The sequence below is a fragment of the Chitinophaga flava genome, assembly GCF_003308995.1.
GTDB classification, from domain to species: Bacteria; Bacteroidota; Bacteroidia; order Chitinophagales; family Chitinophagaceae; genus Chitinophaga; species Chitinophaga flava.
In genome coordinates this window covers 1,441,787-1,557,129 of record NZ_QFFJ01000001.1, presented here as the reverse complement: position 1 = coordinate 1,557,129, position 115,343 = coordinate 1,441,787, and the positions used below count along the sequence as shown (strand labels likewise).

97 protein-coding genes and 1 other RNA gene (2 of these 98 running past the window's edge) are annotated in these 115,343 nt (G+C 47.1%); 51 read left to right on the top strand and 47 right to left on the bottom strand.

What is annotated here, in order from left to right; genetic code table 11:
- The 3 genes from DF182_RS06165 to ssrA all read left to right on the top strand — a co-directional run.
- Positions 1–479, top strand: the 3' portion of a protein-coding gene (locus tag DF182_RS06165; protein WP_211327062.1) for a 1-deoxy-D-xylulose-5-phosphate reductoisomerase. The gene continues 688 nt to the left of window position 1, outside the view; only the last 479 of its 1,167 coding nucleotides appear in the window; the start codon falls outside the window, past its left edge; it ends in the stop codon at positions 477–479.
- An 86-nt stretch (positions 480–565) separates the two neighbouring features.
- Positions 566–1,912 carry an RIP metalloprotease RseP gene (gene rseP, locus DF182_RS06160; RefSeq protein ID WP_113614783.1) on the top strand — a complete coding sequence of 449 codons (1,347 nt, stop codon included), beginning with the start codon at positions 566–568 and terminating at the stop codon, positions 1,910–1,912.
- Positions 1,913–1,995: 83 nt separating this feature from the next.
- Positions 1,996–2,369, top strand: a transfer-messenger RNA (tmRNA) gene (gene ssrA, locus DF182_RS06155).
- Between the two features lie 208 nt (positions 2,370–2,577).
- Here the strand turns inward: ssrA and DF182_RS06150 are convergent.
- On the bottom strand, positions 2,578–3,837 hold the full coding sequence (locus DF182_RS06150; protein ID WP_113614782.1) for an MFS transporter: 1,260 nt from the start codon (positions 3,835–3,837) through the stop codon (positions 2,578–2,580).
- Positions 3,838–3,948: 111 nt separating this feature from the next.
- Entirely contained in the window at positions 3,949–4,896 is a 948-nt protein-coding gene (locus DF182_RS06145; RefSeq protein ID WP_113614781.1) for a helix-turn-helix domain-containing protein, read from the bottom strand.
- Between the two features lie 526 nt (positions 4,897–5,422).
- On the opposite strand from DF182_RS06145, the gene DF182_RS06140 reads away from it, so the two are divergent.
- The 4 genes from DF182_RS06140 to DF182_RS06125 all read left to right on the top strand — a co-directional run bounded on the left by DF182_RS06140 (position 5,423) and on the right by DF182_RS06125 (position 7,644).
- On the top strand, positions 5,423–6,052 hold the full coding sequence (locus DF182_RS06140; protein WP_113614780.1) for a hypothetical protein: 630 nt from the start codon (positions 5,423–5,425) through the stop codon (positions 6,050–6,052).
- A gap of 296 nt (positions 6,053–6,348) precedes the next feature.
- Complete coding sequence (locus tag DF182_RS06135; protein WP_113614779.1) at positions 6,349–6,774, top strand: SRPBCC family protein; 426 nt, start codon at positions 6,349–6,351, stop codon at positions 6,772–6,774.
- On the top strand, positions 6,771–7,199 hold the full coding sequence (locus DF182_RS06130; RefSeq protein ID WP_113614778.1) for an EVE domain-containing protein: 429 nt from the start codon (positions 6,771–6,773) through the stop codon (positions 7,197–7,199). The genes DF182_RS06135 and DF182_RS06130 overlap by 4 nt, the downstream gene beginning before the upstream one ends.
- Positions 7,186–7,644, top strand: coding sequence for a MarR family winged helix-turn-helix transcriptional regulator (locus DF182_RS06125; protein WP_113614777.1), 459 nt, complete (start codon positions 7,186–7,188; stop codon positions 7,642–7,644). Before DF182_RS06130 ends, DF182_RS06125 begins: the two co-directional genes overlap by 14 nt.
- Positions 7,645–7,676: 32 nt before the next feature.
- Here the strand turns inward: DF182_RS06125 and DF182_RS06120 are convergent, their stop codons facing one another.
- Positions 7,677–8,444, bottom strand: coding sequence for a MerR family transcriptional regulator (locus DF182_RS06120; RefSeq protein WP_113614776.1), 768 nt, complete (start codon positions 8,442–8,444; stop codon positions 7,677–7,679).
- Positions 8,445–9,036: 592 nt separating this feature from the next.
- On the bottom strand, positions 9,037–10,707 hold the full coding sequence (locus DF182_RS06115) for a TIR domain-containing protein (RefSeq protein ID WP_113614775.1): 1,671 nt from the start codon (positions 10,705–10,707) through the stop codon (positions 9,037–9,039).
- A gap of 139 nt (positions 10,708–10,846) precedes the next feature.
- Between DF182_RS06115 and DF182_RS06110 the strand changes: the two genes are divergently transcribed.
- The 4 genes from DF182_RS06110 to DF182_RS06095 are packed head-to-tail and all read left to right on the top strand — an operon-like array spanning position 10,847 to position 13,960.
- Positions 10,847–11,881 (top strand): metallophosphoesterase, encoded by a 1,035-nt coding sequence (locus DF182_RS06110; protein WP_245957381.1) that lies wholly within the window; start codon positions 10,847–10,849, stop codon positions 11,879–11,881.
- A 10-nt stretch (positions 11,882–11,891) separates the two neighbouring features.
- On the top strand, positions 11,892–12,581 hold the full coding sequence (locus DF182_RS06105; protein WP_113614773.1) for an SH3 domain-containing protein: 690 nt from the start codon (positions 11,892–11,894) through the stop codon (positions 12,579–12,581).
- Positions 12,582–12,612: 31 nt separating this feature from the next.
- On the top strand, positions 12,613–13,221 hold the full coding sequence (locus tag DF182_RS06100; protein ID WP_211327060.1) for a GrpB family protein: 609 nt from the start codon (positions 12,613–12,615) through the stop codon (positions 13,219–13,221).
- A gap of 52 nt (positions 13,222–13,273) precedes the next feature.
- A complete protein-coding gene (locus tag DF182_RS06095; protein ID WP_147243358.1) occupies positions 13,274–13,960 on the top strand; it encodes a membrane or secreted protein in 687 nt (228 codons plus the stop codon).
- A gap of 87 nt (positions 13,961–14,047) precedes the next feature.
- Here DF182_RS06095 and DF182_RS06090 read toward each other — a convergent pair whose 3' ends face one another.
- The 3 genes from DF182_RS06090 to DF182_RS06080 all read right to left on the bottom strand — a co-directional run bounded on the left by DF182_RS06090 (position 14,048) and on the right by DF182_RS06080 (position 17,009).
- Positions 14,048–15,982, bottom strand: coding sequence for a gamma-glutamyltransferase family protein (locus DF182_RS06090; protein WP_113614770.1), 1,935 nt, complete (start codon positions 15,980–15,982; stop codon positions 14,048–14,050).
- Positions 15,983–16,088: 106 nt separating this feature from the next.
- Positions 16,089–16,592, bottom strand: coding sequence for a DinB family protein (locus DF182_RS06085; protein ID WP_113614769.1), 504 nt, complete (start codon positions 16,590–16,592; stop codon positions 16,089–16,091).
- Positions 16,593–16,601: 9 nt separating this feature from the next.
- Positions 16,602–17,009: a Dabb family protein gene (locus DF182_RS06080; RefSeq protein ID WP_113614768.1), complete on the bottom strand. Its 408-nt coding sequence runs from the start codon at positions 17,007–17,009 to the stop codon at positions 16,602–16,604.
- A gap of 126 nt (positions 17,010–17,135) precedes the next feature.
- Here DF182_RS06080 and DF182_RS06075 point away from each other — a divergent pair, with 126 nt between their 5' ends.
- The 6 genes from DF182_RS06075 to DF182_RS06050 all read left to right on the top strand — a co-directional run bounded on the left by DF182_RS06075 (position 17,136) and on the right by DF182_RS06050 (position 23,471).
- Complete coding sequence (locus DF182_RS06075; RefSeq protein WP_245957380.1) at positions 17,136–18,647, top strand: sensor histidine kinase; 1,512 nt, start codon at positions 17,136–17,138, stop codon at positions 18,645–18,647.
- 1 nt (position 18,648) lies between these two features.
- The gene (locus DF182_RS06070; RefSeq protein ID WP_113614767.1) at positions 18,649–19,839 is read left to right on the top strand and encodes a DUF4407 domain-containing protein; all 1,191 of its coding nucleotides are present in this window, start codon (positions 18,649–18,651) and stop codon (positions 19,837–19,839) included.
- A gap of 33 nt (positions 19,840–19,872) precedes the next feature.
- Positions 19,873–20,580, top strand: coding sequence for a LytR/AlgR family response regulator transcription factor (locus DF182_RS06065; RefSeq protein WP_113614766.1), 708 nt, complete (start codon positions 19,873–19,875; stop codon positions 20,578–20,580).
- Positions 20,581–20,831: 251 nt separating this feature from the next.
- Positions 20,832–21,422: a TetR/AcrR family transcriptional regulator gene (locus DF182_RS06060; protein WP_161964073.1), complete on the top strand. Its 591-nt coding sequence runs from the start codon at positions 20,832–20,834 to the stop codon at positions 21,420–21,422.
- A 39-nt stretch (positions 21,423–21,461) separates the two neighbouring features.
- Positions 21,462–22,334, top strand: coding sequence for an alpha/beta hydrolase (locus DF182_RS06055; protein ID WP_113614764.1), 873 nt, complete (start codon positions 21,462–21,464; stop codon positions 22,332–22,334).
- A gap of 111 nt (positions 22,335–22,445) precedes the next feature.
- Positions 22,446–23,471 (top strand): sugar phosphate isomerase/epimerase family protein, encoded by a 1,026-nt coding sequence (locus tag DF182_RS06050; protein ID WP_113614763.1) that lies wholly within the window; start codon positions 22,446–22,448, stop codon positions 23,469–23,471.
- Positions 23,472–23,547: 76 nt separating this feature from the next.
- On the opposite strand, the gene DF182_RS06045 is transcribed toward DF182_RS06050, so the two are convergent.
- The gene (locus DF182_RS06045; protein WP_113614762.1) at positions 23,548–24,390 is read right to left on the bottom strand and encodes a dienelactone hydrolase family protein; all 843 of its coding nucleotides are present in this window, start codon (positions 24,388–24,390) and stop codon (positions 23,548–23,550) included.
- 233 nt (positions 24,391–24,623) lie between these two features.
- On the bottom strand, positions 24,624–25,433 hold the full coding sequence (locus tag DF182_RS06040) for a FecR family protein (protein ID WP_113614761.1): 810 nt from the start codon (positions 25,431–25,433) through the stop codon (positions 24,624–24,626).
- 183 nt (positions 25,434–25,616) lie between these two features.
- Here DF182_RS06040 and DF182_RS06035 point away from each other — a divergent pair, with 183 nt between their 5' ends.
- Positions 25,617–26,795: a proline dehydrogenase family protein gene (locus tag DF182_RS06035; protein WP_113614760.1), complete on the top strand. Its 1,179-nt coding sequence runs from the start codon at positions 25,617–25,619 to the stop codon at positions 26,793–26,795.
- A 112-nt stretch (positions 26,796–26,907) separates the two neighbouring features.
- Here the strand turns inward: DF182_RS06035 and DF182_RS06030 are convergent, their stop codons facing one another.
- A complete protein-coding gene (locus DF182_RS06030; RefSeq protein ID WP_113614759.1) occupies positions 26,908–28,218 on the bottom strand; it encodes a RagB/SusD family nutrient uptake outer membrane protein in 1,311 nt (436 codons plus the stop codon).
- 29 nt (positions 28,219–28,247) lie between these two features.
- A complete protein-coding gene (locus tag DF182_RS06025) occupies positions 28,248–31,241 on the bottom strand; it encodes a SusC/RagA family TonB-linked outer membrane protein (protein ID WP_113614758.1) in 2,994 nt (997 codons plus the stop codon).
- A gap of 313 nt (positions 31,242–31,554) precedes the next feature.
- On the opposite strand from DF182_RS06025, the gene DF182_RS06020 reads away from it, so the two are divergent.
- The gene (locus tag DF182_RS06020) at positions 31,555–32,376 is read left to right on the top strand and encodes a thymidylate synthase (RefSeq protein WP_113614757.1); all 822 of its coding nucleotides are present in this window, start codon (positions 31,555–31,557) and stop codon (positions 32,374–32,376) included.
- A gap of 1 nt (position 32,377) precedes the next feature.
- A complete protein-coding gene (locus tag DF182_RS06015; protein WP_113614756.1) occupies positions 32,378–32,878 on the top strand; it encodes a dihydrofolate reductase in 501 nt (166 codons plus the stop codon).
- Here DF182_RS06015 and dnaG read toward each other — a convergent pair.
- Complete coding sequence (gene dnaG / locus DF182_RS06010; RefSeq protein WP_113614755.1) at positions 32,871–34,844, bottom strand: DNA primase; 1,974 nt, start codon at positions 34,842–34,844, stop codon at positions 32,871–32,873. The genes DF182_RS06015 and dnaG overlap by 8 nt on opposite strands.
- Positions 34,845–34,970: 126 nt before the next feature.
- Between dnaG and DF182_RS06005 the strand changes: the two genes are divergently transcribed.
- The gene (locus tag DF182_RS06005; RefSeq protein ID WP_113614754.1) at positions 34,971–36,143 is read left to right on the top strand and encodes an acetyl-CoA C-acyltransferase; all 1,173 of its coding nucleotides are present in this window, start codon (positions 34,971–34,973) and stop codon (positions 36,141–36,143) included.
- Positions 36,144–36,202: 59 nt separating this feature from the next.
- On the opposite strand, the gene DF182_RS06000 is transcribed toward DF182_RS06005, so the two are convergent.
- On the bottom strand, positions 36,203–36,823 hold the full coding sequence (locus DF182_RS06000; RefSeq protein WP_113614753.1) for a hypothetical protein: 621 nt from the start codon (positions 36,821–36,823) through the stop codon (positions 36,203–36,205).
- Between the two features lie 232 nt (positions 36,824–37,055).
- Between DF182_RS06000 and DF182_RS05995 the strand changes: the two genes are divergently transcribed.
- Complete coding sequence (locus DF182_RS05995; protein ID WP_113614752.1) at positions 37,056–38,039, top strand: pyruvate dehydrogenase complex E1 component subunit beta; 984 nt, start codon at positions 37,056–37,058, stop codon at positions 38,037–38,039.
- 71 nt (positions 38,040–38,110) lie between these two features.
- Here the strand turns inward: DF182_RS05995 and cysM are convergent, their stop codons facing one another.
- Both cysM and DF182_RS05985 read right to left on the bottom strand, forming a co-directional pair.
- On the bottom strand, positions 38,111–38,983 hold the full coding sequence (cysM, locus tag DF182_RS05990) for a cysteine synthase CysM (RefSeq protein WP_113614751.1): 873 nt from the start codon (positions 38,981–38,983) through the stop codon (positions 38,111–38,113).
- A gap of 9 nt (positions 38,984–38,992) precedes the next feature.
- On the bottom strand, positions 38,993–39,805 hold the full coding sequence (locus DF182_RS05985) for a serine O-acetyltransferase (RefSeq protein WP_113614750.1): 813 nt from the start codon (positions 39,803–39,805) through the stop codon (positions 38,993–38,995).
- A 250-nt stretch (positions 39,806–40,055) separates the two neighbouring features.
- On the opposite strand from DF182_RS05985, the gene DF182_RS05980 reads away from it, so the two are divergent.
- The 5 genes from DF182_RS05980 to DF182_RS05960 all read left to right on the top strand — a co-directional run bounded on the left by DF182_RS05980 (position 40,056) and on the right by DF182_RS05960 (position 44,892).
- Entirely contained in the window at positions 40,056–41,240 is a 1,185-nt protein-coding gene (locus DF182_RS05980) for a sigma-54-dependent transcriptional regulator (protein ID WP_113614749.1), read from the top strand.
- A 10-nt stretch (positions 41,241–41,250) separates the two neighbouring features.
- Positions 41,251–41,904: an alpha/beta fold hydrolase gene (locus DF182_RS05975; protein WP_161964072.1), complete on the top strand. Its 654-nt coding sequence runs from the start codon at positions 41,251–41,253 to the stop codon at positions 41,902–41,904.
- Positions 41,905–42,087: 183 nt separating this feature from the next.
- Positions 42,088–43,272, top strand: a complete 1,185-nt coding sequence (lepB, locus tag DF182_RS05970) for a signal peptidase I (RefSeq protein WP_113614747.1) — start codon at positions 42,088–42,090, stop codon at positions 43,270–43,272.
- A 138-nt stretch (positions 43,273–43,410) separates the two neighbouring features.
- Positions 43,411–43,899 (top strand): cytidine deaminase, encoded by a 489-nt coding sequence (locus DF182_RS05965; RefSeq protein WP_113614746.1) that lies wholly within the window; start codon positions 43,411–43,413, stop codon positions 43,897–43,899.
- A gap of 123 nt (positions 43,900–44,022) precedes the next feature.
- On the top strand, positions 44,023–44,892 hold the full coding sequence (locus DF182_RS05960; protein ID WP_161964071.1) for a tetratricopeptide repeat protein: 870 nt from the start codon (positions 44,023–44,025) through the stop codon (positions 44,890–44,892).
- Positions 44,893–45,141: 249 nt separating this feature from the next.
- Here the strand turns inward: DF182_RS05960 and argS are convergent, their stop codons facing one another.
- The 4 genes from argS to DF182_RS05940 form a co-directional block, all read right to left on the bottom strand.
- On the bottom strand, positions 45,142–47,070 hold the full coding sequence (gene argS / locus DF182_RS05955; RefSeq protein ID WP_113614744.1) for an arginine--tRNA ligase: 1,929 nt from the start codon (positions 47,068–47,070) through the stop codon (positions 45,142–45,144).
- Positions 47,071–47,214: 144 nt separating this feature from the next.
- Positions 47,215–47,790 (bottom strand): porin family protein, encoded by a 576-nt coding sequence (locus DF182_RS05950; protein WP_113614743.1) that lies wholly within the window; start codon positions 47,788–47,790, stop codon positions 47,215–47,217.
- An 83-nt stretch (positions 47,791–47,873) separates the two neighbouring features.
- A complete protein-coding gene (locus DF182_RS05945) occupies positions 47,874–48,359 on the bottom strand; it encodes a GNAT family N-acetyltransferase (RefSeq protein WP_113614742.1) in 486 nt (161 codons plus the stop codon).
- Positions 48,360–48,489: 130 nt separating this feature from the next.
- Entirely contained in the window at positions 48,490–49,854 is a 1,365-nt protein-coding gene (locus DF182_RS05940) for an OmpA family protein (protein WP_113614741.1), read from the bottom strand.
- 297 nt (positions 49,855–50,151) lie between these two features.
- On the opposite strand from DF182_RS05940, the gene dnaK reads away from it, so the two are divergent.
- The 3 genes from dnaK to DF182_RS05925 all read left to right on the top strand — a co-directional run bounded on the left by dnaK (position 50,152) and on the right by DF182_RS05925 (position 55,772).
- On the top strand, positions 50,152–52,056 hold the full coding sequence (gene dnaK / locus DF182_RS05935) for a molecular chaperone DnaK (RefSeq protein WP_113614740.1): 1,905 nt from the start codon (positions 50,152–50,154) through the stop codon (positions 52,054–52,056).
- A gap of 97 nt (positions 52,057–52,153) precedes the next feature.
- Entirely contained in the window at positions 52,154–54,781 is a 2,628-nt protein-coding gene (locus DF182_RS05930; protein ID WP_161964070.1) for a 4-alpha-glucanotransferase, read from the top strand.
- Positions 54,756–55,772, top strand: coding sequence for a dipeptide epimerase (locus DF182_RS05925; RefSeq protein WP_113614738.1), 1,017 nt, complete (start codon positions 54,756–54,758; stop codon positions 55,770–55,772). Before DF182_RS05930 ends, DF182_RS05925 begins: the two co-directional genes overlap by 26 nt.
- Here the strand turns inward: DF182_RS05925 and DF182_RS05920 are convergent.
- The 7 genes from DF182_RS05920 to DF182_RS05890 form a co-directional block, all read right to left on the bottom strand.
- Entirely contained in the window at positions 55,769–58,393 is a 2,625-nt protein-coding gene (locus DF182_RS05920; RefSeq protein WP_113614737.1) for a hypothetical protein, read from the bottom strand. The genes DF182_RS05925 and DF182_RS05920 overlap by 4 nt on opposite strands.
- The gene (locus tag DF182_RS05915) at positions 58,390–60,753 is read right to left on the bottom strand and encodes a hypothetical protein (protein WP_113614736.1); all 2,364 of its coding nucleotides are present in this window, start codon (positions 60,751–60,753) and stop codon (positions 58,390–58,392) included. The genes DF182_RS05920 and DF182_RS05915 overlap by 4 nt, the downstream gene beginning before the upstream one ends.
- Before the next feature lie 10 nt (positions 60,754–60,763).
- A complete protein-coding gene (locus tag DF182_RS05910; RefSeq protein WP_113614735.1) occupies positions 60,764–61,492 on the bottom strand; it encodes a hypothetical protein in 729 nt (242 codons plus the stop codon).
- The gene (locus DF182_RS05905) at positions 61,489–62,622 is read right to left on the bottom strand and encodes an AAA family ATPase (protein WP_113614734.1); all 1,134 of its coding nucleotides are present in this window, start codon (positions 62,620–62,622) and stop codon (positions 61,489–61,491) included. Before DF182_RS05905 ends, DF182_RS05910 begins: the two co-directional genes overlap by 4 nt.
- Before the next feature lie 90 nt (positions 62,623–62,712).
- Complete coding sequence (locus DF182_RS05900; protein WP_113614733.1) at positions 62,713–63,339, bottom strand: hypothetical protein; 627 nt, start codon at positions 63,337–63,339, stop codon at positions 62,713–62,715.
- Positions 63,340–63,428: 89 nt separating this feature from the next.
- Positions 63,429–63,692, bottom strand: a complete 264-nt coding sequence (locus tag DF182_RS05895) for a hypothetical protein (protein ID WP_113614732.1) — start codon at positions 63,690–63,692, stop codon at positions 63,429–63,431.
- The gene (locus DF182_RS05890; protein ID WP_113614731.1) at positions 63,679–65,229 is read right to left on the bottom strand and encodes a C25 family cysteine peptidase; all 1,551 of its coding nucleotides are present in this window, start codon (positions 65,227–65,229) and stop codon (positions 63,679–63,681) included. Before DF182_RS05890 ends, DF182_RS05895 begins: the two co-directional genes overlap by 14 nt.
- Before the next feature lie 464 nt (positions 65,230–65,693).
- On the opposite strand from DF182_RS05890, the gene DF182_RS05885 reads away from it, so the two are divergent.
- From DF182_RS05885 to DF182_RS05875, 3 genes are all read left to right on the top strand, one after another.
- Positions 65,694–66,935 carry a DUF6807 domain-containing protein gene (locus DF182_RS05885; protein ID WP_113614730.1) on the top strand — a complete coding sequence of 414 codons (1,242 nt, stop codon included), beginning with the start codon at positions 65,694–65,696 and terminating at the stop codon, positions 66,933–66,935.
- Positions 66,936–67,075: 140 nt separating this feature from the next.
- Positions 67,076–67,594, top strand: coding sequence for a hypothetical protein (locus DF182_RS05880; RefSeq protein ID WP_113614729.1), 519 nt, complete (start codon positions 67,076–67,078; stop codon positions 67,592–67,594).
- Between the two features lie 30 nt (positions 67,595–67,624).
- Positions 67,625–68,668 carry a DUF3137 domain-containing protein gene (locus DF182_RS05875; protein WP_113614728.1) on the top strand — a complete coding sequence of 348 codons (1,044 nt, stop codon included), beginning with the start codon at positions 67,625–67,627 and terminating at the stop codon, positions 68,666–68,668.
- Between the two features lie 45 nt (positions 68,669–68,713).
- On the opposite strand, the gene DF182_RS05870 is transcribed toward DF182_RS05875, so the two are convergent.
- Genes DF182_RS05870 through tssD (DF182_RS05855) form a run of 4 tightly spaced genes read right to left on the bottom strand, consistent with a single transcriptional unit; the run spans position 68,714 to position 73,081 of the window.
- On the bottom strand, positions 68,714–70,084 hold the full coding sequence (locus DF182_RS05870) for a hypothetical protein (protein WP_113614727.1): 1,371 nt from the start codon (positions 70,082–70,084) through the stop codon (positions 68,714–68,716).
- Entirely contained in the window at positions 70,084–71,895 is a 1,812-nt protein-coding gene (locus DF182_RS05865) for a type VI secretion system Vgr family protein (RefSeq protein ID WP_113614726.1), read from the bottom strand. The genes DF182_RS05870 and DF182_RS05865 overlap by 1 nt, the downstream gene beginning before the upstream one ends.
- Positions 71,896–71,941: 46 nt before the next feature.
- Positions 71,942–72,688: a hypothetical protein gene (locus DF182_RS05860; RefSeq protein WP_113614725.1), complete on the bottom strand. Its 747-nt coding sequence runs from the start codon at positions 72,686–72,688 to the stop codon at positions 71,942–71,944.
- Positions 72,689–72,691: 3 nt separating this feature from the next.
- Positions 72,692–73,081, bottom strand: coding sequence for a type VI secretion system tube protein TssD (tssD, locus tag DF182_RS05855; RefSeq protein WP_113614724.1), 390 nt, complete (start codon positions 73,079–73,081; stop codon positions 72,692–72,694).
- Positions 73,082–73,733: 652 nt separating this feature from the next.
- On the opposite strand from tssD (DF182_RS05855), the gene DF182_RS05850 reads away from it, so the two are divergent.
- From DF182_RS05850 to DF182_RS05830, 5 genes are all read left to right on the top strand, one after another.
- Positions 73,734–76,184 (top strand): AAA family ATPase, encoded by a 2,451-nt coding sequence (locus tag DF182_RS05850; RefSeq protein WP_113614723.1) that lies wholly within the window; start codon positions 73,734–73,736, stop codon positions 76,182–76,184.
- A gap of 99 nt (positions 76,185–76,283) precedes the next feature.
- The gene (locus DF182_RS05845; protein WP_113614722.1) at positions 76,284–76,730 is read left to right on the top strand and encodes a hypothetical protein; all 447 of its coding nucleotides are present in this window, start codon (positions 76,284–76,286) and stop codon (positions 76,728–76,730) included.
- A 40-nt stretch (positions 76,731–76,770) separates the two neighbouring features.
- Positions 76,771–78,147 (top strand): DUF5458 family protein, encoded by a 1,377-nt coding sequence (locus DF182_RS05840; protein WP_113614721.1) that lies wholly within the window; start codon positions 76,771–76,773, stop codon positions 78,145–78,147.
- 234 nt (positions 78,148–78,381) lie between these two features.
- Positions 78,382–79,212: a hypothetical protein gene (locus DF182_RS05835; protein ID WP_113614720.1), complete on the top strand. Its 831-nt coding sequence runs from the start codon at positions 78,382–78,384 to the stop codon at positions 79,210–79,212.
- 6 nt (positions 79,213–79,218) lie between these two features.
- The gene (locus DF182_RS05830) at positions 79,219–80,343 is read left to right on the top strand and encodes a lytic transglycosylase domain-containing protein (protein ID WP_113614719.1); all 1,125 of its coding nucleotides are present in this window, start codon (positions 79,219–79,221) and stop codon (positions 80,341–80,343) included.
- Here the strand turns inward: DF182_RS05830 and DF182_RS05825 are convergent.
- From DF182_RS05825 to DF182_RS05815, 3 genes are read right to left on the bottom strand one after another with little or no spacing between them, the layout of a single operon-like run.
- Positions 80,253–82,079 (bottom strand): type VI secretion system baseplate subunit TssF, encoded by a 1,827-nt coding sequence (locus DF182_RS05825; RefSeq protein ID WP_113614718.1) that lies wholly within the window; start codon positions 82,077–82,079, stop codon positions 80,253–80,255. The two genes, DF182_RS05830 and DF182_RS05825, sit on opposite strands and share 91 nt — an antisense overlap.
- Before the next feature lie 22 nt (positions 82,080–82,101).
- Positions 82,102–82,533, bottom strand: a complete 432-nt coding sequence (locus DF182_RS05820) for a GPW/gp25 family protein (protein WP_113614717.1) — start codon at positions 82,531–82,533, stop codon at positions 82,102–82,104.
- Between the two features lie 9 nt (positions 82,534–82,542).
- Positions 82,543–83,622: a PKD domain-containing protein gene (locus DF182_RS05815; RefSeq protein WP_113614716.1), complete on the bottom strand. Its 1,080-nt coding sequence runs from the start codon at positions 83,620–83,622 to the stop codon at positions 82,543–82,545.
- 212 nt (positions 83,623–83,834) lie between these two features.
- On the opposite strand from DF182_RS05815, the gene DF182_RS05810 reads away from it, so the two are divergent.
- The 5 genes from DF182_RS05810 to tssD (DF182_RS05790) all read left to right on the top strand — a co-directional run bounded on the left by DF182_RS05810 (position 83,835) and on the right by tssD (DF182_RS05790) (position 88,171).
- Positions 83,835–84,791 (top strand): hypothetical protein, encoded by a 957-nt coding sequence (locus DF182_RS05810; RefSeq protein WP_113614715.1) that lies wholly within the window; start codon positions 83,835–83,837, stop codon positions 84,789–84,791.
- Between the two features lie 110 nt (positions 84,792–84,901).
- Positions 84,902–85,756: a TssN family type VI secretion system protein gene (locus tag DF182_RS05805; RefSeq protein ID WP_113614714.1), complete on the top strand. Its 855-nt coding sequence runs from the start codon at positions 84,902–84,904 to the stop codon at positions 85,754–85,756.
- Between the two features lie 10 nt (positions 85,757–85,766).
- Positions 85,767–86,942, top strand: coding sequence for a hypothetical protein (locus DF182_RS05800; protein WP_113614713.1), 1,176 nt, complete (start codon positions 85,767–85,769; stop codon positions 86,940–86,942).
- A 147-nt stretch (positions 86,943–87,089) separates the two neighbouring features.
- Positions 87,090–87,614, top strand: a complete 525-nt coding sequence (gene tssO / locus DF182_RS05795; RefSeq protein ID WP_113614712.1) for a type VI secretion system TssO — start codon at positions 87,090–87,092, stop codon at positions 87,612–87,614.
- Between the two features lie 170 nt (positions 87,615–87,784).
- Positions 87,785–88,171: a type VI secretion system tube protein TssD gene (gene tssD, locus DF182_RS05790; protein WP_113614711.1), complete on the top strand. Its 387-nt coding sequence runs from the start codon at positions 87,785–87,787 to the stop codon at positions 88,169–88,171.
- A gap of 337 nt (positions 88,172–88,508) precedes the next feature.
- On the opposite strand, the gene coaA is transcribed toward tssD (DF182_RS05790), so the two are convergent.
- Positions 88,509–89,471 carry a type I pantothenate kinase gene (gene coaA / locus DF182_RS05785; RefSeq protein WP_113614710.1) on the bottom strand — a complete coding sequence of 321 codons (963 nt, stop codon included), beginning with the start codon at positions 89,469–89,471 and terminating at the stop codon, positions 88,509–88,511.
- 107 nt (positions 89,472–89,578) lie between these two features.
- Positions 89,579–90,934 (bottom strand): NAD-dependent succinate-semialdehyde dehydrogenase, encoded by a 1,356-nt coding sequence (locus DF182_RS05780; RefSeq protein ID WP_113614709.1) that lies wholly within the window; start codon positions 90,932–90,934, stop codon positions 89,579–89,581.
- Between the two features lie 144 nt (positions 90,935–91,078).
- Between DF182_RS05780 and DF182_RS05775 the strand changes: the two genes are divergently transcribed.
- Complete coding sequence (locus DF182_RS05775; protein ID WP_113614708.1) at positions 91,079–92,236, top strand: MFS transporter; 1,158 nt, start codon at positions 91,079–91,081, stop codon at positions 92,234–92,236.
- Between the two features lie 57 nt (positions 92,237–92,293).
- Here DF182_RS05775 and pyk read toward each other — a convergent pair whose 3' ends face one another.
- On the bottom strand, positions 92,294–93,781 hold the full coding sequence (gene pyk, locus DF182_RS05770) for a pyruvate kinase (protein WP_113614707.1): 1,488 nt from the start codon (positions 93,779–93,781) through the stop codon (positions 92,294–92,296).
- A 12-nt stretch (positions 93,782–93,793) separates the two neighbouring features.
- The gene (gene pfkA / locus DF182_RS05765) at positions 93,794–94,774 is read right to left on the bottom strand and encodes a 6-phosphofructokinase (protein WP_113614706.1); all 981 of its coding nucleotides are present in this window, start codon (positions 94,772–94,774) and stop codon (positions 93,794–93,796) included.
- 176 nt (positions 94,775–94,950) lie between these two features.
- Here pfkA and DF182_RS05760 point away from each other — a divergent pair, with 176 nt between their 5' ends.
- The gene (locus DF182_RS05760; protein WP_211327059.1) at positions 94,951–97,035 is read left to right on the top strand and encodes a prolyl oligopeptidase family serine peptidase; all 2,085 of its coding nucleotides are present in this window, start codon (positions 94,951–94,953) and stop codon (positions 97,033–97,035) included.
- 182 nt (positions 97,036–97,217) lie between these two features.
- A complete protein-coding gene (locus tag DF182_RS05755; RefSeq protein ID WP_113614704.1) occupies positions 97,218–98,114 on the top strand; it encodes an SDR family oxidoreductase in 897 nt (298 codons plus the stop codon).
- A gap of 3 nt (positions 98,115–98,117) precedes the next feature.
- On the opposite strand, the gene DF182_RS05750 is transcribed toward DF182_RS05755, so the two are convergent.
- From DF182_RS05750 to DF182_RS05740, 3 genes are all read right to left on the bottom strand, one after another.
- Positions 98,118–99,095, bottom strand: a complete 978-nt coding sequence (locus DF182_RS05750; RefSeq protein WP_113614703.1) for an HU domain-containing protein — start codon at positions 99,093–99,095, stop codon at positions 98,118–98,120.
- 97 nt (positions 99,096–99,192) lie between these two features.
- The gene (locus DF182_RS05745; RefSeq protein WP_113614702.1) at positions 99,193–100,842 is read right to left on the bottom strand and encodes a TonB-dependent receptor; all 1,650 of its coding nucleotides are present in this window, start codon (positions 100,840–100,842) and stop codon (positions 99,193–99,195) included.
- A 37-nt stretch (positions 100,843–100,879) separates the two neighbouring features.
- On the bottom strand, positions 100,880–103,960 hold the full coding sequence (locus DF182_RS05740; RefSeq protein ID WP_113614701.1) for a tetratricopeptide repeat protein: 3,081 nt from the start codon (positions 103,958–103,960) through the stop codon (positions 100,880–100,882).
- 232 nt (positions 103,961–104,192) lie between these two features.
- Between DF182_RS05740 and DF182_RS05735 the strand changes: the two genes are divergently transcribed.
- From DF182_RS05735 to DF182_RS05720, 4 genes are all read left to right on the top strand, one after another.
- A complete protein-coding gene (locus DF182_RS05735; protein ID WP_113614700.1) occupies positions 104,193–104,612 on the top strand; it encodes a DoxX family protein in 420 nt (139 codons plus the stop codon).
- A 58-nt stretch (positions 104,613–104,670) separates the two neighbouring features.
- A complete protein-coding gene (locus tag DF182_RS05730; RefSeq protein WP_113614699.1) occupies positions 104,671–105,081 on the top strand; it encodes an acyl-CoA thioesterase in 411 nt (136 codons plus the stop codon).
- Positions 105,082–105,129: 48 nt separating this feature from the next.
- Complete coding sequence (locus DF182_RS05725; RefSeq protein ID WP_113614698.1) at positions 105,130–106,377, top strand: CinA family nicotinamide mononucleotide deamidase-related protein; 1,248 nt, start codon at positions 105,130–105,132, stop codon at positions 106,375–106,377.
- A gap of 63 nt (positions 106,378–106,440) precedes the next feature.
- A complete protein-coding gene (locus tag DF182_RS05720; protein WP_113614697.1) occupies positions 106,441–107,763 on the top strand; it encodes a dihydrolipoamide acetyltransferase family protein in 1,323 nt (440 codons plus the stop codon).
- A gap of 127 nt (positions 107,764–107,890) precedes the next feature.
- Here the strand turns inward: DF182_RS05720 and DF182_RS05715 are convergent, their stop codons facing one another.
- The gene (locus DF182_RS05715) at positions 107,891–108,205 is read right to left on the bottom strand and encodes an RNA recognition motif domain-containing protein (protein WP_113614696.1); all 315 of its coding nucleotides are present in this window, start codon (positions 108,203–108,205) and stop codon (positions 107,891–107,893) included.
- 341 nt (positions 108,206–108,546) lie between these two features.
- Here DF182_RS05715 and DF182_RS05710 point away from each other — a divergent pair, with 341 nt between their 5' ends.
- Positions 108,547–109,266: a hypothetical protein gene (locus DF182_RS05710; RefSeq protein ID WP_113614695.1), complete on the top strand. Its 720-nt coding sequence runs from the start codon at positions 108,547–108,549 to the stop codon at positions 109,264–109,266.
- Here DF182_RS05710 and DF182_RS05705 read toward each other — a convergent pair whose 3' ends face one another.
- The 6 genes from DF182_RS05705 to DF182_RS32105 form a co-directional block, all read right to left on the bottom strand.
- Positions 109,267–109,887: a DUF4230 domain-containing protein gene (locus tag DF182_RS05705; protein WP_113614694.1), complete on the bottom strand. Its 621-nt coding sequence runs from the start codon at positions 109,885–109,887 to the stop codon at positions 109,267–109,269.
- Positions 109,888–110,062: 175 nt separating this feature from the next.
- Positions 110,063–110,566, bottom strand: coding sequence for a cupin domain-containing protein (locus tag DF182_RS05700; protein WP_113614693.1), 504 nt, complete (start codon positions 110,564–110,566; stop codon positions 110,063–110,065).
- A 50-nt stretch (positions 110,567–110,616) separates the two neighbouring features.
- Positions 110,617–111,069: a GNAT family N-acetyltransferase gene (locus tag DF182_RS05695; RefSeq protein ID WP_113614692.1), complete on the bottom strand. Its 453-nt coding sequence runs from the start codon at positions 111,067–111,069 to the stop codon at positions 110,617–110,619.
- 40 nt (positions 111,070–111,109) lie between these two features.
- Positions 111,110–111,946 (bottom strand): DUF6597 domain-containing transcriptional factor, encoded by an 837-nt coding sequence (locus tag DF182_RS05690; RefSeq protein WP_113614691.1) that lies wholly within the window; start codon positions 111,944–111,946, stop codon positions 111,110–111,112.
- A gap of 272 nt (positions 111,947–112,218) precedes the next feature.
- Positions 112,219–115,071: a S9 family peptidase gene (locus tag DF182_RS05685; protein ID WP_113614690.1), complete on the bottom strand. Its 2,853-nt coding sequence runs from the start codon at positions 115,069–115,071 to the stop codon at positions 112,219–112,221.
- A 151-nt stretch (positions 115,072–115,222) separates the two neighbouring features.
- Positions 115,223–115,343: the end of a RagB/SusD family nutrient uptake outer membrane protein gene (locus DF182_RS32105; RefSeq protein ID WP_161964069.1), read on the bottom strand. It continues 1,553 nt past the right edge of the window; only the last 121 of its 1,674 coding nucleotides appear in the window; the start codon falls outside the window, past its right edge — the gene reads right to left on this strand; it ends in the stop codon at positions 115,223–115,225.

Here is a 115,343-nt window from a genome sequence, read left to right as displayed (position 1 = left end):
GTCTTCAGCCTGAAAATATTGAGGTAGTGATTCATCCTCAATCTATTATACATTCCATGGTTCAGTTTGTGGACGGTTCCCTGAAAGCTCAGATGGGCCTGCCCGACATGAAACTGCCTATACAATACGCACTGGGATACCCTGACCGTCTGGCCAATGAGTTTCCCCGGTTTTCCTTCCGGAATTATCCGTCCCTCACTTTTGAGCAGCCGGATACCAAAACATTCCGTAACCTTGCTATCGCTATAGATGCAATGCACAAAGGAGGAAACACCGCCTGCGTGATGAATGCAGCCAACGAAGAGGTAGTACATGCTTTCCTCCGCAACCGGATCGGATTCTTACAGATGACAGAGGTAATTGAAGAAACAATAGCCAAAATTCCATTTATCGAAGCACCCACTTTACACGATTATTATGAATGCGATAATGCTGCGCGTGAACACGCTGCATCCCTTATCAATTCTATCGTTATCTAAAATAACCGTTGAAAATTAACAAATAGTTTTGCCGGAATATCTGTGAAATCCGATATCTTGGGCAGATTAAAGCAGAAATAAAGTAAATGACAACAGAGGTAATATTGGTGAAAGCCGGGCAGTTATTACTGTCACTCTCTATACTGGTCGTATTGCACGAGTTAGGCCACTTTATCCCCGCCAAATTGTTTAAAACCAGGGTAGAAAAATTCTATTTATTCTTTGACCCATGGTTCTCTCTCTTTAAAATCAAAAAAGGAGAAACAGAATACGGTATTGGTTGGTTGCCACTAGGCGGATATGTAAAAATATCCGGTATGATAGATGAAAGCATGGACAAGGAAGCCATGGCTAAACCACCGCAACCCTATGAATTCAGAGCCAAACCAGCCTGGCAGCGGCTGATCATTATGGTAGGCGGTGTGACAGTTAACGTTCTCCTGGCTATTCTTATCTATAGCATGATCTTATGGCATTGGGGCGAAAAATATCTGCCTACCGATGCAGTGAAATACGGCGTTACAGTAGACTCTCTGGCGCAAAGTATAGGTCTGCGCGACGGCGATAAAATCGTATCTGTCAATCACCAGAAAGTAGATCGGTTTGGCGCTATCACTGGTAAAGTGATTTTGCGTGAAGCTAAAAGCATTGAAGTAGTCCGCGATGGAAAAGAAATGAGTTTCCCGGTTCCTGCAGGCTTTATCAACGCACTGCTGAAACAGAAGGAACCTTTTGCCTATGTACGTTATCCGTATTATGCAGACCGGTTCGAAAAAGGATCGATCGCTGACAAAGGCGGTATGTTCAAACCTGGTGATCAGATGCTGTCTATCAACAACCTCTCTGTGCCTTATTTCACAGATTTCGCCAAGGAGCTGCGTAAACATAAGAATGAAGAAGTGACGATCGGTATTCTGAGAGGGAAAGACTCTCTGACCATTCCGGTGAAACTGGATAATAAAGCCCAACTGGGTATCTATCCACAGGATCCGGAGAAGTTCTTCGATTATAAAGTTGTGAATTATACCTTACCACAGGCTATCCCTGCTGGTTTTATGATGAGTATTGATAAGCTGGTAGGATATGTACAACAACTCAGACTGATCTTCGTATCCAAAGAAGTGAAGGTAAGTGAGTCACTGGGTGGTTTTATGAGTATTGGTAACCTGTTCCCTGAAGCCTGGGACTGGCTCACCTTCTGGGAGATGACAGCTTTCCTGTCTATTATCCTGGCTTTCATGAATATTCTCCCTATTCCGGCGCTGGACGGAGGACACGTGCTCTTCCTGCTGTATGAGATCATTACCGGCCGTAAACCTGGTGAGAAATTCCTGGAATACGCTCAGATCGCTGGTATGGTGATACTGTTCGGCCTGCTGTTGCTGGCTAACGGACTCGACTTCTGGCGGAATATCATCAGTAAGTGGTTCTAAATCATTTTAATATTTTAGAGATATGGATTACGGTTTTTCCGTAATCCATATTTTTTTCGTATATTTGTAGTTCAGATCAAATCGGGGATGCCTGGTTTTGACAGCATAGGTCTTTGAAAGTGTAAGCATGCCGTGCGTTGGATAATTAGCACGTTAATCTGAATATTCAAACTTTATATGGCGAATCTAACTACGCCATGGCTGCCTAATCAGAGATTAGACACCCATTATAGCCGCCTGGAGTTGTCGCCTTATGCGACTCCCGCCGCTGAATCATCAAACCCATAGGGATAGGTGCTCATGGTTTCTGTGAGTGAGCGCTGAAGCTAAACGGATAAGAACGAGGTTGGTTCGTTATGCCCCTGCTGAGTTCCGACAAACCAATGCATAAATAAGCATGTAGAAAGCTTTCGGCGAATATGTTTGGACGCGGGTTCGATTCCCGCCATCTCCACAAACAGGAAGGTTACTGTTTTAACTAAAAAACAGTAACCTTTTTCATTTTAAGTCAATAGGTTGTGTCTGAAAATCGGGTGTAAAGAAGGTGTTCGATAAGTATTGTCATAAACAAAAAATTATAAAAAAGCCGCTACTATAGCGGCTTTTTCTTTATACAATATTTTCCCATCCCCAGCATTACAAACTTTATAATCATCTCTTATCCATTACGCTTCTACTGGTATTGATTGTATTGGAAGTGGTTGTTCTTCTACTATTTCATTCCCCTCCGGTTTTCTTTCTTCTGCCTCTTTCCATTTCGTTTTTATCAGGAACAGGAATATCATAACAGCTATAATACCATAAGCTATTCCCAGTGTTACCTGGTTGGTGATGGAAATGGTATTGATCATCAAAGAGCTCAATATAGAAGTCACTACTGCAAAACCGCCGCCTGTTAAACCGCTTGCTTTGCCTGCATATTGGGGAAAGCGGATCAAACAATACGACATCAGATTATTGAAGATGAATCCGGCTGTGCTGTGCAGCAGGAAGACATATATTAACAGCGTAGATAAATTGTGGTAGTAGCGTGTCAGCGGTATCATAATGGCTACCGCCAATAACTGTATTACACTGGCCAGCATCATTTTTTTGCCCAATGGTTTACTCACCAGTATTCTTGATACCGATCCGCCGATCATCACCGACACTCCGGAGAACAATGAGCAATAGCCTGTTGTTGCGGCGGAGAAATGTAACTGATGCTCAATCAAAAATGGACTGCACATACCATACAGTAATATCATACCATAGGCTAGTCCGAGTACTACCAGACCAGAGGTAAAATCCGGTGTTTTGATCATGCTGCCGTACGTTTGTGCCATTGACTGTACACTGAATGGCTGTGCCACTTTCATCGATTCGCCGCCAATGATCAGTTCAACCATGAAGAACACTAATCCGAAGTATCCCAGGAACATGAAGTTGGAAGACCAACCCCAGGTTGTCTGAAAAAATCCACCCAGGAAAGGTGCTACAATTGGCGCGATAGCCCAGATCACCGAGAACATGCTCGTGTATTTCTTTAAGGCTTCTCCTTTATAGATGTCTATAAAAAAGGCGCGCTTGCTTATTGCAATCACTGCTACGGTAAATCCCTGTAGTATACGCATAGCATAGATCATCTGCAGATTGGTAGAGTAAGCAATGATAAAGCTAGCCGCACTGAATACCAGTATTGATATCATATTCGGCATATATCGGCCATAGATGTCAATCAGTCCACCTACGATCAGTTGCGAAATACCATAGCTGATGATGAAGAGTGAAAGCGTAAGTTGAATAGAGGCCGGTGAAGTGTGTAGTTGCACCGCCATGTCGGGTAGGGAGGGAATAAATATGTCCATGGCAAACCCCGATAATGGTATCAGGCATAGCGACATGATTGTATTCCAACCTATTCTAGATTCTTTGATCCTTCTCATACTTGTTGCTTTAAATTAGCGCTGTAAAGTTAGGAAGGCCGGTTACTATGGAAATTACACGTTTCAAAGGAATGGTTATACAAATCAAATGTGGCTCCGGTTGCTTAGGAATCAAGATAACTTCCCTGATATTACCGTTTTCCTCCCCATGCGAAACTCCAAAGGTGTTTGGGTGGTAAACTGCTTGAAGTATTTATTGAAGTGAGAAGGGTATTCAAAGCCCAGTGCATAGGCAATCTCTGAGATGTTCCAGTTGGTATTACGCAGCAACGTTTTCGCTTCGGTGATTACACGTTCATGAATAATTTCGCGGGTGGTTTTATTCGTATGTTTTTTTACTACGCTGTTTAAATGGTTTACATGCACATGTAGCAGACCGGCAAAATGGGCTGGTGTTAATAATTTCAAAGGAGATTCAGGTGAATCTACCGGGAACTGTTTGTTCAGTAAGGCGAAGAAATCATTCACGAGCCGGTCGCGCACCAAAGAAGCCGGTGTCTCGTGGTTTTGTTGTAAGCGGATGCCTTCATGAATGAGCAGTTGCAGCAGGTTGCGTATCATATCCCATTTAAAAGGATAGTCGGTGTCCTGCAGCACTTGCATTTGCATGAAGTATGTGCTTATCCGTTGTCTTTCTTCTTTTGTGAGTGGTATTACCGGCAGTAGGGAAGGATTGAACAGAGGGCAGGCGTGTTGTATATCAGAGGGGATACATCCTTCGATAAATGGCGCGTTGAATAAACAATAAAAGCGGTTAAACGGTACATTTACTTCTATGGAAGTGGGCACCGCAGGATTGGTAAAAATCATACAGCATTGATTGAGCGGTATTTCCTGATCATTATACAACAGGGTGCCACTTGCTTTTACAGGAGTTTGGCTCAGGCATATTTTGAAATAGTCGCGTCGGTTGAAAGGTGTTTTACGGGTAGTAGTAAGGGTTTCACGAACATTGAAATGTGCTTTGCCGGATTCCTGGAGAAGTTCTGATGGAATGTCCTGACCGGTGCGTTTGTAGAATTGTACCAGTGATTCAGTGGGAATGAGTTTGGTTGTCATAGCTTTCTGCCCTTATATAATTCAAAGGTAATGAATTTGATACATGGGTGTGTTATTCACCGCATGATGTAATATAGGCGTCAAGTGAAAAATCAGATTTTTTATGGATAGATATAACAAATATGTCGGTTACTGATTTTTACTTTTGAGATAGGGACACTTTATGAATGCTGAAACTACGACAGATACGGATTTCTTTATGGGATCTTATTCTTTATCTGGAGTAAATTTGATTATAATTGCTTCGGGCAACCTTACATTAAGGTGGGATTGAAAAAAGAAAAGCTTTAGTTATTTTTACAAAGTATAGATTGTCCCTTAAGCCAGATATACCTTTTTCAAAAAGTAAAAAAATTCCTGTACCTGTGAATACATCGATAACCTATTAATGTTGGCCCGGCAAGATCCACCTGAATAGTTTATTCATGTATACTCCATCTAATTCTGTTCAGAATTCTCCGTTGACTAGGAAAGGTTGGATTAAGTGGAAAAATGGGACAGATCTCCTAATTAACTTCGTTTACGCATGCTGAAATTCTTCCAAGAATATATGAGGATATATCTGATCCTTGGTCTATTTTCATTATCTATTCAATTGATCTCTTGTTCTGGCTGCCACGGTAGTCATCAGGAGAATGATTCCGTATCTGTAAATATGAAGGATACTGTGACAACGGCGGTCAAATTGTTGTCTGACGGTGTTTACCATGAGCAGGAAATCAGGTCTGCCTATTTCCCTGTTAATGATACGATGCAGGTAACTTATTTTAAGAATTCGATTGATAATATTCAGTGTGTATTATATCTTCAAAGTGTTCTTGATGTTGTTGATTCGTTAAATACTCCATCTGATTCAGCTAACATTATAAATGAGTTAAAGGAAAAAAATGCGGTTTTGCTGATAAATAACAGGCAGGTTGAATTGGAATCTGCAATCAGAGATGCTTCCTTAATGTTGCCAACTTACATTGGGCATACAACCCAAAATGGAAGTGATTATTTACTTATAAGGATGAACCTTGTATCTTCCATGGGAGGCGATTATTGGTATAATCTCTTGTTAAAGTTGAATAAGAACAGGGAGGTTATCGGCCAGCAAGGAGTTGAAACAAATGGTGAATTAGCGGGTGAAAAGCTGAAAGATTATTTGAAATAGTAGTTAATTAGTATAAAGGATAATTGTAGAGATATGTTGGGCTGGCTTTTGAAGTCAGCCCGATTTTATTCATATAACCCTGAGTAATAGCGGTGTTGTTGTTTTTTCGGATCTATATGCCCCTCTCTGGCTTACCTGCCGTTCGGTTTGGTAAATCTTTCTAAAAAAAATATTTGATTTTAAAAAATTGATAATCAATTAATTGAATTATAAGTCTGCTAACTATAGGAAGATAAGCTTTGTTATTATAAGTGTACTTATTATATTTGTACATATAATCGTAAAACATAAAAAACATGTGGACAAAATCCTATTCCGTAGTTACTAAAGAAATCACTAAAGAACAGATCTGGAAACTCACTACAGACATCGACAACTGGAAAAACTGGGACGGCGGTGTGGAATTCTCAAAACTACAGGGAGAATTTAAAGTGGGAGAACATTTCATCCTTAAACCCAAAGGCGGTCCAAAAGTAAAAATCCGGCTGATGGAAATCATCCCCAACAAAAGGTTTACAGATATGACCAGTTTCCCTTTGGCAAAAATGTATGGTGATCATCTCTATGAAGAAACGCCGGAAGGATTAAAAATCACCGTTACCATGTCTGTTAAGGGTTTGCTGTCTTCTCTCTGGGTAAAACTGGTGGCAAAAAATATTATGGATCACATGCCGGAAGATGTCGCTAATCAAATTGAACACGCTAAAAAAATCAGCATATGAGAAAATACTGGATGGCTAGTATATCAAAAGAACATACTTTGCGGGGTGTGAGTGGCAATTTTATACAGGTTTGTCATGGTAAGCAGGCCCCCTTAAAACGAATGAAAAAAGGAGACGGGATTATTATTTATTCTGCCAAACAAACCATGACCGGAGTAGAAAAATGCCAGGCTTTTACTGCTGTCGGAGAAGTGATGGATGAAGAAGTATACCAGTTCAAAATGACCGAAGATTTTGAACCCTACAGAAGAAATATTCAATTCCGGGATTGTAGCGAAGCGCAGATTATTCCATTGATAGACCAATTGGAATTTATTCAGAATAAAAAATCATGGGGATATCCATTTCGTTTTGGTTTTTTTGAAATCGGGGAAAATGATTTTAATTTAATTGTTTCAAAAATGAATGCAAATGAAATCGACTGATAATACCTTTAGTGCGAAGCATGCTGATGACAGTTCTGGTTTCCTGCTATGGCAGGTAACCAGCCTGTGGCAAAGGGAAATAAAAAAGGCGTTGGAGCAGTATGACTTAACCCATTCCCAATTTGTACTGATGGCCAGCATCCATTGGCTGACATTAAACAAGCAGGATGTAACGCAGATAATGCTTTCTTCTCATACGAAAATCGACCCCATGACCACCTCCACTGTCCTGAGAACCTTGCAGGTAAAAGGATTTGTGCAGCGTCGGGAACATTCCACCGATACCAGAGCAAAGACAGTTTACCTGACAGAAGAAGGCAAAAAAATTATTAAAAAAGCTGTGGTAACTGTAGAGAATTTTGACAAAACTTTCTTCTCAAAACTGGGTGATCATGTAACTGGTTTTAACAGCCAGTTAAGGAAACTACTGACAGAAGAAGCATGATGGGCTGACCTTTTCAGCCAGCCCTATCATATTTATTGTTTTTTCTTTTTAAGATAATAACCGGTCGCTTTTTGCATAAAAAGTGACAATTGATTGTCTGGTAGCATATTGGTGGAAGTGCCCGGGTTGTTGGATACATATAACTCTCCCAGGTTTCTGAGATATTCCAGTTTGCCAGCTATTTCCTGCCCGCCGGTCAGTTGCGTGATGATCTCGTAGCGCCTGGCTATACATTGTTGTACAGCCTCGCTTTCAGGATCTTCAGACATGAGTGTGGTTAACCGTACCGTGATATCCTGCAACTCTGTTTGCATCGTTGCCATTTCGTCCTGATCAAAACTGTGTAAGGTAGCTTCTACTGATAAAATAGTATCCTGGCCCCATTTAGACATGGCTTCTTTTCTGTAGGCGACCATCTTTTCCTGTGGCATACCTTCGTATAAATCTTCTACGTGTAACATGGACTTTTTTTTAAGTGTTACCAATGTTTTTTCTATGGTACCAATCAATGTGTTTATCCTTTCCTTCCTGGCTGATAGCGCTTTGATATGCCCTTCCAGCGCCTGCACCAGATCAAATGCAGGATCATCCAGAATGGTACAGATGTCTTTCAGCGGGAAATCCAGTTCCCTGTAAAAGAGTATCTGCTGTAAACGTAACAGCTCCTTTTCGCCATAAAGCCTGTACCCGGCCGCGGTACGAACAGAAGGTTTCAGCAAGCCCATCTTGTCATAGAGGTGCAAGGTGCGCACGCTCACACCTGCCAGTTGAGAGAGCTTCTTTACAGAATAGTTGTTCATCGTTTGGATTTATACCTTATTGGGACAAATATAGGGTATGACGTAAGGTAAGAGTCAAGAGAAAAGTCAGATATTTTTTTGAACGAAGATATCAGTAGGGGAATGGGGAGGGGTTTTGCGAAATTTCTTTCATTGCTGATATGAAGGAATCCTAAGCGTAGAAAATTTCATACTTTTGTAAAGTTTGAGTGACTGTTTAATCGTCATGTACAGGATTGTTAGATATGAGCTCAAACGGGCAGTTTTGAGAAAACAGCGCCCTGCCGGTAGTGCCGCAAGCGCTACCGGTTTTTTTGAGTGTTACTACCGGTTTTGAATTTGTAGGTTATTATTAGCCGTTTTTCCACGCTAATCCCAGGAAAATATCATTCATCTTATCTTTTATCTGCTCACTATCGAAACCTTTTTCAGTCCCCAGATAAGACCGGTAGTGATAGTAGTACATATAGATGGTGTAGAAAGCATGCTGGCTTTCATGGTCTGCAGAATCCCGCTATTCTTTCTTTTAAACCTTTTCCAGAGATCATTGCTATTGATACGCCTTTAATCCGGTATTGCATATGGCCTGTTTGTGCAGGGGAGAAGCACCATGTTAAAACAATGATCCCTGCTGTATGGGCGGTTTTGTGGGTTTCCTGGAAGAGGGAGTCGTTTTCCGGGTTGTTTTTTCCGGTGTATTTTTTTTCTTTTTTGTTACAGATGCCTGTTTTTTATTTTTTTGTGCGGGTGTTTTCTTCTGTTCTTTTGAATTGTATTTTGTGTTGATAACCTTTGAGGTTCCTTTGGTGAGTTTATCTTCTTCCAGACATTGAAGCAGACTTTCGGCAATATTTATCGCTTCCTGTTTTATATCTTCGTCTACATTAAAACGGATTCCCCCATATTTAAGGGATTCGTCAAACATAGCTTTGGTGGTGTTACTAAACCATACAGGAATGATGGATCCCTCTTCAAACCGTTCCCGGAAACTATCTGATTCAAATTTTGTCCAGATTTTCTGAGGATAGGATGTACTGAGCAGCGGAACCACATACCTGGCCTTTTTCTCATAAATGGGGCGCAGAAACTCTTCTACATTTTCTGCCAGGATTCTGTGCTGTTCGTTTTTGTCATAAAATACTGCTACCTGATTATAGGCGAGGTGATCGTATATATGTTCTGCCAGTTTGCGGTCTTCACCGGCAAAAGACAAGGCGAAATCATATTCATATTCAAGAGCTACGTTAATGTAACCTAATTCTTTGGCGAATTTTTCCCAGTACATATTCTTTAAGTAAAACATGAACTTGGGATCTTCTATAGTAAGTATCCTTGCATTGGCATCATAGTGAATCACATTGCTTATATCCGGGTTGTGGAGAATTAGCCGGGAAAGAAACTCCTTATCTACCACCTGTTTGACACTAATTTTGTGTTTAGGGTGTTGCCTTATAATATCGTCTATTTGTATGGTCCAGTCATCAGAACGGGACAGCCAGAAAAGCAGATGAAGGTAGGGGGCCCTGCCTTCTCTCCTTAGCCGGGAGCCTGAAGCAAAAGACTGGGCTAACGAATTATATATCCGTTTGAATTCCTCTATAACCTTCTCCAGAATTACATTGGCCTCAACGCGAAGGTGCTTGACAGTAGTTTGTTCTTCCAGGATATCTTCATAAATACAGAGCTCATTGCACAATAACTGAGCTATATGAAAGCTGCCTTTTGATAGCCGGATGATCTCTTCTTTTGCAGCTATTTTTATTTTTAAAGCAGTTTCACCATTACTGATAAGTTCTCTCACTTTATCCTCCGGGCTTTTCACCAATTTGATGGTGTCAATACGATTATTAAGATCTGGTGTTAGTTTGATCAGAGAATCACCGGCTTTGTTAATTCCCAGTAAAATCAATTTGTCGTTATCCCGTTCTTCGTCTGCCAGAATTTTCATGTAATTGGCAATAGCGTCTTTGGATTCCTGCGGTAGAATATGAAAGTCATCAATGATAACGATACCGTTATTTGCTTGTTGGGTTAGTTGATCGATTTTTTGCCGGTCTTCTGATTTTCGTGCAGATAGCATGGAAAATTTCCCTTTTATACGAAGCTCTTCGAGTACTTTTCGCACACAGGTGGTTTTGCCAATGCCTGAAGGCCCTTCCACAATAAGGCATCTGCCTTTAGTGCGCAATGAAACGAGTATATCGCCATATTTCGGCGGTTTAACAAATGTAGAATCTGGTATTCCTGATTTTTTGAAAACGTCTTCTAAGTTCTTCGTCCGCATAATTGCACTCTCTTTTTTTTAAAAAAAAACGAAGTCAGACGTAAAAAGTACTATCAAAACAATAAAAAGAGTTTCAGAATGGAATACTGATGTACAAAGAGTTTTAGTAATTTGCTGTCAAAGCAGTCCCTTTACCTGTATGAAAACAATGAGGCATTTTATCATCGGAGATATTCATGGTTGCTTTGATGAACTGATGATGTTGATCCAACAGATGGGCCTCACCGATGAAGATGTGTTGATCTCTCTGGGCGATATTATAGATCGCGGCAATAAATCAAAGGAAGTATACCATTTTTTTAGAAACAGGCCCGGCTCCCTGGTGCTGGCGGGCAACCATGAACGAAAACACGTGAATGGCGTATTGAACTATGCTCAGGAAATTGTGAAAGTTCAGCTGGGTGCGGAATATCCTGATTTTCTAAGCTGGGCAGGGCAGCTGGGATATTACTATGAAACCCCTGAGGCCATTATCGTACATGCTGCGCTGGAACATGATCTGCAGCTGAACGAACAGCGGGAAGATGTGCTCAGTGGCTCCACTGCAGGTGAAAGACATCTGGAGAAAAAATACCCGGAAGGTACTTACTGGACAGATTATTATACCGGAGAAAAACCGGTGATCTATGGGCACCACGTGGTAGGTGATCAACCGGTTATCCGAAACAATACCTATGGTATTGATACCGGCTGCTGTCATGGAGGTTATCTCACAGCGATAGAGCTGCCGGGATTTATTGTACATCAGGTAAAAAGCAGAGGTGATTACTGGAAGTCCCAGCAACAGGAATGGCAGGTGCCCGTACTGGCGGCCAAAGACTGGGCGAATATGGAGTGCACGGCTATACGAAAACAGCTGGAAAAGCTCGCCTATATCGAACAACCGGCCGTAAGGGAATTCCTGGGCAGACTGGAAAACAGCCTGCGTCAGCTCGAAGTATTATTGCCTGTACTAAAAAACAAACTTGATAATTTCGCGCAGGCATTGCTGGAAAACGGAGCAGAGGCTTTCAGCCGCGAAGCCAATAGTTACCCGTTTAAAACATTTCTTTTTAAAAGTAGAAACAATAACCTGAGATTGGAAGACCTGCAAAAAAGCCTGGGGACACCGGCCAAAATCAATCAGCTGGCGTCAGAACTGGGTGTAACACCGGTACCGTTTCCTCCTCAGTAACGCTAACAAGATGAAATATATCAGTGGATTAATTCTGATGCTGTGGGCACAGCAGGTATGCGCCCAGATGGCTCTGGTACAAGACAAGGACGGATATACGAATATCCGGAAGAATGCAGGCGTCTCACAAACCGTAATCGGCAAAGTGTTGGATGGCGATATTGTATATCTCCTGGAACCGGAAGGAGAATGGTATAATATCGATTATTATCACGAAGGAGAGATCAGTGGCGGGTTTATTCACCGGTCGAGGGTAAAAGTGATAGATGCCTTTGAGCAGATAACAGTGAAAGAGCAGACCGATAACCGTGCAGTGTTCCAGAAAGATTCGATCAGAGTGATGCTCACCGCAAAACCTTTTGTACTGAAGGATAACACCGTTCAGTATACGACTCATGACAACGTACGTTATGTGGACAAGATTAATCACCAGCCGTATTACGGTTCTGATGGCGGATTGCCTACCCGGCAGTATGGCAGCCTGCAGGTACAATACGGCAACAGGAATATTCCTGTGCCGGATTCCGCCATCCGTGGCCTGTATAATCCTAATATAAGGATGACAACAGTGAACTACGACCGGAAAAATGATCGTCTGTATATAACTGCTACCAACAGCGATGGGGCTGGTAGCTATGAGTTGTTATGGCTGTTTGAACATGGCATGTATACACGAAGAGTGATTTACTTCGGACTGTAAGAAGTGCTGAACGGAAAAAATCGGGACCTTTGTGCCGGACATAAAAGAACAGACGATGGAAATGAACGCGATCAAAGTATTACCTTATACAGAAGAATGGGCCAGCACTTTCCGGCAGCTGGCCGCTATCTATCAACAACATCTGGAAGGGCTGATCACTGGCATTGAACATGTGGGCAGCACCTCGGTGCCCGGACTGGCAGCTAAACCCATTATTGATATCGATCTGCTGATAAAAGAACCTTCACAACTGCCGCCGGTAGTGGCAGTGCTGGAAAAACTGGGTTATACCTGGAGAGGTGATCTGGGTATCCCCGGCCGTGATGCCTTTGGCAGGAATGCAGACACTACGCCAGATGATAGTAAAGAGACCGTATGGATGACGCATAATCTGTATGTGTGCCAGGAAGGCTGTATCAGTCTCAAAAATCATCTCCAGCTGAGGGACTTCCTGCGTCAGCATCCTGAGGCTGCGCAACAGTATGGTGCGCTGAAACAGGAGCTGGCGGTTAAGTATCCTTACGATATCGATCAATATATAGAAGGCAAAACAGCCTTTATTACAGGAATACTGGCACAAACCGGTTTACAGGAAGATGCGTTGCAGGACATCACTGCACGGAATAAGGCGGGAAAGTAGAAACCAGCCAGGCAATCCTCATGCGATCATTTTTCACTATAAAACAGCTAGTATGAGAACTTTATGCCTACTTTTAGCTTTCCTGTGCTCCTTTGCAGTTATGGGAAAGGCCCAGGACCTGCTCGGAGCCTGGAAATCGTCTTCCGGTGATGTGAACAGTATTCTGCTTATCACACCTGGTTATTTTTCCATCACTTCCTACCAGGACAAAAAATTTCTTTCCACCATGGGTGGCACCTGGAAAGCCCCCGATGAGGTATCTGTGAAAATAGAATTTAATACGGATGAACGTTCCCAGGTAGGTTGGGAAGGTGCTGTATCTGTCAGCAGTGAAAACGGCAAACTGATCACCACCCTGGGTGATGGCCTGAAGACAGAATGGTCCCGTGTAGACAACGGAGAGGGCTCACTGGCAGGCTACTGGCAGATCTCCGGCAGGGAACAGGATGGTAAAATGAATGAGATCAAACCAGGTGTACGTAAAACGATTAAAATCCTTAGCGGTACACGTTTTCAGTGGGTGGCCATTAATACAGAAACCGGTGAGTTCTTTGGTACCGGTGGTGGTACTTACGCTTTCGTAAATGGAGTGTACACAGAGAAGATTGATTTTTTCTCCAGAGATAACAGCCGTGTAGGTGCCACTCTGACCTTCAAAGGTAAAGTGGAGGGCAATGCCTGGGACCACAGCGGGTTAAGCTCCAAAGGAGAACCTATACACGAAGTATGGTCACGGTAAGGGACCAACGTTTTTGAGATAACATCTATGAAAAGAAACAGCCCGCATCAATCGATGCGGGCTGTTTCTTTTCATAGTATAAAATGACTACCATCCTATGCCATAATCTTCGCCGTGGTTGCTGCTGCCACCCCAGAGTGTACCATGGGCTCTGTCCAGGTAAATGGCATTGATTGGTCCGCTGGTGCGTTCTCCGAAGCTCAGGTGATAACCCATGCTCTCCAGTTGTTTACGCGTTTTTTCAGGCGTGTTATTATTCAACAGGATGCTGCCGGGCCTGGGCATGCGTTCACTGATTTTGCTGCCACCGAGCGATAACCATAACTGGTTGGTATTGATATTGGCCGCTTCTGTGGCTTGTTGTACAGTCATACCAAAATCAGCTACGTTGAGGAAGAACTGAAGCAGGTTCTGGTCCTGTGTGTCTCCACCCTGTACGGCAAAAGAAAGGAAGGGCTTACCATCTTTCAGGGCCATGGAAGGGGTGAGGGTTACACGGGGCCTTTTGCCGGGTGCAATCACATTAAACGGACAAATAGCGGAATCAAGTACAAAGCTTTGCAGGCGCTGGCTCATGCCTACGCCGGTTTTGCCGGCAATACAGGCTGGCAGCCATCCACCACTGGGAGTAATAGATACTACCCATCCGTCTTTATCGGCTGCCTCCACACTGGTGGTACCACGCCAGAGGCGGTCCTGGTAGGCGCTGTCTGCTGTATGTGCTGCATACAGGTTGTCCGGATTGGCTGGCACAGACAAGGTGGTAGCATCATGTTTAGGTACAAAGCCACCGGGTTTGCGGCCATTGGTGGTGTCCATATAAACTTTACGTTCTTCCAGAAAATGCAGGTAGGGATTAGTTTTCCCTATATATGGGTAAGGATCGCCGGGGCCTGCGGTAGCATCATTACGGGTCATGTCGATCTGTTTGGCGCGGGCTTTGGCGTAGTCTTTATTCAGCAGACCGTTGATAGCGCGGTTTTTGTTAAAATAAGGATCACCGTAATAAAAGTCGCGGTCGGCGAAGGTGAGGTTCATCGTCTGATAAAGTGTATGGATATACTGTGTGGAGTTGTATCCCATAGCTTTCAGATCGAAGTTTTCCAGGATGTTAAGGCTTTGCAGCAGCATAGGGCCTTGTGTCCATTCCTGCAGTTTGTATACTTCAATGCCGCGGTAGTTGACATGCAAAGGTTCTTCTTCGATAGGCTTCCAGCGGGCCAGGTCTTCCATCGTAATCAGACCTCCCTGTTCCTGGCAGCCGCGTACAAATTCACGGGCGATATCTCCTTTGTAGAAGCGGTCGTAAGCAGCCATGATAGCTTCTTTCCGGCTTTTATGTTTTTTAAGTGCTTCCTGTTCAGCTTCCACCATTTTAGTCAGTGTGGCCAGCAGATCTTTCTGAACAAACAGTTCTCCTGCTTCGGGTGCTTCCCTTTTTTCACCGGGATGGGTAAGGAAGACAGCTTTGCTGTAAGGCCACTCTTTGATATAACTTTTACCCCGCTCAATCATGTTGGCGGTTTGTGCTTCTATCGGATAGCCGGAAGCCATATCGATAGCCGGGGCCAGCACTTCTTTAAGACTCAGGGTGCCGTATTCGGCGAGCATGTGACAAAGGCCGCCCGGAGTACCAGGTGTAACTGCGGCCAGCGGGCCGAACTCGGGTGGGAAGTCATAACCTTTTGATTTAAAAAATTGCGGGGTGGCGCCGGTGGGAGCTACGCCCAATGCATTGATGGCAATCACTTTGCCGGTTTTGGGATTGTAGATGAGTGCCTGGGTTTCTCCTCCCCAGCTCAAAACATCCCACATAGTACAAGTGGCGGCCAGCATAGCGCAGGCTGCATCTACGGCATTACCACCTTTCTGGAAAATCATGGCGCCGGCGGTGGCAGCCAGCGGCTTGCCGGTAACGGCCATCCATTTTTTACCATGTAGTGGTGGTTTCTGTGTTTGTTGTGCCTGTAAGCCCTGATGAAGGGTACATGCCAGCAGTAGGAACAAAAAAAGCTGTCTCATAAAGCAAGTCTGATTTAGATGTTGGTCTCGGCCGGCACAGGATAGTGCAGCCGGAGGCCTAAAATAATAAAGTCTGCTTTAATACACCAGCACTACTACAGGTAAATTAAACGTGTGCGGCAGCCTGCAATACTTTTGCCGCCACAAGCAGCTGCCCGGTATGCCGCATGGTATGCTCTGCTGCATGAAACAACAACCCGATGACATTGGATGGCAGCTGTTTCCGGCCTACACCCCTGTAATCGGTCAGGGTGGCGGGATCTGTACGGGACAGCTGGACCAGTGCCTTGTCTATTTGCTGACTGAATGCATTAAGCAGAGAGCTGAGATCGCCAGTGTTGTTACTTTCTGCAGCCAGTTCTTCCAGTTGAGTGGCCGACAGCGGTTGCGCCAGTGCGTAAGTAAACAGGCGGTCGATCACGCCCCGCAGGTGTTTCAGGTGAAAGCCCGGTGAGGCTGTGTCGGCCGGCTTCTCCCATAATAAAACTTCCGGGAAACCGGTCATTGTAGTACGTACCTCGTCTCTGGCCTGCAACAGCGCATGGGCCACGGGTTGTAACAAAGCAGGGATTCCTTCCACAGGTCCCTGCATCCAGTATTCTATTGCCATAAAATTCGTTTATACTTCCTGTGCGTCATATACCACCACTCTTTCCCAGAGTGGGCCGTAGTTTTTTATAAAATCCAGATGGATAGGGTCCTCCTGGTAGGCAGCCTGTGCGGCCAGGTTAGGGAAAAATATCAGCTCTGATACAGCCCAGCTGGTATCTACCACATCTCTTTTTTCGGTGCCGGCTACTATGCCTACGTGCAGCTCGCCTACAGACTTAATACGGGACAGGGTTTTAATACCAGCCACCAGCTTGTCACGGTCTTCAACAGAACCGGGATTTTTGAGCCAGAACAACACATGATGCACAATAGGGTATTTATTACTGGCGGCTACAACGGGCATGGCCGCTACAGCGCTGCCAGCGCACAGAGCGGCAGCTGTCCCCAGAAATTTTCTTCTGCTGGAAGTTTTCATAAAACAGTAGGTTGAGACCCTGAAAATACTAAAGATCTGCGATTCATACCATAATCAGGCCCTTTCATCCCATTTTGCTGCGTGGCTGCCATTCAATGAGTAATATTGCTGTAAATAATCCCGCTTATGGACCAATTCAGGAAAATGGAATTTGGCATCGTATCAGGTATTTTCCTGTTGCTGATGTTTTCCCTGCTCTATCCCAGTGTTATCTACAATGTATTTGAGTTACAATCTATCTATGGGCATAAATTCAATCAGTATCATCAGGTGTTTGATTATTATATACATTACCTGCTGCCTGCACTGGCCCGTATTATCCTGGTATATGTCAGTTTCCTGCTGGTGAATTTTGTGATTGTTCCCCGTTTTCTGGAACGGAAAAAATGGTGGCCGGGTATTTTGTTACTGCTGGCAACTGCACTGGTTTTTTTTCTGGGGATGATGATCGCGAATTCTTATTACAACGGTTACCTGTTGGGAGTGTATCAGACAGTCAGAGGTGCACATATGCATTTTGCCAAATCGGCCTTTATTGGTACCGTCTTTTATGGGGTGTTGTATATGGTCTACTATATCCTGAAACAGACCTATTTTGAGCATTTACACCATTGGTTGACCCGTAATGTGCAATACCAGAAAATAGGCCGTGAAGTGTTGATTTTTACAGGCATTCTGGTGGGATTGTTGTGTCTTTTTTTCAGTGACTCGCGTGATCTTTTCTGGATTGTATTTTATTTCGGTCCGGTAGTCATTACAGTGTCTTTCATCCTTTTCTATAAAGTCATCCCGGAATTTCATCACGGACATCACAACAGAAGGGCATTGACCCGCGACATCGCACTCTTGGTGCTGGGCGCCAATATCCTTATGGGAATGATCGTCAGGGCTCTCCGTCATGGGTCTGGTAGCCGGGAAGCTGGTTTTATCGCTACAGGGGTGTTGATCTGTATCGGTATTATCCTTCCTGTCACCTGGTGGCTGTATCAGTCCAGACAAAAGCAGGTTTCTACCGTAAAAAGCCTGCGTACAGCACTGGGACATTCTACGGCCAATCTGGATTTTCTCAGGGCGCAGATCAACCCCCACTTTTTGTTTAATGCCCTCAATACTCTTTATGGTACTGCTTTACAGGAGGAAGCACCCCGCACCAGCGAAGGTATCCAGAAGCTGGGTGACATGATGCGTTTTATGTTGCACGATAATCATCTGGGGAAAATACCGCTGGACAAAGAAGTCGCTTACCTGCAGAACTATATTGACTTGCAACGGCTGCGTGTGCTCTCGACTCCTGATATTCAGATAGAAGTGAATATCGATGATAGTCAATGCCAGCATGATATTGCGCCGATGCTGCTGATACCTTTCGTGGAAAATGCCTTTAAACATGGTATCAGTCTGCGGCATCGTTCCCGTATTGTTATTTCGCTGAGTTGCAACAACCAACAGGTCTTCTTTGATGTTTACAACAGTGTGCATCCCCGTCCGGAAAACGATCCGGAGCGTGACAGCATGGGGATAGGGCTGAATAATGTGAAGGAACGGCTCGCGTTGTTATACCCCGACCGTCATGAGCTGAGTATACGGCATACGAACAATGAATTTTTTGTACACCTGACCATAGATGTAAAAGATTAATATGAAAACGAAAGAAGAGAAAATGGCCACCACGGCACCGGACGGAATGACCCGGTTTCTGTGGTGGCTGGCCGCGGCTGATGCGGACATATTGGCGGAATGCCGGACGGAAAAAGAAAGATACCGGATTGTAGGCCTGGCCGTTATGGTCACCTGGTTGTTTGCCACCCTGGCATGGGGATATTTTTTTTCCACCATTGTCAAAGATGACATGATCGTACTGGCACTGGCCTTGTTTTTTGGCTTTGCTATTTTGTGTATCGACAGAACACTGATTGCTGCGATGTCCAGAGGTAATGGTAACATCCGGATTATGCCGGTGATATTTCGTTTACTCCTGGCCGTTACTATCGGACTGTTTATTTCACAGCCGGTGGTGCTGATGTTGTTTAAGAAAGATATCACCGCTCAACTGGAGCTCAGCAAACAGACCAAACTGGACGCCTACCGTAAACAGCTGACAGCGCTCAATGCCGGTCAGCGTACCGATCTCCAGCAGGCGCTGGACAGAGGCCGGCAGCAGGTGCAGCAAAAGGAAAGCGACCTGAAATTTTATAAAGACGCCTATATCAAGGAAACCGACGGCACCGGCGGCAGCGGAAGGATAGGAGAGTCTTCGGTAGCACGTGTTAAAAAATCGGCTTACCTCAAAACAGAAGAAGAGCTGCAGTCACTACAACATTCCTGGGAACCTCAGGAACAGCAGCTGCAGGCTAAAATGGCCACCATGCGCAGCGCCGACAGCCTGAAGGAAGTCATTTACATGGGTACGCTCACGGATGGCTTCCTGGCGCAAACAGAAGCCCTGCACGAACTCACCGAACAACATCCTCCTATGCAGCAGCGGTACCGGCTCATCGTATTTATTATCACGCTGGTAGAGATCATGCCCCTGCTTAGTAAAGTAATGATGCCCCGGGGAGAATATGAAGAAAAGCTGGCCGGCGCCACTACCCAGGGCGTAGAAGCAGCCAGACTGGAAACCGCTGCCGGCAAGGAACTGCTGCAGCACTACCAAAATGCCGCCTTGGCCGAAGACAAGGCATTGGTAGATGAATTATTTGACAGCACCCGCCAGATGCGCCGTGCAGAAGCCGCCGCTGTGGTTAAAGAATGGCAGCGCCGGGAAAACAAACAGTACCGCAATTTATGGCAACAGGCCAAAGAGCTGCTACTGGGTAAGATTGTGTAAATCCCTATATTGCTAACAGGAAAATGTTGTGTTATGAAGCTTTCAGCTATTGCGATAGATGATGAACCCGTAGCATTGGCCGTGATAAAAAACCATGCGGCCATGGTCCCCTTTCTGGAAATAAAAGGCTTTTTCACCAATGCCTACGAGGCGATGGAGTTTCTGAGCAAGGAAAAAGTAGATCTGCTGTTTCTGGACATCAAAATGCCCGATATCTCAGGGCTGGATTTTATCTCCAGCCTGTCACAACCACCCATGACTATTTTTACCACCGCCTACTCCGAACATGCGGTGAAAAGTTTTGAGCTCGACGCAATAGACTATCTGCTGAAACCTTTTTCCCTGATCCGTTTTATCAAAGCCTGCAACAAAGCGCATAGCCTGTGGCAACTCAAGCAGCAGGGCCCGCAGCCTAAAGAAGCACCTGCATACATCTTCCTGAAAAGTGGATATGAGCAGTTCAAAATCATGCTGGAAGATGTCCTGTATCTGGAAAGCGCGGGCAACTATGTCAATTTTATCCTGAAAGATCGCCGGCTCATTTCACGGCTCTCCATGCAAGAGGCGGTAGATCTGTTACCTGCCGGCCTGTTTACCCGCGTGCACCGCTCCTACATTGTATCAAATGACAAAGTGGAGCGGGCAGACCGCACTTCCCTTTATATCCGGAATGTGCCTATTCCCATTGGTGCTGCCTATGGTGCTGCAGTAGATAATATCCTGAGTTCTTCAGCTGGGTAACTACTATTGAGCTTCCATTGCAGCCCCTCAGCAGCAGTGTCATTATTTCCGTTGGTGGGTTTCAGTGCTCCCTTGGCCTTCCCCGGATGCTTCCGGTACTACGCGTTGTAATTCCTATGCCCGGGTTTGGCCGTATTCACTCATTGTCAGACACTGCGTATGGCCACCCCGGCAATTCTCAATTCCCTTCAATTTTACCGCTCTTAATATTTATTTGTCAAAATAGACCGAAAGGTCTATTTTTAACCTATATGAGCAAAGCAGCAAAAACGAGACAGTTCATCATTGAAACAGCAGCTCCTATCTTTAATCAGAAAGGAGTGGCCGGCACAGCTATCAGTGATATCATGGAGGCTACAAGGTTGGCCAAGGGCGGGCTATACGGCAATTTCTCCTCCAAAGAGGAAATGGTACTCGATGTGTTTGACTACATCGCTGAGCAGGAGAAAAACCGGCTAAGGGCATTGACAGCCCAGGCAAGCACTGCTACAGGCAAGTTTGAAGCCATCTTCTCGTATTATGCCCGCTTTCCGCTCAACAGGGAGATCGCTGGTGGTTGTCCCATGCTCAACTTCGGCGTGGAAGCAGACGATACCAACCCTGACCTGAAAGAAAAAGTGAATGAGCTGATAGGCTACTTCCAGCACCGCATACGGCTGCTGGTGCAGTTTGGAAAAGATAACGGTGAGTTTAAAAAAGACTGGGATGAAGAAAGGTTTGCCATCCTGATGTTTACCATGCTGGAAGGGGCCATCTTTGTTACCAATATCACCAATAACAACAGGCAGATGCTGATAGTACTGGATTTTCTGAGAAAAGAAATTAAACATCACAGCAAGTGATTTTTTTTGGTCCCAATAATAAACCAATCGGTCTAAAAGATGCAACACCAGGTTTTACCCCTGTCATTACGGATGACAGCTTTTTTACTATCCGGCCTGAGCAAGCCATTTCCCGGGCTCACCGCGCGTTTGTTTTACCGCTTGTACTGTACTCCGCCCGGAACTAAAATGAGGAGCACCCATCAGGAGCTGCGTGACACGGCACATGCCGGTAATCTGACCGTTACCCGTTATGCTTTTGATGAACGGCCCATGAAGATTAATACCTACCGATGGGGTTCTTCTGATAAAAAGATATTACTGTTACATGGATGGGGTGGAAGCCCTTTTCATTTCAAACAACTGATCGGCACACTGGTGCAACAGGGCTATCAGGTGGTAGCCTATGATGCACCGGCACATGGCGGTTCCGACGGTAAACGCACCAATCTTGTACAATGGACACATGTGCTGGAGCAGGTGATGACACAGGAAGGGCCTCTATATGCCATCATCGGACATTCCCTCGGTGGCCTCAATGCTGCGCTCACCCTGTCCCGCAAAAAAGTACAGGTGCCCCGGCTGGTAATGCTTAGCTCCGCATTGAGTGCCCCGGTTTTTTTTAATGAAGCGCTGCGGCTTTTTAAGATCCATCCGGTAGTAATGCCTCCGCTGCAACAACTGATTCGTAAACGACTGAAGGAAGACCTGAATGAAATGGACCTTCATCGTTATATCAACCAGATTAAAGCGGGAAAGATTTTTATTGCTTATGATACTTCCGATACACTGGTAGATGAAAAAGAAATTACGGCTTTTGTGGAACAGTATCCTTCTATCCATGCCCTGCGCATCACCGGCGACGGACATTTCCGCATCATGCGCCAGGAGCCTGTAATACGCGGCGTTATGCAGTTCCTGGAAAGTGCATAAGATAAGCTGGTGGGGCCGGCATTTTTGATCGTGGATAATTTCCGGCAATAAACTTGCATTAGCTCTCTTAAAACAATATTTTAGAGACTGTAAGTTTAAAACCCACGTTATATGAGTAACACAAACAACCGCCGGCAGTTTCTGCGGCAAATGGGTATGTACACCATGGGCCTTGGCTTCCTGCCTTCTGTATTAGCCGCCTGCAATGAAGGTAAGTCTACCCGCAATGATAAGGATAGTACCGCTCAACCTTCCGCCGGCAACGAAACTGCCAAAGAACTGTTCTTTAAAATTTCGCTGGCTGAATGGTCTTTTCATAAAGCACTTTTCGCCAAAAAAATGAACCACCTTGATTTTGCTGTCAGAGCAAAAAATGAATTCGGCATCACCGGTGTGGAATATGTCAACCAGTTTTTTAAAGACAAAGCCAAAGACCAGGCTTACCTGGCCGAAATGAAAAAACGGGCCGATGATAATGGCGTGCGCAGTGTACTGATCATGTGCGATGGAGAAGGAGAGATGGGTGATCTGGATACCAAAAAGAGATTACAGGCTGTGGAAAACCACTACAAATGGGTGGAAGCAGCCCAGTACCTCGGTTGCCATGCTATCCGTGTCAACGCTGCCGGAGAAGGAAAGGCTGAAGAAGTAGCCAAAGCTGCCATTGAATCACTTACCAAACTGGCCACCTTCGGAAAGGAACATGGTATCAATGTGATCGTGGAAAATCATGGTAGTTATTCTTCTAATGGAAAATGGCTGGGTAACATCATGAAAACCGTGAACATGACCAACTGCGGCACTCTACCAGACCTGGGCAATTTTTGTATCAACAGAAGCAAGCCGGAAAATAATACTCCGGAAGCATGGGCTAAAACCACCTGCCTCGAAGAATATGATCGTTATGAAGGGGTAACGGAGCTGATGCCTTTTGCTAAAGGGGTAAGTGCAAAGACTTATGATTTTGATGCAGACGGTAATGAAACCACCATCGATTATAAACGGATGTTGCAGATTGTAAAAAATGCCGGTTATAAAGATGGTTACATCGGTATTGAGTACGAAGGAAACCGTTTATCAGAAGAAGAAGGGGTGAAGAAAACAAAAGAACTGCTACAGCGTTTGGGCGCGATTTAATACTTAAAACAATAAACGTAGCAAAACACAAGTACTATATGTGTTTTGCTACGTTTATTGTTTTATAAAAAGATAATTACTTAAACTGTGTTTTCAGGAAAGGCAGTACATGTGAGTAGGCATCTTTGGTAGCCTCACTGTTGTAAATAGGATTACTGGGATTAGCAAATGCGTGCTCAGCATCATAACGTTTAACCGTTAACGTTTTCCCGGCTTTCTTCATATCCTTCTCAAATTGATCAACAATCTGCGGGGTGATACCCTTATCCTTGTTGGCAAAAAGTCCCAGTACCGGACCATGTAATTTCTTCAGGGTTTCCACATCTTTTTCGGGCATACCGTAAAACATCACACAACCTACGTTTTGATTGCCGTTGATAAGGGCAGACTGTAAGGCAACACCACCGCCAAAGCACCAGCCCAGTGTTGCGATATGTGCCGGTTTGCCAGCATAGTCCCTGGCTCCTTCCATGACGGCTTTCAGTCTCTCCCTGGGAACAGACTGCATCATCTTGGAAGCTTCTTCGTTGTTAGTAGCAACCTTCTGATCATAGAGGTCTACAGCCAGCACATTTACGGTGCCACCCAGGTCGTTGTACAGCTTCTCAGATTCTTTTTTCACATAGTCATTCAAGCCGTACCATTCATGGAATACAAACAGGTATTTGTTGGATGGTTTCTGGGCTTTAAACAGAAAGCCATGCGCAGCAGTACCATCAGGAGTTTTGAATGTTACATTCGTTCCGGCGGTGCCTTGATAAGTATAAGGCAGCGGGTCTTTATGTGCCATCCTGAAATCTTCACGGTTGGCCAGTCCGGCAAATTCTGTGATAGCGTCTGTATGACAGCAGGGAGCTGTTTGCGCATACACCCCGAAGGCACATCCCAGGATGAGGAGCAATAAGGATAGTTTTTTCATAAATGGGCGCTTTTTTATAGGCTAATAAAAATACGAAAAAAATCCAGGTTCCCAGGGCTAAAGCCCTGGGCTATATTTGAAGAGAATGAGCGTCAGGCTCGTCATTAAAAAGACATCATGCTAAAAACATATCTCCATCTCATCCCCCCAACTCATCTTAAAAAAACATCACTTAAAAAAACAAACCTCCGTCCCAACCCATCCAATATAGCCCAGGGCTTCAGCCCTGGGGCCTAGAATATCAGCAACACTTTATTTTTATTGATTTTATATTTAAAATCCTGTTGGCTGCTCAGGTTGCTCAGCACATCATCGAGTGTGGCGTTATAGAAGGCTGCTTCTGTGATGGTGCGGGATTTGGAGGCATCGCCGCGCATTTCTACTTCTACGCCGAACCATTCTTCCAGGATGCGGGAAACGGCCATGGGGGTGGCATCTTTGATACGAAGGGTGTCGGAGAGCCAGGCTTCCAGTTCTTCGGGATGATAGGTTTCTTTTTCCATCAGGTCTATTTCTTTGTTGGCAAGTACCATTTGTCCGCGTTCGAGTATTTCCGGTTGGTTGTCGGTGGCGGAGTGATAGGATTTGCCTATGCGGCAGGTGCCGGTGAGCTGGTAGAAAGTAGCGCCTTGCTGACTGGAAAAGCCTCGCATTCTAAAGGAGGTGCCCAGTACGGCGGCGCGAAGAATATGACTGGTGACGGTAAAGCTGTCTTTGCCGGGTTTTACATCAAAAAAAGCGTCTCCATCGAGGATAACGGCCCGGTTGCTTGGTGCATAGTTTACGGGTACGCGAAGGGTGGAGGCGGAGTTAAGGATGACAACAGAGCTGTCGGGTAATGTTATGCGGGTGCGGCGGCCTGTCTCGCCCTGATGCAGCAGGTATTGTACCCCTGGTACTTCCAGGTTGACAGCAGTGATGGCTTCTGGCTTTGCTGGCTCTTTAAGTTTCCAGGTGAGCAGTACAACAGCTCCTGTAATCACTAAAAGCAGCACATAAAGCCATCCGCGGGAATTTCTGCTTGCATCAGATTTAAATAGCATATTCCGGTATTTTTGTATTTAACAGAAAAAATCTAAAAGTAATCAAAATTAAGTGGAGCCTGGTTTTCATCTGTAACAATTTCTGTGAAACAAAAGACAATATCGGTTTATGCTGTTAAAAAGATATGCTGATATTATAATGTTTTTTGTTTAGAATCAAGGCGCACCCTAACTTTGCGCCTCATGGAAAAGCAGCTAACTTTATCATTCGATAATACGGCTATTGCGTTTGAGGCAAAGACCGATAAAGCATTAAAAAAAGCCAACTTTCTCTTCAGTAATATCGGAAAGCCGTGGCTGGTGAAAATGGGTGCAACGTTTACTCCGTTGGCTTTTAAATTAGGATTACCTATCAAGGGAATCATAAAGAATACTATTTTCTCGCAGTTCTGTGGTGGTGAAACATTGGAAGAAGCTGCACATACAGCTTTGCAACTGGGCAACTACCATGTGGGCGTTGTGCTGGACTACGGTGTGGAAGCGATGGAAGGAGAAGAAAGTTATGATAACGCGGTACCGGAATTTATCCGCGCTATCCAATATGCTGCCAGCAAACCTGACATTCCTTTTATAGCCATTAAAATAACTGGTTTTGCCCGCTTTGAATTACTGGAAAAAGTACAGAGTGGTGAAACCCTTACCACACAGGAACAACAGGAATATACAAGAGTACGTTCCCGTGTACACTCCATTGCGGAAGCGGCTGCACAATACAAGATAGGTCTGCTCATCGATGCGGAAGAAACCTGGATACAACAGCCGGTGGATGATCTCACTGATGAGATGATGTCACTGTTCAACCGCAAGGATGTGATTGTATACAATACCTTCCAGATGTACTGCCACGACCGTTACCCTTTTCTGCGCAAATCTCTGGAGAAGGCGGAGAAAGAAGGTTATCTGCTGGGTGCCAAACTCGTAAGAGGCGCCTATATGGAAAAGGAGAACAAACGTGCTGCTGAAAATAATTACCCTACTCCGATACAGCCCAGCAAAGAAGCTACAGACAAGGACTACAACGCTGCGGTACAGTTCTGCCTGGAAAACATCGAGAAACTCGGCGTATTCATTGGTACACACAACGAAGACAGCTGCATGCGTGCTGCCCGTACCATGGACGCGAAAAATATTCCGCACAGCCATCCGCATGTGAGCTTCTCTCAGCTGTTGGGTATGAGCGATAATATCACCTTCAACCTGGCACATGCCGGCTATACTGTTACTAAATATCTTCCGTATGGTCCTGTAAAAGACGTAATGCCTTACCTCATCCGCAGAGCGCAGGAAAACACTTCCATCGCCGGTCAGATGGGGCGCGAACTGGGCCTGATCAGGAAAGAACTGAAACGTAGAGGAATATAAGATCAGAATAAATATTACTGTAGATAAACAAAGAACCCATCGACACAATGTCGATGGGTTCTTTGTTGGTATTAATTCGCTTTTATCTCCGCTCCATCAGGAGCATCATCCATCATTGGTTCGTTTCACTCATCGGTATTGGATATCTTGACCAGATATCATCATCTGGTCTGTCTATCGGCAATGTGTTGAGCAGGTTATATCTGCGCAGGTCTATCCAGCGGTGACCTTCCATAAACAGGGAGTAACGGCGATTATAGAGCAGCTCTGTAATTAAGGCTGCCTGTGTGGATGCTCCTCCGTAGACAGGCAGGCTATGTGCCACCCGTATTTTGTTGAGGGCCACGGTAGCATCGGGTATCTGACCCAGCTGTATTTTGGCTTCTGCATAAAGCAGTATCAGTTCTTCATTCCGGATGATGGAAATAGGGGCACTCAGGCTGGGCCACAGTGTCAGATCGCGGTTGCCGGAAAGGCCGCTGCTACTGGCGGGAGCGATGCGCACAGCTGTTTTGTTGATGCGGTCATCTACGAAAAGGATGTCTGTCGCAAAACTGGGATGTGCGACCCGCACCTCCCCTGTAGCATTGGGCTGGAGATACATCGGGTTGGACAGGTCTCCTCCGTTGGTGGAGAAAGCATTGTTAACGCCGATGGTGAATGAACCATTGAGATCAAAGAAAGACTCACCGAGGGCTGTCAGTGCAGAGGCCCAGTTTTTACGATATACATGTACCCTGGCGGCGATGGCGCGGTTGAATTTAATCAGCCCTGCAGCATCTTTAAAGCCGGTAAAACCGTCTGAAAGGGGGAAGATCACTTCTGATCCGGTGAGATCTGCTTTACCCGCATCCAGGAACTTGAGCACGGAATCCAGTACCACGCCCGGGTTAGTAATGATGGGGCCCAGATTGGCATTGTCAGCTACGGGTATCCTGGCACCGTTGGAGTCTGTCATGTTGATGTTCAGCAGCAGCTGGTAGCCGATCAGCGTTTCTGCAAAGCCTTTGAAGGCTTTTTTCTGTGCATCGGTAGCCACTTCGTTGCGGGTGGTTTTAAGCGCTTCCATCAGGATGAAGCACTGGCGCGCCACCTGGTAGCGGGCAGCAAAAGGGTTGGTGATGTAAAAGGTGTTGTTGTCCAGCGTTTTGGTACCACCACCCAGCATATCTGTAGTCCATCGTGGTTCAGATCCGGCAAAACGGTACTCCTCACGGCCCAGTACACCGAGTCCGTCAAGGTAAGTGCCCATGTTGTTACGCAGGCCTGATTCGGCACCGGTAACAAGGTTGAACAGGTCACTTTTGCTGGGGTTGACTACGATACCACCTACTACCGGCGTATTCAGACTGTTGATCTCTCCTTTCTGGCAGGCGCTGACAGTAAGCAGCAGCCCTGAAATATATACAATAAGCTTTTTCATGTTTTACAGTTTTGATGGTCAGATAATGATCAGAAGTCTATGCCCAGGTGGAAACTGGCCCTTTTGCTGGCCGGATAAGGCATTACGTCCACACCGGTAGACAGCCCGTTACTACCGCGGCTTTGCGCAGTGGTAATGGTATTGCTGCCGAAGTTGGACACTTCCGGATCATATCCTACATATCTGGTCCAGGTGAAGAAGTTGTTGGCAGAGATGCCAAGCCGTATTCCTTTCACTGTTTTGGTGTTTTTCAGCGGCACGTTATAATAGAGGCCGATCTCACGGACACGCACATAGGAAGCATCCTGTACGTAAATACCGGCGCCGCCGCCAGGTCTGTATGCACCTGCTTTCTGGCCATTGATCAGATCATCATAATCTGCTGAGGTGGCGCCGCCATCATTCAGCAACTGGGTGAGGTTGATGTTGTCACCACCTTTTTTCCAGTGGATAAGGAAACGCAATGAGAAGTTTTTCAGGAAGGTGATATCATTGAAAAAGCTCATCTGGAAACGGGGTTCCGCGTCACCAACTACCACAAGGTCTTTGTTTACAATTCCTTTGATCTGGGTAACCGGTTGGCCTTCCTCCAGATAGAAGGTACCCAGCGATGCACCAAAGGCACCAATAGCATAAGGAGGAATTACCAGTTTGGTCATTTTGGAGCGGTTGCGCCACCAGTTGATATTGGAAGTCCATTTTACTTTAGGCGTATTGATGGGGATAACAGTGAGGCCCAGCTCTATCCCGTTGTTGCTGAGGTCACCACTGTTTTTCCACTCAGTAGCATAACCGGTGGAGGAGGGGATATTGTGCCGTAACAATACGTCGTAGATGCGTTTATTATAGTAGGTGGCTTCCAGGGCAACACGGCCATTGAACAGGCTGATGTCAACACCGGTTTCCAGTTCTGTCTGTCTTTCCGGTGTGATGTTGGGGTTACCCAGCAGGTTGTCTACCAGTATACCGGGGTAACCGCCGATATTACTGCCCAGCATGCCGGTGAATTTACTGCCGTAGGGAGGCACGTTACCGGACTGGCCATAAGCGATACGTACTTTCAGGTTATCTACCTTGTCTACGTTCCAGAATTTCATTTTGGAGATATTCCAGGAGAAGGCTCCTTTGGGGAAGGCGTAGTATTTGAGATAGTCTCCGTTGTTGGTGGAACGATCAAAACGTACGCCACCGCTGAGGGTGAAGGCATCCATCAGGGAGAGGTCTTCCTGCACAAACATACCGTTGTCGCGGTATTTCTGGCGGAACTGACGGGTGGTGGTGTTACCACTGGCGTCAACATTGGATTGTCCGTTTACCAGGTTGGTGGCGGAAGTCACGATGTTGTCCAGATAACCGGTTTCCAGCGTGGCGCCGGCGGTGCTGGTGAGGGTCAGGTTTTCATGTGGAGTGAAGGTGTTCACGACGAAGCCTGCCAGGTTGGTATTGAGGTTGTTGGTGTTGCCTTGTATGGAGTGACCCTGTTGTGCTTTTTCTTCAAACTGCAGGTCACGTGGGAATACGGCAGTTGTTTTTAAGTTGAAATAATCCACACCGCCCCGTACGATGAATTTGGTGGTGGAGTGGTTGCTCTGCTGGATGCGATATTCGAGATTACCACCGCCTACAAAGCGATTCACGCCTTCGTTGTTGATCATCTTATCGCGTGTTTCCAGCGGGTTGGAGCTGGAAAACGGATTGCGCGGATATTCACCAAGTGCGTTGGGGTGAAGTTCTGCAAAGCCTGGAGTGGTAGAGAGGGCTACACCGTAGGAGACGCTGTTGTTGTCATTGTTGGTAAGACCTCTGTCGGAAGATGAGTTGATAAAGTTGGTAGTAACGCCAACGGATAAACGATCATTTATTTTATGGTCTACATTCAGGCGTATGGAGTTGTTGAAATAGCCGGTATTTTTAATGATACCGTTTTCCTGTCTGCGGTTGCCTGCCAGGTAGAACGTTGTTTTTTCGGAGCCACCGCTCACGGAAACGCTGGTGTTGAGTAGCAGGCCTGTCTCGCCGAACATTTCCTTTTCGTAGTCATAGATTTTGCCGGCGCTTTGTGCGGCTTCAAACTGTGCTTTCATTTTGGCGCGTGCAGCTTTTACATCGGGGTCGTTGCTGGTAGCGCTACCACCCAGATCGGCGGCTGTTTCGGCAGTGAATTGCCTTACGCCCATCAGATGCCGTACTTTGGCGAAACCTACCTCCTGGTTGAAGCTTACTTTTGTTTTGCCGGCTTTCCCTTTTTTGGTGGTGATGATGATTACACCTGCGGCGGCTTTGGCGCCATACATGGCAGCAGCGGAAGCACCTTTCAGGATCTCTATGTTCTCAATATCTTCCGGGTTAAGGTCTGCGATACGGCTGGAGGGGTTGTCCTGGTTGTTGGGGTTACCAGCGGTGGCAGCGGCGGTAACATCATTCAGACCTGCGGGGACACTGGCGTTGTTGAAGAAAATTCCATCTACAACATACAGTGGCTGAGAGTTGCCGAATACGGAGGTGATACCACGCAGTTTAACGGAGATACCGCCGCCGGGAGCACCGGAGTTGGCGGTGATCATGGCTCCGGGTACTTTACCGCTGAGGGCTGCGTCAAATGTCTGGGCTGGCGCTACGCCTGTTAGTTCTTTCCCCGAAATGGTGGCCACAGCATTAGCGAGGTTTTTCCTTTTAATGTTAGTGGCTAGCCCGGTCACCACTATTTCCTCCAGCCTGGCGAAGTCTTCTTCCAGCGTAATGTTGAGCGAAGTGGCTCCCGGCGGGATGGCTACAGTCTGGGTCTTGTAGCCGGTGTAACTGACGATCAGCTTTGAAACGGTAGCGGGCACGCCGATCGAATACTTTCCTTCTACATCGGAAATAGCCCCCCTGTTGCTGTTGGGCACTCTTACGGTAGCGCCTGGAATAGGATTGCCGTTGGTAGCATCCTTGATCCTTCCTGAAATGTTCTGTTGTGCAATTAATGCAAGGGAGCTGCATAAGCATAGCAGCACCAGCATGCTGGATTTTGGTAGAAGCATAGCACGAAATGGTTTAGATTAAAATGATGGACAAATCACGGTTACAGTAAATAAGATTTTAGTGAATGGGGAATACGGTTATCTGAGTTGTTTGAATTATTTTGGTTGAAAAACTATACTTATCTCCTCTATACTGCTACCGGCGTTGGCATCTGTCAGGTTTTCAATATCGGGGCGCCAAAAAGCAGAACTATCCTGGTTTGAGCTATTGTTGTAACTTACTATCGATCTGGTAGTTTACGAAAAATCGTTCTGACTTCAACTTTTTTGTTTGACTTATTTAGGTTATATTTTTCTCGTAACTTGCCGTCTTATGGAACAGTATTTAGCTTTACTACAACACATTATTAAAGAAGGTGTTGTTAAAACAGACCGTACCGGCACCGGAACTACCAGTTGTTTTGGGTATCAGATGAGATTTAATCTCCAGGACGGATTTCCGGTAGTGACTACAAAAAAACTGCATTTAAAATCCATCATATACGAACTGCTCTGGTTCCTGAAAGGCGATACCAATATCGGCTGGCTGAAAGAACATGGTGTATCCATCTGGGACGAATGGGCCAATAAAAACGGCGATCTGGGCCCTGTTTATGGCAAACAGTGGCGCAGCTGGGAAACACCTTCCGGAGAAGTGATTGATCAGATCACCATCGCCCTCGATACCATCAAAAAAAATCCGGATTCCCGCCGCATTATCGTCAATGCATGGAATGTAGGCGAACTGTCCAAAATGGCGCTCAGCCCCTGTCACTGCCTCTTCCAGTTTTATGTAACACCTCCGGATACTTCCAAAGGAGAAACCAGAGGTAAACTCAGCTGTCAGCTCTACCAGCGCAGTGCAGACGTATTCCTCGGCGTTCCTTTCAATATTGCCTCCTACGCTTTGCTCACTATGATGATGGCGCAGGTTTGTGATCTCGATGCAGGCGACTTCATCCATACCTTTGGTGATGTACACCTGTACAGTAATCATATGGAGCAGGCTAAACTGCAACTGAGCCGTACGCCATTCCCGCTGCCGGTCATGAAAATAAACCCGGAAGTGAAAGATCTTTTTGCATTTAAATATGAGGATTTCGAACTGGTCAACTATCAGTTTCATCCTGCCATCAAAGCACCAGTAGCTATCTGATATGACGATATCCATTATTGTGGCCGCGTCAGAAAACAATGTAATTGGTATTAACAACCAATTGCCCTGGCGCCTGTCTACAGACCTGAAATACTTTAAAAGCACTACACTGGGCAAGCCCATCATCATGGGCCGGAAAACCTTCGACTCCCTGGGTAAACCACTGCCTGGCAGACCTAATATCGTTATCACCCGACAGACCGGCTACCACCCGGAAGGGGCTTATGTGGTGTCCTCCGTTGATGAGGCCATCGCTAAAGCTCAGACTTTCGAAACGGAAGAGATCTTTGTCACCGGCGGTTCACAGATATTTGAACAGGCCTGGTCTCAGGTAGACCGGATCTATCTGACACGGGTATACGCCGTAGTGCCGGGAGATGCTTTTTTCCCTGCTGTTCACAGTAATGAATGGAATCTGGTGAGTGATGAAAGACATGAGCCGGATGAGAAAAATGAATATGCTTTCTCTTTCCAGGTGTGGGAGCGTATAAAAACTACTTAAAAATAACGGTACCGAGGCCCTGGGTAAGCTCTTTCTCCAGGGCTTTCAGGTGCACCTGCATCTCCAGGCAGCGCATGATCTGGTCCATATCAGTGGCTTTTTCCGCCTCGTCCTGATTTTCAACAATCAGCTTCTTGATTTTGCGCAGTATCAGATAATTGGTGGTGGATATGGTATCTTTCAGGTAAGCATTGTCACCATAAACAGTATCTATCTCAAAACGTTCCTTCCAGTTGATACTCAGCTCCGCTTCCTTGTCTTCCAGAATCAGGGAAATGTATCTGCTCATATCGGGGTCCTGGTGGTAAAGGAACCATTTTTTATCAGGGATGCTGCCGGAATCGTAGAGAGTCTTGTATTCACGGAGTACACGCTTCACCATCTCACTGTCGGCCAGCGATTCGAAATCATATGGAAGATGAAAAACATAGTCCGCTACGGTGTTGTTTTCTTCCTGGCTGAAAACTTTATCCCCAAAACGCAGCAGTATTTTCACCAGTTCCTTTTCCTGTTTTTCATCCTTGTTGAGCAGGGAAGAGATGGAAACGCCTGTTTCCGCGGCTTCCATGGCAGCGATGGCTTCTTCGCTCAACACATCATCTGACTCATCCGGCGCCGGATTGTTGCGGGCATTGGCCTGCTCACGTTTGACCAGCCTCTCCCGGATATATTTGTTGACCAGCGCTATCAGGCCCTGCTCATCGATTTTAAGCAGCTGGCTGCACTGGCGGATATAGTCCTGCTGCCGGGTAAAGTCTTCCGCTTTATCGATTTTGGAAATCGTTTCCGCGATCTCATTTACCAGCTGGGATTTTTTATTGCTGTCGTTGCCGGCTTCCTGCATGTTGAGCTGCAGCTTAAACAGCACGAAGTCCTGCTTGTTTTCCTCTATGAAGGAGCGGAAGGCCTCGGCGCCGATACGTTGTACGTAACTGTCAGGGTCTTCCTTATCGGGCAGCAGTACCAGTTTTACGTTAAGGCTTTCTTCGATGGCCATATCCAGACCACGGAGGGCGGCCTTAATACCGGCACTATCGCCATCGTAGATGATGGTGAGGTTGTTGGTATATTTTTTAATGAGCCGCAGCTGGTCCTGTGTAAGGGAAGTACCGCTGGAGGCCACCACGTTTTCCACTCCTGCCTGGTGCAGGGAGATTACGTCGGTATAACCTTCCACCAACAGGCACTCATTGAGCTTGTCGATCGCATGGCGGGCGAAGTAGGTACCATACAGCACCCGGCTCTTGATATAAATCTCGTTTTCCGGAGAGTTGATGTATTTGGGCGCCCTGTCTGATTTAACGAGGATACGGGCCCCGAAGCCCAGGATCTTGCCCGACTGGTTATGTATAGGGAAGATGACACGGCCCCGGTAGTTATCAGCCGGCTGCTCGTTACGCATCGTCACCAGCCCTGTTTTTTGCAGGTATTCCAGGTTATAACCCTTGGAGAGCGCTGTTTGGGCAAAGGTGTCACGCTGATTCAGACAGTACCCCAGCTGAAATTTACGAACGGTCTCTTCTGTAAAACCACGTTCTTCAAAATAACTGAGACCTACATTCTGTCCTTCTTCTGTATTGAACAGGGTATCGGAAAAATATTCCCGGGCAAAGCCGTTGATGATAAACAAACTGTCCGACATCAGCTGATGCTGGCGCAGTTCCGGGCTTACCTCTGTTTCTTCAATCTCAACCTGATACTTCTGTGCCAGCCATTTGATAGCTTCCACATAGGAATACTTCTCGTGCTCCATGACAAAGCTGATGGCATTACCGCTTTTGCCACAGCCGAAACACTTGTAGATCTCTTTGCTGGGAGATACGGTGAAAGAAGGCGACTTTTCGTTGTGAAAAGGACAGAGACCCATATAGTTGGCCCCGCGCTTTTTCAGTTTCACGAAAGAGCCTACAATTTCCACAATATCAATGCGGCCAAGTATCTGTTGTATGGATTGTTGAGATATCACAGTCTGATCAATGCAACTGCAAACATACGGTAATTTCTCCGGAGCGGTGGAAAATGTCGTGTAACGCTTCTTTTCCTTATATTTGGTAGATTATATCAATCTTGCCAAATCAATCTTATTTATCAGATGAAAGAAGTATTTATAGTAGCTACTGCCCGCACGCCCATTGGAGGTTTCAATGGTGCGCTGTCAGGCGTTCCGGCTGTTAAACTGGGTTCCACTGTTATCAAAGCCGTCCTGGAAAGAGCTGGTATAGACGCTGCCCAGGTGAATGAAGTATATATGGGCAATGTGATCAGCGCCAATCTGGGACAGGCTCCTGCCACCCAGGCCAGTCTGGGTGCTGGTGTACCCAATAAAGTGCCTGCCACTACTGTCAACAAGGTATGTGCTTCAGGTATGAAATCCATTATGCTGGGCGCCCAAAGCATTATGCTGGGCGATAATGATATTGTTGTGGCCGGTGGTATGGAAAATATGAGCGCTGTACCTTTTTACCTCGATAAAGCCCGCACTGGTTACAAACTGGGCGCCGGTACTGTAATCGACGGTATTATCCGTGACGGCCTCTGGGATCCGTATAAGGATTTCCACATGGGCAATGCTGCAGAGCTTTGCGCTACAGAATACCATATTACCCGGGAAGACCAGGACGCTTATGCGATTGAAAGTTATCGTCGTGCCGCTGCTGCCTGGGAAAAAGGATTTTACAAAAAAGAAGTGGTGCCGGTGGAAGTACCTGGTAAAAACGTGGTAACGGTAGCTGAAGATGAAGATTACAAAAAAGTGATCCTCGAAAAAGTACCTTCTCTGAAACCCACCTTCCAGAAAGATGGTACCATCACTGCTGCCAATGCTTCCAATCTCAATGACGGCGCAGCTGCAGTAGTATTGGTGAGTGGGGAGAAAGTAAAGGAACTGGGACTGAAGCCCCTGGCTAAAATCGTTAGTTTCGCTGATGCTTCCCAGGCGCCGGAATGGTTTACCACCACACCGGTAAAAGCTGTAGAGAAAGCACTGGCCAAAGCCAACCTGAAAATTGAGGACATGGACTTTGCAGAAGTAAACGAAGCCTTCTCCTGTGTGCCAATCGCTAATGCCAAAGACCTGGGTATGTCACTCGACAAGGTGAACGTATGGGGTGGCGCTGTCGCGATGGGACACCCTATCGGCTGCAGCGGAGCCAGGATCGTGGTAACGCTCAACTCCATCCTGCACGAAAACAACAGCCGCTATGGTGTGGCTGCTATCTGCAATGGCGGCGGCGGTGCCAGCGCTATGATCATCGAAAAAGTATAAAAACAATATTTTAAAATATAGGGTGATGGAAATATTTCCGTCACCCTATATTTTTTATGTTAGTCTAATACAATCACCGTGTCTTTCTTTACTTTCCCGTAACCCCACTGTATCAGAACACTGTCTGCTCCCTTTTGGGTCATCCGGAGGTTTTTAATTACTCCCTGTGGTTGGATGATGCCTGGTGTGATTTTCTCAAAAAGCCAGTATTTATCGCTGATCAGGCTGTAAACCGGCGCTGATGAAAGGATCCCGCTTGTTTTGACCTGAACGGCATAGTCGTTGTCGATGTTGTAGCGGTGGAAATCACTGTCCGACAGGAGCGTGAGCGCGGCCACGATGGTGAGTATCCGCAGGGGCGGAATCATCAGCCCCAGCAGTAGTACAAAGGGAAACCCGAAAAATGCCATCAGATAGGCATGTTTGGCATCGTTGCCAGGTTTGCTCAGGCCATACAGGATCATGCCGGTGCCGGCGTAAAGGGTGAAAAACACCCGCTCGGTTTGGGTGCCTTTAAAACCATAATCATTGAGCATCAGGAACAGGCAGATGACTGACAGGACCAGGAAAATGAGATGGATGTACCAGGTGAGCGCTAATGTCAGCGGCGCTTTAAATTTTTTAATTTTGCAGGAAAGTCCTGTCAGAAAGCAGATGGTGAGAACAGTTAAGGTGATCATAGCTGGTGATGGAAAATGGCATCAGGATATTAAAATATAAATATATAAATATTTTATAATGATTGTATTTTCTTTTCCGGGGCTGATGAAAAATGAACAGCGGCTTGTTGGTATAAAGTGTGTCAGCAGTCATATTAATTATTAATCCTTTGCTTTTTCATCAACAAACAATATTTTTGCCCTGCCTTACCACAGTCAGGCACTTAAACTTTCAAACTTTATTAAGAATAGCATGCGTCAGATAGCTTTCAGACAAGCCTTAAGAGAAGCCATGCAGGAGGAATTTCGCCGTGATGAACGGGTGCTCCTGATGGGTGAGGAAGTAGCCGAATATAATGGTGCTTATAAAGTGAGCCAGGGAATGCTGGATGAGTTTGGTCCAAAACGTGTTATTGACACGCCGATCGCAGAACTTGGTTTTGCTGCTATCGGAGTTGGTGCTGCTCAGAACGGCCTTCGCCCGATAATTGAATTCATGACCTGGAACTTCGCTAACCTGGCGTTAGATCAGATCCTTAACACAGCTTCCAAAATGCTGGCCATGAGTGGCGGACAGATTGGTTGCCCGATCGTTTTCCGCGGACCTAACGGTTCTGCCGGTCAGCTGGGCGCTCAGCACTCCACTGCTTTTGAAAGTTATTATGCCAACATCCCGGGCCTGAAAGTAATATCCGTTTCCAATCCATACGATGCCAAAGGTTTGCTCAAAGCGGCTATCCGCGACGACGATCCGGTTGTTTTCATGGAAAGTGAGGTGATGTATGGTGATATGGGTGAAGTTCCGGAAGAGGAATACATCATCCCTATCGGTAAAGCCGACATCAAACGCGCTGGTAAAGATGTGACCATCGTTTCTTTCAACAAAATGATGAAAGTAGCCCTGGGCGCAGCAGAGGAACTGGCAAAAGAAGGTATTGAAGCCGAAGTGATCGACCTCCGTACCATCCGTCCGCTGGATTGGTTCACCATCCTGGAATCTGTTAAGAAAACCAACCGCCTGGTGATCGTAGAAGAACAATGGCCGTTCGCCAGCGTTTCTTCTGAAATCACTTATCGTATCCAGAAAGAAGGTTTCGACTACCTGGATGCACCTATCCGCCGTATCACTGCGGCTGATGCACCGATGCACTACGCACCGAACCTGGTTAAACTGTACCTCCCTGATATCGAGCGTACCGTAAAACTGGTGAAGGAAGTAATGTATATGAAGAAGTAATTTCCCTTCAGGATATAAAAAACGGCGAAGATGATGATCATCTTCGCCGTTTTTGTTGTGTGCCGTATTGATCAGGCAAACAGGTCGCTGGACAGGTAACGGTCGCCGCGGTCGCAGATGATGCTGACGATCACGCCCTGGCTTAATTCCCGGGAGAGCCGTATGGCGGCAGCGATTGCTCCGCCGCTGCTCATGCCGCAGAAAATAGCCTCTTCTTTGGCCAGTCGTCTGGTCATGGTTCTGGCCTCTTCCTCAGAGATGTCCATGATGGTGTCTACCCTTGATCTGTCGAATATTTTAGGGAGATAAGCCTCCTGCCATTTGCGGATGCCGGGAATTTTAGAGCCTTCTGTAGGCTGACAGCCTACAATTTGTACAGCAGGATTTTGTTCTTTCAGATATTTTGACACACCCATAATAGTGCCGGTAGTGCCCATGGCGCTTACAAAATGGGTGACTTTACCTGCTGTATCACGCCATATTTCCGGGCCGGTGGTTTTGTAGTGCATGCCGTAGTTGTCGGCATTGGCAAACTGGTTGAGCATCACATACCCGCCTTTGGCTACCTGTGCATTGGCATAATCAATAGAAGTCTCCATTGATTCTTCCAATATCACTTTGGCCCCATAAGCCTGCATGGTTTGCACCCGCTCCTGGGTGGAGTCTGCGGGCATTACCAGTTCTATTTCTATCCCAAAAAGATTGGCGATCATCGCCAGCGCGATACCGGTATTGCCGCTGGTAGCTTCTATCAGGCGGGTACCGGAGCGGATCTCTCCCCGGTCGAGTGCACCCTTGATCATACCATAGGCGGCTCTGTCTTTTACGCTGCCACCGGGATTGGTGCCTTCCAGTTTGGCATAGATTTTTACATCCGGGTTCTCCGGGATACGTTGCAATTCCACCATCGGCGTATTGCCAACGAGGTCTAATATTGTTGCCATAATCGGTAATTATTCGTGGTTGCTTTCCAGATATTTATGTTCTGCCTTGTAATAGATCCGGGAAAACGGCTCTACACTTCTGATCAGCCATACGTTGCCTCCAATTACGCTGTGGTGGCCTATTATGGTGTCACCACCGAGGATGGTGGCCCCTGCATAGATCACTACATGGTCGCCGATGGTAGGGTGCCTTTTGCTGCGGGCCATGGTTTTTTCGATACTGAGCGCTCCCAGCGTCACACCCTGGTACAGCTTTACATGCTGGCCAATAACGGTGGTTTCGCCGATCACAATGCCGGTGCCATGGTCAATACAAAAGAAGGGTGCTATCACGGCGCCCGGGTGAATGTCTATGCCGGTGCGTGCATGCGCCAGCTCTGTTATCATGCGGGGCAGTAATGGTACATTCAGCTCATGCAGGGCATGGGCCATGCGGTAAAACGCGATAGCATAAAAGCCCGGATAGGCCCGTATTACCTCGTATAAACAGGTGGCCGCCGGATCTCCCTGAAAGATGGCATTGGCATCTTTTGTCAGTTCGTCATAAATCACCGGTACTTTACTCATAAAAGTACGGCTGATATTACCGGCGCTTTCTGGTAACTGATGTTGCATCGGCTGCAACAACAACTCCAGCTGTATCTCCAGCTGGCGCCCATATTGCTCCAGCAACACAGCATCATCCATCACCTGGCCGGTATGTTCCGGGAATAACCAATTAACCAGGCTGTTGGCAAATTCACTTACAGCGCTGGTTGCGGGGTAAGCATTTGCTGCCGCCAATTGGTGTCTCCGCTTCAGTTCATCCAAAAAATCGTTCATATGCGGAAGGAATTACAGATCTGTATTCGTTTGTATATAAAATTACTCATTTATCCCGTAAAGTTAGTAGACTATTCACGGATTCCGGTATTTTTCCTTTGCTCATGGAAAATTAGCAAATATAAACAGTTGATGGATGCAGTAGTTTAATTACTGCAGTGCCGGAGGCTCCTAAAATCCAAAATTTCCATTTATTTTTGGCGCTGATTGCTACCGGACTATACCAGTAGTATAAATCTCAATCTCACTTATGGCTAACATTTTAATTATTGACGACGAAAAAAGCATCCGTAAAACACTCACCGAAATTCTGAGCTATGAAGGGTATAAAGTAGACGAGGCGGCGGATGGCTTGGAAGGGTTTAAAATGTACCAGGGTAAACAATACGATGCCGTATTGTGCGATATCAAAATGCCTAAAATGGATGGCCTGGAGTTTCTCGAAAAAGCCAGGGAAATAAATCAGGACGTGCCCATCATTATGGTGTCCGGGCACGGGAATATTGACACTGCCGTAGATGCTGTGAAAAAGGGCGCCTACGATTATATCTCCAAACCACCTGATCTGAACCGTCTCCTGATCACGCTGCGCAACGCAATGGACAAAACCAAACTGGTAACTGAAACCAAGACCCTGCGTCGTAAAGTGAACAAGGTGCCCGAAATGATCGGCGATTCTGCACCCATCCTCAAAATCCGGGAAACCATCGAAAAAGTGGCGCCTACGGATGCCCGCGTACTGATTACCGGTGAAAACGGTGTAGGGAAGGAACTGGTGGCACGCTGGCTCCACGAGCGCAGCAACCGCGCCTCCGGCCCGATGGTGGAAGTGAACTGTGCCGCTATCCCCAGCGAATTGATAGAAAGTGAACTGTTTGGCCACGAAAAAGGCTCTTTTACCTCCGCTGTTAAACAACGAATTGGTAAATTTGAGCAGGCCAGCGGTGGTACCCTTTTCCTCGATGAAATCGGCGATATGAGCCTCAGCGCACAGGCCAAAGTGCTGCGTGCACTGCAGGAAGGAAAAATCACCCGCGTAGGCGGCGATAAGGAAATCAGCGTGGACGTAAGAGTGGTGGCTGCCACCAACAAAGACCTGCTGAAGGAAGTGGAAGAGAAAAATTTCCGCCTCGACCTCTACCACCGTCTGAGTGTTATCCTCATCCATGTGGCTTCCCTCAACGATCGCCGCGAAGATGTGCCACTCCTGGTAGACAACTTCCTCGATAGCGTTTGTAATGAGTACGGTATCGCCCGCAAGGCTATAGATAAAGACGCCATGAAAGCATTACAGAACCACAACTGGTCCGGTAATATCCGTGAACTGCGCAACGTGGTGGAAAGACTGGTGATCCTCTCCGGAAAAACCATCACCGTTGATGATGTGGACGATTTTGTGGTGCCTAACAGAGAAAAGAAAAAAGCAGGTTCCTGAATCTGAATATATGTCCAGACATTTGTATCTCATTAGTGGCCTCGGCGCTGATGAACGCATCTTCAACAATCTGCGTTTTCCGCCCGGTTATGATATACATCATCTGAAGTGGATAAAACCGCTTCCCGACGAGCCCATCAGCAGTTATGCCGCCCGCATGGCAGACGGTATTACGGCCGATGGGCCTGTTTCTTTAATGGGCGTTTCCTTCGGCGGAATCATGAGCCTGGAGATCGCCCGTATCAGACCAGTTGCACAAAACATCCTGCTCTCCAGCATCAAGCATACTACAGAAAAACCACCTTACTACAACTGGGCGCGCAAACTACGGCTGCATCAGCTGCCCGACTCCTTGCTGTATCAGCGTAGAAGCCTGATCGTTAAAAAGTTTCTGAACTTAGAAACTCCGGAAGAAGGACAACTTGTGAAAGAATATCTTTCCAAACGTGATTATACCTTTCTGCGTTGGGCCGTTAATGCTATCCTGCACTGGAAAAATGAAATGGTACCCGAAAATCTGGTACATATCCATGGTGCCAAAGACCTGCCTTTCCCGATCCGTTTTGTAAAACCGACGCATGTAATCCGCGATGGTGGCCATTTTATGGTGCTCAATCGTGCTACGGAAATAAACAGTATTCTCGACAATACCCTTATCCGTTAACCCTCTGCTTCCTGCGGGATTAATGCAGCCTCTCAGCTAGGTAAGAAAATATTATTTTTAGTTTTAATAGTTATTTCTGTACTATTTAAGCTATTTTTAAGAAAACTTTTCCATTAGAAAAGCAACTCACTAACAACAGAATATTATATTTGCCTTTTTAAGCATCTAATTAAGCGTACTTGAATGAACCTGGCATTTTGGAAAAAAAATAAAGAAGGTCAGCCAAAGAAAAAATCTACGGCAAGAGAATGGTTAGACGCTGGTATCTTTGCTATCATAGCAGCCACGCTTATCCGCACATTTATTTTTGAGGCCTATACGATTCCTACCCCTTCCATGGAAAAGACCTTGCTTGTAAATGACTTCCTTTTTGTAAGCAAGATCAGTTACGGCCCTCGTATTCCAATGACACCGCTGGCTATGCCTTTTGTGCATCATACCATGCCGTTCACTAAGTCTACCAAAGCCTACTCCGAAGCTATTAAGTGGAAATACAAACGTTTACCGGGCTTCTCCGATATCAAACGTTATGATGTAGTAGTGTTTAACTTCCCTGAGGGAGACACTGTGGCCATTGATTCACCGGATCCAAGCTATTACAACATGGTAAGGCAGAATGGCTGGCAGGCAGTACAGAACTCCTATCAGATCATTCATCGTCCGGTAGATAAAAGGGAAAACTATATCAAACGTTGCATGGCGGAAGCCGGCGACACCCTCAGAATTGTGCATGGTGTAGTATATGTGAACGGTCAGGCTGCTCCGGTACCTTTGGCCAGCCAGCACAAATACGTGGTAGAAACTTCCGGCGACCAGCTGAATGGCAGCCGTCTTGAGGAACTGGGCATTACCGGTCCGGAGTATACTTTCGACAATAATAAATTTGTATACAACCTTACTCCGGAAAATGTGGCTGCCCTCAAGAAGTTCCCTATCGTGAAAAATGTCACAGTGTATGAAGAGTCCAACTACATCGACTTTAACTACAACATGGTATTCCCGCATGATACGGCCCATTACAAATGGACTGAAGAGAACTTCGGCCCACTGTATATTCCGAAGAAAGGTGCTACCGTAAAACTGGATGACAGCAATTTCGCGATCTACGACCGTATTATCCGCGTGTATGAAGGCAATACACTGGAGAAAAAAGATGGTAAGTTCATCATCAACGGCCAGCCTGCTGATTCCTACACATTTAAAATGAATTATTACTGGATGATGGGGGATAACCGCAATAATTCCCTTGACTCCCGTTTCTGGGGTTTTGTACCGGAAGATCACGTAGTAGGCAAGGCCTGGCTGATCTGGATGAGTTATGGCGAAAACGGTATCCGCTGGAGCCGCCTGTTCAGAGGTATCAAATAACCAGTTAAACAAAATATATTTTAAACTAACTTACGGATCGGCATATTGCCGGTCCGTAGTTGTCTTTACCCCTTTTCTGCTGCCTGTTACAGGCTGTATGCCGGTAAAGGCTATACGTAAATTTTCATGCTTTTTCATATGGAAAAACAACAACATCACTTTGACTACTTAGTGTATAACGATATTACAGGTCTGGACGAAAACGACGCGTGGTTGCTGAAAGAGGCCAGGGAAGTGACACATCATGCTTATGCACCTTATTCACATTTCCAGGTAGGAGCGGTAATCCGGTTGGTCAACGGCGAAATCGTCGCAGGGTCCAATCAGGAGAATGCTTCTTTTCCGGTAGGACTATGTGCGGAAAGGGTGGCGCTTTCCGCTGTTTCTGCTACTTATCCGGATGTGGCCATCGATACTATCGCTGTCAGCTATAACAATCTCAACGGTGATAGCTCCCGGCCTATTTCTCCCTGTGGTATCTGCCGCCAGACGCTGGCCGAGTATGAATACCGTCAGGACAGACCGATCCGGTTGATTCTGGGAGGTCTTAGTGGTAAGGTATATGTGATCGATAAAGCCAATGACCTGCTACCCCTGGGCTTTTCTGCTTCAGATATGAATGAATGATAATTATTTAAATATTTATATATTTTATTGAATATATTAATATTTAAATAATATCTATCTTTGTGGAGAAGCCTACATATGATGACCTTTCGCCTTATCCTATGTTTGTATGTTGTGATGCTTATGAGCGCCGTCAACACTGCAACAGCAGTGCATCTCAGTGGATGGCGTGATAAAGCCCGTAATCTTTACAGGGAAGGCATTGCCTTCAGGAAGTCTGGCCGGCAGGAAGCTGCCCGTCAATGTTTTGCTGCAGCTATAAAGGCCGACAGCAGTTATACTGCTGCCTATAGTGCGCTGGGAGACATTTACTTTGAAAGAAAATCATATGCTGATGCACTTGGCTATTGCCGCAAGGCACAGGAGCTGGGAGCAACCAATATGAGCAGGCAGATAGGGCTGAGCTTTTATTATCTCCGGCAGTATGATAACGCACTGGAAGCGCTGCAACAGGCCAGAAGGGAAGAACCGGGCAATATGACGGTTACTTATCAGCTGGCACAGTTATATGCTCAACTGGGTTATTATCGGGAAAGCATCAACGCTTATCAGGAGCTGCTATCGACAGATAGTACGTATACCGCCGCCTGGTATGAACTGGGCATGATGAGTTTTAATACAGCTGATTTTGAAGGAGCTGTCCGTTCCTTCGACAAAGCCGCTGCTCTGGGCTGTAAGCAGGACGCCGCTTTTTTATTTAATACCGGCGTGGCGTGGTTACGGCTGGAGCAAACAGACAAAGGGATCGCATACCTGCGGAAAGCGCAGCAGCTGCAACCTGATGACGAACAGATATTGTTCAATCTGGCACATGCCTGTTACAACAAAGGTGACTTTGATGCAGCGATTATACAATGGGAAAATGTATTACGCTTGCAACCTACAAATGCTTTTGTTATGTTTATGCTTGGAAAATCGTATATGGGTAAGGGTGATAAGGAGAAAGGAATGGTATTATGCGATAAAGCTACCGCGATGGATACTACCAGATAACTTTATCAATAAATATTTTGCCACAGTGTAGAAGGGTTTACAAACGGCGTATTAAGGATAGGCAAGCTCCTTTTTTCGTTGCTGCTTGCTGTGGTATTTTCTTCGGCAGTTTCGGCCACGGTGGCCGCAAGCTGCTAGCGCTGCGGTCTGCAAAGCCCGCAGCGTTTTTTTTAAGTATTGGTTAAAACAACAAAGGCGCACAGGATCTTAAAGTCCGTTGCGCCTTTGCTGTTATATTCCGTTGTGGTATTACATCCGCTCGGGTACATGGATACCCAGCAGTTTCATGCTCTGCCGGATGGTATTGGCAGTAAGCGTGATCAGCTGTAACCTCAGTTTTTTCTTGTCTTCATTTTCTTCCCGCAGTACGGAGTAAGTGTATACACCTTCTACTTTTTCAGCATAGAAGGAGTTGAACGTCTGCGCCAGCTGGAATGCGTAGTTGGCGATCACAGAAGGACTCATTTCGCGGTGTGCGTCTGCGAGAATGCCAGGGAATTGTTCGTTGATAACGATCAGTTCTTTTTCCAGAGGCAGCAATGCGCCTTTGTACTGGAAGTTTTCCAGGCCGGCCACAGGGCCTACTTCTCTTAAAATAGACTTGATACGCGCGTGTGCATATTGTATGAATGGTCCGGTAAACCCGCGCAGGTCAATGGATTCTTCGGGATTGAAGATCATTTTTTTCTTGGGGTCTACACGCAGCAGGAAGAACTTCATAGCACCCAGGCCGATGGTTTCGTAAAGGGTGTTCAGTTCGGCTTCCGTGAAATCAGCATGTTTTTGCATGGCTTCCTGGGTAGCTTCTTTTGCTGTATCCACCATTTCCACGATCATATCATCTGCGTCCACTACGGTACCTTCCCGGCTCTTCATACGGCCGTGAGGTAGTTCCACCATGCCATAGCTGAGGTGGTAGATGCCTGGCGCGGAAGGGTCTCCCAGTTTCTCCAGGATCAGCTGCAATACTTTGAAGTGGTAGTTCTGTTCATCGGCCACCACGTGGATGCTCTGGTCCATGTGGTAGTCGTTGTATTTCAGCCGGGCGGTGCCCAGGTCCTGGGTCATGTATACGGAAGTGCCATCGCCACGGAGCAGGAGTTTTTCATCCAGGCCGTCTGCGGTGAGGTCTATCCATACAGAGTTGTCTTCTTTTTTGAACAGCACGCCTTTGGCCAGTCCTTCTTCAACCAGGTCTTTGCCCAGCAGGTAGGTATTGCTTTCGTAATATACTTTATCGAAGTTGATGCCCAGGCGTTTGTAGGTTTCGTCAAAACCCTGGTACACCCAGCTGTTCATGTCAGTCCAGAGGTGGCGTACCTCATGGTTGCCCGCTTCCCACTGCTGCAGCATGATTTTGGCCTGCTGCATGATCTCTGTTTTATTACGGGACATCTCCTTGATGTCACCCATAATTTTGGAAGTCTTGTCCGGATCGTTCTTAACTTCAGGCTTATGCAGGGCGGTGACCAGTTTGGTCAGTTTCTCCACATCAGCGCCTTCGAAGTCCTGGAAGTCGTTTTCCAGCACCCGGTCAATGATAGGTTCGGCCTGTTCTTTTACTACGGATTCAAACTTCACGTAATAATCACCTACCAGGTGATCACCTTTGATACCGGTGGATTCCGGAGTATCACCGTGTGCAAACAGCTGCCATGCCAGCATGGACTTACAGATATGGATACCACGATCATTTACCAGGTTGGTTTTGATCACTTCAAAACCGTTGGCCTTCAGGATTTCCGCGATGGAATAACCGAGGAAGTTATTACGCAGGTGACCCAGGTGCAGTGGTTTGTTGGTATTGGGGGAGGAATACTCCACCATGATCTTTTTGCCGTTGGATGGCTGTATACCGATATTTTCGTTGTTGTATTGTTGCTGGAGAAAATCACACCAGTAGGCCTGATTGATGTCCAGGTTAAGGAAGCCTTTTACCACGTTAAAACCGGCAATCAGCTCGGAATGCTGGGCAACAAGGTAGTCGCCTATGCGCTGTGCAGTTTCATCTGGTTTTTGTCGGCTGAATTTGGTGAATGGGAAAACAACAATGGTATACTCTCCTTCAAACTCAGGTTTAGTCACATTGATAGCTACATCTGCTACAGTGATATCCTGGTTGTAAAGGGATTTGATGGCGGCTACGGCAGCCGTTCTGATTGATTGTACAACACTCATGCTGAAAATGATTAATGCGAGCAGCAAAGATAGTGGTTTCGCGCAGAGGTGCAAAAGGTTACCCTAAAGGGACTTATAAACAAAGGCGCAGAGATTTCATAAAATCCCTGCGCCTCTGCGTTACATTGCATCGTTATGTAGTGTTTAGAACATGTAGAACAGTCCTATTTGTGCTACAGAGTTTTTGCTGTTGTGATTACCGGAATCTTCGATGTTGGTAAGTCCGAAGTTATAACGGCCGGACACGCCCAGGCCCATATCGAATTTATAACCGAAACCTACGCCGATACCAAAATCGATACTCTTCATCTGATCTTTTACATCGTATGATTTGCTACCGATTTTCTCTTTGGCGCCTGCCAGAATACCCAGCTGAGGGCCTGCTTCCAGGTAAAATGCCGGTACAATAGAGTATTGCACCATTACCGGGATGTTGATATAATCAGTTTTGAGGGTACTTTCCAGTGTGCCCAGGATAGTATTGGTTTTTACTTTGGTACCTTGTCCGGAATACAACAACTCAGGTTGTATGGCCCAGCTTTCATTCAGGGCAACGTTAACCAGGCCGCCGGCATAGAAGGAGGCACGTGTCTTGGCATCGTCGGTGTTAGTAACCTTAGCAAGGTTCAGACCTCCCTTCACACCGAATTTTACGGTTTGGGCTTTAACTGCCAGCACAGAACCAATGGCCAGAATACCAGACAGAATCAGTTTTTTCATAATACGATTATTTTTCCTGCCAGCAGATACCAAGAAATATGCCGGATTCAATCAGTGCAGAAAAAACAACGTAACGGGGAATCCTATAAATCCTTCAGCATCCAGCTGTCACAGCCAAAATGACCGGTGTTGCCCATGGGGCCAGTCAGGTATCTGAAGCCGAATTGTTCGTATACTTTCCTGGCCCTTGCCAGTTCAGGACTGGTTTCAAGATAACACTGCGTATATCCGTTTTCCCTGGCAAACTGCAGGCATTGGGTGATCAGTTTGCCGGCAAGTCCTTTACCTCTGGCTGCCGGTACCAGGTACATCTTCTGCAGTTCGCATACATGTAATTCCCCGCCATCCAGCGGATGTATGCCGGCGCCGCCGAGGATAATACCATTTTCTTCAGCGACATAATAGATAGCCCTGGGCTTGTCGAATAAAACAGACAGATGGTCGGTGGTTGGGTCGGAATAGGCAGTACCTGCTTTGTTCATTCCGAATTCTGTCAGCGTGGTTTTTACAATGTTGGCAATAGTTGGGTCATCGGCAGGATCGATCGTCCTTATTGTGATAGTTTCCATAACGTGAATGTACGAGGTTTAGTAGAAAGGCGCAAGCAAGTGGGATGAACGGATATTATTAAGCAAGAGGCCCAACGTGCTGTCGGGCCTCTTACTTATAATATTAATTTGCTGGCTAACCTTGCTGGTATTAGAAGATTGTAAATTCCACCCTTCTGTTTTTCTGTCTGCCGGCAGCGGTTTTATTGCTCGCAATAGGCTGGCTCATGCCATAACCCACTGCCTCAATTTTAGATGCATTAACGCCTTTGCTTACCATATAGGTTTTAACGGCTTCGGCTCTTTCTCTGGACAGGGCCAGGTTGCGCTCCTTACTGCCTACATTGTCGGTATGGCCGCTCAGCTTCAGGTTGAGGTTTTTGCGTTTCAGCAGTTCAGCCACTCTGTCGAGTGCCGGATAGGAGTGTGGTTTGATACTGGCTTTGGCGAAGTCGAATTCAAGGTTCTGGATGGCTTCTTTTACGATGCGGTTATCTTCTTCGGTGATCACTATCTTTTCCTCTTTTTTCTCCACTACCGGTTCGGGCAGCGGGCAACCGGAGCCATCTACGCGGGTATTGGCAGGTGTATTGGGGCATTTATCGAAGTAGTCGGATACGCCGTCGCCATCACTGTCTTTCATGAGCCTGTCCATATCGGCGGTCAGTTTCTGATTGGTCTGGTTGGCTGCATCCAGTGCAGTGCGCAGTGTGGCTTTCTGTGCTTCCAGTTCATCATAGGTGGTGGCGGCAGGATTGTTCCATTGCAGTTGTGGTTTCCCCTTTTTGCCGATGGCAAACTCAAGCCCGGCATAACCATAGGAGAATTTGTCTTTGTTGGGACCATGATAGTAACCGTCCAGGTTGTCGCCATCTGTATAATACATCGTATAGCCCAGGTCCAGGTTGATAAATTCAGATAGTCTGAATTTGAGCCCTGCACCTACCGGGATGATCAATTCCTTGATGGTGCCGCTGGGTTTATAGTCGAAGGAGGTGTTGCTGCCGACAGGTGTGAGGGAGGGACTGTATCCGGCAAGGCCACCGCCTACGGAGCCGTATAACAGGACAAAGTTTTTACGGAACAGCCAGTTGACAGTAGTAATATTAAATACGGCATTGAGGGTGGCCGTCCATTTCAGTTTCGTTTCGAAGGAGCTGTAGGGGCTGCTGGGAGGCATACCATTACCCAGGTTCTTGCTATTGTCGGCTTTCAGTTTTCCGCCAACATAGTCGGCCCGTATAGCCAGAAAATGAAGAAGCTGGTATTTCACATAAGCGCCATACCCGCCGGAGGCCTTCCATTTGGTGAAGTCATTACTGCCACCGGTGGCAGCTACAGGGGCCAGCAGCCCTCCATTGACGCCAACGGACCAAGTTTTGAATTCCTGAGGACCTCTGAAAAGCTGTACAGTGGGGGCCACAGCGGTCGCGGTAGATTGGTCCTGGGCATTGCTGATAACGGGCATGATAGCCAGGAGGGCACAGGAAGCCCGCCAGATTTTGGATGTGTTCATAAGAAAATGCTTAGGTTAAACAATGATCTTGTTTGATAAAATCTGAACGCAGGTGCAGAGATGAATAGCTGTACTAAAGGAAGGCGAGGTTAGAACGGGTAACTACTTGTTCAAGGTTGGCATATTCGTCATTTTGTCGGGTCAGTGGAATGACTAAATATGCAAATAATCAAATCATTTTTTCAAATATAGGGCAGCAGACTGACATAATTTCATATTTTTTTGCTTGGCATAATCATTGACAAACCTAAGACAAATACGACTTTTAACTTACAACTAAAGGAGAATCTTAATACTATGGGAAAAATAATAGGCATTGACTTAGGAACTACCAACTCATGCGTTGCCGTTATGGAAGGTAACGAACCGGTAGTTATTGCCAATGATGAGGGAAGGAGAACTACCCCGTCAGTAGTGGCATTTTTGAAAAACGGAGAAAGGAAAGTAGGTGACCCTGCAAAGCGTCAGGCTATTACCAACCCCGTTAACACCATTATGTCAGTGAAACGTTTCATGGGCCGTCATTTTGACGAAGTGTCCAACGAATTAAGTCACGTTAGCTACAAAGTGGTTAAAGGTGATAACAACACCACCCGCGTTGATATTGATGGCAGATTATATACGCCGCAGGAGATTTCCGCAATGATCCTGCAGAAAATGAAAAAAACGGCCGAAGATTACCTGGGCCAGGAAGTAACAGAAGCAGTTATCACTGTTCCTGCATACTTTAACGATGCGCAACGTCAGGCTACCAAAGAAGCCGGTGAAATTGCCGGTCTGACTGTACGTCGTATCATCAACGAACCTACCGCAGCTGCACTGGCTTACGGTATGGATAAAAAACATACAGACAGCAAAATCGCTGTGTTCGACCTCGGTGGCGGTACCTTCGATATCTCCATCCTGGAACTGGGCGACGGCGTATTCGAAGTAAAATCTACCAACGGTGATACCCACCTGGGTGGTGACGACTTCGATAAAGTGATCATGGATTGGCTGGCCGACGAGTTCAAAAAAGACGAAGCGGTTGACCTGCACAAAGATCCAATGTCATGGCAGCGCCTGAAAGAAGCCGCTGAAAAAGCTAAAATCGAGCTGTCTTCTTCTTCTGAAACAGAAATCAACCTGCCTTATATCACTGCAGTAGATGGTGTTCCTAAACACCTGGTGAAAAAACTGACCCGCGCTAAATTCGAACAGCTGAGCGACAGCCTGGTGGAAAGAACACTGGAGCCTTGCCGTAAAGCACTGAAAGACGCCGGAATGAATACTTCCGAGATCGATGAAATCATCCTCGTAGGTGGTTCTACCCGTATCCCGAAAATTCAGGAAGTGGTAGAAAAATTCTTCGGTAAAAAACCTAACAGAGGTGTAAACCCCGACGAAGTAGTAGCCGTAGGTGCTGCTATCCAGGGTGGTGTACTGACCGGTGAAGTAAAAGATGTACTGCTGCTGGACGTTACTCCGCTGTCACTGGGTATCGAAACCATGGGTGGTGTAATGACCAAACTGATCGAATCCAACACCACTATCCCCAGCAGAAAATCTGAAACATTCTCTACTGCCGCTGACAACCAGCCTAGCGTAGAAATCCATGTTCTGCAAGGTGAAAGGCCAATGGCCAACCAGAACAGAACACTGGGTCGTTTCATCCTGGGTGATATTCCTCCGGCTCCACGTGGTGTTCCGCAGATCGAAGTTATCTTCGATATCGATGCCAACGGTATCTTGCACGTAACTGCCAAAGATAAAGGCACCGGTAAAACACAGAATATCAAGATTGAAGCTGGTAGCGGTCTGAACAAAGATGAGATCGAAAAGATGAAAGCGGAAGCGAAAGCCAACGAATCATCCGATAAAGAACAACGCGAAAAAATCGAAAAGCTCAACAAAGCAGACAGCCTTATCTTCCAGACAGAAAAACAACTGAAAGAATACGGCGATAAAGTACCTGCTGATAAAAAAGCAACGATCGAAACAGCCCTCAACAAGCTGAAAGAAGCGCACAAATCTCAGGACATCGCTCAGATAGATACTGCTACTACTGAACTGGAAGCTGCATGGACAGCTGCTTCTGAAGAAATATACAAAGCTACTCAGGGTCAGCCGGAAGGCGCTACTGCTGATGCCGGCCAACAACAAGGTCAGCCTAACGGTGGCGGTGATGGTGTAACTGATGCCGAGTTTGAAGAAGTAAAATAATAGCACTAGCTATCACATAATAGAAGAAGACATAACAGGACCTCCTGTTATGTCTTCTTTTTTTTTGCTATTTTGTCCCCGCTTAGCCAGGGAACAGATGCATCAGAAAATACGGTTTTACCTTCGTTACCACACTCATTACGGGCAGGAACTTTACCTGCTGGGAAACATTTCTGCGCTGGGCAATGATGTGCCACATCAGGCCTGCCGCCTGCAATGGCTCAACGATGAATGGTGGGGCGCCACCATAGATGTACCACTGGAAAAGCCTCTGCTGCTGCAATATCAGTATATCCTGAAAGAGCTGGAGGAAATAACCTATGAAGGTGGTGTCAGGGAGATACTGCTGCAACCTGGTACAGATGAATTGGTTTTTATCGATACCTGGAATTATGCCGCACAGCCCCAGAACGCCTGGCAGACAGCCCCTTTTACCCGCGTTTTTTTCCAGCGCCCGGAACAGAAAATAACAACAACGTCCGCAACACATGTGTTCCGCGTACAGGCACCTTTACTGCCTGTAAACAAAACAGTTTGCCTGTTGGGTAATGTACCTCCGCTGGGCAACTGGAACGCGGAAGAACCGGTATTGCTGCAATATGATGCCCAGGGCTGGTTTGCTGCTGCCCTCGACCTTACCGGTCAACCAGCATCTATACAATACAAATATGGTATCTATAATCTCGATACCTGCACCTTTGAAAAATATGAGCAGGGACATAACCGGGAGTTACTCAATGTGGTAGCACCAGGCCGGCAAACTGTGCTACATGATGAGTTTGTGAGAACAGGTTATCCACATTGGAAAGGAGCCGGTGTATCAGTGCCTGTATTCAGTCTGCGCAGCCGGGAAGGCTTTGGTACCGGAGAATTTGCAGACCTGGTACCATTGGCGCAATGGGCCCGTCAGAGCGGGTTACAGCTGATACAGCTGCTGCCGGTCAACGATACCATCAGCACCCATACCTGGCGCGACTCCTACCCCTATGCAGCTACCTCTGCTTTTGCACTCCACCCGCAATACATACGCCTCCAGGACGTCGGACAACTGCCGGCCACTCATCCACTGCAACGACAGTTTCATTCCTTACGGCAATGGCTGAACGAAAAAGATGAAGTAGACTATGAAACGGTCCTTTCCTATAAACTGGCTTATCTGAAAGCCCTATATGATGCGGAAGGGGAGAAGCTGGAGACAAGGGCCTACTGGCAATGGTTTGCCTCCAACGAACATTGGCTGCTGCCTTATGCCGTATTCTGCCACCTGCGGGATAAATATCAGACAAGCGATTTCTCCCAATGGCCGGAGTATAACGTATATGATTATACGGAGATTAACCGTTTTGTCATAGAAGACAGCGCTGCTGCGGAAGCAGCCCACTATCACTTTTTTGTGCAGTACCACCTGCACCGGCAGCTGTCTGCCGCGGTGGAAGCTGTACACGCGCAGGGCATTGCCCTGAAGGGAGACATCCCTATTGGTATCTCCCGCTACAGCGTGGATGCCTGGATGAATCCCGGCCTCTATCATATGGATGTACAGGCCGGTGCACCACCGGACAGCTTCACAGCAGAAGGTCAAAACTGGGGCTTCCCTACCTATAACTGGAAAAAAATGGCTGCCGACGGCTATGAATGGTGGCAACAACGCCTCCGGCATATGTCCGTATATTTCGATGCCTTCCGTATCGATCATATTCTTGGCTTCTTCCGTATCTGGCAGATACCGGCACATGCTGTACAGGGACTACTGGGTTATTTTCATCCAGCCATTCCCGTTAGCCGGGAAGAACTGCTGCAAAGGGGAATTAATTTTGATGAAGACCGTTTCTGCAATCCCTGGATAACAGAAGAAGTGCTGGACCTGGCCTTTGGCAGCTATGCCGGCATTATCAAAGACCGTTACCTGCAATCACTGGACAACGGAAACTATGCATTGCTTCCTCACTGCGATACACAACGCAAGGTGAAGGACCTGCAGTTGCCGGAAGCGGTGGAAACAGCCCTGTTTAAGCTGATTGCAGATGTATTGCTGATAAAGGTTACCGATAAAAAACGGGTGATGTATCATCCCCGGTACGACCTGGCTTCCACGGCTTCCTTCGCCGCATTGGACGAAACTACCCGTCAGCGCCTGCTGGAACTGTACCATCATTATTTTTATGTACGACAGGAAAGCCGCTGGCGTAAAGAGGCTATGCATAAGCTGCCGCTGATCAGAAGGGCTACCCGTATGCTTATCTGCGGGGAGGATCTGGGTATGGTACCTCATTGTGTAAACGGTGTGATGAAAGAACAGGGCATCCTGGGCCTGGAAGTACAACGTATGCCCAAAGCGGTCGGAAGGTCCTTTGCCGAAATTTCGCAGGCACCGTATCTCTCTGTGCTGACGCCTTCTACCCATGACATGAGCACTATCAGAGGATGGTGGGAAGAGGATGCAGGCATCTCACGGAAATTTTACCGACAGGTATTAGGGCATGCCAATACACCTCCCCGTCAGGCCAACACCGCACTGATAAAGGAAATTATCAACCAACACTTGCACGCTAACGCCATGTGGCGTATATTTCAAATACAAGACCTGTTGGCCGCCGCCGGCCATATCCCGGACCAACACCCGGATAAGGAAAGGATCAATATCCCCGCGGTGACACAACATTACTGGAGATACAGAATTAACAAGGGAATTAACGATTATGAAACTCACACTTTATCCTTTTGAGCTGAAATTCCACCATACGTTTACTATTTCACGCAAATCAAAAGATGTACAACCCTTATTGGTAGTAGAACTGCAACAGGACGGCCTTTCGGGGCTCGGAGAAACGGCAGACAATTCCTACTACAACATGACCGTGCCAAGGCTGATGGAAGCTATCAATGCCCATCGCCCGTTTATCGAAAACTATACCCTTACCACACCGGAAGCTTTCTGGCAGGATGTTTATCCGCTGCTGCAGGATAATATGTTTGCGCTTTGTGCACTGGACCTGGCCGCATGGGACCTCTATGCCAAACAACAAAATAAAAAGCTGTATGAAGTCTGGGGCCTCGATATCTCCCACAACCCGCTGACAGACTATACCATCGGGATAGACACCATCGGAAATATGGTGAAGAAACTACAGGAATTTCCATGGCCTATTTATAAAATTAAACTGGGCACACAGGAAGATATCGCCATCATCACTGAGCTGAGAAAACACACCAGCGCGGTGTTCAGGGTAGATGCCAACTGTGCCTGGGGAGTAGAAGAGACCCTGCGCAACGCCGCTGCCATGAAAGAGTTGGGCGTTGAGTTCATAGAGCAACCGATGCCGGCTGCTGACCGTGACGGGATGAAAGTGGTATTTGAAAAATCCGTCCTGCCAGTGATCGCCGATGAAAGCTGTATTGTAGAGCAGGACGTAGCCAGATGCCGTGGTTATTTCCATGGTATCAATATCAAACTCACCAAATGTGGTGGTATCACACCCGCGCTGCGTATGATCAAAGAAGCCCGTCAGTACGGCATGAAGGTAATGACCGGCAGTATGAATGAAAGCACCGTGGGCACTTCAGCTGTAGCACATCTGCTGCCGCTGCTCGACTATGTAGATATGGACGGGCCACTGTTGCTCGCTGAAGATACCGCCGATGGTATCCGTATTGAAAACGGCCATATCCTCTATGCCGACAGGCCTGGAGTAGGTGCTGTACTCAAACAATATTAATTCGGCAGATCGTATATACCGAATTTTCCGTTTTCTTCCAGGATGCTTATCTGTTGAGGATTGGGCATCTTTGTGATTGCACACACAGAGGCGGCCGTGGTAAATCTGGCTATCCTGTTTACCCGGTTGCCTCCTGGTTTTGCATAAACGATCACCAGCTTCCCTATACCTGCTACCAGCCTTTCATCCGGAAGCCAGGTTAATACTGTTTTACGTGTAATCTTATCCGTTAGATAATCACTTTTCCATAACATCTTTTTACCGGAAAGGAAAACCATCACTAGTCCTTTGGTGGTGGCTACCGCCAGCTTTACAGTGGTAAGTATGTGCAGGGTGCTCATATGCAGTATTTCAGCCCCCAGGTCATGGGTGGCTGTGCTGGTGCCATCTATGGCAACGGTAAATATTTTTGTGCCCAGATAAAAGTAGTAATACGTGTTATACTCCAGCTGCTGTACCCTGCCATTATATTGTACACTGCTGATGGGCACATCATCTAGTTTGCAGATATGGTTGCCGCAAAGAGGGAAGTTATCTGTTTGCATATACCGCATGAGAGATAATACACCGTTATTGATACAGACAGTAATAGTCAGGTTCTTCTGAATGAGCAGCGCCACCAATCCGCTGGTGGGCAACCAGTCCGGCTTTTGAATCGTGAAGCTATTGCCGGTGTTATTGCGATGAGTGCTGCTCTTCTCTTTTATCGGGAAGTCTGTTTGTCCGAGAAGGTATATATATTCACCTCCATCACGCTGATAGATCATCGTTATATCCGGTGGAGTGGTTATTCTTCCTTCCCATAACTTGTAATACCAGTTATCGGCCATATCAAAATCCAGCAGGTACAGGCCCTTCTCCCCAAAGCCCAGAAACAGCAGCTGGTCGGGCAGTTGCAGACCTCCCAGCCATCGTACATCTGTTGCAAACGACAGTATCTTTTCTGCTTTCAGCTGCTTCGGAACAATTTTATTTTCGCTGGTGTGCCTGTTAATATCTTCTGCCAGTAATTTATCTCCCGGCAGAAAATGTTTTAAGAGATGCAGCTGTTCCGGCTCTTTGGCCTGGATTTTTTTACTGATAATTTCATAGGCGAGATCAATGCCAAAATTTCTGATATCGCTGTCAGAATGTACTGTGGTCACATCTTTCAGTACGGTCAGGAAATCTGTTTCGCGGGCTGCCGGCGTATGTTCGCGGTATACGTTCTCTAACGCTTCCCTGAGGTTGTCGGCTGATAACTGAAAATACTGCTCCAGTAATCCTGTGTGGGTAGATCCGGACATCCATCCTGATGTGGTCCATCCCGTCAGAAGATATTGTTTGGCTTGTTCCGGCTCCCCGAGCTTCTCTAATGCCAGTTGCGCAGCACCGGAATAATTTTTATTATCCAGTAACAACGCGATGGCCTGTTGATACTGTTGATCGGCTTTTTCCGGTTGTTCGAGCCGGACATACAGATCTCCGGCTTTTTCAAATTGTTCGAGTGTGATATATATTTCGATAGCTTCCTGCAGCAGTCCTCCTTTTTCGAATGCCCCGGCTGCCGCGGAGCTATTGTTCAGATGTTCAAGATATAATGTCGCGGCTTCCCGGTAATAATGGCCTTGTTCCAGCGCATGTGCAGCCATATGATAGTCGCCTAACAGGTGTGCATATACGTAGGCGGCTTTGCGGTAATCACGTGCATTCAAAGCGGCAAGCGCTGCTTTCACATATTTCTCTCTAAGCGTCTCGTGGTAATTGCCCATATTCCAATAGTCCGTAGTTCCTGTGCCGCCAAGTTTGCCCAGGGAGAAGTTGGTATCCCGACGCTGCAGGGAGGAAGAAGGCTGATCGGCGCTTTTTCTGGACAGATAGGGACTGTCTAACGGCAACGCATACTTGAGTGCTTCATCCGTATCTGTATCGAAAAGTGCATTTAATCGTTCCAGTTCCTGCTGCCTGCGTTGTTCCAGATTAGAAGGGCCAGCCGGAGTATTTTTATTACCGGAGAGAAACGATAATAATTTATTGAAGATGGATTTTCCTGTATCGGGAGCATCCGGACCTTGTGATGGAAAAATATCGCTCAGAGGTGTATTCCCTACCTGTTGGGGCGCCTCTCCGAAAATGATTTCAGGCGTGGTGTCAGATACCATGATCTTTTGCAGCGGCGGAGCTGTAAAGGCTCCTATGCGGGCCTGCTCCCAACTATTCGTTGATGGCGCCGGAAAAGTCAGCAAGGAAGTCAGCGGGAGTAGTTGTTCTTTATCATATCCGATAAATCCGATGCTGGGATGAAATACCTGCCAGTCCCAGATGAGTAGCTGTTGTAGTTCGGCCGCTTCCATAACAGGTGTCAGTGAAGCATTGGCAGGGATGAACAATTTGTGACCCAGCAGTTGATAAGGGTGTTGCAAGCGTTCCGGGAAAGGCGGTACGGCGTGATTGAACAATACCAGCAGTCCTGCTATTTCAGCGCTATGAGGCTGTGGTACTGGTAATGCCGTCAGTATTTCCATGGGCATCTGCCAGCGATCAATTTCCTGTAACCAAATGCCGGCTGTATCGCCGTAAATAAAGGCTGCTTCAGCGATGGCAGGAACGGAAGTATATTGTAGGCCCAGTGTTATTTTCATCGTAGTTGAGCTATAAACCGGAGAATATATTTACTGTAAAAATCCTGCATGGGCAGGATGTCTGTATTGGGTTCCAGCTGGAAGTATGGATTACCGGAGAAGACGCCGTCGTCTGCCCAGGCTGCTGTAGGGCGGCGGTTCAGAACGGTAACAATCGCAATGTCCGGAATACTTTTGTCAGAGCTGTGGAGATAAATGAATCCTCGCGGATCACCAATAATCTCGCTGCCATCGGCCCATTTAAAACGGGTCAGCAGTATGTTGGGATTGCCGGGTAATGGAAAGGTTTCCGGCTTCTTGTATAGCGGGGGCCGGCCAACCGTGGTCTCTTTTTTATCTGATAACCGGAGCTGTGCTTCGTCGTTGCTTTGATCAGTATCCAGATACAGGCTCCGTTGTTCCAGTACCAGTGTTCCGGTTGTACTGATAAAGATATCATTGATGGCAGGCATGGCAAAGTAACATTTGCTCAGTTCTTTGAATATTTTTTTTTGGGATGCAGCCGCTGCAAGTCCGAGTGTTGTTGCGTTGGGCTGGCGATTGTCCAGGTTGTGTTCCAGTTTCCCGGTGGTGCCGTGCAGCAGCCAATGAGACGGATAGAGGCAGAAATAGCCGTCCCGGGTGACCACCGTATACTTACCGACGATAGCCTTTGTTTCAATGCGTTTATACGTAAACGTTATATCCTTCTGTAAGAAGTGGTATAGAATCAGTGTAGGAGAAAATGGTGAACTAACCAGTATGCTGAATTCCTGGAGGCTTGTAAACAGGATGTGATATTCTCCCTGTTCAATAAAAGGGCAGGATTCGAGCGCACCAAACTGTTGTACATTATAATGTGTAAAGGCATCGCGGTATTGTACACGGCCATCACGGGTAATGCTGACAATACAGCTATCACCTTTAGGATCTTTTCTGAAATGGTTCCCCGGCTCATTTTTCATATGAGTGATTGCGAAACGCAATGGAGGATTGGTATTCAGCCAATGATCTATTTTTCCGGAAGAATTTTGAGAGGAAGAAGATTTTGATATTTCTTCCAGATCAAACAATGCATGGCTGATCATTTTTTTTCTGCCACCTGAATAATGATAACAGTGAAAAGCGCCATTGCGGTCAACCGTCAACAGAAAATCAACCGGGTGGGGATGAGCAGCCAGTATGTGCTGTAAGGCCGGGTGCCGGGACTGTTGTTCGCTGGTGATCAGATAATATTCTCCTTCTTCGGAACGCTCTTGTAAAAAGGCAGACAAAGAAGGGGCAAGCTCCAGACGATCATCCAGCAAGGTTAAAGCATGTATTACACCCTGACGGTCATCAAGACTTACAGCAGTCGCATGGAGGCCCCCCATCATCCAGGTGTGAACAGCGGAATCTTTGTTCCGTTGTTCACGGCAGGCTAGTGCTGCAGCCATGGCGAATACGCGGGGAGTACCCCACATTTTGAGTGTGATATCTATGAGGATGATCGCCTTTTTTTTACGTTGAGAGGGAAGCTCTTCCCGGCGGAAATAAAGTGCTTCGTTATTAGCCAGCCGGGCTGTCAGTACAGTATCATCCTGTGCCAGTTCACTCAACAGCAATCGGTCATAAGTCCCTTTGTTGGTGATGTCGGAGATACCACCCAGTGAACGGTCGCCACTGTTGTGGGTATGCATTGGTACATGTATAGCTGCCAGAATATGTTTGGCCAGTCTGCTGATGCCTGCTGTCTGTTCGTATTCGCTCAGGGAAGTGAGCAGGTCAGTAGCGGCAGGTGGCGGCAATGTTAATGGTAAAGGAGCCGGTATTTCTTCTATACTCGTTTCCAGCAGCATACGCAGGGCTGGCATGTCGGTCACCCGTTTGCTGGCACGGTACAGCCAGGAAAGATCTTTCTTCAGCGTATAGGCGATCGTGTTATTACTCTGATGAGGATGTTTATAAAACAACTGTAACTCCCTGATAGCATCTGCACTATTGACCTGCGGTGAGATGCCTGCAAACAGCGTTTTCAGTAACAAGCCTCTTTTGTCTTCTGCGCGTAGTTTCTGAGGTAAAGTATGGATCAGCTCCAACAGGCGGATAGCGGCCAGCAGCATGTCATTGGTTTCCTCAGATGGCTCATTGGCATAGAAAGCTTGTGTTTGTTCCCGTAGTTGTTTGATGGTCAGTTCAAAATTGAAGGGATCTTCTTTACAGGCGCATAGTATCAGCAATACACTGCCCAATGGAGGCCAGCCCTGGAAGGAGAGTTCCTGCAGTATCTTGAGCAATGCATCGGTATAACAAATGGTAAAGCCGTCCCGGAACTCGATGATATTGCCGTTTTCTTTCCATTGCCAGCAGTAGTTGTTGGTGAATGCAAAATAATTGATCATAAACTTTATGTTACGCAGGATCTGATTGGGTGGCGCGTATACCGCGTCTGGTGGCCTGAACAAACGCATGCTGCGGGATACGCTCCCAGTTACCGGTGGTATCAAACAGCAGCTGATGTTCCTGTTGCGGGTCCAGTTGTTGGGCTATCAGTGTTTTTATACCAGGGGGATCAAAGTCGAATCCTGCGGGTAGCAGCAGTTGTTGAGTTTGTACAAATGCCTGGCCGGGTATCGCCGGAAGTGGAGTGCCACAGATCAATACACGACCTTGTGCGTTTGCTGCAAATGTCAGTCGTTGTAGCCTTGACAGCGGGGCTGTTTCCGCATAGCTGCGCCAGGTGTCCAGACTGGTCAGCAGGGCCGTCGCTTCTGATGTGGTAGCCGAGGGTACCAGTCTCACCGGGTATTGCTGTAATACGGGCTGCGGCAGCAGAGATGTGGGCAACTCAATCTCCAGCAGCTGAGGCAGCGGCTTCCATGATAAGGATGTATTGAGTGTATCCGTTGGCGTTAGACTTCCTTTTTTAAAGAGTCTGTTGTGATCGTCCAGGTGCCAGGTACACAGTGTGGGCAGTTGTTGTATTAGCGGATGCGGTTTGTCGGAGACAGGGATACCCCTGACCCAGATGTAGTGTGCATTGGTAGCAGCCGTTAATCCCGGCAGGCAACGGACCTGTCCCAGGGCCATGTACTGCGTGGCTGCCAGTTGCAGCACCGTTTCTGTCAGTACGGGCTTCATGATTCCTGCATGATTTTTTTCCACAGGGCATCAATCGGTTGCATCACAAACCCACGTTGAGTTTCATTGGAAATCCACTCACAGCGCCCGTTGAGATAACGCAGCCGGTCTTTGATCGCTGCTCTTTCGGCGGGGCCTACGGTGGTGTCGTCCCATTGGGAAGTCATTTGCTGCAGCTCTTTATAGATTTCATCTGCATCAGGCAGGCCGCTGTGTTGGGCGCGTGGATGTTCCTTTTCAGGATCAGTATCCTTGTTGACCACTTCATTCACGATGGCGCTGATGATAGGTTGCTGTTCTTCTGTATCCCAGATATGGCGTAGTACCCACATGTCAGATATACGGGCGGTGCTGCGTTTGCAGATGAGGGCGCTGGCAGCGATCAACCGCTGCAGTTTTACTGCACGGCGGTCGGATACCTGCAGACCTGCATTCCGGAGTTGTTGTATCAGGGTGAGATATGCCGGACGGATGTCGTCCAGATTAACCTGTCCGATCTGTTGCTGGAGCTGGAGTATTTCGTCGCTGCTGATGCCGGGGGTGGTGGTAGCAGCCATTTCCATGCTCCAGCCTGCCTGCAGTACAGCGGATAACTGTTGCGGATCTACGTTATCACATTTCACTCTTACCAGAAAGCGATCGTATAAAGCCTGCAGGGCTTCATCTTCGGGGAGGTGGTTGCTGGCCCCAACAATCATGAGGGCTGGCAGTTGTCTGGTTTCCCTTCCTCTCCGGAAAATCCTTTCATTGAGTACCATCAGCAGGCTGTTGAGGATGGCGCTGTTGGCATTGAGGAGTTCATCCAGAAAAATAAAAGAGGCTTCGGGCAGCATACCTTCAGTGTTGGTGACAAGGTCTCCTTCTCTTAGTTTGCGTATATCGAAAGGTCCAAAAAGCTCGTTGGGTTCTGTAAACCTGGTCAGGAGATATTCAAAGGTCCGGCCATCCAGTCTGGCGGCGAGTGCTCTTACCATGGCGCTTTTGGCGGTGCCGGGAGGGCCCAGCAGGAACAGGTTTTCGCGGCCGGCAAGGCAGATGCCCATCAGATCAATAATATCATCTTTCCCGATAAATGTCCGTTTCAGTTGCTGTAGTACATCATTCAGTTTATCAACCAGTAGTTCATTCATAGTAATATAGTATAGCGTCTATCCCTTGCAAGGGTGGTTTTTCGGTTTAAATGTAAAATTTTTTCGGGGTGCTGCGGCGCTATTTTGTGGTTAATCTCTGAAACTGTCGTGGAATCCGGGCCAGAGCAGATCAGCATAATTTCCAAGAGAGGCTTTTACGGTTGTCATGACCATTGGTTCACTGCATCTGGCGGCGTCCTTGCTGGCGATGATCCGGTCGGTATAAGCCTGTAACAACGACGGATGGCTGGTAATAACGTTTACCGGGATGTCTGGCAGGATATTCATGCCGGTAGAGGAAAACGGCCATTGGGCGGCTATTTGGGTGATACGTTTTACAAGCGGGTCTGCAGGTGCCAGGCCTTTCGCGAGGCTGAGCAGGTCGGGCAGGTAGCGGAGACAGAGGTCGGCCGAATACACAGCATCCGGTTGAGTGGCAATATCGTATAGGGGTAGCAGTTGGTAAACGCCGTTTTCATCAATATGCCGTAGCATGATCAGCTGTGCTGCCCGGTAAACAAACTGTGCTGCCCACATAGCGGCATCAGCGTCAAATCCGGGTGCTTGTCCGGGCATATCAGTTAAATCATTCCGGTAATATTCCAGCAATAGGTTATTGGCATCTGCCAGGTCATCTGAGGAAAAAGGATTAACCACTGCGGCAATAGTCACTTGTCCATCTTGGACCAGGGTGGTTATAAAAGAGGATAGAATCATAGGTTGCTATTGTCAATCCACGCGTGCGGGACTCATTCCCGGCCAAAGTAATAAAAAACCGCTAAAATACTAGTATCCTAGCGAGGATCTTATTCTGCTTCTTTCCATGTTCTGGCAAGGAAGACATAATCCACGATATATCCTTCCGCAATGATGGTTTTGCCGGCCAGTTTCATGAGCGGGTTGTTCATGAAGGGATTGGCACTGGCGGGACGTATCAGGTATTCGCCCTGATCGCAGACCAGATACACGGCCAGATGCTCGCTTTTGGTTTGTTTGCCAAAGGTGCGTAGCACGAGACGACCGGTGAGGCGTATGCTGTTTTTTTCCTGTTGATAATTATCTGCTGACATATTCGCGATACCCCAGTATTTGATTATTTTTTTCTTTTACTACCAGCACTTTGGTGCTGATACGTTCGCCATCCACTGCGGATTCCGAAAATACGTGAAATTTTACAGATGGCATGGACGTGCCCGTTGGTGTAGCGGGCTGGTGGCCTTTTCTACGGCTGATAAATGTTTTGGCCGCAGGTGGCGCATTAAATTGTTTTTCCCCCAGTAGTGAGTGCATAGCCGATTCCAGTGCGGGATCGGTGGCTTGTATCTCATCTGTATGGTGAGGGATGGAGATAAAGTCGTCCAGCATTTTGCCCCTGGCTTCCAGGTTGTCGCGCCTGTTTTGTACGGTATTGACAAAGGGCTGTGACTGCCCGTCTGTACTGGGGTCTTTATCGTTAATCACCGGTTGCAGGGAAGGGTCTCCGAGCAGATAAAACTGGGCCGCTGTTTTTAATTCGAAAGGGTCGAGTGTGGGGCCCATTTCGTGAAGAAAACGTTGCCGCGCTTCCAGCAAGGCCCTGCCGGTGGAGGCGCCGTTGAGTACATTGATTAGAAAGAATTGTGTCAGGAGGTCGGCCAGGCCCTGGCCGGTAGGGGGACCGTAGGCGATATTGGAAGCTCCTACAAAGGCAATAGCGTGGTTGAGCAGGTAACTGTTGGCCATGCTCATCAGTTTGGCGCCGTTTTTCTGCGGGTCAAACAACTGGCCTCCATAACAGCATTCCGCTGCCACCACGGTGCCCGCACTCAGTTTACCGGTGATGGTGTCTGATCGCATGGCCAACGGGAAATCGCTGGATTTCTGACCGTAATAACCCGGATTATAGATAGCACCATGACAGTTGATAAAATGGGTTTTAGGTGTCATCTGTTGCGTCCAGTTGGTACCATCCAGTGAAGCAGTGCCCGGAAACAGTACGAGGCTGCTGTTATCGCCGAAAATGTTTTTCAGGCTATTTTGTGTGGAGTCCTGCCAGTCGAAAGTGCTCACTGAAAAATAAGGCCGGTATTCTCCGGGTGGCAGTGGTGTCATTTGCAGGATATCTTTGATCAGTGATCGCAGATAAGCAGTATCGGTCATGCCGGGAATGTCCGGTAGCCTGCCTACCACACGGGTAGGGGCTATGAATTTGCCCGGGTCTGTATCGTAAGCGGCATCACAGGCGTAGGGCAGGTCGCTGGGAATAAGGCTGTCAGGATCGTTACCTCCTGTCAGCAGGTTTTTTAGCCGCTGGAACGGAATAACATCCTGAGCCCCCAACAACATGATATAGCCGGGAGAGTAAAAGCGGTACAGGTCATCGATCACCTTTTTATGCTGTGCCTCGTCCGTCACATCCGTTATGGGGGTGGACTGACATGCCTGCATCTGCGCTGCATCATCCAGAAAAATAAGCTGGGTAGATAGCTGCCTGCCGGCATCAAACGCTTGTAAGGTCTTCAGATCATCCAGTATCTCCTGGTGATGTTCCCCATACTTTTTTTGTAAAGCCGTTTTATTGGTAATAATTAGTTTCGTTGTCAGCATATGAATGATCGGGGTTGCCATAAATCCTTCATTATTCCTTCATTAAAGTATCAAAAATATTAAATTAAAGGGATAACCAACCCTACTTTCTGCAGTGATTATTATCCTGATTGATGGCCACGCGCGAAACGCCGCATGAGGATCCCCGGCAGGTGTAAATCCCGATTAACGCCATGAGCATAAGGCTTAATAAAGATAACCAACAGGTATCCCTGTAAAGCTCATGTACTCAAGGCCACTGATGAAAGCTGGTAACTAATTCCTGCTATCATCTTTTTTATCCATTGCTCCCAGTCGCACAAAGGATCTTCTGAAAAAACCAGCAAATAATTTCTGTTATCATCCTTATCCAATCATCCCAGTCTCACAAAGGTCTTCCTGATAGAATCGGCAAACTCCTGTTGCAATAATGCAGCGTTACTACGCATGGTACTTGCATAGTGCAGAAGTAAAGTGTATTTTGTTCTGCAAACGTTTGCTTCGTTATGAAAACAAATACTTATTCCACGCCATTACTCGTGCTGGGCTTACTATGGGCGGTATTTCCAGCCTCTGCACAGCTCATTGCACGGTATACTGTACAAGCCGGACCAACAGACCGCAACAACTGTATCGTTCATACCCGGCTCAACACCCCCGCTGATGCCTCCACCCTGGTGATGGAAGAGGTAGCTGGTAAAAAACGTGTGCCTGTCAACGTTAGTGTCGCAGACGGAGAAGTATGGTGGGTCCTCAGCGGACATACACCAGCCGGCACCAAACGTTTTTATGAACTGAAAAAAGGCAGCCTGAAAACCACCACCACGGCCCTTATGCATATAACAGATAAAAACGGTGCACTTATCCTGCAGGAAGGGGCCCGGCAAATACTCCAATACAATTACGCTACAGTTGAACCACCAGCCGGCAGCGATACCGTCTACCGTCGCAGTGCTTTCATACATCCGCTGTGGGCACCCAATGGCGCCGTACTCACCAATGCCTTCCCCAATGCCGGACACCTCCACCACATGGGCATCTGGAACCCCTGGACACATACCCTCTTTGAAGGCCGCGAAACAGACTTCTGGAACGTACAGAAAAAAGAAGGAAAAGTACGCTTCGTAAAAATGGAAACGGTAACTTCCGGCAGCGTATGGTGCGGATTTAACGCTAGTCAGGAACATGTCGCTTTCCTTAAAAACGGTACAGAAAAAACAGCTATCAACGAAATATGGAAAGTACGCGCCTATGCCGCCACCCATCAGGGCCAGCGCCGCTGCTGGGACCTCAGCTCCGTATTCAGCTGTGCCGGCGATAGCGCTGTTACACTGCTGCAATACCGCTATGGAGGCGGATTCGGGTTGCGTACTACTCCTGCCTTCACCGCTAAAACAAGTGAAGTGCTCACCTCCGAAGGCAAAACCCGTAAAAATGCCGACAGCACCCGTGCACGCTGGGTGAAAATCACCGGCACCACGCCACAAGGAAAGGCCGGCCTGCTCATCATGAACGCTCCCACCAACTACGACTCCCCTGAACCACTCCGGGTATGGCCCGAAAATATGGAAGGCGGTGAGCTGATGCTGAACTATTCCCCTACTAAAATGAAATCATGGAAAATGACTAACGGTAATGTGTATACGCTTGTCTATCGTGTAATGGTATATGATGGTGATATCACACCGCAGGAGGCAGAAGAAGCCTGGAAAGACTTCGCTTTTCCGCCTGTTGTAACAAAAGAATAACAGGCAATTTTGCCATTTCATGCTTTTTACTTTACTTCGCCAGGTGAAGATTAGCCCCTTCCTTCGGTAACCCCGGAGCTTTTCCAGGACCAGGCTTTAGATTACCCCCTTGTATGTATTGAAAAACTATTTGTAACCATATGAGAAGTTTACAGGAACTTAAGGCAACTTTAACCGCCATCCACGAAAAAGATAAAAAGCAGCTATATACAGCCATGATCACCGCAGAAGTAGCGGCACTGATCTTACTGGCACTGGTGATCAATACCCTGGCGAAAAGTGGCGCTGAAGTACCATTGCTCCTGAAATTAATGCTGGGACTAATGGCTGTCGGACCAGTTGTACCTTATGTCATCATGCTGATGCAGACAACAAACAGGCTGCAGAAAATTGATGAATTCACAGACCTGTTAGGTAAAGGAGAAACTATCAGCAACCTCCAGACCTATACCGATTATAAACTGATTCTTCCACTGCGCCTGATCCGTATTAGACTCTTCCCCATGGAATATGCACAGATTGTAATCGGCCCCGGCAGAAAGACTTTTAAACTACCATTGTCCGAAGAAAATGTACAACCTTTCCGGGCTTTTGTCAGCAATATTCCAACCGGTACCATTGTAGGAAATAACCCATCCGCCAACTGGTCTGTCAACTAAACAACGTCGCCCACAGGCTGTTATAACAGTATGAAAACACTCGAAGAATTTAATGCATTTGTTGATCAGCAACTGCAGGCTCAGCTGCAGCAATTGGAGAAACGACGCCTGGCCGGCCGCGCATGGGTACGCCGTATGCGCATCCTGGGAGTAGTACCAATGATCCTGTTTTTTATCTTCCTGATGTGGGTAGTGATCCCCCAGGAGGAACATACCAAGGTCAATACAACAAACGTCGTCCTTTACCTTGTAGGTGGTATTATCCTCACCCTCGCACTGAGTTTTGGCATTCGCCGCTACATGCTGCAGCAGAAAGGTGCACAGGAGATGATAGACTATGAGCTGGACTTCAAAAATACAGTTGTAAAACCGATCGTCGCCTTCATCAATCCCAACTTCACCTATCAACCCCTGAACCACGCCAGCTACGATGAGTTTACTGAAAGTGGCCTCTTTGCGCGAAAGGACTATAACGTCAGCGGGAATGATCAGGTATTTGGTAAAGTAGGGGAGATGAGTTTTCAATGTTGTGATCTGAAAGTCACCAGTATGCCGGCACTAACCCTGCGCGGACTGGGACCGGATGTGGTGTTTGAAGGGACCTGGTTTGTTGCACAGTTTCCCCGTTACTTTAACGCGCCCGTGTATATTGTCTCCCGTAGCTCGATGGCTGATAATCTCCTGTCTTCCGGCAATGCAGACACTGATTATATCGAGACCTGGAACCTGGGAAAAAAGGTGACAGCCTCCGATACAGCTTTCAACAGGCTGTTTATTGTCTTCGCCAAAGACCCGGATGAAGCACAGCAACTGCTGACTTCCGAATTACTGGAACGTATTGTCCGGCTGCAGGACCGTTCGCAGGCGCCGTTGTTCATTTCTTTTTATAACAACCGTATCTATATCGGTATTGGCCATGGTCACGATTACTTTGAAGCAGGGCTGCAGGAATCACTGGCCGACCGGCGGGTGTTGACTGACTATTATATGGATTTGGTGAATCTTCTGCAGATAATAGAAGACCTGCAGCAGAACGGACAGATCTGGACATCAACAGCTTTTACCCGCTCCTGAGGATGCGGGTGAAAACTACGTATGGTCGTCCTGGTTAGTGGCGTATTATGCTTCTTCCTCTTCTTCCTCCGGTATTTGTGGCTGCATCAATGCCTGGACTTTGGATTTTTTCAGTTTATCTACTTCTTCCTTCCAGTCTTTGCCAAATATACGGGTCATCCTTTCGTTGATTTCCTGTACAATGGACGTAAGTTTATTCGTATAGGCGTAGTTGTAATAGTCGGCTGCAATAAAACTATATACAGAAGAGGTTATTTCATCATCGGTCATGGGAATACCAGATTGGTAGCCCTTTTCCAGCAACGGATAATAGCGGCTGCTGTCTTTACGCCGGCTGAGGTCTACAGCCAGATACCAGGCCATCACGGCTTGCGGAAGAAACTGATGCTGTTCGGCGAGTACAGCCTGTTGCTGGTACCAGTCAATAGCAGTGGAGTAGTTACGCCTGATTTGTGCATAAGCTCCCTGGTAGCCATAAGCCTGTATCAGCAACGATAGACAGGCTACATCTCCCTGTTGTAAGCCCTGTTTGGCAATACGCGCGCCTTTTTCCAGTAGTTGCGGCAGCATCGGATCACGTTTGAAATTAAACAACATACCCGCATAAGAGAGATGGGCAGTAGCAAACAGTCCCTTATTGCCGCTTCTCTGCGTAGTGTCGAGCATACGCTGACCCCAGTAGTGCATACGCTGAAGGTCCTTGTCTTTGGCGGCATTACCCATTTCAAAAAGACATTTGCGGAAAGATATTTCCGGATCGTTGGGATTACCTGCAGTAGCCAGTTTCTGGATGGCATCGGCCAGCTGTAGCGGAATATGCATAGACAGTATCTGTCCGGGAAATGGACGGTCGTTGATTTGCAGATAGTCTTTCCCTACATGATCTACCACAGTGAGTTTTACACCGGCAGGAATACCAGTTTTAAGCAGGCGGGTAAGCCAGCTGGTAAAGCTGCGGGTATCACTTACCTGCCGGGGAAGCAGTGCCAGCACCAGCTCTCTGGGTTGATGAGGCAACGCTTCACGAAAAGATTGCAATAGCTGTAGCAACAGTTTGTCCTGTGGCTGATAAGATGATAACTGCCGGTAAGGCGTAGCATCCCATTGCAGTGCATTGCCTTTCTCCTGCATAGACTGCAACAGTTCGGTGCTATTGTCGTATGTTTCCAGCCAGTCTTTGATAATGGCTGCACTAAAGGTGTCTTCGTTATTAAAAGAGGTCAGGTGGGTGACAAATACTTCATCCAGCTGTCCATGGGGAGAAGATTCCAGTTTGAAGAAACCTTCGTATAGTCTGGCTTCTTCGGGTTGTATCATAAGGCGTACCAGGCGCAGTGTCTCTTTGCCGGTAACAGCTTTGCGCCAGTGTGACTGTATTTTGTTAATCTCCAGTGCTATCGGATTATGTTCGTTCATCAGCAGTTGAGGTTTACCATGCCACCGTTAATATCAGTGGTCGCGTTTCCGTTGACTTTAATTTTTGTGCCTTGAATAGATACCTGTGTTTCGCCGGTTGTTTGGTGATGGAGGGCGCTCATCTTCATGTTGGCATTACTTTTCATGTCATGTAATGTTACTGCGGTAGATTCTATTTTGTCGGCGCCGCTGACAATTTTATTAGATTCATTGTCTACCGTAATTTGTGCAGCTCCTTCTCCGATGATCACTTTTTTAGTGCCTTTAAGATGTATTTCCTTGGAAAGGAACTCTATCTTGTTAGGCGCGTCTACCACGATTTTATCTTCGGTTTTAACGGTCACCAGTGTTTGTGATTTTACAGTGATATTGCCGGAACCGTCCATGATCATGGTGCTACCGTTTTTATCGGTGACGGTGACGCTGCCGGTATTGTCATCCAGCTGAATGAGGTTGCCACTGCGTGTTTTGATGGCCTTCATATTGTTTTGCGCATCGCCATAGCCACTTTTGGCTTTGCCATTGAATTTACTGCCCAGTATAAAAGGCATTTCGGCATTGCCGCCTTCAAATCCGACTACTACTTCTTCTCCTACTTCAGGCACAAAGTGGAAGCCGGTGCCACCGCCGGCGGCGGGGGATGCTTGGCGTATCCAGGGACTCATGTCATTCTGTTGTTGCCAGAAAAACTGTACCCTTACCCTTCCCAGTTTTTCAGGATCGTTGTTGTCTTTTACGATGGCACTCTGCATATCTGCTTTGGGCACCAGATGTGGATTACTGTACGGAGGTACTTTTACATCTGCGGGGATAGCGGTAAAAGAACAGTAGTAATTACCGGGAGTGCTGGCATGATGTGTGGCGGATATAACGGTGTAGGCACTTTGTCCGCTGTCACCGGCAATGCTGATGCGCTGGCCGGGCATCACAGGCAGCTCACTGATACCGCTTACCCGTACAAAGGCCGCTGCTGTTGCTTTGCTCTGCACTTCCTTTACCTGTTTGAGTTCATCCTGGGTGTAACCGTGATGCACAAACGTTTGTTTACGGGAAGAAGAGCTGTACAGATCGTCGGAGGCGGCGGCAGACAGATGCATCAGCGGATGGGAACCGGTTGCTGCTTTCTGTGATTTCTCACTCAGGGGAGATGCTTTAAGCATATCATATGACACATAGTTGATCCGCTGTGGTGTAATGGCAGCTACGGTTTTCAGCTGATGCAGGGTCACATTTTTAGTAAGCTTTACTTCTTTTTTCTGTATATCACCGATCACCAGGGCATTGCCATCATAGTACATCCATTCGCCATAACGGGCGGATATCCTGGCGAGGAAGTCGAAGTCTGTTTCGTTGTATTGCACGCAGTAGGGCAGGGTGCCTTTATGGGCGGGTACCACCTGTGTTTTAAGGAGGCTGGAGTTGGCATCCTGTAAGGCGCCCTGGATCACCTGCTGTAAGGATTGCTGATAAAAGGAGGTACTTTGCGGCACATCATCAAGCAGGATAGTAGGGCTGACGCCTGATACCTGGAATCCTACGGCGGCGCCATCTTCTTCGATAACAGCCATACTGGTGATAAGGCCTTTGAAGCGGAAATCATCGAAACTGATGGAAATGCCTTTGCCGATATATTTTTCAATGATTTCCTGCTGGTAGGAAAGATCGCTGCTTAAACGGCCGGGCCGCCACAGAAAACTAAAGTAATGATGGCTGCCGACTGCCTGTTCGAGGGTTACATTTTTAAACTCCACCGGACTGGCATAACCTTCTATGCCTATTGTCGATTTGTTCAGAAATTTATCGTCACCCATAATATTCAGGTTTAAAGAAATTTATCAATAAAAGAAACGGTGCCCATCAGTCCCTGGGGTTGACCCTGATGATACCGGTTTTGCTGAGATCAATGCCACTGCTAATGATCTCTTCCACATTGAGGGGAATAAAATATTTATGAGGTTGTCTGCCTGCATCGCCTGAAAATGATGGCGGATGGGCGTCACTGGGATGAAGACCTGCAGCATATGTTTCCCGGTACCGGCAGTAGTCATTCAGCATCCTGGTGAGGATAAGATAACCACCTTCCGGGGCTGTATCTGGCATCGGGAGGTCATCATTCTTAAACTGGATGTGAGGCAGCTGTGTGGCACTGAAATGTTTGATCTGTTGGCGGGACTTCATCAGGTTGACTGTTGCTTTTTCATCCGCCGTAGCTTCGATGTCGTCGTGGATGAAGCCATCGGGAGAAATATGCTGATGAGGGAGTATGTTCCGTTGGTACGCTGGTATTGTGGGATGTGTATCCGTTCCCGTTGGCCGCATAGAAACGATCATGCTGCCCTTGGTTATATCGAGCAGGAAGGTGCCTGTCTCCTGCGCATACACGCCCAGCAGGTTGTGTTGCAGCTGGCAGTAGATGTGGGAGGCGGGTATCAGTGTTTTGGTGAGGCCGGTGTTAAGCAGTATGACCGGCAAGTGCAAAGATATCGCAGTGAGGCCCTGGCTTAGCTGTTGCTGTTCGGTCTGTGAGATGTCTGACAGTGCACGTTGTAGTCCTGTCAGGATAAACCTGGCCACGACTTTGATGTTTTCAGGAATATGCTCCATGGCCTAATCCTCCCATTTTCTTTTGAAAGCGACGTTACCGATTTTAAGTTCGCGGGCAGAGATGACGATATGAGTGATCATGGGGCTGGCGCCGGAATGATGATAACTTTCATGAAACTGTACACAGATACCTTCTGTAAACTCCACGGTGCGAAGGCTGGAATCATGGTCACGGCGTTTAAACACAATGGTACCATCTCTTTTTTCTTCCGGTGAAATCATCCATTGCACCAGATCTGTATCGCGGGCCGATTCCAGTACCAGCGAGATGGTGCCACCACGGGGCATGGTGCTGGGCTTGCCAATGGCGTCAGTTCCTTGTGAAAAACCATAGTTGCACTCCAGCACATTGGCTGTTTTCCCACCTATGATAAGTTCTGCCTTAAAAGACATAAAAAAAAGCGTTTTTTAGTGTTAACAATCCGGTTGTCCTGTCAAGAGGCATTACGGCTGATATATGATTGCAGTAGTTGTTATAACTGAAAAGGGTAAACGGTATACCTGTGAAAGTTCAGGTTGTTGCTTGGTCCCGGGCAAAAGGTCTTTTCCATGGGCGTTAATTTATGGATGTCCAGAGGTCTCTTTTCAATAAAGGTTGATACGAAAATAATTATTCTCTTGCATAAATAGTGTAGATGATTGTTATTTATTTTGGGTAGATGATTTGGACGATTATTTATTGACTATTACATATTTAATAGGTAGACATCCTTTCTAAGTTTTAGTGAGAAAATGGCTTGTTAAAAAATTTACACATTAAAATTATATTTAAAATATAAAATTTATCTTGATGAAATAAAAGAAGGTGTCAATCTCTGGAATCGTTTATGGTATTACGTTAGATGAGTGCCGGTAGTCGTTCCTCTTTGAGCGTTATATTCAAAATAAATGTTTGTAAAAAAGATAATATTAGCTTCCAGATAGAATTTATTGCACTTTCAATTTTATGTAAATGTTTTCGCAGTATCTTTACCCAACTGCTTTTGTGAAGCAGCGGTGCAGTTGTAATTGTTAACTTGTTTTAGAAAAACCTTGAATCATCCAAATGACCCTGTCAACACTGACCATATTCAGCGCTGAATTGCAATCCGCTATCAGGATTGCTAAAGCCATTGCCAAAGAACATCACCACGTGCAGTATTCTCCTGCGCATCTGCTTCGGGCAGCCATGCACAAGGAGGTAGGCCTTGCGCCCCTATTGCATCAGATGGATATTGATGTGTATTATCTGGAAGAATGGGCTGAAGTCAGGTTGGATGAATTACCCCGTACATCCCGCGCCGTAGATGAAGCAGAACCCGATGATGCTGCTGCGGCTGTATTGCAGGAAGCTCTGAGTATTGCACAAGACACAGATAAATCAGAAACAGATGCCTGGTGTCTTCTGATAGCCCTCTGCACACCCGGTGTAGGTTTCTCTTATGAACAACTGAAATCCTTTCCGTTTACCCGCGACCAGCTGATAGCTGCCAGTCGTCAGGGTAAAAGCAGCCAGGGTGGCCATCAGCAACAGCATACCACCCCTTCTGTGAAACCGGCATCGCTGAAGTACGTATATCGTATGACCGATCCGCAGTTATTGCAGGCCTACCATCCGGTAATTGCAAGAGACGGAGATATCCGTGTACTAACGGAGGTGCTTACCCGTAAGGACCGTGCCAGCGCACTTATCATAGGAGAAGGCGGAGTGGGGAAAACATCCCTGGTGGAAGGGCTGGCCCATGCCATTGCCAGGAAACAGGTGCCGCTGCAGTTACAGTCTACTGATTTATACGCACTGGATTATGGCGCCTTTATCGCAGGCGCCGCCTATAAAAATGAACTGGAGGACAGACTACTTCAGATTATTCAACAATTGAAACAAACAGGCAGGCATATACTTTTTATTGACAATCTGCACACCCTGCTGGACAAACAATCCGGCAGCGGTATGGCAAATGTAATTAAAGCCTCACTGGGCAAAGGGGAGATCATCCTGATCGGTACCACTACCCCCGAAGGTTTTCGGAAACTGATAGAACCTGATGCTATCCTGCGGCACCGTTTTGAGACTATTAACCTCAACGAGCCCGATGAAGCACAGGCTGTTCGTATGATCGCCGCCGTTATGCCGGTATACGAAAGCTTTTATCAGTTACAGGTGCCTGCGGAATCTGTCAGTGAAGCGATCCGTCTTTCCCGGCGTTACCTGAAGGAACGTTGCCTCCCCGATAGTGCCATCAACCTGCTGGACCGCACCATGGCCGGTATCCGTGCCATGCAGGATACCGGAACACCTCTGCTCCTGACACTGAAAGAGGAGCTGGCAGCCCTGAGCAGTAAGGATAACTTACAGCCGGAAGACCTGCAGTGGTTTTTAAGACAGATGACTGAAAGACTGGGCGCACTGTTGTCCGGTAAATTGCATATGGATGCTGCAATCAGCAAAATGACCGATACCGCCGCCTTACAAGCTGCCCTGCAACAGCTGCTGGTACAGCTGGAAGAAGTGGTATCCGTACAACATACTGCCGTATCACCCGTAGACCTGGCCACCACAATAGCCGGGATGACAGGTATACCGCTGGGCAAAATCCAGTCGCAGGAAAGAGAACGCCTTGTAACCATGGACCTGCATCTGCGTAAAAGAGTAGTAGGTCAGGACCATGCCCTCAAAACCGTGGCCGACGCTATTCTGGAGTCAAGATCTGGTCTGAGCAGACCCGGCCAGCCTATAGGCTCTTTCTTTTTTCTGGGCCCCACCGGCACCGGTAAAACAGAATTGGCCAAATCGTTGGCGGACTTCCTCTTCCAGGACGAACGATGCATGATCCGATTTGATATGTCCGAATTCAAGGAGGAACATGCGGCTGCCCTGTTGTACGGCGCGCCACCGGGATATGTAGGTTACGAAGAAGGTGGCCTGCTGGTCAATAAGATACGGCAACAGCCCTACGCAGTAGTATTATTCGATGAGATAGAAAAAGCCCATCCTTCTGTATTTGATATCTTCCTACAGATCATGGATGAAGGGAAATTACACGACAGACTGGGAAAAACGGGAGACTTCTCCAACGCGCTGGTGCTCTTTACCTCCAATATCGGTAGCGACGCCATCGCCAGCTCTTTCCAGCAGGGAGTTATCCCGCCATCACAACAACTGATGGAGCTGATGGCCCGCCACTTCAGGCCCGAGTTCCTGGGAAGACTCACAGAGATTGTGCCTTTCGGTCCCATCCAGCAGGAAAATGTGGAAAAGATATTCGATATCCATCTGCAACATCTCCTGCATCTGCTGCTGCAACAACAAATCACGCTGACGGTTACACCGGAAGCCCGGAAACACCTCGCCATGATGGGATACTCTCCCCGCTATGGCGCCCGCCCACTGCGGGAAGTCATCCGCGGCCAGCTCCGTAAACCACTGTCCCGCATGATCATCGATGGCAGCCTCCAAAAGGATATGAACGTTACCCTCGACCTGAAAGATGACAAACTGGACTGGTCTATCAACTAAAGCAAAAAAACCTCAAACAATAAAGCGGCTTTTGATAACCGGATCCCCGGAACACAAAACCACCGCTGCTAAATTTGGAAAATCTCAAAATGTTTTGTTATGAATGACAACTACGGAATTGGTGGCACAGAAGTCAAACTGGACGCCAATGAAGCCATTGCGGAAATATCACATAACCGCACACTGTTTGCTGAAAAACTCACCCAGCAAGCACCTGTAAAGCCTGAAATCGTGGAAGGGCTTACTTCCGTGGAAGCCGTTTTTGAACACTTCAAGCCTAGTGTGAATGTCAGCTTCAATGATGCAGAAGGACGCCCCGTACCGGAAAAACTCCAGTTCCACCACCTCGGCGATTTCGGCGTAAAAGGCATCACTGAACAAAGCGCTTTCCTCAATGATCTGGCCACTGAGAAAGAGCAATACCTCAAAATCATGAAAAACCTGAAAACAAACAAAATCCTTAAATCAGCCCTCGCTGATCCGGATGCCAGACAGGCCATGCTGAACGCTATACGCAGTATGCTCAAAGACCTGAATACAAAATAGTTAACAGTTCCCCCTATCCCGGAACATAATATCATTTCTTATGGCAGAATTACAGAAAAACGAGGAACTGCAGAACCAGCAAAGCACTGGTCAACCTTCAGCACAAAAAGAAGCCAGCCTCTCTCAAAATGTGGAGGAACTGGCCAAATACGGCGGCTTCGACCTCCTCGAAGCAGCGATCGAAGGCGCGCAGAACCTCAACCCCGAGCGCAAAGCACGCCGTAATATCTTTCTCACGGAAGCCGGTAAAAAATCTGAAAGAGATAAACTCAAAAAAACACTCTCACTCTGGGAAAAAGTGCTCTCCGAAGCTACCGAACTTCCCGATATGGTGGAGTTCTGCAATAACCACGCTGCAGAATCAGAACAGGTGCTCAATAAAAACCTGGGCGAAGCCGTGGATACCACCCGCGAACTGGAACAGGCCTACCGCAACGTTGCACTGTTCTTCAAAAATACCGAGTCCGACAAAGTGAAAAACATATCTTTCATCAACGTTGAACTCGACCAGCTGAAAGACCTCGATAACACCCGCTTTATTGACGCAGTACAGGCTGAACTGGTGAATAACTACGACAGACTTGATCTGCGCAGCAACTACAGCCTCCTTGTAGTACCCGGCTATCTGGGTTCCAACAAGGTGCTGGAAAAATGGGCCAAAATAGCACACGAAAATAAGGTGATGCTGGTGACCGATTTCGCCCACCTCGATGCTCCGGATGACGTAATGGAGATGTTTGAACTGGCCAACCTCACCGGTGGCGAAATACACCGCTCTAATGTGATCATGTCCTGCAACTGGCTCGTAGGCCGTGGCAAATTTGATGAAGTAGGAGAGGAAGACCACCTCTATGTACCTCCTTCCGGCGCCCTCGCAGGTAAAATCTATAAAACACTCATGTCACAGGTAACCGCCGGTAAAAAATTCGGTGGCATGAATGAAGTAGATGGTGTACGCTTTGAACTGAAGAAAAGCGAAATCGCCAGCCTCGAAAAAATGGGCCTGGTACCCATGGTAAAAGAATACGGAAAAGTAATGGCCTTCAGCGCCAAAACATTGTTCAACGGCGATAACCTCGGCCTGCAGACTTATTCCGTAGTAAGAGTGTTCGACTTCGTTACCAAAGTATTGATGGACTTCCTGAACCGTCGTGCATTTGAAAACTTCAACGCCAACACCCGTAAAGACCTCATGAAACAGATTATTCGTTTCCTTGATGGTATCACCGGGCCGGACAAACTGATTGAAGATTTTAACATACGCCGGTTTGAACAGGACCCTGTTCAGAAAGACCGTATCCACCTGGATATTCATCTGAAGCCTTATTTCCCCGCCAAAAACTTCCTCATCAAAATGGAAGGACAAAAAGGAGATGATGCTGCAGACTGGGATACTACCTATGAGCAGGATAAATAACGGGAAACTTACTTCCTGAGACGCTATCACCTGTCATCGTTGAAAATGGTCCGGATCTATACCTTCACAGACCTGCAACGCTGACTGGTGATGGCATTAAGCAATTTTATTCCGGTTGTTTTTCAGGTAGATGAACAGCCTGAAAGCCAACTAACATCGTTTAAGTATAAGACAATGAAATCGGTGCGCAGTATTTTATTTTGTTTGTTAATTGCAGGAACAGCCCCGGCAACAATGGCACAGTCGGTAGGAAAAGTCGATACTGTACTGACCAAAAAGGGCGCCTCTACCCTTATCACCAGCGGATCGGCTATCACCACTTTCCAGATCGGCGATGGTAATAACCCTGACTATGATTACCGCATTGTAGATGGTAATATGGCGGTAATAAGGCCTAAATCGGCCTATCCAAAACCTACCAACCTGATCATCAGGGAAGGGGAGAATATTCATTACCTGATCCTCGCTTACCGCGAAAATGTGGACTTGTCCAAGCTGAAGTACATGTTGTCAAAGAAACCGAAAGAAACGGCAATCGCTGCTGGTCCGGAACTTCGTCGTGGTGACAAGGATTCCGGTAAACAGTCCACTGGCCTCAAACTTCCGGAAGAAGATGGCAGCGCGCCACTCATCAGCGTAGATACCGTCACTGTCAGCGTGATTGCGGAAGATTTCCGCAGAGACAGCAAAGTGAATCATCAGTATGAAGTGAAGGTGGAAGGTGTCAGCATTGGTTACGCCAAAGCCATGACCCTCAGCGATCTCAATTACTTCTGCTTTCATATCAAAAACAAAAACAAGGAGCCTTACGAATACGTAAAAGCGACGCTGCTGCACAAGGAAAAGAAAGATTCCTCCATGTTGCATACCATGCCGCTGCTGTATAAAAAAGGCCCTGGCACCATCGATGCACATGGAGAAGTACAGGAAGTATTTGTAGTACCCTCCAGAACGTTTAAAAAAGATGATGAGATCATTATCGTGCTGGAACCGGTGGAAAACAAACCACAACTGGTGTTGTACGTTCCCGCCAGCACACTGCCCAAGTACATGTTGACGAAATAACAAAACATGAAACGCTGCTATCTTACAGTGTTGCTCGTTTGTTGTCTGCTGTGCACAGGAATGGCGCAGCAGATAGATTTTTGTGGAGAAGTGGTACCCATGGAGAGGGATTTTGTGTCTTTCCGCCTGATGGACGTTATCAAAAGAAACCTCCGCTACCAGGGCTACCTGCCGGCATTACGTTCCAAGGCAGAAATGTTTTTTCCCGTCATAGAACCTATCCTGCAGCAGTATCAGGTGCCGCTGGATTTCAAATACCTGCCTATCGTGGAAAGTGGACTTACCAACGCCACCTCTCCGGTAGGCGCCCAGGGTGTATGGCAGATCATGCCAGGTACCGCCGCCGATCTGGGTTTGACAGTCAGTGCAGGCTATGATGAACGGAATCATCTGATCAAAGCCACCCATGCGGCTTGCAGGCTGATACGGATACTGCATGATCAGTTAAAATCATGGACCCTGGCTGCCGCCGCGTATAATGCAGGCGCCGGTAATATCTCCAAAAATATCCGCCGCCAGGGCAGCAGCGATTATTATCAACTGCTGCTGAACAACGAAACAGCACAGTATATCTACAAAATCATCGCTATTAAACAGCTATTCGAAAGTCCTGAGTTATACATGCCGGGCTTCGGATACAACGTGTTTGCCAAATCCGGCAGCACAGGTTCGGTATTTGCGAGACCGCAAACACCGCTATCCGGCGATGTCAAAGATTTTAATACCATCCGTATCAATGTGGGTGGGAAAGCGCTTCCCCGGAAAACAACAGCTGTTTATGCAGCCCGTTTGCAAAACAATACTGCCTTCAAAGATGGTGAGCTGGTTAGCATCCGCATGCTCGATAATATGCAGGCCAATGGCGTGTATGTTGGGCGTGATGCCAACCTGTCGGGCAAAGGATGGATTGTCAGCAACAGAGTGTACGTTGATCTGGGCTTTGGTAATGCCGTTGTATTATGCGCTGCCGATGGCAAAAAAGGAGTACCACTCGATCTATTAAAGACCGGTGGCGAAGTAAAGCTGCTGAGCGCAGAAGCTCACATCAGTACCTCATTGATGAATATACGAAACGGAAATGTGTTGGCAGACTTCTCTTCCAGCTGGAGTAATAACTCTTCTTTCAGATAATTCAGGTTAGCAGCAGGATAGCTGGCCACCGGCTGCACCAGTGTAAGCCGTATATCAATCGTTCTTACATAACCCGCATTGCCACCAGGTTGCAGGCTAACACCTTTTGCTACACTGGCACTCTTCATTTCCTTTCCGAAAATGGTGCGGCATAATGTCTTCATGTCTTCCGGTGTCACAATCCTGTTGTGCGAAAGCAGATGTGAACGATAGAGGTTTATTTTCTCGTCAATGTTTAAACGGTCTTTGCCTCCTTGTGTATTGGTGAGCAGGGTAATGCTGCCCGGTTTGGTTTGTATACTGCCATATTCCAGCAGTTTGCTGCCCATACGGATATTGTTGGCAACAGTGCCGTTGGTGGAATAAAACTCTATGAAGATGTAAGCCGCATTTTCTTTGGGCTTCACCATTACATAGGGGATGTTTCCTTTGTTGGAACCCGGTTGCAATTGTTCTTCCAATGAGGCGATGAGCTGATGCAGCTCCCGCATACGGTTGGTAACGTAGTCGTTTTTTACTTCTTCGAAGAGTGAGCTTTCATCCCGTACCACTTCCATCAGATAAGCGATCACTTCTTTGGCTTCGCGGGTATCAAAGCGGCCAATGCCGCTGCTGCGCACCACCAGTTCTCCTTCCTGCATCTGGCCTGCAGTAGAGAAGTTACGTACATAATAATCCGTTCCCTCCAGGTCATAAACCCTTTTGATATCGAAGAAGATATCGGGTGTCTGCAGGGGGATGATATTGAGGTAGCGGTTGAGCTTAAGTGATTGTTCGTTGTTTTTTTTGTTGATGACCGGAAAACAGTTGATACTGCAGTACAGATCTTCCAGCAGTGTATGGTGCAGGGCTTCGGGGAATTCTATCCGGATCCACTGCAGGTCTTTGGGTAGTTTGTCTGCTTCCTGGCCAAACAGGCGTATCAGGAATGCAGGCGTATTACCAGACGTATGTATACGCGTGTCTGTTATCGTCAGGAAATGTCTGCGAAACCGTTGCATTACATGCTGGCTGTAGCGGGCGTTGGTATCTACGGCTACTTCCACCATCCTTTCAATGTCTTCTTCTTCGGCGGGGCGGCTGTGATGGTAGCCTGCTTTTACCGGTACTTCTGTATCGTTAATAAAAAAGCGGGCCAGGGGCAGGTAATGGTAGAACATTTCCTGCTGATGAATATTACGAAGGTCAAAGAAAAAGGACATGCCTTCGTAGTTCATTTTGGCGTCTTCCAGGGATAGCCCTATCCAAAGATCGTTAGTGGCTGTATCGGGCTGATAATGGCCTTGCAGCACCTGTTCCTTGAACCAGTTGTCACGGGTCTCGTACAGCTTATTGCCGATGGCAAGGTATTGTACAAATCCTTTGAACAAACGGTGGGCGGTAACCGGGGAAAAAAAGAGGTCCTGGGTATTGTGTCCAGCTTTGGTATGGTAATAAAACTGATGATCAGCCTGAATGTCTGCCATTGCTTCGGTAGACATGGCGTGCAGGATGCCGAATGCAGGCTGGCTGCTGGTAATGGGTTCGGGCATCATAATCTGGGCCAGTCTCTCCACCAGGCGGGCGTGTGATACATCTACTTCGCCGGAGATCTTTTCCAGTTCGCTGGCACAGGCTTCAAGCAACAGCTGTACGATGGGGTCAAAAGAGGTTTCCACTTCCGCGTCGGGGTATCCCCACAGGCGTGCAGCGGTTTTCAGCATACGGTCTTTTATCCTTTCTTTTTTTTCTTTCATGTGATGCGGTTAAAAACAATTATCAATCATATGACAGTGGGCTGATATAAAAATAGCTGCTGTACTGGAAGGGGTTGTTGTTTTTGGCCAGGGTGCCGCTAACGGTTACCCGTATCTTTTTTTTCATTTTCCTGGAGGCTGTCAGCGCCAGTTCTTCCTGGTTGACGGCGGCCACCACCCTGATCTGTCCCAGCCTTTTTTCGTATCGCTGTACGGAAGATTTAACAGCGTTTTCTATCTGCTCCTTGACTTCATTGTTGGAGGCTTTGATGTCAAAATCGCTGTCCCACCACTGGCAACCATACTGGGGGTCGTCTTTATTTTCCCCCAGTACGGTAGTGATGAGCAGATGAATATGTTGTGCTACGGATTCTTCCAGGGTAACAGCCGGTACATCTTTTTTCTGCAACAGCTGGGAGAAGTCCATGGGTAGCTTATAATATTTCCCTTTCATGCAGGTAGTTTAAAAAATACCCAATACTTTTTTGCGGTCGTACATGATCCTGATTTCCTTCACGCATCCGTTCGCATCTTTGACCAGATTTACCTTTTCTATCTTGAATTTTTTCTTGCCGTATATACGTGAACAGAAGTGGGTGAAATTATCCGTGTCTTTATCGTTCAGTAATACGCGGGCAGACAGATTGTCGCACAGGAACTTGGAGAAGTCGCCGGCGCTTTTCTGCTTGGAAGTAACCTGTGTAAGCATGTACAGGAACTCATCATCAGAAACGGCGGGCACTCTTGGTTTTTCCGGCTCTTTGGGTTTCTCTTCTACTGGTGGCGGAGGAGGCGGGAAGCCAGGATCCGGGAGTTGTGTTTCCACTTGTTTGGCTCTGGCAGGAAATACAGTAATATTCTTCATCACCATATGAGCAGTATCACCATTTACAATAAGTGACAGGGTCCTTTCTCCGGGAGTGGAGAAAGTATAGGTGACAGAGGAACCGTTATGTGCAGAGGCGTTGTCTTGCAGCAGGCGCCAGGTCCAGGAGCGGGCGCCGGGTGTTTTGTTGGTGAAGGTAACGGGTCTGCCGGCGAATACTTCGCCTGGGCCGTCGATAACCGGGAAGATATCCGGGCCTGCGTTTATCGGTGTGGCGGCTGCGCCCATTACGATGATCACTTCCTTATTCCAGCTGCATTTACCGGAGCTAAGGGTGATCATGTAACTGCCTGGCTTACTAAAAGAGTGGTATACCTGGGCGCCGGTTTGCCGGGCAGAAGAATCACCAAATTCCCATGTGAAGCTGGTTCTTTTTTTACCACTGTTTTCAGCGTTAAAGGTGATGACTTCGCCTACCGTATAGGCTTTACCGGTGCTATGTTGTTTATTACTGAGTACAATGTCGGTAGTGGTGCAGTCTTCACGGCCGTCGAGCTGAAAGGCAAGCAGGATCACGCTGATCAGAAAAAGACCGAGAAAGGTCCACAGTACCATGGGGTCTACATGACTGGCAATTTTTCCAAAGGGTCTGAATGAATTTACTTTACGTTCATTTTCGGGTTTACGAGGGGCCATCGGTTTTTCTGGTTTTTGCAATTTTAATATTTTTTTTGGATAACTTGCCCTTGTTGACGGTGCAGAGTTTTTCTTTTTACAAAATTTAAGTCACATATAGTCACATATAAATGCAAAATGCTATTTTTGGGGCAAGTGTTAGCCCGAATAACCATAGGAATAGCTGAGATTAGATAGTTATGCTAACAGATTGAAGACCAAACCCGAAAGACCTGAATAAAAATATTAACCTCATGGTAAACAACGCCCAGAAGGCTGCGGTACTGGAAGACGTTATCACACATGTCACTAACTTCCCTTACGATGTAAGGGCGGAAGTGGTTGTGGGTGAGCTGCTGGACAACCAGGTACGGAGAGAGGAAGTGGTGGTGCATCTGCAGAATGTGTTTACCCGTTCATTCAATAAAGATATTCTTCATGTAAAACTGGATGACAGTCAGCCATATCAGCCCTATATTCTTTTATCATTATCACGGGATGGCCTATATGACAGATTGCCGGAAGGGCTTTTTCATGAATTTTCCGAACAGCATAAGATACGCGGTACTACGGATATGGTAGTCCGTTATAAACGGCAACAGCAGCAGGAGCAACAGGCAAGGCGTTTTTTTCAGCCGCTGGAAAATGAATTCTTTCTGCAGCGGGTATTTTTGGAACAGCGGGAGAAACACCTGTTGTTTGATGTATTTGGGAAGGATGCCGACCAGTTGTTTAGCCAGTTCTGGGACATTCCGGAAGGGTTACCCGGTGCTGCGGCCAACAGGTTGGTGAAACTGCTGCCCTATATGCACCGTATAGCCGGTAACTACCGTATGATAAAGCTCTGTCTTCAGCTGATACTGGAGCAGGTGGTGGATATCCGGGAGGATCATACGCCGCAGGCTGTACGAACAGAGGAGAGTGTGCCGCTGGGCGAGTGGTGCCTGGGGGTGGATAGTATGGCCGGAAACGTTTTTTATACGGATATGCCCCGGGTAACGGTAACGATAGGACCGCTGCAACGGCAACGTATATATGATTACCTGCCCTGGCAGCCATATGGACGCCTGCTGGAAACATGTTATGGGTACCTGTTTGCGGCAGATGTTGATATAGAAACCCTTCTGGTACCGGAGGCAGGGGAAAAGGAAGTAGTTCTGTCTGACCAGCATGTGGAAGAAGGTATTATGGGATATAATTTTTTCCTGTGAGCACTTTTTTGTACCGATGTGGAATTATTTTTGTTAACATTGTTAACGCGTAAAAAACGCTTTATGTTAAGAACCCTAAAAAAAGAAAAACCTGACATACCGGAAGAGCTATGAGATACACCGCAAAATTCTATTTAATGCTGGCCGGCGTTATGGCCATAGGATCTATCATAGTGGCTTTGCTCAGCAGATATATTAAAAATTTCAGTCTCTTTAAAAAGAAGGCACTGTGGTATTTAGTAATTATGACGCTGATATTTGCCGTGATTAGTTCCATCCCTTTCCTATTTACCCACAAAAACCTGATGAACCAATACCTGTTTTATGAAGTATGGTTTTTAGGGCTGGGGGTAGTACACTGTCACTTTATGTATACCCGTTTCTGGGCCAATGAAACCACCCTGGGATCTGAACTGGCTTTTATTGTGGCTATCTGGCTGTTTGGCGGTGTTGGATTTGTATTGGTCAACCGGTTGCTGGACAAAGATACTTTCCTGTTTTATCCCATGCTTACCAGCATGTTCTCCTTCGTATTGCCCACCTTTGTATATAAGACCTTTGAGAAAATGATGGCCATTCCGGTGAAAGTGCATAAGTGGTGGCAATATCCCATGTATAAGGAAGTGCCCGATGTGAATGAAGACGAAATGCGCGATCTGATCGTAATAGGGCTTGAAATGGAAAAAGGGCATGGTGATCGTAACCGGACCTATTTCAGGGCCCGTACGCCTATTAAAATGGACCTGGGCGACCTGTTTTATCATTTCATCAATGACTATAATGACCGTTACCCCAATACGCCCATTGATTTTGTGGATACTAACGGACAAGCCTATGGGTGGGTGTTCCATCTCAAACCCAGATGGTTCGGCGCTGCTAAAACACTGGACCCGGCAAAGGCAGTATTTATGAACGGGATCAAAGAAAACAGTGTGATCATCTGCAACAGAATTATGTTATCCTAAACGAATTATTATGGCGGAGCCATTAAAACATTTTCCCGTTAACTGGGTAGACGGGATGAAGATAAAGAAGCAGCATTTTATTGATACAGAAAATGCGTTGCTGGACCAGGTCAGAGATGCGCTTGCCTGCAGTATGAATGCATTGAACTATGGCCTGTTGCCTCCCAAAGCAGAAAATAAGGAATCCCTGCGTTGCTGGTTTGTGACTGACAACCAGCAGCAGTGGCGCGTGAAGCTGACAGAATGCCGTGCCGTGACACCAGGCGGCGCCCGCATCGAAATACCGGAACATACGGTGCATTCCCTGCGTTATGCTACCACTTTCCCGGAAGCTACCTATGCATGGGACCCCGAACATACAGAAAGCACTTATTATGTACTGATACAGGTAAATCCGTTTAACAGACAACCCAGCGGAGAGCCGCTACTGGATGAAGATCCGCCACGGCTGCCATATGCTACGCCGGAATACAGTCTTTATGTGCTTCCCGCTTCGCAGTTGCCACAAGGACAGCTGGGCAGCTATCAGGCGGTACTAGGCAAGATAACGGTGATGGACGGACGCCCGCAGATGGATGATGATTATATCCCTCCCTGCAGCATTGTCAGTGCGCATCCTGCCCTGGTAGACCTGTTTTACGAACTGGACCAGTTCCTCGGACAGATGGAGCTTTACGGCGTACACATCGTGCAGAAAATCTATGGGCGTAACCAGAACAATGACCTGGCACTGGTAGTATTGTATATCACTGAAAAAATGGTACAGTTTCTCAGTACCCGCATCACCCAGTTCAGATGGCTGGCGCTGAACCAGCCGCCCGCACAGATGCTGGAGATCATCGCAGGACTGGCACGCACCATGAAAAATGCAATCGATCTGCGCGCCGGCGCCGGTAAGGAAGAACTGCTGAACTATTTATCAGAGTGGTGTGAACTGCGTCAGGGAGAACTGGAAACACTCATGGTCAATTGTGCCAATATCCGTTATAAACATCTGGATGTGAGGGAGTGTCTGCAACCCATGATACCTTTTGTCCGGGCGGTAAACAAGCTGTTTGAAAGCCTGAGCAGACTGGATTACATCGGCCGCAAGCAGGACAGCAACATCTTCGTAAAAGAAGAGTCGGCAGAAGATTCAGAATACCTGCGCAAGCATAAAACCAAACGCTGGTTTTTTACAGACTGATTATTATGACTGCTGGCTTTCAGCAAACCGCTTCAGGTGTTTATAATAATTGGGTAGTTATTGGTTTCACTTAAAAGCAATGCTGAAGGTCAGCAGTTATCATCATATTTAATTTAAAACAGCTCACAGCTTAAAGCTCAGATTCGTATGCAAGTATTAAACAAGCAGGAGAGGACCGTTTCCTTTTTGTGGTTTCTGTTATTTTTTATTGTAACGGTGGCACTGTTTGTATTGGCCATCTTTTTCAACTACCAGGTACCGGCCAGGGAAAATGCCTCCCTGCGTAAGGAGCTAAGTACTTTCCGCGAGGAGCAGGCGTTTCAGGCTGAGTTTCTGCAGAAGCTGGATAAGGTGAAACATAACCTGGACTCTATCAATCTCCCTAATCAGAACGCTAACTACATGGACCAGGTAATTGCCGCCTCTCTGGCAGAAATGCGCAATTCCATCCCGAAAGATGTGGTAACACACTATGCCCTGTATGATAATGTCGTACAGGCGTGCCTGTCATTGCAACAAGCCAAACAACAACTGCGCGAGTTGCAGAATGCCCAGCAAAATATTGCTGGATTAAAAGAACAGGTCATGGACCTCACCGGCAAACTGGAAAGCAAAAGCAGGGATCTTGATAACTGCAGACAGATGTTACTGCTGAATAGCCGCGCCCACTAACTTAAACGCCTACTTTATAATTTATTGCATTTTATAATTTGTGTGCTAATTGGCTAAAAAGTGGTTAGGATTCTTTACAGTATTGAAAAATAGCCTTATATTTGAAGCTCATACTTTTTCCTTTTTAATAGGTATTTTTCTTTATTGTAACCTTAAAAATTAACCCGAACATGTCTTTCAAATCAGTCTTTACAGTAAATGGAGAGAACTACAATGTTCAACATGTCTCCTACGATCTCAACCAGGAAACTGATGCTACTGGACGTCCTTCTGCTATCACCCGCGGTGGTCGTATCAGAATGACAGTAGAATCTACTGGTAAAACAGATCTCTTTGAATGGATGGTAAACAATTTCGAAAGAAAAGACGGTACCATCACTTTCTACAAAAGAGATACGGATTCCAAATTAAAAACACTGGAATTCAGAGAAGGTTACCTGGTAAAGTTTGAAGAGTCTTTCGACTACGAAAACAAAAACCCTATGGTAATCACCTTTACCATTTCTGCCCGTGAAATTAGCATGGGCAACGCTAAACATGTTAATGAGTGGGTATAATTATAGCCGCTGATTAATATGAACGTTGATTCATATGATTTTGCTGATGCTTCTGATCACGGAGATATAAGCGGAACATTGATTCATATGATTTTGCAGATTCTTCTGATCATGTAGATATAAGCAAATTATTAAAAACAAAAGACCCATTGATGTCAATATCAATGGGTCTTTTGTTTTAGTTTTTATGCGCCGATGGTTTTAGATAGATGTTCTTAGTGTCTTCATCCACATTAAAAGTCATCTTCGAAAAAATCATCCCCAAAAAATCTTCACTTCAATTTTCTATCCCAATCTCCGCTCATCAGGATTATCATCATCATCACAAAAATCACAGTTATGTTTTGCGGAGTTTCACAGACTGCACAAAATGATGATGTCCTTTTTCCAGTATCAGACTGGCGCGGTATCTGGTGGGTGCGATGTTTTGCTCAAGGTTAGGTTTGTTGATATCTTCCCATATCTGGGTGGCCAGTTCCACGGTAGCAGTATCGGAGAGGTGTGCATAGCGGTGGAAGAAAGATTCCGGGTTTTGGAAAGCGGTAGCCCGCAGGGATTCGAAGCGGGAGATATACCATTTGCGGATATCTTTTTCGGCGGCATCTACATAGATGGAGAAATCAAAAAAATCAGATACGAAAACGGCCGGATCTTTTTGTTGTTGTTGCTGTGGTTTTACCTGCAATACGTTTACACCTTCTACAATCACGATATCGGGTTGTTCTATCCATTGCAGCTGGCCAGGCAGCACATCATATTCCAGGTGGGAATAGAGTGGGGCGGCTACTCTTTCCTTACCTGATTTTACATCTGCGAGGAAATGGATGAGCCTTTTGATATCATAACTTTCCGGAAAGCCTTTTCTATTCATCAGGCTATTGGCATCCAGTGTTTTGTTGGGATAAAGGAAACCGTCGGTGGTGACGAGGTCTACGCGCGGATGGTCGGGCCATGCCTGGAGCAGACGTTGTAACACGCGTGCGGTGGTGCTTTTGCCTACGGCTACGCTGCCGGCGATACCGATGATATAAGGTACTTTCATGGCCTGGCTGCCGAGGAAGTTGCTGGTGGCTTTATGCAGCTGTTGAGATGATTTCACGTACAGGTTGAGCAGATGTGCCAGGGGCAGATATATCTGCGTGATTTCTTCCTGTGTGAGTGGTTCGTTCATACCATGCAGCTGTTCCAGGTCGTAATAATCCTGCAGCTGCAACAGTGCGCCGCTGCTGGTTTCTGCCCATTCTTTACGGGAGAAGGTGATATAGGGAGTATATCGTTCTCTTTTAAGGGACGTGGTCATTTTACAGATTTAGAAATTGAGGGGTTCAGGGATTTATGGATTTTGAGGTTGGGGATTTATTGGTATTTCCAAGCTCCCCAATCCCAAAATCCATAAATTCCTAAATCCTATTGTTGTATATAAACAGTTTTGACATTTAGAAATTCGTGTGTGCCTTCCAGTGATAGTTCTCTGCCGTATCCGGATTGTTTTACGCCACCAAAGGGCAGACGGGCATCGGAGCGTACCATGGCATTGATAAAGACGTTGCCGCTTTCGATCCGTGTGGCGAGGTGGGCGGCTTTGTCGAGGTCGCTGGTCCAGAGGGCGGAACCTAAACCGAAGTCGGTTTCGTTGGCTAATGCGATGGCTTCGTCTTCGTTGGCAGCTTCTATAATAACGGCCAGCGGGCCAAAAGTTTCTTCCTTAAAAGCAGTCATATCGTTGGTGACCCCGGTGAGCAGGGTGGGCGCGAAGTTACATCCTTCATAGGTACCGCCCAACTCCAGTCTGGCTCCCTGGCTGATAGATTCCTGGAGCTGCCTGTCAAGGTCTTCTGCCAGGTCAGTACGAGCCATCGGGCCCATGGAGGTGGTATCCTGCATGGGGTCTCCCTGTTGCATGTTTTCCAGCAGGCGGCGTACTTCCGCGGTGAAGGCGGGTACTATTTCTTTTTCCACGATCCAGCGTTTGGCTGCGATACAGGACTGGCCGGCATTCTGCATACGGCCTTGTACGGCGGTTTTGGCAGCGGCTTCCAGGTCAGCATCCTTTAATACGATAAAAGGATCGCTGCCACCCAGTTCCAATACTGTTTTCTTCAGGTATTTGCCTGCCAGTGCGGCCACACTTTTACCCGCGGGCGTGCTGCCGGTAAGGGTTACCCCCTGGATACGCGGATCAGCCACAATCGGTTCCAGGTCTTTGGAAGACACCAGTAAGGACTGGAAAGTACCTTCCGGAAATCCGGATTCCATAAAAACCTGTTCAATGGCCAGTGAACAACCGCTTACATTGCTCGCATGTTTCAGCAGGCCGGTATTGCCGGCGAGAATGTTGGGAATCGCAAAGCGGAATACCTGCCAGTAGGGGAAGTTCCATGGCATGATAGCCAGAATGATACCTTTAGGCTCATAGCTGACATAACTTTTATAAGCATCCGACTGTATAGGCCGGGGCTCCAGCATTTCAGCGATATGTTCTGCGAAATATTCTGCGGAGGAGGCGCATTTCAGCACTTCTGCCTTCGCTTCCTTCAGGGTTTTTCCCATCTCCTGCGTGATGAGGGTGGCGTGGGCCGTCGCATTTTTTCTGAGGGAAGAAGCTACCTGCATCATCCACTGACGGCGCTGCTCCAGCGGCGTCTCCAGCAACTGACGATAGGCTCTTTCTCCTCTTTGTAATTTCTGTTCTATTTCCGCCTGGGTATGTGGTGTATACTCAGCAATGGTTTCCTGTGTGAAAGGATTGATACTTGTAAACATAGCAGTAACCTTTTAGCCCTGTAAGCAGTAAAATAATCACAAATTTAGCCATTTCATGTCAAACGCTCTCGCCCGTCCATCATAAGGAAATCGGTAATGCCAGGTTCCTTTATGTATCTTTGCCACTCCAAAAGAATCGGTTATATGGCTTTAAGCAGATGGAATATTATGGTTATGGCCCTGTGCACAGGGCTCATCGTTGCGAATATTTATTACAGCCAGCCTTTGCTGGTATTGATGAGTGAAGAATTCGGTGTCTCCGAAAGTAATGCCGGACAGGTAACTTTTTTTACACAGGTAGGTTATGCGCTGGGACTGCTGTTTTGTGTGCCACTGGGCGACAAGCTGGAGCGTAAGGGACAGATCATTGTCATGACATTTACTGCCGTGCTGGCTTTGACAGCTGCAGGTTTCTCCCAGAACATTACCATGCTTAAAATCACCGGATTACTGATTGGTTTTACCTCAGTGGTACCGCAATTGATTTTGCCGTTGGCTGCCAATCTTTCGGACGCTGCCAACAGAGGCAAGGTAATAGGTACCATTATGAGTGGTTTGCTGGTAGGGATTCTGCTCTCCAGAACACTCAGCGGTATAGTGGGTCATCATCTGGGCTGGAGAGCGATGTTCTGGATTGCAGCAGGTATCAGTTTGTTGCTGGTAGTGATTATGTTGTTCTCTTTCCCTAAAAGCCAGCCTAAGTTCGGCGGTAGTTATGGTGATCTGATGAAATCGCTGGGAACGCTGATCCGTGAGCAGCCCATGCTGCGGGAAGCGTCTGCTATCAACGCCTGTTGTTTTGCGATGTTTGGTATGTTCTGGACTACGGTGGTATTCCTGCTTTCAGACAAACCTTTCGGATATACCAGTGAGCAGATCGGGCTGATGGGGCTGGCAGCTGCTGCCGGAGCATTGGGCGCCCCGCTGGTAGGCCGCATTGCTGATAAGAAGAATCCCCGGATCGCAATTGGCTACGGGATCATCTTTCTCCTGGCCGGTTATGGGATGTTTTATTTCTTCCAGGCAAACATCATCGGAATCATCATTGGCATCATTGCGATAGATCTTGGATTGCAGGGGATACATGTATCCAATCAGACCCGTATTTATGCATTGCAGCCGGAAGCCCGCAACCGCCTCAATACCGTATTTATGACGGCTAGTTTTATCGGAACTTCACTGGGTTCGGGAATTGGCCTGTGGGTGTGGTCTGTAGGGAAATGGAACGGAGTATGTGTGGCGGGTACTACGCTGATTCTGATAGCGCTGGTCATCTACCTGGCGACTTACAAAAAGAAATAAATAAAACGGGAGTAGTGATCACTACTCCCGTTTTATTTATTAAAATCGTTGTGAATACTATTCTACTCTGGTAATCTTGAGCATGTTGGTAGGCAGATGCAGTTTTACAGGCGTGCTACCGGTGTTTACGCATACATCTCCAACTTTGATAAAGCCTCTTTCTTTCAGAATATTGATCTGATCGAAAACGATGTCATCAAGGCTTTCTTCTTCTTCGTAGTAGAAGGCGCGTACACCCCAGCTGAGGCTCAGCTGGTTTACCAGTGTTCTTTCTTTGGTAAATACGTAGAGCGGAGAACGAGGACGGTAGCTGCTCAGCATAAAGCCGGTGTAACCGCTTTGGGTCATACCGATGAGGGCGTCAGCGTCCAGGTCTTCAGCGATTTTACAAGCGTTGTAGCAGAGTGCGTCGCTGAGGAAGGTAGGAGAGTGGCGATGCGGGATCAGGTTACGGTTGTAGATGATCGCTTCTTTTTCCACTTCCTGAATGATTTTATTCATGGTCTGGATCACCAGTTCAGGGAATTGTCCGGTAGCTGTTTCACCGCTGAGCATTACCGCGTCGGAGCCTTCCAGTACGGCGTTGGCCACGTCGGTGATTTCGCTACGGTTAGGACGGGTGCGGTCCATCATACTTTCCATCATCTGTGTAGCCACGATAACGGGTTTCGCACGGTGGATACATTTGCGGATGATATCTTTCTGGATCATCGGGATCTGTTCTACCGGCAGTTCCACACCGAGGTCACCACGGGCGATCATAACGCCATCACTTTCCCAGATGATTTCTTTCAGGTTCTGGATGGCTTCCGGTTTTTCGATCTTGGAGATCACTTTTATTTTAGAGTTCCGTGCTTCCAGGCGTTTGCGCAGGTCGCTCAGGTCTTTTACGCTTCTAACGAAAGACAGGGCTACCCAGTCCAGTTCCTGGTCGATAATGAACTCGAGGTCCACAATATCCTTTTCTGTCAGGGCAGGCAGGGATACTTTGGTATCGGGCAGGTTAAAGCCTTTTTTGGAAGACAGTACGCCTGGCAGTGATACTTCGGCTTTGATTTCGCCGGAAGCCGTGATTTCTTTTACTACGGTTTCGATTTTACCATCGTCCAGCAGAATTTTCTGTCCTGGTTTGAGATCTTTATACAGATCGGGGTAGGAAACGTAGATTTTTTCTTTGGTACCAACTACTTTTTCGTTGATAAAGGTGAGGATATCACCTTTTACCAGCGGGAGGGCGTTATTTTCAATTTCGCCAACACGGAGTTTGGGTCCTTGCAGATCTCCGAGGATGGCTACGTTGTAAGGTTCGGTTTTGTTGATCTGACGGATGTATTCGATGATCCGCAGTTTATCCTCGTGCGAGCCGTGAGAGAAGTTGAGGCGGAACACGTTCACGCCCGCTTTCACTAATGCCAGCAATTGTTCATAGGTATCACTGGCAGGGCCTACAGTGGCAACGATTTTTGTTTTGCGGGAAGAGTGTGCTCTACCGGCAGCATTGTCCATCTGCTTGTGATAGTATTTCGAAAGATCCTTTGTACTCATAAGTCTTATTTTTTAACTCGCAAGAATTTTAACAATCTTAAACCATTCGGGGTCAATTTCCTGTTTGGCTTTAACAGCCTTGTCCAGGGGGGTATAATGGATCTTGTCGTTTACGATCCCGATCATGACATTGTGAATGCCTTCGAGGAGGGCGTCTACAGCGGCATAGCCCATACGGCTGGCCAGGATACGGTCTGTACAGGTGGGGGATCCACCTCTTTGGATATGTCCGAGGATACATACTCTGGTATCCAGTTGCGGACAGGTTTCTTTAATGCGGCGTGCTACTTCATTGGCGCCTCCGGTGTCGTCACCTTCGGCTACTACGATCAGATTTACCAGTTTTTTGCGGCGTTCGTTGGCCTGCAGTTCTTCAATAATGTCGTTTAATTCGGTTTTACGCTCGGGCATCATAATATGCTCGGCACCGGTGGCAATACCACTGTGTAAAGCGATGTAACCGGCATCACGGCCCATTACCTCGATTACAAACAGCCGGTCATGCGCATCTGCAGTATCCCTGATTTTGTCAATGGCTTCGATTGCAGTGTTCACTGCGGTGTCAAAGCCAATCGTGAAATCAGTACCTGCAATGTCCTTATCAATAGTACCAGGCAAGCCTATACAGGGAATGTCAAATTCCTGGCTGAATTTCTGCGCACCATTAAACGAACCATCTCCCCCTATCACTATCAATCCGTCAATGTTGTGCTTTTTCAGATTCTCATAAGCCTTTTTTCGCCCTTCATATTCATAGAACTCTTTGCACCGGGCGGTCTTTAAGATGGTGCCCCCTCGTTGAATGATGTTGGCAACTGATTTGGATTCCATCGGGAAGATTTCATTCTTCAGAATTCCCCTATATCCATACATGACGCCGAACACATTCAGCTGATGATAAATGCCCGTTCTTACAACGGCGCGAACAGCTGCGTTCATGCCCGGAGCATCTCCGCCTGATGTAAGGACTGCAATGTTGTTCAATTTTTTCATATAAATTGCTAAAAAAATATCTTAAAGGCGCACAAAAATAACATTTTGCAATTGTTTTCTAACAGTTATCTGATGAATTAACCTAAATATTTAATTTTAATCAAACAAAGTAGCGAATTTTTTTAAAAAATATAGGCATGTTGAAAAAGACTAATAAGAGTTGGTTGATCTTAAGCATGAGTTTAATGACTATGGAAGGAATAGCACAACAAATGAAGCTGCAATATCCCATTGCAAAAAAAATAGACACAGTAGACGATTATCACGGTACCCGGATCCCAGACCCTTATCGCTGGCTCGAAGATGATCATAGCGCTGAAACAAAAGCCTGGGTAGATGCGGAAAACAAAGTGACTCAGGATTATCTCTCTACCATCCCTTTCCGTGCAGATATTAAAAAGAGACTGGAAGAACTGTGGAACTATCCCAAGACCGGTGCTCCGGTAAAACACGGTAATTATTATTACTTCTTTAAAAATGATGGCCTGCAGAATCAGGCTGCTCTTTACCGCTCTGCTACACCTGGTGGTACTCCGGAAGTATTTATCGATCCTAACAAATTATCTGCCGCAGGTACTACCGCCCTGGGCAACCTCTCCTTCTCCAAAGACGGGAAATATGCAGCCTACCTGATCGCCAAAGCGGGCTCCGACTGGCAGGAAGGTTATGTAATGGACGTCGCCACCCGCCAACTGCTGTCCGATAAACTGGAATGGATCAAGTTCAGCGGACTTTCCTGGAGAGGTAATGGCTTCTACTACAGCCGCTATGACAAACCGGATGAACAAGGCAAACTCTCTAAAAAGAATGAGTTCCAGAAAGTATACTATCATAAAATAGGTACTACACAAGACCAGGATGAACTGATATACGTGGATAAAGATCATCCGCTTCGTTCTGCCGGCGTGAGCGTAACCGAAGATGAACGTTTCCTTATTCTCTCCACTTCAGAAGGTACTTCCGGCAAAGAGCTGTGGTATCGTGATCTGCAGAACCCTGCACAGACTTCCTTTTCCCTGCTGGTAAAAGGATTTGAGCACGAACCTTCTGTAATTGACAACGATGGCGGAAGTCTGCTGGTGAGCACCAATCATCACGCACCCAACTATAAAATAGTACTGATTGATCCGGCTCATCCGGCGGAAGAAAACTGGAAAACAATTGTACCTGAAAAGAAAGAGGCATTGCAAAACGTGGGTAATGCCGGTGGAAAATTATTTGTGTCTTATCTGAAGGACGCCTCCACCCGCGTATTTCAATACGACTACAAAGGCAAGCTGGAACAGGATATCAAGCTGCCTGGCATAGGCTCTGCCACTGGTTTTGATGGGAAGAAGGAAGATCAGGAACTGTTTTATACCTATACTTCCTACGTAACACCTACCACAATATATAAGTATGATATCAAACAGGGAAAATCCACGCTGTATAGCAAAGCAGAGGTGAAATTTAACCCGGATGATTATGAAACAAAACAGGTGTTTTTCACCAGTAAAGATGGTACCAAAGTGCCGATGTTCCTGTCTTCCAAAAAGGGCCTGAAAAACAACGGTAACAATCCTGTGCTGATCTATGGTTATGGTGGTTTTAATATTCCGCAGACACCTGGCTTCAGTGTATCTAATCTGTATTTTATGGAGCAGGGTGGTACCTACGCGGTAGTAGCGCTTCGCGGAGGCAGTGAATATGGAGAAGCCTGGCACCAGGCCGGTATGAAAGAGAAGAAACAAAATGTATTTGATGACTTCATCGGTGCTGCTGAATACCTGGTAAAAACCAAGTACACCAATCCTTCCAAAATAGCGATCCGCGGCGGTTCCAACGGAGGCCTGCTGGTAGGTGCCTGTATGACACAGCGTCCGGACCTCTTTAAAGTAGCTTTGCCTGCGGTAGGGGTGATGGATATGCTGCGTTTCCAGAAGTTCACCATTGGCTGGGCATGGGCTACGGAATATGGTAGCAGTGATCATGCAGCAGATTTTAAATATCTGATCAAATATTCTCCACTGCATAATCTGAAGGCTGGTGTTTCTTATCCGGCAACGATGGTGACCACTGCAGATCATGATGACCGTGTAGTGCCGGCACACTCCTTTAAGTTTGCGGCCACACTGCAGGCCAGTCATGCCGGCCCCAATCCTGTACTGATCCGCGTGGAAACGCAGGCTGGGCATGGGGCAGGTAAACCTACCTCCAAACTGATTGATGAGGCTACGGATATCTGGGCCTTCACCATGTATAACTTAGGGATGAAGAAATAAGATCATCCTTTTCGCTGATCAGGGGTTGATGGAAAGTACAGGACAATAATGCCGCGCTTTCTGTCAGCCCCTGATTATTGCAGACAGGTGCCTGTGCAAAAAAAATATGGGGTGGGAGGTAAATGCTGAATGCCGTCGGCTATTTTTTCTTATCTTTAAAGACAGCGTACTAATATGGCATTATGAAGGTATTAATTACAGGTTGCAATGGACTATTGGGACAGCATCTGATCCCTCTTTTTGTCCAAAATAAGACATACGATGTAATAGCCACCGGAAGAGGTGCTAACCGTTCCCCTCAGCGAGACCATTACATTTATGAGGCTGTCAATCTCCGCGATGCGGGCAGTGTACAGCAACTGGTACAGAAACATCAGCCGGATCTCATCATCCACAGTGGTGCAATGTCGCAGGTGGACGAATGTGAGAAGAACAAGGATGCCTGTTGGGATACCAACGTAGGCGCTACACGTTACCTCGTGAATGCAGCGGAAAAAATAAATGCTGCCTTTATCTTCCTCTCCACTGATTTCGTTTTTGATGGACTCAACGGCCCCTATGATGAAGAAGCCCCTGTTAATCCCATCAATTACTATGGTACCAGCAAAGTGGCGGCAGAAAGACTGGTCCACAACAGCAAGCTGCAGTGGGCTATCATACGTACCGTGCTGGTATATGGTGTGGTAAATGATCCTCACCGCAGTAATATGATCACCTGGGTGAAAAATAATCTGCAGCAGGGGAAAAAGATTAAGGTGGTAGATGATCAGTGGCGTACACCTACCTTATGCCAGGACCTGGCAGAGGGCTGCCTGCTGATTGCGGAAAAGAAAGCTACCGGTATCTTCAATATCTCCGGAAAAGAAGTCCTCACCCCATATGATATGGCCATTAAAACGGCAGAATATTTCCAGCTGGACAAAAGCCTGGTTGAAAAAATCAGCTCCAGAAGCCTCGCCCAGCCAGCTGCCCGGCCGGCTAAAACCGGGCTGATCATCGACAGGGCCGAAAAAGAACTGGGCTATAAGCCCCATACTTTTGCAGAGGGGCTGGACATCGTGGCGGCGGAGATCCGGTAAACACTAGAACTCCAGATACGCCTTATTGATTTTAAATTCACTCTGTTTTTCCTGCAATACACTAGTGGTATCTATCGGTAAGGATTTTACCGGTACGGCCACTTTATACAAGTTGTTTTTGTGGTACAATACCACATTCTGTTCCCAGGACTTTCTTTTGGCTACTTTATGTGCAGCTGTCAGGCTGTCTTTATATTCTTCCAATATTACAAAATAGGAAATGGAGTCCGGTGCTGCCGGAACAGCGGTTGTTACGGTGTTTGCCGGGACCTGCTGCGTAGTATCTACTATCGTGTCTGTTGCTGGTGGAAGTGCAGGTGCGGGTGCAGGAGGTGGTACTTCGTGTACGCTCTGGTGGCCGATATACCACCATGCGCCCAGGCCTCCGAGGAGGATCACTGCGCCGGCCACGGCCCACCACCATTTAAAAATACCACCTTCGGTGACTGCTTCCAGCGTATCTTCTTCCGCTGCTGTCATTAAAGGCTCCACAGGCGCCGGTGGTTCGGGTGGCGTTACCGGTGTCACAGCCATGGTAGGCTGTATTGCTGGCAGCGCAGCAGGAGCGGGTGGCTCTGTCCTTTGTATAGGAGCTATTGGTAAATCGGCAGGATTTACAGGTAATTCTTCTGCATAAAAATGCAGGTTACCGGTAAAATCTCCCTGTAATCTGCCAATACCTGGCAGTTCCAGCGTCTTGCCGGATTCGAGTGCTGTTTTAAACTCTTCCAGATATTTCTCCAGCTTACGTTGTGCCACGGAGGGTACCAGGTTTTCCTTCAGTGCTATCCATTCCAGGCAGGAGCCGTCGTCTTGCCACGACTGGCTGAAGATCACCTGGTCGCGCGGAGGCAGCAGCGTTTGTGAGACTGCATCGTAGCGGGCCGGGAAATGCTGGATGGAGAAAGTGCCGACGTGAGGAACAACGCATACCCGTTGCCTGAACAGGACTTCCTGGATGTATTGCTGTAGTACCAACATGAAGAGGTTTTTGTGGTTAAAATCATTCACGAAAAGTAGCAAAGCAGCAAAGAAACGTTACTTCTTTGCTGCTTTGCGAACCCAATTTAGGTCAAAATCAGAACTTCACCATAATTCCGCCTACGATGTTGAATCCGTAGGTAGGATAAAGGTACCAGCGCTGATAATGGGAATTGAAGATATTATTGGCGTTCAGCCATAAATTAAAGTTTTTGCCGATGTCATAGGAAGCTCCTGCATTGAGGTCCCATGCACCTTTGGTTTTGCCAAAATCTTTATTAGGCAGGAGATAGTAACTACCACTGAGTGCAAACAGATCGGCATTCAGGTGCAGTTTTTTAGCAAAGGTGTACTGTACAAACAGGTCGCCCTGGAATGGAGGCAGATGCCATGGTTTTACTTCCGTTTCCTGTTTGTTATAGTTGTACCAGTCAAAAGTTACTCTTGCCTGGAATTTTTCTTCTTCGATATATCCTACTTCCGCATGAAGCTGGAAAGCACGCAGCTGTTCTTCATTGCGGGTAGTGAAGTATTTGGTATCAGCGCTGTCGTTTACAAACAGTGGCAGGTTGTACCAGGTAACGGCTGCAAACTTGGTGTTATAATTGAAATGGCTGCCCAGTGTTCCTTTGATACCGGTATATTTTTCTTCAACACGGGTGTTGAGCATACCCGTTGGCAGGCCTGCCAGGAACGGATTTTTATTGGCCAGGTTGCGGTAGGAGTTTTTATCAAAATAAGAAATCCAGCCGCTGCTGAGGATCAGCTTTTTGCGGATCAGGTGCGATTCGTTGACGATGTCGGGCAACAGATAAAATTTATCGTTGGTCCAGGTAGGATTAACACCTGCATGCAGCACAAATCCCGGCTTGATGATGTCTACGGCCGGGTGGATGGCCACTACGTTGTTGTTGATGGTCCTGTTGTTGTCCTGTTTGTAGGTAGACAGGTCAAAAACACCTTCCGCTTTGATATAGATATCTTCAAACACCTGTTTACGTACCGGTATTTTGGCGATGAAGGTATTTTCTGTGCGTTTATATGAATCATTGAAGAGGATGAACTTCACCTGTGGCTGGAACTCAAATGCCCAGTCGTGCTGGGGGCGGTTTTTCAGTCCTACCTGAGCTGTCAGCTGGTTGAACGTTTGTGCCACATCGCTTTTGGAGTATTTGATAGTATCGTGGTTGTAGCCGTAATAGTGAACGGTATTACGGTCGTAACCCAGGCTGGCGTCGAGCTGGAACTTGGGCAGGAGATAGGAGCCGGAAGCCAGTACATTCAGGTTGCTATAGTTCTGGTCCGGGATGTCTTTGCCCTGGGAACCGGTATAGTTTACATACAGGCCGTAGTTATAGTTGTCTTTTCTGCCACTGCCGAAGCCTGCCTGCACAAACGGTGTTTTATAGTTGCCATAACCCAGTTTGATAAAGTTATTCTGCAGCATAGTCAGGGAGTCTTTACCCAGTGCCAGGGGTTTAATCGGGGCTGCCTGATACATGAAGTTCAGGTTGAGCGCCGGTACCTGGTATTTGAGTATGGGCCTGCTGGTGTCTACACCTGGCAGAGAAGCTGTCAGGTTGAGTTTATAGGCATCCCGGAGTTTTGGCTGATTGGTGGAAATGATGTCGATCGTTTCCTGTTTCAGTGGCTCCTGAGCCCATGCCTTTTGTTGATGCAGGATACCTGCCAGGCACATCGCTGCTATGGCAAAAGCGCGTTTGTTATGTATGGTATGAATGTTCATGCTGTCGTAGTCTTAATTCTCAAAATCCCGGAATGTATTATTGTTTCTTAGCTTTTTTACCGGCTGCTTTTTCTTCTGCTTCCGCTTTGGCGAGTTTATCTTTTGCTTCCGCTTTCAGCTCCGGAATGGGGCAGTTGGAGGCAACACTCTGGAAGGTGGCTTTAGCGTTAAAATAGTCTTGCTGACGGAGGTAAACATCACCCAGCAGGATATATGATTTAGCTACCCACACTTCGTAGGAAGGCGTGTTTTTGATGACATCAAAGCCGGCTTTTTCGGCAGCGGCCAGATCATTTTGTTGCAGATAACAATCGGCGATATCATAACGGGCTTCCGCACCTGTTTCAGATTTGGTGAGGCCGGCTACTGTTTTAAATTCGGCCAGGGCGTTTGCATATTGTTTGGCCTGTTTGTGTGCTTTACCCAGGTAGAAGTGGGCGATGATCTGGTCGTCTGTGCTGATATTGGCGGCAGACAGCAATATTTCGGCGTAGTTGCTTACCTCGTCCCAGCGTTTCAGCTGGTAGTTGCTGCGCAACAGGCCTTTGGTGGAAGCAAGGCTGTTTTCCTTGCTGGTGGCCAGGTCTTGCAGCTGCAGGTAGTAGTTACGTGCTTTCTCGTAGTTTTTATTCTGGTAGAAATTGATGTTGGCAGCTTGCAGGGCAGAGCGTTCTGCATACAGGCTGTTATTACGTGACAACACAAACTCATATGCAGGCAGCGCGTTCGTATAGTCCTTGTTGTTATAGGAACATTCTGCTTTATAGAAGTTGGCTGGTAAAATGAACTGGCCGTTGGGATACTTCTGGATATAGCTGTTGAATGCGATGATGGCGCCGGCGCAGTCATTGTTAGTGAAGCGGGCTTCGGCGGCGGAGTAGGCCAGAGAGTCTTCTGCGGAAGCGCTCACGGTGCGGCCGCTGGCTTTCAGGAAGGCCAGATAATCATCGGTTTTACCCTGACTTACATAGATGGATTTGATGCTTTGCAGTGCTTCGTTACTTTCCGGTGAACCAGGGAATTTCTCTACTACCTGACGGTAATAGGAGAGTGCTTTGTTATCGTTGTCTTTGTTATAGTAGCACAGACCCAGTTTGAGCAGCGCTCTGGGAGCGTTTACACCGTTAGGTTGTTTTTGCAGCACGTTCTCCAGGAAAGGAATAGCTTCATTGTATTTTTCCTGTGCGAGATAGGTGTTGGCAATCTCCATATCGGTTTCGTTACTGAAACCGGAAGAAGGGAATTTGTTGCCCAGTTGTTTCAGCAGGGCCAGTTTGTCAGCCTGTTTGCCTTGTAAGCCCAGGATGATGGCTTTCTGATAAGTAGCGTAGTCGGCTCCGGGCTCATTGTTGCTGATGATACGATCATACAGGGCAATGGCTTTGGGAAACTGGCGCAGCATATAATAACAGTCAGCTGTACGAAGAACTGCATCTGTGGAGATCCTGGTAGCATTAGGGCCGCTGGCTTTCTGGGCAGATTCGAAATAAGGCAGTGCTTCGTTGTATTTGTCCTGTTTCAACAGGCTGTAGCCGAGGTTGTAACTGGCGGTTTGTGCGTTAGCTTCTCCGGAAACGGGAGCGGTATTACTCAGATAGGCGTTCAGGTTAGTGATGGCCTTATCTGTTTTATTCTGACGCAGCGCGATTTCAGCTTTCCAGAAATGTGCGAGTTGTTTTACCTGAGCGTCGTATGGATTGCTGATGGCGATATCGAGCAGGCGGTCGGCTTCTGCCAGTTGCTGGTCGTTGATCAGCTCAGTGGCCCTGCCGTAAGCTATTTTCTGATAGGCTTTGAGAACGGTAGGGTTTTTATCGGTGATCTGCTCGATGGTGGCAAGACCGTCGCGATAGTTGTTGGTATTGAGGAAGAGGCTCACGAGGATTTCGCGGGCTTCTTTGTTGTAAGCAGACTGCGGATATGTTTTCACAAACTGTGTCAGTTCATTGAGGGCAGCGTCCTGGTATCCCAGTTCGTAGGACAGTTTACCGTAGTTGAAACGGGAAATTTCCTGTTGCTGCGCATTGGAGCTGTTGTTGGCGCAGAAGGCAAAAGCGTTGCGGGCGTTGGCTTTTTGTCCGGTGCGGAGGTAGCAGTCACCCAGCAGATACATGGAATTCTGGCCCAGCGAGTCTTTGGAGCTGCTGAGCTGTTTGAATCCGGTAATGGCTTTATTGATATTACCGGTTTGGTAGTAGGAGTAAGACAGCTGGTAGATATCTTCATTTCTTACTTCATCGGCATTATCCTGGAACTCCTGCAGGTAGGGCAGGGCTTTTTTATAATCTTTTCTTTCGAAGTAGGCTTTACCGAGCAGTTGTTTCATCTCGGCTTCGTAGTACTGGCCGCCTTTTTGGAGCAGAGGCTCGGAGTAGGAGATCAGCTGGTCATGTTTTCCCTGGAAATAATAGATTTCAGCGATATAGTACGGAACGATGTTGCTGTATTTCGGATCGTTGACTACACGCTGGAAGCTGTTGAGAGCTTCACCATACTGGTGGTTGTAGTAAGCGATAAAACCATAGTAGTAGTTGGCCGGGAGGTAGTATTTACCTTGTATTTCCCGGATGCCGGCAAACAGTGGTTGTGCTTTTTTAAAATCCTTTACGTTGAAATAGCAGTAAGCCAGTTCAAATTTTGCTTCCGCGATTTCCTGGTTGGAAAGGTTCTCAATATTGGCTTTTTCGTAGAGGGGAATGGCCTCTTTGAATTTATTCTGGTGGAAATAATATTTGGCCAACTGATAACTTACCAGTTGTTCGCGGGCGTTATTATTGAATATTTTGAGATAATCCAGGGCGATTTTTTCCGCGTTGTTCTGTCCGAGTTTCAGGGCGCATACGGTGTAATAGTAATAGGCGTCGGCCTTAACGAGGTCGCGGTTGGATTCGTGGAAATAATCGATATTATCGATTGTTTGCTTGAAAAGCTGCATGGATACGCTGTACTTTTCCTGCTGGAAATACTGTTGTGCATCTTTGAACGCCTTTTCAGGGTCTGTATAAATGCGTGTTTGCTGTGCCTGTGCTGCGGGCAATCCTGCGATGCCTGCGCCGGCGAAAGTCAGCATGGATATGTACAGATGTCCAGGAATAAAAACTTTTCTTATGAACTGCATGCTTTTGCTGTTATATCTTGAATTATGCGTTTAAAACGAATCCCTACCGGAAATATTTTCCTGACAGGCATTTCACGGAACAGTATCAGGGACACAAACCAGGCAAATATAAAAGTTAAATCCTATCTTTTCAGACTGGTTTTCCAACAATGTGGATAACTCCGGCAGTCTGACACAGGCTATTACGCTATATTGCGGCAAATATTTTTATAGCGCAAAAACCTTACCTACTATGCGAAAACTCTTCTCAACAGGCTACAGTGCAGGGGCGGTCAGTTTTTCCATGCTGGTGCTCCGGCTGATGTTCGGCGGTCTGTTGTTGTTACATGGCTGGCCTAAGCTGATCAATTTTGCTGCCAAAATGAATTCTTTCCCCGATCCTTTGGGCGTAGGACATAAGCTTTCCCTGGGGATGACGGTTTTTGCGGAAGTCTTTTGTTCCATATTCATCATCATGGGATTGTTGACCAGACTGGCCGCCATACCGCTTGTTATCTGTATGGGCGTAATTGTGGGAATGATTCACAAGCAGGATCTTATGGCCATGAATTTTGACACGATTGAGTTGCCGCTGATGTATCTGACCGGCTTTCTGGTGATCCTGTTTACAGGGCCTGGCAAGTTTTCCATAGACGGCGCATTGGGAAAATAATTGTGGAGCAGTCTTTGTGAAGGCTGCTATTTTCAGCATAAAATTTAGTGAAGGAAACATGTTTAGCAGTATAACAACGATCCGGGTACGATATGGTGAAACAGACCAGATGGGTTACCTGTATTACGGAAATTACGGTCTGTATTATGAAGTAGGCAGGGCAGAAGCCATACGGGAACTGGGTTTTAGCTACCGTGAACTAGAAGAGCAGGGGGTGATCATGCCAGTGGCAGAACTGAATGTAAAATACCTGCGCCCGGCATATTATGATAACCTGATAACGGTAAAGACTATATTAAAAGAGCTGCCAACAAATTCCAGGATACAATTTCATAGTGAATTGTATAATGAAAAAGGAGAACTGCTCAATGTAGGGGTGACCACACTGGTATTTATAGATGTGAAAACCAAACAGAAAGCAGGACTGCCAGCAGCCCTGAAAGAACGGTTGGAACCATTTTTTAAATAACTTACAGATGGCGGACCATGGAGTCCGCCATTTATCATTTTAAACATCATGGGCAAGATAACAACAAGTATCATTACCATTGGTGATGAGTTACTGATAGGACAAACGATTGATACCAATTCAGCCTGGATGGCCCAGGCACTCAATGCGCTGGGTATCTGGGTACACCGGCGTGTAGCCATCGGGGATGTTCGAGAGGATATCCTCACCACGCTGGCCAAAGAGGCGGAAGTATCTGATATAGTACTGATTACAGGAGGATTGGGGCCTACGGCCGATGATATCACCAAACCTACCCTCTGCGAATATTTCCAGACAAAACTGGTGCAACATGAAGAGACGCTGCAGCGGGTGCTGCATCTCTTTGAAAGCCGCGGCCTGCCAATCCTGGAGCGTAACCTGGAACAGGCTATGGTGCCGGAATCCTGCACAGTGATTATCAACGAAAGAGGTACTGCACCAGGCATGTGGTTTGAAAAAGACGGTAAGATTTATGTTTCCATGCCGGGAGTTCCCCACGAAATGAAGGGCATTATGGAAAATTATGTACTGCCGCAGCTGGCCACCCGTCTTAAAACACCGGCTGTGATACATCACACATTGATCACTTCTGGTTTGGGAGAATCTTTTGTGGCAGAAAGGCTGGTGGATTTTGAAGCCAAACTGCCACCGCATATTCGTTTGGCCTATCTGCCGAGCTACAGTCTTCTGAAGCTGCGGCTGACCGCCTTCGGAGCAGATAAGGTAGCCACCGCGGCAGAGCTGAGCATCTACTTCCATGAAATGAAAGACCTGCTGCCGGATATTGCAGTGACTGACCAGGATATTTCCATCGGGGAAGTATTGGGCAAACTATTGAAAGAAGAAGGTAAGACCATCGGTACCGCTGAAAGCTGTACCGGCGGACAGATATCCACCTGGATAACAGCCATCCCTGGTAGTTCTTCCTATTACAAAGGCAGCGCCATTGTCTATGCCAATGAGATGAAAATGAAGCTGTTGGGCGTAAAGGCGGAAACACTGCGGGCCCACGGCGCTGTGAGTGAAGCCACTGTATTGGAAATGCTGGCTGGTGCGCTGGACCTGCTGGAAACAGATTACGCCATCGCGGTATCCGGGATTATGGGCCCCGACGGAGGTACGCCGGAGAAGCCGGTAGGTACGGTATGGATAGCTGTAGGCAGCCGGGAAAAAATGACGACTATAAAACATCACCTGCGTTATGACAGGGATCGGAATATCCAGATGACGGCGGTTTACGCGATGAACGAGCTGCGTAAGCTTATTTTGGCATAGGGGTGCTGATTGAATTGATACAATTCCCTTATTTTTGTCGACATTAAAGCTAAAAACAATCTTATGGCCATTGTAGAATTGGTAATGCCAAAAATGGGAGAAAGCATCATGGAAGCCACCATTTTGCGTTGGCATAAAAAAACGGGAGATCACGTAAAAGTTGATGAGACCGTATTGGAAATTGCTACAGACAAAGTGGACAGTGAGGTTCCCTCCATCGCAGAGGGAGTGATCACTGAGGTACTTTTCAAGGAAAATGATGTAGTACCTGTAGGCACGGTGATAGCCCGTATCAATACCAATGCCGATGCAGCGGCCAATACTGCCCCTGTACCAGAAGCGCCGGTAGCGGCCGCAGAGCCTAAGTTTACGGCTGCTGCAGCACCAGTAGCGCCAGCACCTGCTGCCACCGCACCCTCCGGCGGCACCAGATTTTATTCTCCGCTTGTGCTTACCATTGCACAGCAGGAGGGCGTCAGCTTCGCCGACCTGGAAAGAATCCCTGGTTCCGGCAATGATGGCCGTGTCACCAAAAAAGACATCCTGCAGTATGTAGCCGACCGTAAGGAAGGTAAAGTAGTTCCCGATGTAACACCGGTAGTGGAAGCTCCTGCCGCCCCTGCTGCAGTGCGCAGCACACCGGCGGTAACCACCGTAGCCTCACCTACCTACAGCGGCAACGTGGAAATCGTGGAAATGGACCGCATGCGCAAACTGATCGCCAACCACATGGTGATGAGCAAACAAACCAGCCCGCACGTGACCAGCTTCGCTGAAGCCGATGTAACCAACATGGTGAAATGGCGCGACCGCGTAAAAGGTGAGTTTGAAAAAAGAGAAGGGGAAAAACTGACCTTCACCCCACTGTTCGTGGAGGCCATCGTAAAATGTATCAAACGTTTCCCGCTGATCAACTGTTCCCTGGATGGAGACAAGATCATTATCAAAAAAGATATCAATATTGGTATGGCCACTGCGTTGCCTTCCGGTAACCTGATCGTGCCTGTTATCAAAAATGCGGATGTACTCAATCTGGTAGGCCTCAGCAAACAGGTGAACGGCCTGGCCAATGCTGCCCGTCAGAACAAACTGAAACCGGAAGATACCCAGAGCGGTACTTTTACCTTCACCAATGTGGGCACCTTCGGCAGCCTGATGGGAACACCGATCATCAACCAGCCGCAGGTAGCTATTCTGGCTGTAGGCGCCATCAAAAAACGTCCGGTGGTAATAGAAACTCCGGAAGGTGATTCTATCGCTATCCGCCACATGATGTACCTGTCTATGTCTTACGACCACCGTATTGTGGACGGCTCCCTGGGAGCTACCTTCCTGACGGCCGTGGCACAGGAGCTGGAAAATTTCGATCCGAAAAGAAGCGTCTAAGATCGCTGAAGTAATAAAAGAAAAGGCCCGGGTGATATCACCCGGGCCTTTCTTCTTGCTATAAAAAACTAAAAAAGGCGCTCCGAGGAACGCCTTTTAAAATTCCTTTGTGCCCGAATAAGGGGTATTAATAGCGACGGTCACGGGAGCCATATCCTCCACCGCCACGATTGCCACCACCTTTAAAATTATTATTCGGTTGTTTCGGTCTTGCTTCGTTTACCATTAATTGCTTGCCTTCTATTTCGCTGCCATTCAAACTATCCATAGCCTTTGCGCCTTCATCCTGATTAGGCATTTCCACAAAACCGAAACCACGTGAGCGGCCTGTTTCATGGTCTTTGATAACCTTAGCGGAGGTAACCTCTCCAAATTCGCTGAAAATCTGATGAAGATCTTCATCGTTCAACCTATAGTGCAGGTTGGCTACGTAAATGTTCATGATAACTGAAATTAAAAAAATGAAAAATAATGTACTGAAGTTATGAAATAAACATCAATAAATCAGTTAAGGTTAAAAAAAATTTCCAATAAGTATTGTTAACTTTTTAATTGATTACCCCGAAACCCTTTACAGATAAAGGTATACAGGGTTTGTGTATTCCGGAATATTGTTTTGGGAATGACAAATTACGAATGTACTTAACAAACCAGTACATTAGTTATTGTTAATATTTATTATATGATTGGTGGCGTTTTATGTGGTTGAAAGTAAGCGGAATCCGTTCGTTTTTTGCCCTTTTTTTCGTAAATTAAGGGTAAGATCCATTAAATTAATTTTTTATGGGAACGCTAAGCGAAACGTGGTTTGCCGATGGTTACATAGATTTTGAGCTCAAGAAATACACCTTGTTGTCATACCTCCAGGATATCCACCGTGCCTTCAGTCAGAACAAGCTGTATCCCCAACTGGCTGACATTATCTTTCACTATAACAACCTGCGGGCTTTTAAGGAAAACAAACAACTGATGCAGCAGCAGTTTCCCAAACGGCTGACAGGTATAGACCTGGAGAAGCTGATGCTGTTGTATGAAAAGGTGAGTGCCGATGATGAGCTGATGAATGAGCTGGAGGAGATCATTGCCTACTCTCTTGAAGAGATGAACAATACGATCCGGGACGGTACCGAAATATTTGAATTTGTACAGGACAAACTAAGGATATCACCGGTAGGACTGGTACCGCTGGAAAATACATCAGGTTACCTGCTGTTATGTGACGGGCGCCATAGTGATACCCTGGTATATACTTATCACCTGACTATTTTTGAACGGCATGATGAGCAGTTCAGAGGTATCCGCACTGAATATGTAGAGGCCTATACCAAAGACCTGATACATACCTGTGAACATATCAAAACGATCCTTATCCGTAAAAACAGCCAGTTATCCAATCCTGCTGTGTATTGTGTGGAGACGCCGCTGGTATTGCCGGTGAATGAAACATTATTACCGGTCGCCAAACGTAGCCTGGTGCGTTATATCGCACTGCATGCAGCCTGATCAGTTCAGTGCTGGTTTGGCAGTAGAAGCGCCTTCAAAACGGACTTCCAGGGTATGGTCTTTCAGAAAAGGAGCATAGTACTGTTCCATCACTTTTCTGATTTTGTTTTTGGATTGTTCAATGTAGATATTATTGTTCTCCAGTTGAACGCGGGAGCTTTGATACAGTTTTTTCTGTACGGCGGTATAGGTTTCGTCGTCCTGGAAAAGCAGCCATCCCTTACGGTTGGCGGTTTCCATTTTGTCTACTTTGAGCTCATAGCTCATAAGGTGGGGAGCGGGCAGGTGGACGATGATTTTTTTGTTGTTTGTTTCCACTTTAAAGTGCTGCTCATCGATGTTCACACCATATTTGGCCTGATAGGGAATGGATACCCAGACGGTATTTTCGAGGAATGTTTTTTTCAGATTATCGCTCCAGCCACCACTTTCTTCTATATTACTCCGTTTGATGCTGGCGGTGCCTTGTACGTCGAGGCTGGCCAATTCCGCAATTTCTTTGACAATCGTGCTGTTGGAAATAACCTGTTCGCTCACGTTGGTGGTCCCGAAACGTTTGCCCACCCAGAAAAGGAGTATAGCGAACAGGACAGCAACGATGATGTAAATAACCTTTTTCATGTATGAACAATTGAAGGGAACAGGCATGGACCTATTGCTCCCGGGCTGTAATTTAGTAAAAAGCCGGAACTGTGATGAATCTGATGCCCACAACTGTGATGAATGATGATGTTCACTGATGCTCCTGATACGTCTGATGGGCGGATATAAAAACGTTTATTCGTTTACGTTAGTACTACCTGGTAAGGGTATCGATTAGGTTGGCATGCTGTGGGTAAGCAGCCTGCAGGGTGGCTTTATCTGCCAGTTCGAAATCGGCGAAATCGAAACCTGGCGCTACTGTACAGCCGGTAAGTGCGTAGCCGCCGGGTACTTCCACCCGGGATGCAAACCAGTTGCCGGCGGGTATGATGACCTGCAGGTTTTCTCCGTTGGCCATATCACGGCCCAGTTTGTGCACATGGAGTTGTCCTCCGGGCTCTATTTCATATATGGTCAGTGTATGGCCATCATAAAAATGCCATATTTCGTCTGCTGCAATTCTGTGAAAAGCGGAAAAAAAGCCTTCTTCCAACAGAAAATAGATACAGGTAGAAGCGTTCCGGTTGCCGCCCATGCCGGCCGGCAGTGTACTCATGTCCAGCATCCATTCTGAACGATAGGTTTCAAGATAATAACCGCCTTCCACGTGCGGTTGTAGTTTTAGTTGTTCGCGCCAGTGGGCAGCAGAATATTGCATAATGCATCCAATTATCGGGGTAATATAATGAAAAGAATAGTTGTCTGATATTATTTCGTATACACGTTAGGGTTGTGAAGCTGCATAAACTTCTCCGGATTGGGTATGGGTGTAAAACCAAACTGGCTGTACAACGCATGTGCATCGGTGGTGACCAGCAGCCATCTTCTCAGTGTCTGTAGCTCCGGATGGGCCAGCATGGCACGCATCAGTAATTTAGACAGGCCCTTGCCCCGGTATTCCTGTATGATAAATACATCTGCCAGATAGGCAAAAGCGGCATAATCGGTGATCAGCCGGGCGAAGCCTATCTGGCGGTCCTGATGGTATACCCCAAAACATAAAGATCCTGCCAGCGTTTTTTCGACAACACTGACAGGAATATCTTTTGCCCAGTAGGATTCATTGGCCAGAAAGCCATGAATAACTCCTATATCAAGTCTGGATTTATCTGTTGAAACGGTGTATTCTCCTTCGGTGGTGGTAAATATTGCGGTTGTCATAGTCAGTAACTTAGCAGTTACTAAAAATAACAATTTTTCTTTAACTGGCCACGGCTACCGGCAGCATTTCAGCGGCTGTCATCCGGGTGATGGTTGCCTGAGCTGCCGTATTATGCCCGGAAGGCATTTCTCCGTTGAATAACAGATGGTCCTGGATAAACATCGCCTGATTGTAGTGGGCGGTGGTGCTGATCTGCCATTGTGGAATGTCCATCTGCTGCAGGGAGCGCAGGGCTGCCTTAAAGCGCACCATGCGGGCAAACAACTGGGGAGGAATACCAACTATACGATTGAATAGCCTGTCCAGCGTGGGTTTGGATACCCGGAAAACTTTTGCCAGTTCATGAAGGCTTACATTTCCCTGATTGGCCAGCAGATAATCGGCCATTTTATCTACCTGTTGCAGGGCAGGGGAGAAACACCGGAGCACTTCCATATAGGTATCATTCAAAAGGCTGGTGATTTCCTGCGGAGTCTTTGCCTGCTGCAGTTTTGTGCCCAGCAGGGTCCATACAGGGCTTTCCTGCATGTCGAGATTACGGTAATAATTGGTAAAGGACCGGACGTCCATATCAAGCAAACGATAGCACCCGTAGGCATTCAATTGTACAACGACCATTTTCAAAGGGCCTCTTACCTGTAGCTCACAGGCACAGGTGAAATGACCGGTTACGGAATGTTTAGGCAAGGTAAAGGCTGCATGGTCTGCGGGCTTTATGGTGGCTTCTCCTTCCAGGATAAACACCATGTACTGGTCGCCCAGCGTAAAAAGGTGCTGAGGCAGCTGGATCAGGCCGCAGGAATCATCTTCCCAGAAATAAAATTGTTTTACAAAAGGACGCAATGCATCTCCAGGGTGGCAGATATGGAAGTTCATAGGTACAAAAATGTGGTGTTATTGGATACCGCTGTCGCTGCAAATCACACCATACGCTAAAAGTGGCGATTATTCATTGTAAATATATGTTTTTAATATCATATTAAAAAGAGAACTGGGATTTATTTAATGGTGCTGATGCACCTGATGAGCGAAAACAGGAGTACCTAATCTCTGGAGAGAAGGATGGCTTGGAGTACTCCAATAGAAAGAGGCTGCCCCTTTGGGAGACAGCCTCTTTGGGTATCTTATTGAGGATTATTTATTTATCCTTATTTATTATCCTCTCCTTTAACATCCCAACCCCAGTTAATACCTTTTTCTGTGGCGGGTACGCCTGATTCGAGCCATTGAGGAGCCGGAGCACCTTTCAGGAAATGGTCGAAGAACTGTTGTTCACGGCGCTGAATATCTTTACGGTTCTGGCGTTGTACCAGGTTGTGGGCTTCATTGTTGTAGTTCAGCATCCAAACAGGTTTACCGAGGCGACGCAGGCCTGTAAACAGTTCGATGCCCTGATACCAGGGAACTGCACCATCTGCATCGTTAGCCATGATCGCGATAGGCGTAGTTACCTTGGGCAGGTTGAACAGCGGAGAGTTTTCGATATACAGCTCGGGTTTCTCCCAGAGGGTAGCACCGATACGGCTTTGAGAGTGCTCATACTGGAACTGTCTGTTCATACCGCTTTCCCAGCGTATGCCACCATAGGCACTGGTCATGTTGGCCACTGGTGCACCAGACCATGCCGCCTTAAAGCGGTTGGTACGAGTGATGAGGTAAGCTACCTGATAACCGCCCCAGCTCTGGCCCTGGATACCCATGTTCTGGCCATCTACCCAGGGGTGTTTGGCCAGGTCATCGGCTGCGCTTACGATGTAGTCGTATGCGCTCTGGCCGGGATGACCGCTTTCATAACGGATGTCCGGCGCAAACACCAGGTAACCGCGGCTCACAAAGAAGGAGATATTGAGCCTGGAAGGGGTAGGTGCCGGCGGCTGGTAGTTGTACAGTCCATCGGTCAGTATCTCGTAGAAATAGAGAATAACCGGGTATTTTTTGTTAGGATCGAAATTTTCCGGTTTATAGAGAATACCTTCTGACTGTTTACCGTTGAAGGTAGTCCATTTGTACAGCGAAGCCGTACCCCAGTTGTATTCCTGCTGCTGAGGGTTGGTATTGCTGATTTTGATGGCTTTGTCCAGGTCGCCGGTATACACGTTGGGAGACTCAATATAACTGGCTCTTGTATAGGTGAAAGCATTGGCATTTTTTGCCTTTTTCAGGTCCTGATAACTGTTGGGTCCCAGTACCAGCTGTTTAGGCTGACGGGCTTTATCATTTTTGGCCAGCAGCTGAAGGGAATAATAACCATTGTATTTGGTACTATCTTCAAAAGCGCTGAGCACCAGGGTTTGACCAGCGTTGAAGAACCGTTGTTCCTCATCCAGTTTGAGGACGCGGAAGGTGATTTTTCCTTTGCGGCCCATACCGCCGGTGATGATGGAAGGAGCTGTTTTGCCGGTAGGGTCTACCTGCCAGATATCATAACGGTCATAGATATACACAAAATGGTCATTGGCCAGCCAGCCGGCTATACCATAAGGTATGGGCAGGTCCGGATGGTCATCGTCTTCATCAAAGATCTGAACGGGGATGTTCTGGCTGATATTGACGATGGTGCCGGTAGCGTTATTGTAGGAGAAATAATGCCGGGCAGCCATGTCGTACCATACGATGTATTTGCCATCAGGAGAGCTGGAGAAGTCGCCTTCCAGTTTTTCTTTTACTTTTTTACGGGTACCATCTTCCAGATTGATAAGGTAGCCAGTGTACAGCGTGCGGCCGATCCACTGAAGAGCAATGCGTTCACCTTTGTTGGAATATCCGAGTGCATAACGGCCATTGCCTTCTGCAGGAATGATCACGTTTTCGAGGTCCTGGTCTCCCAGCTGAACCAGGCGTTTGGAGCCGGGGTAGTATACTGCAGCATAACTTCTTTTCAGTTCCTGGTCTGCATTTTTCAGCTGCATGGGTTGCAGGTAATCCTCTTTATAGTTCCAGATGTCTACTTTGGCCACTTCAAAATCCACGATGTTGGTATCCTTTACCGGGAGGATGGGAGCGGTGCCGAAGAACAGGCGCTGACCGTCATTGCTGAACCAGATTTTGCTGTTAGGGCTGATGGTCCAGCGGGAAGGGATGCCACTGCTGTTTTTGGTGGCAGCAGTGAACGCGCTGTCTTGTCCTGGTTTATAATAAAACAGCTGATAGAACTGCTGGAGGGATTTGGCGCTGTCGCGGGTACCAAAATAGGCCGCCTGTTCACCTTTTTCATCAAAGGCAAATTGTTTGTAGTCGCCATAGCCGCGGCTGAGGGTATCAGCTTTGCGGGTAGCGGTATGCCATAACAGTACGCCGCTGCGGGAGAGAGAATCTTTTTTATCGGAAGTGATTTCTATCAGCAAGCTGTTGCCTGGTTTGCTGAAGGCGTATTCAGCCACATTTTTAACGGAATCCTGGCTGCCGTCTTTCAGCTGGCGGATAACGAGAATGCCTTCTTCATTTTTATCGGAAGCACCTTTGTCATCATCGGCACGGTCGTTGTCAGCCGCTTTGGGGGCTGGTTTACGACCTTTGGCTTTAGCGGTATCAGCGGCTGGTTTTTCAGCGAGATAAGCGAGCCATCCGCTGCCTTTGGCGGGAGTCTTAAAGGATTTGATGCCAGGGAGTTTCTGCAGATCGCCGGAGGCCAGGGTAACGATACCCATGGAGTCTTTTGGCATTTCCGCCGGTTTTTTCTTTTTGATGCGTGCCTCACGGGTATCCTTAAACAGTGGTTTGATGCTGAAGACCACGTGTCGGGAGTCGTTGGTAATCACCGGGTTGCTACCACGGGGAATAGACTGTGAACGGCCCGTTTTGCGGTCATAGATAACCAGGGTGGCGTCGCCTTCCTGTGGTGTTACCGTGTATACCACCCACTGACCATCGTTGCTGAGTAGTTTGGTCCCAATACTCTGCCAGCTGTCATAAACGGTGTGGTCCAGCGGTTTTTTGGCAGGTTGTTGTGCATAGGCAAAAGAGGCCCCCAGCAGGGAGAGGGCCAGAAACGTATTTCTCATGATCGCAAAGTATACATTTTTCGGGCAAAAGTACAAAGACTTTTACCAGTGGCGACAGTGGGGGAAAGATGAAGGCCACATTTTACAGATGATCTGTAAAACGTGGCCTTCAATGGTTTAGGATATGGAAAAATGCGAAGCGCTTAATATATTATTTCCAGCCTGGATTCTGTTCCAGATTACCGCCGGGATAGAGGGAGATCTGGCCACTAGGGATAGGCTCCAGGTAGTTTTTATCCTTGTTGAACACCCTGCTGATGCCGGCATTATAT

Excerpts from the sequence above, each read along its gene's own strand:
- DF182_RS05920 (WP_113614737.1), bottom strand. The coding sequence starts at position 58,393 with ATGAAAATAACACTGGGCCTACAATATACTTCCGTTCCTGCCATCGCT.
- DF182_RS05985 (WP_113614750.1), bottom strand. The coding sequence starts at position 39,805 with ATGAACGATTTTTTGGATGAACTGAAGCGGAGACACCAATTGGCGGCA.
- tssD (WP_113614724.1), bottom strand. The coding sequence starts at position 73,081 with ATGTCTTTTAAGGCAGAACTTATCATAGGTGGGAAAACAGCCAATGTG.
- DF182_RS05835 (WP_113614720.1), top strand. The coding sequence starts at position 78,382 with ATGGCACAGTCGGTAGGAAAAGTCGATACTGTACTGACCAAAAAGGGC.
- DF182_RS05690 (WP_113614691.1), bottom strand. The coding sequence starts at position 111,946 with ATGAACTTCCATATCTGCCACCCTGGAGATGCATTGCGTCCTTTTGTA.
- DF182_RS05845 (WP_113614722.1), top strand. The coding sequence starts at position 76,284 with ATGAATGACAACTACGGAATTGGTGGCACAGAAGTCAAACTGGACGCC.
- DF182_RS06110 (WP_245957381.1), top strand. The coding sequence starts at position 10,847 with ATGAAAACAATGAGGCATTTTATCATCGGAGATATTCATGGTTGCTTT.
- DF182_RS06095 (WP_147243358.1), top strand. The coding sequence starts at position 13,274 with ATGAGAACTTTATGCCTACTTTTAGCTTTCCTGTGCTCCTTTGCAGTT.
- DF182_RS05930 (WP_161964070.1), top strand. The coding sequence starts at position 52,154 with ATGCATCAGAAAATACGGTTTTACCTTCGTTACCACACTCATTACGGG.
- DF182_RS05820 (WP_113614717.1), bottom strand. The coding sequence starts at position 82,533 with ATGAAAGGGAAATATTATAAGCTACCCATGGACTTCTCCCAGCTGTTG.
- DF182_RS05900 (WP_113614733.1), bottom strand. The coding sequence starts at position 63,339 with ATGATTCTATCCTCTTTTATAACCACCCTGGTCCAAGATGGACAAGTG.
- DF182_RS05700 (WP_113614693.1), bottom strand. The coding sequence starts at position 110,566 with ATGCAATATTCTGCTGCCCACTGGCGCGAACAACTAAAACTACAACCG.
- dnaK (WP_113614740.1), top strand. The coding sequence starts at position 50,152 with ATGGGAAAAATAATAGGCATTGACTTAGGAACTACCAACTCATGCGTT.
- DF182_RS06015 (WP_113614756.1), top strand. The coding sequence starts at position 32,378 with ATGACGATATCCATTATTGTGGCCGCGTCAGAAAACAATGTAATTGGT.
- DF182_RS05730 (WP_113614699.1), top strand. The coding sequence starts at position 104,671 with ATGTTTAGCAGTATAACAACGATCCGGGTACGATATGGTGAAACAGAC.
- DF182_RS05710 (WP_113614695.1), top strand. The coding sequence starts at position 108,547 with ATGGGAACGCTAAGCGAAACGTGGTTTGCCGATGGTTACATAGATTTT.
- DF182_RS05870 (WP_113614727.1), bottom strand. The coding sequence starts at position 70,084 with ATGAACGAACATAATCCGATAGCACTGGAGATTAACAAAATACAGTCA.
- DF182_RS06005 (WP_113614754.1), top strand. The coding sequence starts at position 34,971 with ATGAAAGAAGTATTTATAGTAGCTACTGCCCGCACGCCCATTGGAGGT.
- DF182_RS06070 (WP_113614767.1), top strand. The coding sequence starts at position 18,649 with ATGAAAACGAAAGAAGAGAAAATGGCCACCACGGCACCGGACGGAATG.
- DF182_RS05980 (WP_113614749.1), top strand. The coding sequence starts at position 40,056 with ATGGCTAACATTTTAATTATTGACGACGAAAAAAGCATCCGTAAAACA.
- DF182_RS06000 (WP_113614753.1), bottom strand. The coding sequence starts at position 36,823 with ATGATCACCTTAACTGTTCTCACCATCTGCTTTCTGACAGGACTTTCC.
- DF182_RS05695 (WP_113614692.1), bottom strand. The coding sequence starts at position 111,069 with ATGACAACCGCAATATTTACCACCACCGAAGGAGAATACACCGTTTCA.
- DF182_RS05740 (WP_113614701.1), bottom strand. The coding sequence starts at position 103,960 with ATGCAGTTCATAAGAAAAGTTTTTATTCCTGGACATCTGTACATATCC.
- DF182_RS05685 (WP_113614690.1), bottom strand. The coding sequence starts at position 115,071 with ATGAGAAATACGTTTCTGGCCCTCTCCCTGCTGGGGGCCTCTTTTGCC.
- DF182_RS06085 (WP_113614769.1), bottom strand. The coding sequence starts at position 16,592 with ATGGCAATAGAATACTGGATGCAGGGACCTGTGGAAGGAATCCCTGCT.
- DF182_RS05800 (WP_113614713.1), top strand. The coding sequence starts at position 85,767 with ATGGCGGAGCCATTAAAACATTTTCCCGTTAACTGGGTAGACGGGATG.
- DF182_RS06125 (WP_113614777.1), top strand. The coding sequence starts at position 7,186 with ATGAAATCGACTGATAATACCTTTAGTGCGAAGCATGCTGATGACAGT.
- rseP (WP_113614783.1), top strand. The coding sequence starts at position 566 with ATGACAACAGAGGTAATATTGGTGAAAGCCGGGCAGTTATTACTGTCA.
- DF182_RS06035 (WP_113614760.1), top strand. The coding sequence starts at position 25,617 with ATGGAAAAGCAGCTAACTTTATCATTCGATAATACGGCTATTGCGTTT.
- pfkA (WP_113614706.1), bottom strand. The coding sequence starts at position 94,774 with ATGAAAAAATTGAACAACATTGCAGTCCTTACATCAGGCGGAGATGCT.
- DF182_RS05725 (WP_113614698.1), top strand. The coding sequence starts at position 105,130 with ATGGGCAAGATAACAACAAGTATCATTACCATTGGTGATGAGTTACTG.
- DF182_RS05760 (WP_211327059.1), top strand. The coding sequence starts at position 94,951 with ATGAGTTTAATGACTATGGAAGGAATAGCACAACAAATGAAGCTGCAA.
- DF182_RS06050 (WP_113614763.1), top strand. The coding sequence starts at position 22,446 with ATGAGTAACACAAACAACCGCCGGCAGTTTCTGCGGCAAATGGGTATG.
- DF182_RS06140 (WP_113614780.1), top strand. The coding sequence starts at position 5,423 with ATGCTGAAATTCTTCCAAGAATATATGAGGATATATCTGATCCTTGGT.
- DF182_RS06020 (WP_113614757.1), top strand. The coding sequence starts at position 31,555 with ATGGAACAGTATTTAGCTTTACTACAACACATTATTAAAGAAGGTGTT.
- DF182_RS06120 (WP_113614776.1), bottom strand. The coding sequence starts at position 8,444 with ATGAACAACTATTCTGTAAAGAAGCTCTCTCAACTGGCAGGTGTGAGC.
- DF182_RS06055 (WP_113614764.1), top strand. The coding sequence starts at position 21,462 with ATGCAACACCAGGTTTTACCCCTGTCATTACGGATGACAGCTTTTTTA.
- DF182_RS06130 (WP_113614778.1), top strand. The coding sequence starts at position 6,771 with ATGAGAAAATACTGGATGGCTAGTATATCAAAAGAACATACTTTGCGG.
- DF182_RS05880 (WP_113614729.1), top strand. The coding sequence starts at position 67,076 with ATGAGAAGTTTACAGGAACTTAAGGCAACTTTAACCGCCATCCACGAA.
- pyk (WP_113614707.1), bottom strand. The coding sequence starts at position 93,781 with ATGAGTACAAAGGATCTTTCGAAATACTATCACAAGCAGATGGACAAT.
- DF182_RS05905 (WP_113614734.1), bottom strand. The coding sequence starts at position 62,622 with ATGAATGAACTACTGGTTGATAAACTGAATGATGTACTACAGCAACTG.
- DF182_RS05960 (WP_161964071.1), top strand. The coding sequence starts at position 44,023 with ATGAGCGCCGTCAACACTGCAACAGCAGTGCATCTCAGTGGATGGCGT.
- DF182_RS05775 (WP_113614708.1), top strand. The coding sequence starts at position 91,079 with ATGGCTTTAAGCAGATGGAATATTATGGTTATGGCCCTGTGCACAGGG.
- DF182_RS06080 (WP_113614768.1), bottom strand. The coding sequence starts at position 17,009 with ATGAAAACTTCCAGCAGAAGAAAATTTCTGGGGACAGCTGCCGCTCTG.
- DF182_RS05705 (WP_113614694.1), bottom strand. The coding sequence starts at position 109,887 with ATGAAAAAGGTTATTTACATCATCGTTGCTGTCCTGTTCGCTATACTC.
- DF182_RS05715 (WP_113614696.1), bottom strand. The coding sequence starts at position 108,205 with ATGAACATTTACGTAGCCAACCTGCACTATAGGTTGAACGATGAAGAT.
- DF182_RS05810 (WP_113614715.1), top strand. The coding sequence starts at position 83,835 with ATGGTAAACAACGCCCAGAAGGCTGCGGTACTGGAAGACGTTATCACA.
- DF182_RS05875 (WP_113614728.1), top strand. The coding sequence starts at position 67,625 with ATGAAAACACTCGAAGAATTTAATGCATTTGTTGATCAGCAACTGCAG.
- tssO (WP_113614712.1), top strand. The coding sequence starts at position 87,090 with ATGCAAGTATTAAACAAGCAGGAGAGGACCGTTTCCTTTTTGTGGTTT.
- DF182_RS05895 (WP_113614732.1), bottom strand. The coding sequence starts at position 63,692 with ATGTCAGCAGATAATTATCAACAGGAAAAAAACAGCATACGCCTCACC.
- lepB (WP_113614747.1), top strand. The coding sequence starts at position 42,088 with ATGAACCTGGCATTTTGGAAAAAAAATAAAGAAGGTCAGCCAAAGAAA.
- DF182_RS06145 (WP_113614781.1), bottom strand. The coding sequence starts at position 4,896 with ATGACAACCAAACTCATTCCCACTGAATCACTGGTACAATTCTACAAA.
- DF182_RS05925 (WP_113614738.1), top strand. The coding sequence starts at position 54,756 with ATGAAACTCACACTTTATCCTTTTGAGCTGAAATTCCACCATACGTTT.
- DF182_RS06115 (WP_113614775.1), bottom strand. The coding sequence starts at position 10,707 with ATGCGGACGAAGAACTTAGAAGACGTTTTCAAAAAATCAGGAATACCA.
- DF182_RS05755 (WP_113614704.1), top strand. The coding sequence starts at position 97,218 with ATGAAGGTATTAATTACAGGTTGCAATGGACTATTGGGACAGCATCTG.
- DF182_RS05825 (WP_113614718.1), bottom strand. The coding sequence starts at position 82,079 with ATGAAAGAAAAAAAAGAAAGGATAAAAGACCGTATGCTGAAAACCGCT.
- DF182_RS05890 (WP_113614731.1), bottom strand. The coding sequence starts at position 65,229 with ATGGCAACCCCGATCATTCATATGCTGACAACGAAACTAATTATTACC.
- DF182_RS05840 (WP_113614721.1), top strand. The coding sequence starts at position 76,771 with ATGGCAGAATTACAGAAAAACGAGGAACTGCAGAACCAGCAAAGCACT.
- DF182_RS05865 (WP_113614726.1), bottom strand. The coding sequence starts at position 71,895 with ATGGGTGACGATAAATTTCTGAACAAATCGACAATAGGCATAGAAGGT.
- DF182_RS05780 (WP_113614709.1), bottom strand. The coding sequence starts at position 90,934 with ATGTTTACAAGTATCAATCCTTTCACACAGGAAACCATTGCTGAGTAT.
- coaA (WP_113614710.1), bottom strand. The coding sequence starts at position 89,471 with ATGACCACGTCCCTTAAAAGAGAACGATATACTCCCTATATCACCTTC.
- argS (WP_113614744.1), bottom strand. The coding sequence starts at position 47,070 with ATGAGTGTTGTACAATCAATCAGAACGGCTGCCGTAGCCGCCATCAAA.
- DF182_RS06025 (WP_113614758.1), bottom strand. The coding sequence starts at position 31,241 with ATGCTTCTACCAAAATCCAGCATGCTGGTGCTGCTATGCTTATGCAGC.
- DF182_RS06150 (WP_113614782.1), bottom strand. The coding sequence starts at position 3,837 with ATGAGAAGGATCAAAGAATCTAGAATAGGTTGGAATACAATCATGTCG.
- DF182_RS05945 (WP_113614742.1), bottom strand. The coding sequence starts at position 48,359 with ATGGAAACTATCACAATAAGGACGATCGATCCTGCCGATGACCCAACT.
- DF182_RS06135 (WP_113614779.1), top strand. The coding sequence starts at position 6,349 with ATGTGGACAAAATCCTATTCCGTAGTTACTAAAGAAATCACTAAAGAA.
- cysM (WP_113614751.1), bottom strand. The coding sequence starts at position 38,983 with ATGGCAACAATATTAGACCTCGTTGGCAATACGCCGATGGTGGAATTG.
- DF182_RS05975 (WP_161964072.1), top strand. The coding sequence starts at position 41,251 with ATGTCCAGACATTTGTATCTCATTAGTGGCCTCGGCGCTGATGAACGC.
- DF182_RS06105 (WP_113614773.1), top strand. The coding sequence starts at position 11,892 with ATGAAATATATCAGTGGATTAATTCTGATGCTGTGGGCACAGCAGGTA.
- DF182_RS06060 (WP_161964073.1), top strand. The coding sequence starts at position 20,832 with ATGAGCAAAGCAGCAAAAACGAGACAGTTCATCATTGAAACAGCAGCT.
- DF182_RS05885 (WP_113614730.1), top strand. The coding sequence starts at position 65,694 with ATGAAAACAAATACTTATTCCACGCCATTACTCGTGCTGGGCTTACTA.
- DF182_RS05965 (WP_113614746.1), top strand. The coding sequence starts at position 43,411 with ATGGAAAAACAACAACATCACTTTGACTACTTAGTGTATAACGATATT.
- DF182_RS05860 (WP_113614725.1), bottom strand. The coding sequence starts at position 72,688 with ATGGAGCATATTCCTGAAAACATCAAAGTCGTGGCCAGGTTTATCCTG.
- DF182_RS05950 (WP_113614743.1), bottom strand. The coding sequence starts at position 47,790 with ATGAAAAAACTGATTCTGTCTGGTATTCTGGCCATTGGTTCTGTGCTG.
- DF182_RS05750 (WP_113614703.1), bottom strand. The coding sequence starts at position 99,095 with ATGTTGGTACTACAGCAATACATCCAGGAAGTCCTGTTCAGGCAACGG.
- DF182_RS05940 (WP_113614741.1), bottom strand. The coding sequence starts at position 49,854 with ATGAACACATCCAAAATCTGGCGGGCTTCCTGTGCCCTCCTGGCTATC.
- DF182_RS05805 (WP_113614714.1), top strand. The coding sequence starts at position 84,902 with ATGAGATACACCGCAAAATTCTATTTAATGCTGGCCGGCGTTATGGCC.
- DF182_RS05830 (WP_113614719.1), top strand. The coding sequence starts at position 79,219 with ATGAAACGCTGCTATCTTACAGTGTTGCTCGTTTGTTGTCTGCTGTGC.
- DF182_RS05995 (WP_113614752.1), top strand. The coding sequence starts at position 37,056 with ATGCGTCAGATAGCTTTCAGACAAGCCTTAAGAGAAGCCATGCAGGAG.
- DF182_RS06075 (WP_245957380.1), top strand. The coding sequence starts at position 17,136 with ATGGACCAATTCAGGAAAATGGAATTTGGCATCGTATCAGGTATTTTC.
- DF182_RS05915 (WP_113614736.1), bottom strand. The coding sequence starts at position 60,753 with ATGATCAATTATTTTGCATTCACCAACAACTACTGCTGGCAATGGAAA.
- DF182_RS05910 (WP_113614735.1), bottom strand. The coding sequence starts at position 61,492 with ATGAAGCCCGTACTGACAGAAACGGTGCTGCAACTGGCAGCCACGCAG.
- tssD (WP_113614711.1), top strand. The coding sequence starts at position 87,785 with ATGTCTTTCAAATCAGTCTTTACAGTAAATGGAGAGAACTACAATGTT.
- DF182_RS05850 (WP_113614723.1), top strand. The coding sequence starts at position 73,734 with ATGACCCTGTCAACACTGACCATATTCAGCGCTGAATTGCAATCCGCT.
- DF182_RS05735 (WP_113614700.1), top strand. The coding sequence starts at position 104,193 with ATGCGAAAACTCTTCTCAACAGGCTACAGTGCAGGGGCGGTCAGTTTT.
- DF182_RS06045 (WP_113614762.1), bottom strand. The coding sequence starts at position 24,390 with ATGAAAAAACTATCCTTATTGCTCCTCATCCTGGGATGTGCCTTCGGG.
- DF182_RS06030 (WP_113614759.1), bottom strand. The coding sequence starts at position 28,218 with ATGAAAAAGCTTATTGTATATATTTCAGGGCTGCTGCTTACTGTCAGC.
- DF182_RS05720 (WP_113614697.1), top strand. The coding sequence starts at position 106,441 with ATGGCCATTGTAGAATTGGTAATGCCAAAAATGGGAGAAAGCATCATG.
- DF182_RS06040 (WP_113614761.1), bottom strand. The coding sequence starts at position 25,433 with ATGCTATTTAAATCTGATGCAAGCAGAAATTCCCGCGGATGGCTTTAT.
- DF182_RS06090 (WP_113614770.1), bottom strand. The coding sequence starts at position 15,982 with ATGAGACAGCTTTTTTTGTTCCTACTGCTGGCATGTACCCTTCATCAG.
- DF182_RS05745 (WP_113614702.1), bottom strand. The coding sequence starts at position 100,842 with ATGAACATTCATACCATACATAACAAACGCGCTTTTGCCATAGCAGCG.
- DF182_RS06065 (WP_113614766.1), top strand. The coding sequence starts at position 19,873 with ATGAAGCTTTCAGCTATTGCGATAGATGATGAACCCGTAGCATTGGCC.